The sequence below is a fragment of the Polaribacter marinaquae genome, assembly GCF_038019025.1.
GTDB lineage: Bacteria > Bacteroidota > Bacteroidia > Flavobacteriales > Flavobacteriaceae > Polaribacter > Polaribacter marinaquae.
In genome coordinates, this window is sequence record NZ_CP150496.1 from 1,841,373 (window position 1) to 1,956,715 (window position 115,343).

106 protein-coding genes (2 of these 106 cut by a window edge) are annotated in these 115,343 nt (G+C 29.9%); 44 read left to right on the forward strand and 62 right to left on the reverse strand.

The features are described 5' to 3' along the window. The 9 genes from WG950_RS08285 to WG950_RS08325 all read right to left on the reverse strand — a co-directional run. On the reverse strand, positions 1-161 hold the 5' portion of the coding sequence (locus tag WG950_RS08285) for an enoyl-CoA hydratase-related protein (protein WP_340931588.1). 622 nt of this gene lie to the left of the window's left edge; the window shows 161 of its 783 coding nt (coding positions 1-161); the start codon lies at positions 159-161; its stop codon lies off the left edge, out of view. 35 nt (positions 162-196) lie between these two features. After that, entirely contained in the window at positions 197-1,606 is a 1,410-nt protein-coding gene (locus WG950_RS08290; RefSeq protein ID WP_077810836.1) for a sensor histidine kinase, read from the reverse strand. 49 nt (positions 1,607-1,655) lie between these two features. Continuing rightward, positions 1,656-2,120, reverse strand: a complete 465-nt coding sequence (locus tag WG950_RS08295; RefSeq protein ID WP_079737931.1) for a hypothetical protein — start codon at positions 2,118-2,120, stop codon at positions 1,656-1,658. Between the two features lie 94 nt (positions 2,121-2,214). Next, a complete protein-coding gene (locus tag WG950_RS08300; protein ID WP_077810834.1) occupies positions 2,215-2,472 on the reverse strand; it encodes a SemiSWEET family sugar transporter in 258 nt (85 codons plus the stop codon). A 90-nt stretch (positions 2,473-2,562) separates the two neighbouring features. Beyond that, positions 2,563-5,913: a leucine--tRNA ligase gene (locus tag WG950_RS08305; protein ID WP_340931590.1), complete on the reverse strand. Its 3,351-nt coding sequence runs from the start codon at positions 5,911-5,913 to the stop codon at positions 2,563-2,565. A 149-nt stretch (positions 5,914-6,062) separates the two neighbouring features. Then, entirely contained in the window at positions 6,063-6,614 is a 552-nt protein-coding gene (locus WG950_RS08310) for a DUF2911 domain-containing protein (RefSeq protein ID WP_340931591.1), read from the reverse strand. Between the two features lie 208 nt (positions 6,615-6,822). Further along, a complete protein-coding gene (gene feoB, locus WG950_RS08315) occupies positions 6,823-8,934 on the reverse strand; it encodes a ferrous iron transport protein B (RefSeq protein ID WP_340931593.1) in 2,112 nt (703 codons plus the stop codon). Then, a complete protein-coding gene (locus tag WG950_RS08320) occupies positions 8,934-9,164 on the reverse strand; it encodes a FeoA family protein (RefSeq protein WP_077810830.1) in 231 nt (76 codons plus the stop codon). The genes feoB and WG950_RS08320 overlap by 1 nt, the downstream gene beginning before the upstream one ends. A gap of 52 nt (positions 9,165-9,216) precedes the next feature. Beyond that, positions 9,217-9,897: an SCO family protein gene (locus tag WG950_RS08325; protein WP_340931595.1), complete on the reverse strand. Its 681-nt coding sequence runs from the start codon at positions 9,895-9,897 to the stop codon at positions 9,217-9,219. A gap of 172 nt (positions 9,898-10,069) precedes the next feature. Between WG950_RS08325 and rseP the strand changes: the two genes are divergently transcribed. Further along, positions 10,070-11,416, forward strand: a complete 1,347-nt coding sequence (gene rseP / locus WG950_RS08330; RefSeq protein ID WP_340931596.1) for an RIP metalloprotease RseP — start codon at positions 10,070-10,072, stop codon at positions 11,414-11,416. 291 nt (positions 11,417-11,707) lie between these two features. Here rseP and WG950_RS08335 read toward each other — a convergent pair whose 3' ends face one another. Both WG950_RS08335 and WG950_RS08340 read right to left on the reverse strand, forming a co-directional pair. Next, positions 11,708-12,574, reverse strand: a complete 867-nt coding sequence (locus WG950_RS08335; RefSeq protein ID WP_340931598.1) for a cupin-like domain-containing protein — start codon at positions 12,572-12,574, stop codon at positions 11,708-11,710. Positions 12,575-12,820: 246 nt separating this feature from the next. Then, positions 12,821-14,641, reverse strand: coding sequence for a TonB-dependent receptor plug domain-containing protein (locus WG950_RS08340; protein WP_340931600.1), 1,821 nt, complete (start codon positions 14,639-14,641; stop codon positions 12,821-12,823). 67 nt (positions 14,642-14,708) lie between these two features. On the opposite strand from WG950_RS08340, the gene WG950_RS08345 reads away from it, so the two are divergent. The 7 genes from WG950_RS08345 (at position 14,709) to WG950_RS08375 (ending at position 20,590) form a co-directional block, all read left to right on the forward strand. After that, positions 14,709-16,211, forward strand: a complete 1,503-nt coding sequence (locus WG950_RS08345; RefSeq protein ID WP_340931601.1) for a PLP-dependent aminotransferase family protein — start codon at positions 14,709-14,711, stop codon at positions 16,209-16,211. Positions 16,212-16,289: 78 nt separating this feature from the next. Beyond that, a complete protein-coding gene (locus WG950_RS08350; protein WP_340931602.1) occupies positions 16,290-17,549 on the forward strand; it encodes a Y-family DNA polymerase in 1,260 nt (419 codons plus the stop codon). 42 nt (positions 17,550-17,591) lie between these two features. Further along, entirely contained in the window at positions 17,592-18,026 is a 435-nt protein-coding gene (locus WG950_RS08355; protein ID WP_077810823.1) for a LexA family protein, read from the forward strand. A 69-nt stretch (positions 18,027-18,095) separates the two neighbouring features. Continuing rightward, positions 18,096-18,797 carry a Bax inhibitor-1/YccA family protein gene (locus WG950_RS08360; RefSeq protein ID WP_077810822.1) on the forward strand — a complete coding sequence of 234 codons (702 nt, stop codon included), beginning with the start codon at positions 18,096-18,098 and terminating at the stop codon, positions 18,795-18,797. Positions 18,798-18,948: 151 nt separating this feature from the next. After that, positions 18,949-19,452 carry a DUF2975 domain-containing protein gene (locus WG950_RS08365; protein ID WP_340931603.1) on the forward strand — a complete coding sequence of 168 codons (504 nt, stop codon included), beginning with the start codon at positions 18,949-18,951 and terminating at the stop codon, positions 19,450-19,452. Between the two features lie 119 nt (positions 19,453-19,571). Continuing rightward, positions 19,572-20,381 (forward strand): DUF2975 domain-containing protein, encoded by an 810-nt coding sequence (locus WG950_RS08370; protein WP_340931605.1) that lies wholly within the window; start codon positions 19,572-19,574, stop codon positions 20,379-20,381. A gap of 2 nt (positions 20,382-20,383) precedes the next feature. Beyond that, entirely contained in the window at positions 20,384-20,590 is a 207-nt protein-coding gene (locus WG950_RS08375) for a helix-turn-helix domain-containing protein (protein ID WP_340931608.1), read from the forward strand. A gap of 196 nt (positions 20,591-20,786) precedes the next feature. Here WG950_RS08375 and WG950_RS08380 read toward each other — a convergent pair whose 3' ends face one another. The 3 genes from WG950_RS08380 to WG950_RS08390 form a co-directional block, all read right to left on the reverse strand. Then, on the reverse strand, positions 20,787-23,285 hold the full coding sequence (locus WG950_RS08380; RefSeq protein ID WP_340931609.1) for a S9 family peptidase: 2,499 nt from the start codon (positions 23,283-23,285) through the stop codon (positions 20,787-20,789). Between the two features lie 96 nt (positions 23,286-23,381). Then, positions 23,382-24,602 carry an NAD(P)/FAD-dependent oxidoreductase gene (locus WG950_RS08385; protein ID WP_340931610.1) on the reverse strand — a complete coding sequence of 407 codons (1,221 nt, stop codon included), beginning with the start codon at positions 24,600-24,602 and terminating at the stop codon, positions 23,382-23,384. A gap of 4 nt (positions 24,603-24,606) precedes the next feature. Then, positions 24,607-25,056 carry a nucleoside deaminase gene (locus WG950_RS08390; RefSeq protein WP_340931611.1) on the reverse strand — a complete coding sequence of 150 codons (450 nt, stop codon included), beginning with the start codon at positions 25,054-25,056 and terminating at the stop codon, positions 24,607-24,609. Positions 25,057-25,112: 56 nt separating this feature from the next. Here WG950_RS08390 and WG950_RS08395 point away from each other — a divergent pair, with 56 nt between their 5' ends. Continuing rightward, positions 25,113-26,879, forward strand: a complete 1,767-nt coding sequence (locus tag WG950_RS08395; protein WP_340931612.1) for a 1-deoxy-D-xylulose-5-phosphate synthase — start codon at positions 25,113-25,115, stop codon at positions 26,877-26,879. A 50-nt stretch (positions 26,880-26,929) separates the two neighbouring features. Here WG950_RS08395 and WG950_RS08400 read toward each other — a convergent pair whose 3' ends face one another. The 5 genes from WG950_RS08400 to WG950_RS08420 all read right to left on the reverse strand — a co-directional run bounded on the left by WG950_RS08400 (position 26,930) and on the right by WG950_RS08420 (position 35,173). Then, positions 26,930-29,629 carry a T9SS type A sorting domain-containing protein gene (locus WG950_RS08400; protein WP_340931613.1) on the reverse strand — a complete coding sequence of 900 codons (2,700 nt, stop codon included), beginning with the start codon at positions 29,627-29,629 and terminating at the stop codon, positions 26,930-26,932. Between the two features lie 50 nt (positions 29,630-29,679). Further along, positions 29,680-31,017: a deoxyguanosinetriphosphate triphosphohydrolase gene (locus tag WG950_RS08405; RefSeq protein WP_340931614.1), complete on the reverse strand. Its 1,338-nt coding sequence runs from the start codon at positions 31,015-31,017 to the stop codon at positions 29,680-29,682. 18 nt (positions 31,018-31,035) lie between these two features. After that, positions 31,036-31,545, reverse strand: a complete 510-nt coding sequence (locus WG950_RS08410) for a TlpA family protein disulfide reductase (RefSeq protein ID WP_340931615.1) — start codon at positions 31,543-31,545, stop codon at positions 31,036-31,038. A gap of 118 nt (positions 31,546-31,663) precedes the next feature. Further along, entirely contained in the window at positions 31,664-34,063 is a 2,400-nt protein-coding gene (locus tag WG950_RS08415) for a ribonucleoside-diphosphate reductase subunit alpha (RefSeq protein ID WP_079737911.1), read from the reverse strand. 138 nt (positions 34,064-34,201) lie between these two features. Beyond that, on the reverse strand, positions 34,202-35,173 hold the full coding sequence (locus tag WG950_RS08420) for a ribonucleotide-diphosphate reductase subunit beta (protein WP_340931616.1): 972 nt from the start codon (positions 35,171-35,173) through the stop codon (positions 34,202-34,204). Positions 35,174-35,584: 411 nt separating this feature from the next. On the opposite strand from WG950_RS08420, the gene WG950_RS08425 reads away from it, so the two are divergent. Next, positions 35,585-36,607 carry a COX15/CtaA family protein gene (locus WG950_RS08425; protein ID WP_340931617.1) on the forward strand — a complete coding sequence of 341 codons (1,023 nt, stop codon included), beginning with the start codon at positions 35,585-35,587 and terminating at the stop codon, positions 36,605-36,607. Between the two features lie 21 nt (positions 36,608-36,628). Here the strand turns inward: WG950_RS08425 and WG950_RS08430 are convergent, their stop codons facing one another. Continuing rightward, the gene (locus WG950_RS08430) at positions 36,629-37,051 is read right to left on the reverse strand and encodes a molybdenum cofactor biosynthesis protein MoaE (protein ID WP_077810808.1); all 423 of its coding nucleotides are present in this window, start codon (positions 37,049-37,051) and stop codon (positions 36,629-36,631) included. Between the two features lie 93 nt (positions 37,052-37,144). Here WG950_RS08430 and WG950_RS08435 point away from each other — a divergent pair, with 93 nt between their 5' ends. Next, the gene (locus tag WG950_RS08435; protein WP_077810807.1) at positions 37,145-37,417 is read left to right on the forward strand and encodes a DUF3817 domain-containing protein; all 273 of its coding nucleotides are present in this window, start codon (positions 37,145-37,147) and stop codon (positions 37,415-37,417) included. 3 nt (positions 37,418-37,420) lie between these two features. On the opposite strand, the gene WG950_RS08440 is transcribed toward WG950_RS08435, so the two are convergent. The 3 genes from WG950_RS08440 to WG950_RS08450 all read right to left on the reverse strand — a co-directional run bounded on the left by WG950_RS08440 (position 37,421) and on the right by WG950_RS08450 (position 41,299). After that, the gene (locus WG950_RS08440; RefSeq protein WP_340931618.1) at positions 37,421-37,663 is read right to left on the reverse strand and encodes a MoaD/ThiS family protein; all 243 of its coding nucleotides are present in this window, start codon (positions 37,661-37,663) and stop codon (positions 37,421-37,423) included. 9 nt (positions 37,664-37,672) lie between these two features. Continuing rightward, complete coding sequence (locus tag WG950_RS08445; RefSeq protein WP_340931619.1) at positions 37,673-40,147, reverse strand: DUF5686 and carboxypeptidase regulatory-like domain-containing protein; 2,475 nt, start codon at positions 40,145-40,147, stop codon at positions 37,673-37,675. A gap of 126 nt (positions 40,148-40,273) precedes the next feature. Then, positions 40,274-41,299 carry a LacI family DNA-binding transcriptional regulator gene (locus tag WG950_RS08450; protein ID WP_079737905.1) on the reverse strand — a complete coding sequence of 342 codons (1,026 nt, stop codon included), beginning with the start codon at positions 41,297-41,299 and terminating at the stop codon, positions 40,274-40,276. Between the two features lie 177 nt (positions 41,300-41,476). Between WG950_RS08450 and WG950_RS08455 the strand changes: the two genes are divergently transcribed. The 10 genes from WG950_RS08455 to WG950_RS08500 all read left to right on the forward strand — a co-directional run bounded on the left by WG950_RS08455 (position 41,477) and on the right by WG950_RS08500 (position 59,766). Further along, entirely contained in the window at positions 41,477-44,104 is a 2,628-nt protein-coding gene (locus tag WG950_RS08455) for a TonB-dependent receptor domain-containing protein (RefSeq protein ID WP_340931620.1), read from the forward strand. Between the two features lie 100 nt (positions 44,105-44,204). Further along, entirely contained in the window at positions 44,205-45,503 is a 1,299-nt protein-coding gene (locus WG950_RS08460) for an MFS transporter (protein ID WP_340931622.1), read from the forward strand. Between the two features lies 1 nt (position 45,504). Next, positions 45,505-46,446 (forward strand): carbohydrate kinase family protein, encoded by a 942-nt coding sequence (locus WG950_RS08465; RefSeq protein WP_079737902.1) that lies wholly within the window; start codon positions 45,505-45,507, stop codon positions 46,444-46,446. A 7-nt stretch (positions 46,447-46,453) separates the two neighbouring features. Then, a complete protein-coding gene (locus WG950_RS08470) occupies positions 46,454-48,190 on the forward strand; it encodes a glycosidase (protein WP_340931625.1) in 1,737 nt (578 codons plus the stop codon). 92 nt (positions 48,191-48,282) lie between these two features. Beyond that, complete coding sequence (locus WG950_RS08475; RefSeq protein WP_077810799.1) at positions 48,283-50,565, forward strand: NADP-dependent malic enzyme; 2,283 nt, start codon at positions 48,283-48,285, stop codon at positions 50,563-50,565. Between the two features lie 36 nt (positions 50,566-50,601). Further along, positions 50,602-51,183 carry a Holliday junction branch migration protein RuvA gene (ruvA, locus tag WG950_RS08480; protein WP_079737899.1) on the forward strand — a complete coding sequence of 194 codons (582 nt, stop codon included), beginning with the start codon at positions 50,602-50,604 and terminating at the stop codon, positions 51,181-51,183. A 4-nt stretch (positions 51,184-51,187) separates the two neighbouring features. Beyond that, complete coding sequence (gene sprA, locus WG950_RS08485; protein ID WP_340931627.1) at positions 51,188-58,231, forward strand: cell surface protein SprA; 7,044 nt, start codon at positions 51,188-51,190, stop codon at positions 58,229-58,231. A 30-nt stretch (positions 58,232-58,261) separates the two neighbouring features. Further along, positions 58,262-58,642 (forward strand): glycine cleavage system protein GcvH, encoded by a 381-nt coding sequence (gene gcvH, locus WG950_RS08490; RefSeq protein WP_079737897.1) that lies wholly within the window; start codon positions 58,262-58,264, stop codon positions 58,640-58,642. Positions 58,643-58,700: 58 nt separating this feature from the next. Then, complete coding sequence (locus WG950_RS08495; RefSeq protein ID WP_340931628.1) at positions 58,701-59,000, forward strand: VanZ family protein; 300 nt, start codon at positions 58,701-58,703, stop codon at positions 58,998-59,000. 46 nt (positions 59,001-59,046) lie between these two features. Next, positions 59,047-59,766, forward strand: a complete 720-nt coding sequence (locus WG950_RS08500) for an energy transducer TonB (RefSeq protein WP_077810794.1) — start codon at positions 59,047-59,049, stop codon at positions 59,764-59,766. Positions 59,767-60,175: 409 nt separating this feature from the next. On the opposite strand, the gene WG950_RS08505 is transcribed toward WG950_RS08500, so the two are convergent. Next, positions 60,176-60,529, reverse strand: coding sequence for a toxin-antitoxin system YwqK family antitoxin (locus tag WG950_RS08505; protein WP_340931631.1), 354 nt, complete (start codon positions 60,527-60,529; stop codon positions 60,176-60,178). A 163-nt stretch (positions 60,530-60,692) separates the two neighbouring features. On the opposite strand from WG950_RS08505, the gene WG950_RS08510 reads away from it, so the two are divergent. The 3 genes from WG950_RS08510 to WG950_RS08520 all read left to right on the forward strand — a co-directional run bounded on the left by WG950_RS08510 (position 60,693) and on the right by WG950_RS08520 (position 62,751). Continuing rightward, positions 60,693-60,893: a dodecin family protein gene (locus WG950_RS08510; protein WP_077810792.1), complete on the forward strand. Its 201-nt coding sequence runs from the start codon at positions 60,693-60,695 to the stop codon at positions 60,891-60,893. Between the two features lie 373 nt (positions 60,894-61,266). Further along, positions 61,267-61,941, forward strand: a complete 675-nt coding sequence (locus tag WG950_RS08515; RefSeq protein ID WP_340931634.1) for a hypothetical protein — start codon at positions 61,267-61,269, stop codon at positions 61,939-61,941. Positions 61,942-61,950: 9 nt separating this feature from the next. Continuing rightward, a complete protein-coding gene (locus WG950_RS08520) occupies positions 61,951-62,751 on the forward strand; it encodes a mechanosensitive ion channel family protein (protein WP_340931635.1) in 801 nt (266 codons plus the stop codon). Here the strand turns inward: WG950_RS08520 and tsaB are convergent. The 14 genes from tsaB to WG950_RS08590 all read right to left on the reverse strand — a co-directional run bounded on the left by tsaB (position 62,741) and on the right by WG950_RS08590 (position 74,447). Beyond that, positions 62,741-63,427: a tRNA (adenosine(37)-N6)-threonylcarbamoyltransferase complex dimerization subunit type 1 TsaB gene (gene tsaB / locus WG950_RS08525; protein ID WP_340935248.1), complete on the reverse strand. Its 687-nt coding sequence runs from the start codon at positions 63,425-63,427 to the stop codon at positions 62,741-62,743. The two genes, WG950_RS08520 and tsaB, sit on opposite strands and share 11 nt — an antisense overlap. A 91-nt stretch (positions 63,428-63,518) precedes the next feature. Continuing rightward, a complete protein-coding gene (locus WG950_RS08530) occupies positions 63,519-64,841 on the reverse strand; it encodes a TolC family protein (RefSeq protein ID WP_077810788.1) in 1,323 nt (440 codons plus the stop codon). 190 nt (positions 64,842-65,031) lie between these two features. Next, positions 65,032-65,253 carry a hypothetical protein gene (locus tag WG950_RS08535; RefSeq protein ID WP_340931639.1) on the reverse strand — a complete coding sequence of 74 codons (222 nt, stop codon included), beginning with the start codon at positions 65,251-65,253 and terminating at the stop codon, positions 65,032-65,034. Further along, complete coding sequence (locus WG950_RS08540) at positions 65,246-65,785, reverse strand: DUF420 domain-containing protein (RefSeq protein WP_340931640.1); 540 nt, start codon at positions 65,783-65,785, stop codon at positions 65,246-65,248. Before WG950_RS08540 ends, WG950_RS08535 begins: the two co-directional genes overlap by 8 nt. Then, positions 65,778-66,422 (reverse strand): SCO family protein, encoded by a 645-nt coding sequence (locus tag WG950_RS08545; protein WP_340931641.1) that lies wholly within the window; start codon positions 66,420-66,422, stop codon positions 65,778-65,780. The genes WG950_RS08540 and WG950_RS08545 overlap by 8 nt, the downstream gene beginning before the upstream one ends. A gap of 5 nt (positions 66,423-66,427) precedes the next feature. Then, the gene (locus WG950_RS08550; protein WP_340931643.1) at positions 66,428-67,078 is read right to left on the reverse strand and encodes a hypothetical protein; all 651 of its coding nucleotides are present in this window, start codon (positions 67,076-67,078) and stop codon (positions 66,428-66,430) included. 76 nt (positions 67,079-67,154) lie between these two features. Then, positions 67,155-67,493: a cytochrome C oxidase subunit IV family protein gene (locus WG950_RS08555; protein WP_077810783.1), complete on the reverse strand. Its 339-nt coding sequence runs from the start codon at positions 67,491-67,493 to the stop codon at positions 67,155-67,157. Between the two features lie 18 nt (positions 67,494-67,511). Continuing rightward, a complete protein-coding gene (locus WG950_RS08560; RefSeq protein WP_340931646.1) occupies positions 67,512-68,486 on the reverse strand; it encodes a cytochrome c oxidase subunit 3 in 975 nt (324 codons plus the stop codon). A gap of 57 nt (positions 68,487-68,543) precedes the next feature. Further along, positions 68,544-69,128 (reverse strand): cytochrome c oxidase subunit 3, encoded by a 585-nt coding sequence (locus WG950_RS08565; protein WP_340931648.1) that lies wholly within the window; start codon positions 69,126-69,128, stop codon positions 68,544-68,546. A 10-nt stretch (positions 69,129-69,138) separates the two neighbouring features. Continuing rightward, positions 69,139-70,041 carry a heme o synthase gene (cyoE, locus tag WG950_RS08570; protein WP_079737885.1) on the reverse strand — a complete coding sequence of 301 codons (903 nt, stop codon included), beginning with the start codon at positions 70,039-70,041 and terminating at the stop codon, positions 69,139-69,141. A gap of 200 nt (positions 70,042-70,241) precedes the next feature. Further along, positions 70,242-72,314 (reverse strand): gliding motility protein RemB, encoded by a 2,073-nt coding sequence (locus WG950_RS08575; RefSeq protein ID WP_340931652.1) that lies wholly within the window; start codon positions 72,312-72,314, stop codon positions 70,242-70,244. Beyond that, entirely contained in the window at positions 72,307-72,888 is a 582-nt protein-coding gene (locus tag WG950_RS08580; RefSeq protein ID WP_079737883.1) for an acyltransferase, read from the reverse strand. The genes WG950_RS08575 and WG950_RS08580 overlap by 8 nt, the downstream gene beginning before the upstream one ends. Positions 72,889-72,890: 2 nt before the next feature. Beyond that, positions 72,891-73,637 (reverse strand): deoxyribose-phosphate aldolase, encoded by a 747-nt coding sequence (gene deoC / locus WG950_RS08585; protein WP_340931655.1) that lies wholly within the window; start codon positions 73,635-73,637, stop codon positions 72,891-72,893. Positions 73,638-73,706: 69 nt separating this feature from the next. Further along, positions 73,707-74,447 (reverse strand): energy transducer TonB, encoded by a 741-nt coding sequence (locus tag WG950_RS08590; RefSeq protein ID WP_340931657.1) that lies wholly within the window; start codon positions 74,445-74,447, stop codon positions 73,707-73,709. 332 nt (positions 74,448-74,779) lie between these two features. Between WG950_RS08590 and WG950_RS08595 the strand changes: the two genes are divergently transcribed. Then, complete coding sequence (locus WG950_RS08595) at positions 74,780-75,514, forward strand: LytR/AlgR family response regulator transcription factor (protein WP_340931659.1); 735 nt, start codon at positions 74,780-74,782, stop codon at positions 75,512-75,514. 3 nt (positions 75,515-75,517) lie between these two features. Next, positions 75,518-77,434 (forward strand): tetratricopeptide repeat-containing sensor histidine kinase, encoded by a 1,917-nt coding sequence (locus WG950_RS08600; RefSeq protein WP_340931661.1) that lies wholly within the window; start codon positions 75,518-75,520, stop codon positions 77,432-77,434. Here WG950_RS08600 and WG950_RS08605 read toward each other — a convergent pair. Further along, on the reverse strand, positions 77,426-77,995 hold the full coding sequence (locus WG950_RS08605) for a DUF3109 family protein (protein ID WP_340931664.1): 570 nt from the start codon (positions 77,993-77,995) through the stop codon (positions 77,426-77,428). The genes WG950_RS08600 and WG950_RS08605 overlap by 9 nt on opposite strands. 85 nt (positions 77,996-78,080) lie before the next feature. On the opposite strand from WG950_RS08605, the gene WG950_RS08610 reads away from it, so the two are divergent. Both WG950_RS08610 and WG950_RS08615 read left to right on the forward strand, forming a co-directional pair. Beyond that, positions 78,081-78,668 carry a MarC family protein gene (locus WG950_RS08610; protein WP_077810772.1) on the forward strand — a complete coding sequence of 196 codons (588 nt, stop codon included), beginning with the start codon at positions 78,081-78,083 and terminating at the stop codon, positions 78,666-78,668. A gap of 1 nt (position 78,669) precedes the next feature. After that, positions 78,670-79,275 (forward strand): FAD-dependent oxidoreductase, encoded by a 606-nt coding sequence (locus WG950_RS08615; RefSeq protein WP_340931665.1) that lies wholly within the window; start codon positions 78,670-78,672, stop codon positions 79,273-79,275. A gap of 53 nt (positions 79,276-79,328) precedes the next feature. On the opposite strand, the gene glmS is transcribed toward WG950_RS08615, so the two are convergent. From glmS to WG950_RS08630, 3 genes are read right to left on the reverse strand one after another with little or no spacing between them, the layout of a single operon-like run. Further along, positions 79,329-81,185, reverse strand: coding sequence for a glutamine--fructose-6-phosphate transaminase (isomerizing) (glmS, locus tag WG950_RS08620; RefSeq protein ID WP_340931668.1), 1,857 nt, complete (start codon positions 81,183-81,185; stop codon positions 79,329-79,331). A gap of 25 nt (positions 81,186-81,210) precedes the next feature. After that, positions 81,211-82,812 carry a DUF4270 family protein gene (locus WG950_RS08625; protein WP_340931671.1) on the reverse strand — a complete coding sequence of 534 codons (1,602 nt, stop codon included), beginning with the start codon at positions 82,810-82,812 and terminating at the stop codon, positions 81,211-81,213. Positions 82,813-82,822: 10 nt separating this feature from the next. Continuing rightward, complete coding sequence (locus WG950_RS08630) at positions 82,823-83,632, reverse strand: glycogen/starch synthase (protein ID WP_077810769.1); 810 nt, start codon at positions 83,630-83,632, stop codon at positions 82,823-82,825. Between the two features lie 97 nt (positions 83,633-83,729). On the opposite strand from WG950_RS08630, the gene panC reads away from it, so the two are divergent. The 4 genes from panC to radA all read left to right on the forward strand — a co-directional run bounded on the left by panC (position 83,730) and on the right by radA (position 87,446). Continuing rightward, positions 83,730-84,581, forward strand: coding sequence for a pantoate--beta-alanine ligase (gene panC, locus WG950_RS08635; RefSeq protein ID WP_340931673.1), 852 nt, complete (start codon positions 83,730-83,732; stop codon positions 84,579-84,581). 23 nt (positions 84,582-84,604) lie between these two features. Then, positions 84,605-84,955: an aspartate 1-decarboxylase gene (gene panD / locus WG950_RS08640; RefSeq protein WP_077810767.1), complete on the forward strand. Its 351-nt coding sequence runs from the start codon at positions 84,605-84,607 to the stop codon at positions 84,953-84,955. A gap of 2 nt (positions 84,956-84,957) precedes the next feature. Continuing rightward, the gene (locus WG950_RS08645) at positions 84,958-85,902 is read left to right on the forward strand and encodes a lysylphosphatidylglycerol synthase transmembrane domain-containing protein (RefSeq protein WP_340931677.1); all 945 of its coding nucleotides are present in this window, start codon (positions 84,958-84,960) and stop codon (positions 85,900-85,902) included. Positions 85,903-86,084: 182 nt separating this feature from the next. Then, the gene (gene radA, locus WG950_RS08650; RefSeq protein ID WP_340931679.1) at positions 86,085-87,446 is read left to right on the forward strand and encodes a DNA repair protein RadA; all 1,362 of its coding nucleotides are present in this window, start codon (positions 86,085-86,087) and stop codon (positions 87,444-87,446) included. 75 nt (positions 87,447-87,521) lie between these two features. On the opposite strand, the gene WG950_RS08655 is transcribed toward radA, so the two are convergent. Both WG950_RS08655 and WG950_RS08660 read right to left on the reverse strand, forming a co-directional pair. Further along, positions 87,522-88,268 carry a uroporphyrinogen-III synthase gene (locus WG950_RS08655; protein WP_077810764.1) on the reverse strand — a complete coding sequence of 249 codons (747 nt, stop codon included), beginning with the start codon at positions 88,266-88,268 and terminating at the stop codon, positions 87,522-87,524. An 18-nt stretch (positions 88,269-88,286) separates the two neighbouring features. Then, positions 88,287-88,928 (reverse strand): DUF4271 domain-containing protein, encoded by a 642-nt coding sequence (locus tag WG950_RS08660; protein ID WP_340931680.1) that lies wholly within the window; start codon positions 88,926-88,928, stop codon positions 88,287-88,289. Positions 88,929-89,008: 80 nt separating this feature from the next. On the opposite strand from WG950_RS08660, the gene WG950_RS08665 reads away from it, so the two are divergent. Genes WG950_RS08665 through WG950_RS08680 form a run of 4 tightly spaced genes read left to right on the forward strand, consistent with a single transcriptional unit; the run spans position 89,009 to position 92,031 of the window. Continuing rightward, on the forward strand, positions 89,009-89,731 hold the full coding sequence (locus WG950_RS08665) for a polyprenol monophosphomannose synthase (protein ID WP_077810762.1): 723 nt from the start codon (positions 89,009-89,011) through the stop codon (positions 89,729-89,731). 6 nt (positions 89,732-89,737) lie between these two features. Beyond that, entirely contained in the window at positions 89,738-90,199 is a 462-nt protein-coding gene (locus WG950_RS08670) for a GNAT family N-acetyltransferase (protein WP_340931683.1), read from the forward strand. A 6-nt stretch (positions 90,200-90,205) separates the two neighbouring features. Then, entirely contained in the window at positions 90,206-91,546 is a 1,341-nt protein-coding gene (locus WG950_RS08675; RefSeq protein ID WP_340931685.1) for a dihydroorotase, read from the forward strand. 2 nt (positions 91,547-91,548) lie between these two features. Further along, positions 91,549-92,031 carry a DUF4296 domain-containing protein gene (locus tag WG950_RS08680; protein ID WP_340931687.1) on the forward strand — a complete coding sequence of 161 codons (483 nt, stop codon included), beginning with the start codon at positions 91,549-91,551 and terminating at the stop codon, positions 92,029-92,031. Between the two features lie 3 nt (positions 92,032-92,034). Here WG950_RS08680 and WG950_RS08685 read toward each other — a convergent pair whose 3' ends face one another. Then, positions 92,035-93,033 carry an SDR family oxidoreductase gene (locus WG950_RS08685; RefSeq protein ID WP_340931688.1) on the reverse strand — a complete coding sequence of 333 codons (999 nt, stop codon included), beginning with the start codon at positions 93,031-93,033 and terminating at the stop codon, positions 92,035-92,037. Between the two features lie 62 nt (positions 93,034-93,095). Between WG950_RS08685 and tyrS the strand changes: the two genes are divergently transcribed. Beyond that, a complete protein-coding gene (gene tyrS / locus WG950_RS08690; protein ID WP_340931690.1) occupies positions 93,096-94,388 on the forward strand; it encodes a tyrosine--tRNA ligase in 1,293 nt (430 codons plus the stop codon). A 98-nt stretch (positions 94,389-94,486) separates the two neighbouring features. Here the strand turns inward: tyrS and WG950_RS08695 are convergent, their stop codons facing one another. From WG950_RS08695 to WG950_RS08715, 5 genes are all read right to left on the reverse strand, one after another. Continuing rightward, positions 94,487-94,927 carry a YHS domain-containing (seleno)protein gene (locus tag WG950_RS08695; RefSeq protein ID WP_340931693.1) on the reverse strand — a complete coding sequence of 147 codons (441 nt, stop codon included), beginning with the start codon at positions 94,925-94,927 and terminating at the stop codon, positions 94,487-94,489. 77 nt (positions 94,928-95,004) lie between these two features. Continuing rightward, positions 95,005-95,652 (reverse strand): DsbA family oxidoreductase, encoded by a 648-nt coding sequence (locus WG950_RS08700; protein WP_340931695.1) that lies wholly within the window; start codon positions 95,650-95,652, stop codon positions 95,005-95,007. A gap of 3 nt (positions 95,653-95,655) precedes the next feature. Next, on the reverse strand, positions 95,656-95,970 hold the full coding sequence (locus WG950_RS08705; protein ID WP_340931696.1) for an EthD family reductase: 315 nt from the start codon (positions 95,968-95,970) through the stop codon (positions 95,656-95,658). A gap of 80 nt (positions 95,971-96,050) precedes the next feature. Continuing rightward, on the reverse strand, positions 96,051-96,602 hold the full coding sequence (locus tag WG950_RS08710; RefSeq protein ID WP_340931698.1) for a carboxymuconolactone decarboxylase family protein: 552 nt from the start codon (positions 96,600-96,602) through the stop codon (positions 96,051-96,053). Positions 96,603-96,665: 63 nt separating this feature from the next. Further along, positions 96,666-97,226 (reverse strand): TetR/AcrR family transcriptional regulator, encoded by a 561-nt coding sequence (locus WG950_RS08715; RefSeq protein WP_077810752.1) that lies wholly within the window; start codon positions 97,224-97,226, stop codon positions 96,666-96,668. A gap of 86 nt (positions 97,227-97,312) precedes the next feature. Between WG950_RS08715 and WG950_RS08720 the strand changes: the two genes are divergently transcribed. Then, positions 97,313-98,113 (forward strand): DUF6503 family protein, encoded by an 801-nt coding sequence (locus WG950_RS08720; protein ID WP_340931701.1) that lies wholly within the window; start codon positions 97,313-97,315, stop codon positions 98,111-98,113. Positions 98,114-98,150: 37 nt separating this feature from the next. Here WG950_RS08720 and WG950_RS08725 read toward each other — a convergent pair whose 3' ends face one another. The 7 genes from WG950_RS08725 to nfsB all read right to left on the reverse strand — a co-directional run bounded on the left by WG950_RS08725 (position 98,151) and on the right by nfsB (position 104,897). Then, positions 98,151-100,037 carry a monovalent cation:proton antiporter-2 (CPA2) family protein gene (locus WG950_RS08725; protein ID WP_340931702.1) on the reverse strand — a complete coding sequence of 629 codons (1,887 nt, stop codon included), beginning with the start codon at positions 100,035-100,037 and terminating at the stop codon, positions 98,151-98,153. 3 nt (positions 100,038-100,040) lie between these two features. After that, a complete protein-coding gene (locus tag WG950_RS08730; RefSeq protein WP_340931704.1) occupies positions 100,041-100,637 on the reverse strand; it encodes an NAD(P)H-dependent oxidoreductase in 597 nt (198 codons plus the stop codon). A gap of 29 nt (positions 100,638-100,666) precedes the next feature. Next, entirely contained in the window at positions 100,667-101,290 is a 624-nt protein-coding gene (locus WG950_RS08735; protein WP_077810748.1) for a MarC family protein, read from the reverse strand. A gap of 120 nt (positions 101,291-101,410) precedes the next feature. After that, positions 101,411-102,211 carry an SDR family NAD(P)-dependent oxidoreductase gene (locus WG950_RS08740; protein WP_340931706.1) on the reverse strand — a complete coding sequence of 267 codons (801 nt, stop codon included), beginning with the start codon at positions 102,209-102,211 and terminating at the stop codon, positions 101,411-101,413. A gap of 24 nt (positions 102,212-102,235) precedes the next feature. Further along, positions 102,236-103,198 (reverse strand): 2OG-Fe(II) oxygenase, encoded by a 963-nt coding sequence (locus WG950_RS08745; RefSeq protein ID WP_340931708.1) that lies wholly within the window; start codon positions 103,196-103,198, stop codon positions 102,236-102,238. Positions 103,199-103,370: 172 nt separating this feature from the next. Then, complete coding sequence (locus WG950_RS08750; RefSeq protein WP_340931710.1) at positions 103,371-104,210, reverse strand: DUF4437 domain-containing protein; 840 nt, start codon at positions 104,208-104,210, stop codon at positions 103,371-103,373. 27 nt (positions 104,211-104,237) lie between these two features. Next, positions 104,238-104,897, reverse strand: a complete 660-nt coding sequence (nfsB, locus tag WG950_RS08755) for an oxygen-insensitive NAD(P)H nitroreductase (protein WP_340931711.1) — start codon at positions 104,895-104,897, stop codon at positions 104,238-104,240. Between the two features lie 244 nt (positions 104,898-105,141). Here nfsB and WG950_RS08760 point away from each other — a divergent pair, with 244 nt between their 5' ends. Further along, positions 105,142-105,483, forward strand: a complete 342-nt coding sequence (locus tag WG950_RS08760) for a helix-turn-helix domain-containing protein (protein WP_340931713.1) — start codon at positions 105,142-105,144, stop codon at positions 105,481-105,483. A 19-nt stretch (positions 105,484-105,502) separates the two neighbouring features. On the opposite strand, the gene WG950_RS08765 is transcribed toward WG950_RS08760, so the two are convergent. Next, positions 105,503-106,477: an acyl transferase gene (locus tag WG950_RS08765; protein ID WP_340931715.1), complete on the reverse strand. Its 975-nt coding sequence runs from the start codon at positions 106,475-106,477 to the stop codon at positions 105,503-105,505. Positions 106,478-106,638: 161 nt separating this feature from the next. Here WG950_RS08765 and WG950_RS08770 point away from each other — a divergent pair, with 161 nt between their 5' ends. Beyond that, complete coding sequence (locus tag WG950_RS08770; RefSeq protein ID WP_079737850.1) at positions 106,639-106,983, forward strand: hypothetical protein; 345 nt, start codon at positions 106,639-106,641, stop codon at positions 106,981-106,983. On the opposite strand, the gene WG950_RS08775 is transcribed toward WG950_RS08770, so the two are convergent. Beyond that, a complete protein-coding gene (locus WG950_RS08775) occupies positions 106,971-108,023 on the reverse strand; it encodes an isoaspartyl peptidase/L-asparaginase (RefSeq protein ID WP_340931717.1) in 1,053 nt (350 codons plus the stop codon). The two genes, WG950_RS08770 and WG950_RS08775, sit on opposite strands and share 13 nt — an antisense overlap. Positions 108,024-108,138: 115 nt before the next feature. Here WG950_RS08775 and WG950_RS08780 point away from each other — a divergent pair, with 115 nt between their 5' ends. After that, positions 108,139-109,680, forward strand: a complete 1,542-nt coding sequence (locus WG950_RS08780; protein WP_340931719.1) for an aldehyde dehydrogenase family protein — start codon at positions 108,139-108,141, stop codon at positions 109,678-109,680. Positions 109,681-109,739: 59 nt separating this feature from the next. On the opposite strand, the gene WG950_RS08785 is transcribed toward WG950_RS08780, so the two are convergent. Genes WG950_RS08785 through WG950_RS08795 form a run of 3 tightly spaced genes read right to left on the reverse strand, consistent with a single transcriptional unit; the run spans position 109,740 to position 111,922 of the window. Beyond that, a complete protein-coding gene (locus tag WG950_RS08785) occupies positions 109,740-110,885 on the reverse strand; it encodes a hypothetical protein (RefSeq protein WP_340931720.1) in 1,146 nt (381 codons plus the stop codon). Next, entirely contained in the window at positions 110,866-111,390 is a 525-nt protein-coding gene (locus WG950_RS08790) for a hypothetical protein (protein WP_340931721.1), read from the reverse strand. The genes WG950_RS08785 and WG950_RS08790 overlap by 20 nt, the downstream gene beginning before the upstream one ends. Further along, entirely contained in the window at positions 111,380-111,922 is a 543-nt protein-coding gene (locus tag WG950_RS08795) for an RNA polymerase sigma factor (RefSeq protein WP_340931722.1), read from the reverse strand. Before WG950_RS08795 ends, WG950_RS08790 begins: the two co-directional genes overlap by 11 nt. Before the next feature lie 110 nt (positions 111,923-112,032). Between WG950_RS08795 and WG950_RS08800 the strand changes: the two genes are divergently transcribed. From WG950_RS08800 to WG950_RS08810, 3 genes are all read left to right on the forward strand, one after another. Beyond that, entirely contained in the window at positions 112,033-113,400 is a 1,368-nt protein-coding gene (locus WG950_RS08800) for a DUF1800 domain-containing protein (RefSeq protein WP_340931724.1), read from the forward strand. An 11-nt stretch (positions 113,401-113,411) separates the two neighbouring features. Beyond that, the gene (locus tag WG950_RS08805; RefSeq protein WP_340931726.1) at positions 113,412-114,602 is read left to right on the forward strand and encodes a DUF1501 domain-containing protein; all 1,191 of its coding nucleotides are present in this window, start codon (positions 113,412-113,414) and stop codon (positions 114,600-114,602) included. A gap of 163 nt (positions 114,603-114,765) precedes the next feature. Then, positions 114,766-115,343, forward strand: the 5' portion of a protein-coding gene (locus tag WG950_RS08810; RefSeq protein WP_340931727.1) for a LytTR family DNA-binding domain-containing protein. Its footprint extends 208 nt past the window's final position; only the first 578 of its 786 coding nucleotides appear in the window; it begins with the start codon at positions 114,766-114,768; its stop codon lies off the right edge, out of view.

A 115,343-nucleotide genomic window follows, 5' to 3' on the forward strand; every position in this document is an offset into this window, starting at 1 on the left:
ACTAGAATTGTTTTTACATTTGTATCGTTATCTAAACTTTTAAAAGCAAGATGTAACTCTTCTATAGTTGCTTTGTTTAAGGCATTTAATTTTTTTGGTCTATTAATAATTACTTTGGCTAAAGCCGCTGATTTTTCAACTAATATATTATCAAAATTCATGTAATGTATATTTATTATTAAATTGTAATTCGTCTTTATTTTTTTGGCAAGGTTACGGTAAATACAGTTCCTTCACCTTCAGTAGAAGTAAAAGATATTTTACCATCGTATGCTTCTATAATATTTTTAATCATTGCTAAACCTAATCCCATTCCGCTAGATTTTGTGGTAAATTTTGGTTCGAAAATTAAATCTTTTACATCATTAGAAATTCCTTTTCCGTTATCAGAAACAACAATTTTTATTTTATTCTGATGCTCTAAAACCTCGACTTGTATTAACGGATTTTCTTCATTCTCTGTAGCTTGTATAGCATTTTTAACCAAATTAGTTACAATTCTAATTAACTGGGTTTTATCTAAAAAAGCAAATAATTCTTTGTTTTCTGGAAGATATTTTATCGATTTTTCATTAAATATATCTAAAGCCAACTTAACAACACTAATTACTTCTATTTCTTCTTTTTTCTGAGTTGGCATTTTTGCAAAGTCAGAAAATGCAGATGCAATAGAACTCATAACATCTATTTGCTGAATTAAAGTTTGACTATATTCTGCTAATTTTTCTTTAATATTTTCGTCTTCTGGATTAAATTTTCTCTCGAAACTTTGTACCGATAAACGCATTGGTGTTAACGGGTTTTTTATTTCGTGAGCCACTTGTTTTGCCATTTCTCTCCAGGCTTGTTCTCTCTCGCTTCTTGCTAATTTTGCTGCACTTTCTTCTAGTTGATCAATCATATTATTATACGCAGCAACCAAAACTTCAATTTCTGAGCTTGCTTTGTTTAATATAATTTTCTCGTTTCTTTCATTCAAACGTGTTTGCTGCATTTTGTCTGAAATTGTTTTAATAGAACGTGTTATATAACTAGATAAAAAATAAGCTAAAGATATTGCTACTAAAAACATTAGTGCGTACACCAAACTTAACCTGTAAATAAATTCTTTTAATTCGTGTTCTATTTCTGAATTGTCTTGAGTAAATTGTAATTCTAAAATACCAATTCTTTTAAATTTTGGATCTGTGATATAAGAATATGATGTTTGATATCCTGTACCATCAATTTGTTTGTTTTTAAAAATTCTATGATTCGAATTTTGAGCCAATTCGGTTACAATAAAATCTGTTAAAGGCGTATTATCTATCTTTTCGAAAGCGTTACCAAAAGAGGTTTTTAGCATCTTACCTTCTAAGTCATAAATAGTAATGTTTAATTTATTTATAGATGAAATTTCGTAAATTCTATTCTGAAAAATTTTTGGAAGATTTTCTGTTTTTACAGCATACGTAGTTTTATTTGTAAGCTCTAATTCTATGGTTTTTTTGGCAATGGCTTCTTTACGCTCAAACCTTTGTATATTATAGTCTTTTGTTTGCTCGTCGTATTGATAAACAGTAACCACAAGAATTAATACTGATGCCAGCAGTACCAACAAAATCATCGATAAGAAAATACGTATTCTTAAAGATATGTTTTTAAATAAACTCAAATTATTCAGTTTTAATTTCTTTCGTTTTCATTGTTAAAAAATCATCTGCAACACCATCGTTATCCCAATCATATTTGCTTTCTCCCATAAACCCTTCTTCTGTTTTTGTGATTTTGTAACTTACCTTCATCTCTTTATTATTATAAAAAAAAGAAACCTGCAAAGAATCTCCAACCACATTCCATGTACCATCGGTTTCTAATATTTTCTGATTAGAATTGGTTAAAAACCAAGCTGTAAAAGTACCATCTAAATTGTATTTAGATTGGGCTACTTGTATAGGATTATTATCAAATTTATCTTCAAAAACATTTAAAGAATCTGTATTTTCAAAAGTTGGCATTTCTATTTTTAAATAATTAGTTTCCCAACTTTTTGCCATATATTTTTCTAAGGATTCTTCTTGTTTACAGGCACCAAAAAGCATTCCAAAAATCAATATAAAGAAGAAATAATTTGTTTTCATTTGAAGTTTATTTTAGAAAGGACAAGATAGTTAAATAAAAAGCCATTACAAATACTGTAATGGCTTTATCAATTTCACATTAAAAATATGTTTTCTATTTATGTTTCAACTTCATAATTATTAAATACATAGAAGATACTGCTGTAATTGTATTGGCTAAAATCATGGGTAAACTATTTAAATAAATACCGTAAATAAGCCATAAAACAATACCTAAAAAAAACACAATAAACATTGTTAAAGACAACCCAGAAGTATCTTTGGTTTGCCATGTTTTATATACTTGCGGTAAAAAAGATATGGTAGTTAGTAGCGCTGCTAATAAACCAATAATTTCAAAAAAAGCGTTCATAATTATTCTTTAATCAGATTTCAAAAAAAGAAGGAATTCAATATTTAAAAATATCAAATTCCTTACTTATTAAAATTTTATATGGTTTTATTAACCTACAATATTTACAATTTTTCCTGGTACAATAATAACTTTTTTGGGTGTTCTACCATCTAATTGTGCTATTGTTTTTTCGTGCTCCATTACTGTTTTCTCGATTTCTTCTTTAGATAAATCTAAAGGAAGTTCTAATGTAAAACGCATTTTACCGTTAAAAGAAATAGGATATACTTTGGCACTTTCTACTAAATGTTTTGCATCAAAAACAGGAAAAGCTGCTGTAGATATAGATTCTTTATTTCCTAATCTACTATACAATTCTTCTGTAATATGTGGTGCATAAGGCGATAATAATACCAATAAAGGTTCTAAGATTTCACGCTTGTTACATTTTAAAGCAGTTAACTCATTTACAGCAATCATAAATGTAGAAACAGATGTGTTAAAAGAGAAATTCTCTATATCTTCTTCTACCTTTTTAATTGTTTTGTGTAATGTTTTTAATTCTTCTTTGGTTGCTTTATCATCAGAAACAGAAAATTCTTCTCCGTTAAAATAAAGTTTCCAAAGCTTCTTTAAAAATGAAGAAACACCAGAAATACCTGAAGTTTTCCATGGTTTTGCTTGCTCTAACGGCCCTAAAAACATTTCGAACAAACGCAATGAATCTGCACCGTACTCTTTTACAATATCATCAGGATTAACAACATTGTACTTCGATTTAGACATTTTTTCTACTTCTCGCCCAACTTTATAAACTCCTTCTTCTAAAATAAATGCGGCATCTTTATACTCTGCATTTAAAGGATGTTCTTTAAATCCTTCGATATCTAAATCATCCGAAGCATTTACCAAAGATACATCTGCGTGCAAAGGTGTTTTAACAATCATTACTAAATCTGCGTAATTAGGATTTAGTAAACCTTTATCTAATAAATAATTTTTAACAACAGTTTCAAATTCGTCATCAGAAGTAAATAAATTTTTAGAAACAAAAACGGCCGGTATTTTCTCGATAACATCGTCGTTAGATTTGTCTATTGCGCAACCGTTTTTAACAAACGGAGTCGCTTTGTAAACAAATGCAGAAGTTCCTAAAATCATACCTTGGTTTATAAGCTTTTTAGCAAACTCATCTACAGGCACAATTCCTTTATCAAACAAGAATTTTTGCCAAAAACGAGCATATAGTAAATGCCCTGTTGCGTGTTCGGAACCACCAATGTATAAATCTACTTCTTTCCAGTAATTTAAAGCTTCTTTGCTTGCAAATTCTTCTGTATTAGAAGCATCCATATAGCGATTAAAGTACCAAGAACTTCCTGCCCACCCAGGCATTGTATTTAATTCTAAAGGATAAACTGTTTTATTCTTTAATTTATCATTAGAAACTACTTTTTTAGCACGAGAATCCCATGCCCATTCTGTTGCATTTCCTAATGGTGGTTTACCATCTTCTGTTGGTAAATATTTTTCTACTTCTGGCAACACAATTGGTAAATGTTTTTCATCTATCATTTGTGGCATTCCGTCTTTATAATAAACCGGAAAAGGTTCTCCCCAATAACGTTGTCTACTAAAAACAGCGTCTCTTAATCTGTAGTTTATTTTACCGTAACCAAAACCTCTTTTTTCCATTTCGTAAATGGCAAGTTTTAGTGCTTTTTTATATTTTAATCCTGATAAAAAGTCTGAATTCGCAATTACAGTTCCTTCTTTATCTGTGTGTGCTTCTTTAGAAATATCTACGCCTTCGAAAATATTAGGAATTGGGATACCAAAATGTTTTGCAAAATCATAATCACGTTGATCGCCGCAAGGAACCGCCATTACTGCACCTGTACCATAACTTGCTAAAACATAATCTCCAATCCAGATTTGTACCTTTTCACCAGAAAAAGGATGTATAGCATATGCACCTGTAAATGCACCAGAAATTGTTTTTACATCTGCCATTCTATCACGTTCAGATCTTTTAGCTGTTGCAGCAATATAAGCCTCTACTTCTGCTTTTTGAGCGTCTGTTGTAATTTTAGAAACTAGTTCGTGCTCTGGCGCCAACGTCATAAAACTTACACCATAAATAGTATCTGGTCTTGTGGTAAAAACATCAATTTTATATTCGTTTTTCTTTTTAACAACTTCTTTTACAGTTGTTTTTTCAATTTCTTTCGGAAACTGAATTGCTGTATTTATTTCTGATACTACTTTTACAACATTATCTAAAACCTCTTCATTTGTAAAACGTATTACATGAAAACCTTCGTTATTAAAATAAGTTGTTCTTTCAGCTTCATCTTCTTTACCAGAAAACTCTACTATTAAATTTTTAGCTATACATACAAAGTCTACCATAAAAGTACCAATTGTATACTTTTTTCTAAATTTTGATGCTCCTTTTTTGTTCTTTAACTCATTCCAAAGTGTAGTTTCTGCTTTGGTTAAATTTAATCGAACTTCTTTTAAATCTTCTAATTCTTTATAAGATAGTTTTACTTCTGATGATGTATTTACAGCAGTTTCTTCTACTTTAAAAGTCACCATAGCACCTTGCGAACGCCCAATCCAATTGGTTTGAGAATCTTTTAATGGTTGTGGCCAATCTATTTTTTCTAAACCGTCTAACAAACGTTGTGCATAAGCAGAAATTCGCATAGACCATTGCGTCATTTTTTTACGAATTACCGGATGACTTCCTCTTTCTGATACTCCGTTTACAATTTCATCATTTGCCAAAACGGTTCCTAATGCCGGACACCAATTTACTTCTGTATCAGATAAAAAAGTTAAACGATATTGTAATAAAATTTCTTCTTGTTCTTTCGCTGAATAAGCTTTCCATTCATCCGCAGAAAAAATAGCTATCTCTTCATCTGAAACTGCATTTACATTTGCATTTCCTTCTTTATTAAAGATTTTTTCTAAGCTAGAAATATCTTCTGCTTTGTCAGCATCTTTGTTATACCAAGAATTAAATAACTCAATAAAAATGGATTGCGTCCATTTATAGTATTCTGGACTAGAAGTTCTTACTTCTCTGCTCCAATCGAAAGAAAAACCAATTTTATCTAATTGTTTTCTATACGTTGCAATATTTGCTTCTGTAGTTTTTGCAGGGTGTTGCCCTGTTTGTATTGCATATTGTTCTGCAGGCAAACCAAAAGAATCATACCCTTGCGGATGTAATACATTAAAACCTTTATGACGTTTGTAACGTGCATAAATATCACTTGCAATATAGCCTAAAGGATGCCCAACATGTAAACCTGCACCAGACGGATAAGGAAACATATCTAACACGTAATATTTTGGTTTTTCAGAATTATTTTCGGCTTTAAAAGTTTCGTTTTCTGCCCAAAAATTTTGCCAATTTTCTTCTATTTCTTGATGATTATATTGCATTTGATTCTTTTATTATAGGGTGCAAATTTACATTTAATCTTTAGAAGATTAAAGTAAAAAAGTACTTGCTTAAACAGTTAAGATATTTTAAAAATAAAAAAGCCTTTTAATAAAAATTAAAAGGCTTTTTTACAAGTTTTAAATTGTAATTATTTTTCAATAATTTCTGTTTTAATCGGCACAGATACTACTGTATTTGCCCAACCCATTTTTAAAGTCATATCGTCTTCAAAAATCATAGAAAAAGCTTCTATATTTTCTTCGGATTTAGAAACAGTACCTTTTACTCTAATTACATCTTCTATTTCTTTGTAGGTATAATGCCCCCAAACGTTTCTAGCTTTATTTAATATAACTGTCCAATCTCCTTCTGCAGAAGGAATTGTAAACAAAGAATACGTTCCTGCTTTTACAGCTTTACCACCAAAAAATACGTCTTTAAAAAATGTAATTTCTGCAGCTTCGTTTGCTCCGGTTCTCCAAACTTTACCTGCTGGTGCTAATTTTGCTAAATCTCTACCTTTTAACTGCGGACGACCATAAACAACTTTTACTACCTTATTTGATTCTCTCCAATTGTCAGGAAACGTAGAAGCATCCATAGGACTTACATCTAATTTTTTCCATTTTTGCGCAAAAGAATCTGTACCGCTAAATAATGTAATTGCAAATACTGCAATTGCTAAAATTGATTTTTTCATGTTTTTAAAATATGTTTTGTTAATGTATTTGTTTCAAGTCTTTCAAAAGTAGAAATCATTACAAGAAAAGACAATTAATATTCTGTTAAGTTTTAATGGCAATCGCAACCTGTATTACAATTTCCTTTTTTCTTTGCAGGAAAAACATACTTTTTACCTAAAAAGAAAACAGCTAAAACTACTAATATGTAAACGATTATCTCTTGCACTAGCTTAGTAATTGATATACTATAAACGATGAAACATAAGCCAGTAAAGCCATACCAAATAATTGTATTAAAGGCCATCTCCAGGTTTTGGTTTCTCTTTTTACAATTGCTAACGTTGCCATACACTGCATAGCAAACGCATAGAACACCATTAAAGACATACCAACCGGAAAATTGAAACGGCTTTTACCTGTTTCTAAATTTACTTCAGAACGCATTTTTTCTTTAATTGTGGTTGTATCTTCATCATCAGACTCTACACTATAAATTGTTGCCAAAGTTCCTACAAAAACTTCTCTAGCTGCAAAAGATGTTATTAAAGCGATTCCTATCTTCCAATCATAACCCAAAGGTTTTATAACTGGTTCTATAGTTTTCCCCATTATACCAATATATGAGTTTTCTAATTTAGAGGATGCTATTTTTTGATTTAACTCGTCTTCATTTAAATTATTGTTTGCTACATTTTCTGTAATGTTTTTCTCTGCATTTTTAAAAGATTCTGGCCCGTTAGAAGCCAAAAACCACAATATAATAGACAAGGCTAATATTATTTTACCTGCACCAAATACAAATGCTTTTGTTTTTTCTACTACTTCAAAAAAGATATTTTTAACAGAAGGAACCTTATAGTTTGGCATTTCTATTATAAAAAACGATTTTGATTTTACTTTTAAAGTTTTATGCAATATATAGGCTGCTAAAATTGCTGTTGCAAACCCTAAACCATACAAAGAAAGTAAAACTAAACCTTGTAAGTTTAAAAATCCGAAGATTCTTTTATTCGGTATTATTAACGCAATTAAAATTGCATAAACTGGTAAACGCGCAGAACAGGTTGTAAATGGTGTTACTAAAATTGTAATTAAACGCTCTTTCCAACTAGAAATAGTTCTTGTTGCCATTATAGCTGGTATTGCACAAGCGGTACCAGAAATTAACGGAATTACGCTTTTACCATTCATACCAAAACGACGCATAATTTTATCCATTAGAAAAACAACACGACTCATATAACCTGTTTCTTCTAAAACAGCAATAAATAAAAATAGTATTGCAATTTGAGGTATAAATATAATAACTCCTCCAATTCCAGGAATTATACCTTCTACCAATAAATCTGTTAAAACACCTGGTGCTAATTTACTTTTTACAAAGTTTGATAAATCAGCAAATGTGGCATCAATAAAATCCATTGGTACTGTTGCCCAATCAAAAACAGATTGAAAAATTACCAAAAGGATTAAAAAGAAAATTACGTAACCAAAAATTTTATGTGTAAAAATTTTATCTAATTTACTTCTTATATCTGTAGCTTTACTTTTATCTACTAAATACGTTTTCTTTAAAATTTTATTTATCTCTTGATAACGATAAATTGTTTCTTTATGCTGATATTTTTTTAACTTAAATACATCTTGCTTAAAGGCAAGTAACTTTTCTTTTTCTTCTTTACTTATGGTATCTGGGTAATTGTTCTGCGTTACCATTAACCACAGTTCATATAAAGAATAGTTAGGGCTAATTTCTTTTAGTTTAGAAAAATAATCTGGATCTATTTTAGAATTAATTCCGCATAAAGGTGCTGCTTTTGCCGCAACATGGCAACGAATAATTGCCGCTTTAACATCTTCGATTCCTTGATTTTTTCTGGCACTAATTAAAACTACTTCGGTATTTAGCTCTTTTTCTAAGGCAGATAAATCTATAGAAATTCCTTTCTTAGTCATTTGATCTACCATATTAATAGCCAAAACTGTCGGAATTTCTAAATCTTTAATTTGAGAAAACAATAAAAGATTTCTTTTTAAGTTCTCTACATCTGCAACCACTAAAATTACGTCTGGTGATTCTTTTATATCTTTTTTAAGTAATGTTTTTAATACAATACTTTCATCTAAAGAAGTAGGATTTATACTATATGTTCCTGGTAAATCTGTAATTAAGGCATTTTGGGTTGCAGATAATTTACTTGTACCTTGCTTTTTATCTACTGTAACTCCTGGATAATTACCAACTTTTTGATTTAAACCTGTTAGTTGATTAAATAAAGAAGTTTTTCCGGTATTAGGATTTCCTATTAAAGCAACTTTTATATCGTTTTTAGGCATTATAAATTTGCTTTTAAGATTCTTATTTTTGAAGCTGTTTCTTTTCTAATGGCCAAGTGACTACCGTTTACACAGATATATAAAGGGTCTTTTAAAGGCGCTATTTGCACCAATTCTACTTCGGCTCCTGGCAAACAACCCATTTCTAGTAATTTTAACGGAATAAAATCTAAAGATTCTTCAGATATATACCCCATTTCGCCAATATGTAAAGATGCAATTGTGCTCAATATTTTGTTTTTGGATTAGCAAAGATAATCATTTAGAATGATTCTAAACAAGTTATTCTGATGCATATTCATCCTTTAACAAAACAATATCGTTTTTTAACTTCTCCATATCTTCTTTTTCCGTACCATCATAGTAACCACGAATACGCCTATCTTTATCAACTAATACAAATTGCTCTGTATGAATAAAATCGTTTTCATCTCCGCTTCCTTCATCTAAAACAGCAAAATAACTTTTTCTAGCAAGCTCGTAAATATGCTGTTTAGATCCTGTGGTTACATTCCACTTACCATCTACAACTCCTTTTCTTTCTGCATATTCTTTTAACACAGAAACACTATCTATAACAGGTGTTACAGAGTGTGAAAGAAACATAATATCTTTATCATTTTTGTAAAAATCTTGCAACTCGCTCATATTATAAGCCATTGCAATACAAATAGTTTGACAACGTGTAAAAAAGAAATCTGCTACGTAAATTTTATTTTTGTAAGTATTATTCGTAATTATTTCTCCGTTTTGATTTGTTAGTTCAAAATCTGCAATTGTATGATCTTTTGTAATATGTTTCATAGAAAAATCTACCAATCGCGGATTTACATCTGCAGGACTGTAAACTTTTAGCTTAGTATCTACTTTTAACAAATGATAAAAAACAGGTATCGCAACCGCAGAAAAAACTGCTAAAAAAATAAGTGTCGGAATCGATTTTTTAAAGAATTTAACTTCCATAATACAACGTTTATATTGCAAAAATACGACTTAAAAACAGTCAAAAAAAGGAAACAAAATCAAAAGCTATCTAAAATCTATGTTAAATAAAAAAAGCTAGTAGTAATTGTTCTTTTACAACTCTCTCGAAAACCTTACATTTGTTTCTTATTTAATTATGATTTAACGCTGAATGGAAATATTAATAAAAGCATCGCAATTTATACTAAGTTTATCTTTATTAATTGTTTTGCATGAATTAGGGCATTTTATCCCTGCAAAATTGTTTAAAACTAGAGTAGAAAAATTCTACTTATTCTTCGATTATAAATTCTCTATTTTCAAGAAAAAAATAGGAGAAACCGTTTATGGTATTGGCTGGATTCCGTTAGGAGGTTATGTAAAAATCTCTGGTATGATAGACGAAAGTATGGATACCGAACAAATGGCTTTGCCACCACAACCTTGGGAGTTTAGATCTAAACCCGCATGGCAACGTTTAATTATAATGTTAGGTGGAGTTTTTGTAAACTTTGTTTTAGGTATTTTTATTTACATAATGCTAATGTGGGCCTATGGTGAAAAATATTTACCAAACGAAAATGTAAAAGATGGAGTTTGGGTAGAAAATAAATTAGCAGAAAACTTAGGCTTACAAACCGGTGATAAAATTTTAACTGTTGATGGTCAAAAAGTAAAAAAATTCTCTGGATTATCTTTAGAATTCATCAACGGTAACACTTATCAAATAGAAAGAAACGGACAAGTTTTAGACAAGGAAATACCAGAAAATTTTATTTCTCAATTAATGGATCGAGGTAAAGATGCTGGTAATTTTTTAAATGTTAGATATCCTTTTGTAATTGCAAAAGTTCAAAAAGATTCTTTAAATGCAAATGCAAATATTTTACCAAAAGATATTGTTACAGCAATTAATGGCACATCAATTACTTATTATGATGAAGCTAAAAAAGAACTTGCAAAGTATAAAGGACAAGACATTTCTTTAACAGTTAAAAGAAACAACGAAACAAAAGAAATACCCGTAAAAGTTTCTAACTACGGAAACCTAGGCGTAGTTTTTGGCGGAACCTCTTTTAAAGATTTAGAACGTTTAGGTTATTACGATTTAGAAGAAATAGAATATTCTTTTTCTGAAGCAATACCTGCTGGTTTAAACAAATCTTGGAAAACCCTAACAGATTATATAAAACAATTAAAAAAGATTTTTAACCCAAGTACTGGTGCTTATAAAGGTTTAGGTGGTTTTATTTCTATAGGAAGTATTTTTCCGGACACTTGGAGTGCACAATCTTTCTGGGAAATAACTGCTTTCTTATCTATTATGCTAGGTTTTATGAACCTTTTACCAATACCTGCCTTAGATGGTGGACATGTAGTTTTTACACTTTGGGAAATGATTACAGGTAGAAAACCAGGAGATAAATTCTTAGAATATGCACAAGTAGTTGGTTTTATTCTACTAATTACATTATTACTTTTTGCAAACGGAAATGATATATTTAGACTCTTTAAGTAGCAACTTTAAAGAGTTAACTCGTAAAAAAAAGCTTCACAATTGTTATAATTGTGAAGCTTTTTTTATAATCTGAAAGATCTATTTATCAAAGGAAACCAAGTATAACTCGTGTTACACTTATCGCACGCATAGCCCTTTGTACCCGGAAAAAGTCTAGAAATGCCTTTTCTCTTCATTCTATGTCTAGATTCAGATTTACATTTTGGACATGCCTTCATAAATAAAAAGTTTAGTTAGTTTTCGCAATTTAGTAAAAACCTAAACATATAACAACAGGTAAAATCACCTTATTTAAAAGCCATTTAACTTATTAGTTCTTGTAATTGCTTTTTCATTCTTCCAATCTATCCATTTTTGCCCTTTAATTCGCCTCATTACATTGTCTATTGTTCGCATAACAAACACATTGTAAATTGCCTTAGACAGGTTTTTAGGCTTTCTAGCAATAGCTCTTAAACTCATAGAAAAACCTGGCGTTATGTATTTCATATAATGCCAATATCCTTCTGGCATATATAGCACTTGCCCATGCTCTAAATGTGTAGTATAACCTTTCGCTTTCTTTAAAGCTGGCCATTTATCGAAATCTGGATTCGAAAAATCGATATCTTCTCTTACAATTAAAGAATGCGGAATTTTATACAAAAAATCATTTTGCTTTTGATCGAATAGAATTACTTCTTTTTTTCCTTCAAAATGAAAATGAAAAATATTAGCCAAATCGATGTCATAATGCATAAATGTATGCGAATTTCTACCACCAAAAAATAACATTGGTAAACCTTTCATCAAACGTAAACCAAAATCTGGAAACTTAAAATCTTTTTGTAAAACGGGTACTTCCTTCAAAATATTCCAAAGAAAAATTCTGAATTTGGTTGGTTCTCTTTTTAGCAAATCTACATATTCAGACATTTTCATTTTAGCATGCGGCTCGTTAAAGCCATCTTTAAAATCTACAGGTCTATCATCATATAAAGGCACTACTTTGTCTCCGGCAACTTGCTTCATATAGTCTAAATTCCATTTAGAATATGCAGGCCAATCATTTACAAAATTCTCTATTACTACAGGTCTTTGTGGCTTAAAGTAATTTTTTATAAAGTCTTCTTTGGTTATTGTTTTTACCGTATCTATTTGAGATAAGTTTAAACTCATGCTATTAAAAATTAAGCGACAAAGTTAAGAAATTGTAAATTAATCGCTTTATTTAAAGGAAAAAACCGATCGTTTCAAAAAATGATGGTATTGGTAATTTCTATTGAATTCGAATGAATGACTTAATTTAATTTGTATAAAACTTTATTAATTAGCATCTGTTATTTACCGTTAACTTCAATTTATAAAAAAAACCTGTTTTTCAACAGGTTTTTTAATTTCATTAACTATAAAGTTCTACAATTTTTAAAAATTGTAACGCAAACCAAATAAAATGTTGCTTGGTGGCATTGGTAAAAAACCAGATTCTATATATTCTGCATCAAAAATATTATTTGCTGTAACTGTAAAGTTAAATTTATTTACTGTAACAATTACAGAAGCATCCCAAACATTATAACTTGGTCCTACGGTTCTATCTGCATGCTTGTAAATAATATTCTGACTTACATTTTTAAATAACCTTGTAGAAAAACGTGTTATAAATTGATGCTTTAAAGTGTTTAATCTATAACGAGACAAACTTCTGTTTTGATCATTTATATCGTCTTCTATAAATGTATACCCAAATGATAAATTCTGATCAAAATCTTTAATTTTAAATGTATAATTAGCGTTAAACTCTAAACCTTGCGTATTTACTTTAGCAATGTTTGTTGCTGTAAATTTGTTTTGAGCATCATTTTGTCTAATAAAATCTATAATATTATCAGAAGCTCTGGTAAACAAAGATAATGTTGCAAAAAAGTTATGATCAGTATATTTTAAACCAAACTCTTGCGCAATTGCTTCTTCTGGTTTTAAGTTAGGGTTTCCGGTTGTACTAGAGTCATTGTAATATAAATCTGTATACGTTGGTATTCTATACGTATAACCAATATTCCAATAATATTTAAACTTATCAGACAATTTTAACCCAATATCTAAACCGGGAAATGCATGAAATTTAAAGTCTGAAAAATAAGTTGCTGCTACACCCGGAGTAATATCTACAGCACCAAATTTAAAACGATGTTCTAAAAACACATTTGCCATTGTTCTGTTTCTTTTACCCAAGTTATTACTACTTATAAAAACTCTAGAAACATCTACACCAAAACCGGTAACCCCTAAATTAGACGTATAAGATACATTTGTCTCTACACCAACTTTATTTGTAATATGCAGGTTTCTATAAAAATCTGGATCATCTCTTTTTAATAGAAAAATATCCTGACCTCTTCTCCAATAAATTCTTGGTGTAATTTTAAGATTTTCTGATTTAAAAGTTGTAGAAACTCCTAATAAACTATTCTGAGTTTCCTCATATTCATTTAAACCAAAAGCTTCTGGCGTGTAAAAGTTTTGCGCACCAAATTTTTTGTCGAAAAAAGTAGCTAAAACCTCGATTGGTTGATTGTTCTTATTAAAAACTCCTTTTAAGAAATAATTAAAATTATTGTAATCAGAATTTTCTCTATAACCATCTGATGTTAAAGCACCAACATGCGCAATAATCGATGTGTTTTCAAACTCTTTACCAACGGTTAAAGACCCGTTTAATTGCCCAAAAGAACCCGCTTCAACATTTAAAGAAGCCGTGTTTTTTAACCTTTTTTTAGTTACAATATTTATAGCGCCGGTAAACGCATTTTGACCAAAAACCCTTGCAGCTGGTCCTTTAATAATCTCTATTCTTTCGATAACTTCAATAGGCAAAGCAGCATTTAATGTATGGTGACCTGTTTGCGCATCGTCCATTTTAATTCCGTCAATTAAAAGTAAAGTTTGATCAAAACCACCACCTCTAATGTATAAATCTGCTTGACTTCCTGCAGTTCCTCTTCTTCTAATATCTACACCAGCTACTTGTTGTAATAAATCTGCAACGTTTGTAGCTGCACTATTTTTTATAATTTCTGATGTTATGATATTTATAGTTCTAGAATTTTCTTTAAAAGGTAAATCGATTCTATTTGTTGTAATTACAACTTCTTTTAAAGTATCTCTTTGTGCCGTATTTTCTTGTGCTTTTACAGATATTGCACTTAAAACTAAAGCAAATAATAAGGTAAATTTAATTTTCATGAATAATGATTTTATTATGATGCAAAACTCGTAACTTTCACGACGATTAAACTAGTCCAGTTTTAAAATGAAAAATAGTCCGGTTAATACTCTTTTTAAAGAAACAATTAATTTTGATAAGTCTGCAGCACAACCTGTTTACATACAAGTTGCGCAACAAATTATAAATGCAATTCAAAGAAAGCATTTAAATGAAGGCACAACTTTACCTGGAACTAGAGTTTTAAGTAAACTTTTAAAAATCCATAGAAATACCGCAGTTGCTATTTATGACGAATTGGCATCACAAGGTTGGGTAGAAATTATTCCTAATAAAGGTACTTTTATATCTGCATCCGCAGTACAAAAAAGAAAAATAAAAGCGCCTGTACAAAACGGAAATGAAACATCTAATTATGCTACAAATGCTGGTTTTCCTTTTCAAAATTCTTTTCATTTAGCTTCTACTACACAAACTACAAAAGCAAAGTATACTATTAACGATGGCAAACCAGATTTACGTTTGCATCCTGTACATCAATTTTCTAGATGGTATAGCGCAGCCATGAAACGTAAAACGTTGATTAAAAAATGGAACAGATCAAACGAAATTTCATACTCTCTGTTTCAAACCGAATTGTGTAATTATTTAAATGCAACTAGAGATTTTTTTATCAAACCAGAAAATTTAATAAGTACTAGAAGTACAGAGATGAGTTTGTACATTGTTTCTCAACTGCTAATAAAACAAAACGATGTTGTTTTAGTAGGAAATCTTAGTAATTATGCTGCAAACATGATATTTCATCAAGCTGGTGCTGCTATTAAAACGATTCCTGTTGATAAAAACGGATTGGATGTAGATTATATTAGAAAACATTTTATAAAAAACAGCATAAGATGTGTATATGTTTGTGCGCATAGAGACTACCCAACAACAGTAACTTTAAGTGCAGAACGTCGATTGGCATTACTTGCTTTAGCAAAAGAGTTTGGTTTTGCTATTATAGAAGATGATTACGAGTACGATTTTCAGTACGATGGCGCTGCAATGTTACCAATTGCAAGTGCAGACACAAACGGATTGGTCATTTATTTGGGTAAACTAGGTCAATCTTTATTTCCGAGTTTTCAAACCGGATTTATAGTTGCGCCAAAAAATGTCATTTCAGAAGCCAAAAACTACTTGCAATTATTAGACGAACAAGGCGATTTAATTCAGCAGCAAATGCTATCAGAATTAATTCACGAAGGCGAAATTCATCGTTTAATGAAAAAAAACATTGTAATCTATAAGCAAAGGCGAGATTCTTTGTCTAACCTACTCACCCAAAACTTTTCTAAGATTGCAACATGGCAAATTCCTGCTGGTGGTTTGGCTATTTGGTTGCAATTTAAAAAACATATTTCTCTTATAAAATTAGCAAAAGAAACACAAAAAAATGATTTATTTCTGCCTAAAACCATCTTATATCAAGATAAAAATACGTGTGCAATTCGGTTTGGTTTTGGGCATCTAGAAAAAGAAGAAATGGTAATCGTCATCAAAAAATTAAAGAATGCTTACACAAAATTGGCATCCATTTCTTAAAAAAGATACAATCGTTTTTTAACAGATTAAGATATTAACAATCTTAATTTCAGCCTATTTTTTTTATAATTTTGTAACATGTTTGCGCTAATAGATTGTAATAATTTTTATGCTTCTTGTGAACGCGTTTTTAACCCAAATTTACAAGGAAAACCAGTTGCTATTTTAAGCAATAATGATGGTTGTGTTATTTCTATGAGCGACGAAGCCAAGAAATTGCAACTACCTTTTGGTGCGCCAATTTTTAAATGGGAACAATTTTGTAAAAGCAATAATATTACTGTTTTGTCTTCTAATTATCCGTTATACGGAGACATGAGTACGCGTGTTATGAATATTTTGGCGGGTTTTTCTCCGGATATAGAAGTGTATTCTATTGATGAGTCTTTTTTAGAGTTAAAAGGTTTTGAAAATTACGATTTGTCTAACTACGCAACCAAAATGCGAAGTAAAATTTTAAAATGGACAGGAATACCTACTTGTGTAGGTATTGCGCCAACAAAAGCCCTTAGCAAAGTTGCCAATAAAATTGCGCGTTCTAACTTAAAACAATCTAAAGGCATTTGTATTATCGATTCTGAAGAAAACAGAATTAAAGCGTTAAAATGGACTAAAATTGGCAATGTTTGGGGAATTGGAAGTCGCTTAAAAAAGCGTTTACAGGCAAAAGGTTGTGAAACTGCTTACGATTTTACACAACTACCAAGCGATTGGGTTTTAAAAAATTTTTCTATTGTAGAATGGCGTTTGCAAAAAGATTTACAAGGCATTTCTAAAATACCTTTAGAAGATGCTGTTACTTCTAAAAAGATGATTGCTACCACAAGAAGTTTCGAAAACACATATGCAGATCTAGAAAATATTACCGAACGTATTTCTACTTTTGCATCGAGTTGCGCTAAAAAATTACGTGAACAAAATTCGAATTGTCATGTAATAACAGTATTTCTTAGAAGCAATCGTTTTGATAAAAATCAAGCTTATTTAAAAGAAAATAAAACAGTTTTTTTATCCTACCCAACAGATTCTACGTTAACAATTTCATCTGCAGCAATTGCCGCTGTAAAAACTATTTTTAAAGAAGGTGTTAACTATAAAAAAGCAGGCGTAATTATTTCTGGCTTGGTACCTAATGATAATTTTCAGCTAAATTTATTTAGTCATGAAAACCCGAAACACAAACCACTAATGTCTGCAATAGACAATTTAAACAAGAAATTTAAAGGCGATAAAATTAAACTTGGCAATCAAGATTTAAACCGAACCTGGAAAATGAAACAAAACCGATTGTCTAAAAAATTTACCACAAATATTAACGAAGTTTTAATTGTAAAATAAACTCTTTAAAATTTAAAGAAATGTTTTAATTTGCAAAGTATTATGACAACATCTAAAAATCTTACTTTTTTTACACCAAAGGCTTCTTCTGGAGATGGCGCTGTTTTGGTTGATGTTGGCATTTCTGCTGGTTTTCCTTCACCTGCAGACGATTTTAGAGAAACTAGAATTTCTTTAGATGATGAACTGATACAAAACAAAGACGCTACTTTTTTTGCTAAAGTAAAAGGACAATCTATGATTGATGCTGGTTTAGACGACAACGATTTATTAGTAATCGATAGAAGTTTAGAACCTGCCAATAACAAAATTGCGGTTTGCTTTTTAGATGGCGAATTTACCGTAAAACGTTTACGTGTAGAAAAAAACGAAGTTTGGTTACAACCAGAAAACCCTAATTACCCAATTATAAACATTACAGAAGATAACGATTTTGTTATCTGGGGAATTGTAACCAATGTTATAAAGAAAGTATAAATTTCTTCTCTCTCTTTTTTACTTCAGCTTAAAAAAGAATATCTTTATTTTTTAAAAAATTATATTACTATGGAAAATACGTTTGAAAACAAAACGATGTTAATTAATGCTACCGATTTAGATCGAGTAGAATTCTACAAAAAAACATATGCACACGTTGCTGGTGGCGTACTCTTATTTGTTTTATTTGAATATTTACTATTACAAAGCGATGCTATTGTAACCTTTATGATGTCTATGACACAAGGTTGGCGCTGGTTAATTATGTTGGGTGGTTTTATGCTGATTACAAATTATGCAGAAAGCACAGTTTTAAAAACTGCAGATAAAAACATACAATACATGGCCTATGCTTTGTATGTATTTGCACAAGCAATTATTTTTGTGCCATTATTGGCAATTGCCATTTATTACACAGAAAGTGAAGATTTAATACAACAAGCTGCATTAGTTACTTTAGCTTTATTTGCAGGTATTTCTGCAGTTGTTTTTCTAACTAAAAAAGACTTTTCTTTTCTTAGAACAGGTTTAACAATTGGCTTTTTTATAGCTTTAGGTTTAATTGTTGCAGGTTCGTTATTCGGTTTTAATTTAGGTTTATGGTTTTCTGTTGGAATGTGTGTTTTAGCTGGCGGCTCTATCCTATACCAAACATCTAACTTAATACACAAATTTGGTACAGAAGATTACATACCAGCTTCTTTAGGTTTATTTGCTTCTTTAATGCTACTTTTCTGGTACGTTTTACAAATATTTATGTCTAGAGATTAAGAACCAGTTCATTTAAAAATATTTAGAAAAATCAGAAGTTTAAACTTCTGATTTTTTTTATCCTGAAATAACAAAATTACTCTTTTTTAATATTTTATTATTGTTTTTCAATAATTTTTATATCTTTGGATTATCAAAAATACATGAAATAATGAAAAAACTTAATATTCTAAAAGCAATTGTAGATTTTCTTTGGATTTTTTCTATGCCCATTGTGTTAATTATAATCGGCATATCAATTGCGGTTTTCTTTGTCGATTTAAACGAGTTAAACATCAAAATAAACTCAATAGATTTTGATAACAATACGCCATTATCAAAAATATTACTTTCAATTGCTGCTTTAAATTATTTATTGATAATAGCTGCTTTGTATTTTTTTAGAAAAGTATTACACTTTTTTATAAGAGTAAAAATATTTGAAGAAACAGTTATAGCATCATTCAAAAAAATTGGAAACTTGTTAGCTATTTCTGGTATAATTTCTTTAGTAATTTCATTTATAAATAAGATTTACTTTCAGCAAAAAATATCTTTAGAATTTGGTTTAAATCAACACTTGGTAATTATTTGTTTAGGATTGTTCTTTTTAACACTAAGTGAAATTTTTAAAATTGCCAAAAACACAAAACAAGAAAACGATTTAACAATATAATTATGTTAACTATATTTCAAACAACGGTATTAATAATAATATTTTCTATTGTAGGGTTCTTAATCTACAGTATTTTTCAGAAAAAAAGAATTACTACATTTTTACATCTCCTTTTTACAATGAGTTTTTGGCTGATGATTGTAATCTCCTTTGTAGCCTTAGCGTTTACCCTTTATACAGGAAACGGAATTTTACAAACTTCAAAAAATTCCACTATCAATATTTCAAATAAGCAAATTCCTATAAATTTTAGCTTATCTTTTAATCAAGGTAAAAGGTTTACAGATTACACAAAAGACAGTATAGGTAACACTATAGATACTCAAGTTTTTAGCAGATATTCTGATGATAGGTTAAATTTTGTAAATCCTGATTTTCTTGGAAAAAGTAAGTTTACAAAAGAAAAATTAGACAGTATTTTTGAAAACTCTAAAGATGTAGAATTTTTTGGCAAAAAAATACAATTTGACGGAGGTTATAATGAAAATGTATCAACAAAAGTTTCCACGATTTCAGGAAAAACAAATTTAAAAATTGAGACAAAAAACTGGCAATTATCTACTCTTTTTAATCTAAAATTCTATTTATCATTTATAATAATAATTCTAATACTTTACTATTTAAAAACGCTTTTTCAACTATTGAAAACATCACTCAAATTTAGCTTAGGATTGGTGAAAATTATAAACAAAATTGCAAGTTTAATCATTATTTGGCAAGTCCTTAATTTGGTTTTTAGTTTCTTATTTAGTTTATATTATGATCATGCAAGTTTTAAAAACACAGTACAAAGTGATGTTTTTTTAAGCATATCACCTCAATATGAATTTGACCTTACATTAATTATTATTGCCTTGGGCTTATTTGTCTTTAGTGGTTTACTTTCTAAAGCAAATCAAATTCAGCAAGAAAACGACCTAACAATATAAACATGGCAATTATTGTAAACTTAGATGTAATGCTTGCCAAACGCAAAATGCGAAGTAAAGAATTGGCAGAAATAATTGGAATTACCACAGCAAACTTATCCATCTTAAAGTCTGGTAAGGCTAAAGCTGTACGTTTTTCTACTTTAGAAGCAATCTGTAAAGCTTTAGATTGCCAACCTGCAGATATTTTAGAATATAAAAAAGATTAAAAAAACATCTCGATACAATTTTGCAAAAAAACAAAATCACTCGATGTGACAGGTTACAAGTTTTAAAAATCTAATTGTCAGTTCGATTGATTTTTCTGACGAAGGAAGAAAAATTGTTTCGAAAACTTATAAATTGAAAATAAAAAGCTCCGAATTTTCATTCGGAGCTTTTTAAAACATCAATATCAAAATAGAATTACCTATTCATTGGTTTATTTAAATTCATAAATAAAATATCTGTATCAGTAGCTTCTTTGCCTAACAAATACTTACTAAAATGATCTGCTCTTAGCCAGAAAGAGTATTCTGTCATACTACCAAAACCATGTCTTTGTCCTGGCATAATCATAAATTTAAAACGTTTGTTTGCCTTAATTAATTCGTTTGCCATTCTTATAGTTCCTGCCGGATTTACGTTATTATCCATATCACCATGAATCAACATTAAATGTCCTTTTAAGTTTTTTGCTAAAGATTGATTGTCATCAATTTTATATTTATGAGAAATTTTTCCTTTTGCATCTATTTCTTCTTTTACACCATGATGTGTTTCACTCCACCAAGAATTGTACACATTATTATCGTGATTTCCGGCTGATGAAACCGCCGCTTTAAAGAAATCTGGATATACCAACATTGCTGCAGTAGACATAAATCCACCACCAGAATGACCGTAAATTCCTACTTTTTCGATATCGATAAACTTGTGTTTGTTAGCCAATTGCTGCGCAACATATTTTTTATCAGCCAAACCATAATCACGTAAATTACCGTAACCATAATTATGATACCATTTAGATCTATCTGGATGACCACCTCTGTTTCCTAAAGTAATTACAACAAAACCAACTTGCGCCATTCTATCTAAACGATCCATTCTGTAAGAAAAAGATTTGTTTACAGCTTCTGTTTGCGGCCCAGGATACACATATTCTAACAACGGATATACTTTTGTAGAATCCATATCAAAAGGCTTGTACATTACTCCGTAAATATCAGTAATTCCGTCATCTGCTTTTACTTTAAACGGTTCTGGAAATTTGTATCCAGATGCAAATAATTGCGATAAATCTGCCGTTTCTAAATCCATAACTTTACGCCCGTTTGCGTCTCTAAGTTCAGATTTTGGCACAGTATTTACCCTCGAATAATTACTCACAAAATATTTATTAGAATCTGCCATAGAAGTAGTTGCTGTAAAATCTCCAGCATCTAATGTTTTCATTCCAGACCCGTTTAAATTAATTTTATAAGTATGTAAATAATAAGGATCTTGTTTTTTATTAACACCGTTTGCAGTAAAATAAAGTGTTCTTGTTTTTTCATCTAAACCTGCAAAACCATCTACATGGTAATCTCCTTCTGTAACTTGATTTTTTAAGTTTCCGTCAGAATCATATAAGTAAAAATGTGCCCAACCATCTCGTTCTGCCCAATGTAACATTTCTTTTTCGTTGTTTAACAAAATTAACGGACGAGACTCGATGTATGTATTAAAACGTTCTTCTATTAACGTTTTATATTCTCCTGTATTAAGATCTGCAACATTAATATCATACTTTTTGCGATCTCTAGAAATTACACTAAAATATATTTTCCCTTTTTTTGATAAAAGCAAAGAAGGTCTAAAATCATCATCTCTACTAGATTGTTTTCTAGGTGCTCTAAACACAGAAATACTTTGTTGACGTACTGTATCTAAAGGAACTTTTATGTGTGATTTTGAAGGAATATCAAAAATTAATAATTCAGACTTATAATATTCTTGTTCTCCTGGCATGTGGTATTTATAGGTTTCTAAAGTTGGTCTTTTTTTACCTGTAGAATTAATTACCCATAAATCTTTAATATGTCTAGAGTCCGATTTTTGAAATACAAACTTTTTAGAATCGTGAGACCAAGTTCCCCAAACACCTTTACGCTTGTCTTTGTTTTTTTCTTTATCTACATTATCTTCTCTAGAACCGCCGCCGTATCCGTAGTTTTCTTCTCCGTCTTTAGTCCATTGATTTTCTACAACCGTACTATCTTTTTCATCTTTAATAAACTTTTTAAAGTTTACTTTATCCATCCAGTACAAATTGTAATTTTTAGAATATAAAACGATAGAACTATCTGGTGCTACATTTGCCCATCTTAACCAAGGCTTTTTTTCTTCCTTTTTAGTATTGATTATTGTCAAACCGTTTCCGCCTAACTTATATTCTAAATAATAAGTTTTCTTCTCCATTTTAGGCTTTTTCTTTTTGGCCTTTTTACTCGATGTAGAATCTTTCTTTTCTTCTTTTTTATCTTCGACAACGGCAACTTCTTCTGTAGATTTTACTCTAAAACGAATTGCATTTTCTGCTTTGTTAAATTTAAATCTAAAACGAGGTAAATGTTTTGCATCGTATGGGTCTTTGGTAATTTCTGTTAACCATTTTGCCATTTTAACATTATCGAAAAGTAGTTGCTTCGATTTTCTATCTGCATCTACTAAGTAATAATTAGAGCCTTCTGATGTTTTGTAAGAATACCAAAAACGGTTTCCTTTTTTTAACCAATGCGGACTAACATTTGTAGAATGCACCATTTTCGCTAAGTTTTTTGGCGAATATTTTGCTGCTGCTCTATAATTTGGTTCAGGGGTTTCTTGTGCAATTATTGCTATTGTAGCAAATAATGACAAGAATAAGAGTAGAATGTTTTTCATCTGTAAGAGAATTTAATTAGTTCTTGTAAAGTTCTCTAAAACAAACTATCTCGCAAATTTTTAAGATTTTTTTATAAAATATTTAACAAAAATATATTAAAAACGATCTTTTTTAAAAGCGAATTCTATTTTTAATCGAATTAATTGAAAAAATCGTAAAACTACTTGATTGTATTTAAAGTTAAACAAGCTATCTATTAAAACGTCTGTACTAAAGTTTTCATGAAAAAATTGCACTCTATTTTCTATCTGAACATCAGTATATTTACTGTACATTCTTTGACTAGAAACCTCGCTTAAACGCCATTTAAAGAGTTTTCTTCTGCGCCATTTTTTTCGATAATTATCAAAGTTTGTTGTGCCTTTTACCAAATATTCATCAATATAAACACATGCTAAATTTGCACTTTGCATTGCATATCTAATTCCTTCACCACCTCTTGGATTTATTGCAGAAACAGAATCGCCCACCGCAATTACTTTATTATTGTAGAATTTATCTTTTAAACCTTCAGAATATCTTAAAATACCACCATGAACATCTAATAATTTATAAGTATCACACTTTAAATATTCTTTAATAATTTGTTCGGTAATTTTCTTAGTAGTTTTGTCTGTATTTTCTTGATTAAGAGATTTTAAATGTGTTTTTCCTGCACCAACTTTTAAGATATTTTGCTCCATCGGAAAAATCCAAGAATACCCTTTAATTGCCCATTTATGCCCTAAAAAAAAGACCAATTGATCTTTGTATTTCTCATAAATCTCTGGCGCAACTTCTATTAAATACTCTGTACCGCTACCTAAATTCATTGTTGGTTGTACTTCTTTATCATCATACATTACCTTTCTAAGTGGCCCTGTAGCATCTACAACTAATTTACTTTCTACCTCTATAATTTCTGTAGACTTCGCTTTTTGTAAAGAAACAATTACAGATTTTTCATTTACTTTTTTACTGATGTATTTATAGCCTGTTAAAACTTCTCCTCCAAAACTCTTTGCATCATCAGCTAAAAATTGTTTTAATTTTCCGTAATCTAAAACAACTCCTTTGTTTGTATTTCCTTTCCAGAAATAACTGTTTTTTGTACACTGAATGGTAATATTTTTCCAATAAGCACCAATAACTTTGTTTGGTAAATCAAATTCTTTTAAAGGCGCTAATGTCATACCAGCGCTAGAAAAATTATTGTCCAAAAAAGAAGGAAAGCGTTCTACTAATAAAATTCTATGTCCTTTTTTGGCTAAATTTCTTGCAACTTGCCCTCCTGCCGGACCACCACCAATTACAACTACATCGTATTTCTGCATCATAAAATTAATTCAAATTACGTTTCTGAATAAAAAATCGTTTTAAAATCTGTGCACAATCATTCTCTAAAATTCCTGCTACAATTTCTGTCTTTGGATGCAATTTTGTTCCTAAATTTCTAAAACCTCTTTCGGGTTCTGATGCACCGTAAACAATCTTTCCTAGTTGAGCCCAATAACTTGCTCCTGCACACATTTGGCAAGGTTCTAGCGTAACATATAATACACAATCTTTTAAGTATTTTCCTCCTATAAAATCTGCGGCAGCTGTAAATGCTTGCATTTCTGCGTGTGCTGTTACATCATTTAACGTTTCTGTTAAATTATGCGCTCTTGCAATTATTTGATTTTTAAGAACAACAATTGCACCAACAGGAACTTCACCTTTATCAAAAGCAAATTCTGCTTCTTGTAAGGCTTTCTTCATAAAATAAACATCGTCGAAAGGTTGTATCATTTTTTGAAATATAAAAATCAATATTACAAAAAGTTAAATTGTATTTTTGCATTCTCATGACAAATTTGTTAGACAACATATCAAACCCAAAAGATTTACGCAAATTAAATCCAAATCAGTTACCGCAACTTGCAAAAGAATTAAGAACGTTTATTATTGATATTGTTGCTACAAAAGAAGGGCATCTTGGTGCTAGTTTAGGCGTTGTAGAATTAACTATTGCTTTGCATTATTTATTTGAAACTCCAGACGATTTATTAGTTTGGGATGTTGGGCATCAAGCATATGGGCATAAAATTTTAACCGGAAGAAAAAAAGTATTTCACACGAATAGACAATTTGGCGGAATTGCTGGTTTTCCTGCTAGAAAAGAAAGTGAATTTGATACTTTTGGTGTTGGGCATTCTTCAACATCAATTTCTGCTGCTTTGGGAATGGCAATAGCATCCAACTTAAAAAATGAAACAGAAAGACATCATATTGCCGTAATTGGTGATGCTTCTATTGCTAGCGGAATGGCTTTTGAAGCTTTAAACCACGCTGGTGTTTCTAATGCAAATTTATTAATCATATTAAACGACAATGCAATTGGTATTGATCCTGCTGTTGGAGCTTTAAAAGAATACTTAACAAAAGTAAAAAGTGATAAAAAATTAGCGGCTCAAAATAATATCATCAAAGCTTTAAACTTCGATTATTCTGGACCGATTGATGGTCACGATTTACCTAAGATTTTAAAGGAATTAGAGCGCTTAAAATCTGTTAAAGGTCCTAAATTTCTACATGTTATTACCACAAAAGGAAAAGGTTTAAAAAAAGCCGAAGAAGACCAGGTAACCTACCATGCGCCAGGAAAATTTGATAAAATTTCTGGAGAAAGAATTAAAAAGGAAAAAAGCTTATATACCAAATATCAAGATGTATTTGGACAAACGATTGTAGAACTAGCAGATAAAAATTCACGAATTGTTGGTATTACACCTGCCATGTTAACGGGTAGTTCTTTAAAGTTAATGTTAGAAAAACACCCTAACAGAACTTTTGATGTTGGTATTGCAGAACAACACGCGGTAACATTGGCTGCAGGTATGGCAACTCAAAATTTAATACCATATTGTAATATCTATTCTACATTTTTGCAACGTGCTTACGACCAAGTAATACATGACGTAGCTTTGCAAAATTTACCGGTTATTTTTTGCTTAGATAGAGCTGGTTTAGTTGGTGAAGATGGCGCAACGCATCACGGTGTTTTCGATTTAGCTTATCTACGTTTAATTCCGAATTTAATTATTTTTGCACCAAGAAATGAAATTGAATTAAGAAATATTTTATATACCGCTCAGTTAGGATTACAAAAACCAATTGCGATTCGTTACCCTAGAGGAACTGGTAATATTATCGACTGGAAACAACCTTTCGAAAAAATTGAAATTGCTAAAAGTATTTGTTTACAAAAAGGAAATAAAACGGCTATTTTGTCTGTTGGCACAATTGCTAAGAATGTTTCTGAAGCTTTAGAATTGGTAGATTCTCCTTCTGATTTTTCTCATTTTGATATGCGATTTGTTAAACCATTAGATGAAAATAGTTTGCATAAAATAGCCAAAACTCATCAGAATATTTATACTATCGAAGACGGAACAGTAAAAGGAGGTTTTGGAACTGCTATTTTAGAATTCATGGCAGATAATAAATATAAAAATAAAGTAGAAATACTTGGTATACCAGATAATTTTATTGAACATGGTAGTGTAACAAAGCTACAACAGACGCTTAATTTAGATGTTGATAGTTTAATTTCTAGATTTAATAGAGCATAAAAAACGGCACTAAAATTAGCACCGTTTTTTGAATTATAAACTTTATAAAATTATTCTATTATAATTTTTCTCGAAGATTTGTTATTGTCCTTATCTACTAAATTTACAATATAAATTCCTGAATCAATATTTAATGAAATTGGTTGTTTTTCATTGACACTAAAATCTAAACTAGAACCATAAACTTGTCTTCCGGCAGTATCAAAAATATTTATTTTCACTTTACCTAAAGTGTTTTTAGCAAATACTGTAATATCTCCTTTTGAAACTGTAGGGTAAACCGTAAATAATTTTTCATCAGATACCACACTCGTAACAAAAGCAGTACTGTCTACAAAATTTGAAGTAAACATTCCTCTACCATGAGTAGCTGCTAAGATTAAGTTATCTGATGCTCTATACTGTAGCATATCTACTCTAACATTTCCCATTCCAGAAGATGCAGGTTCCCAAAAAACTGTTTCTGCGGTTACATCGCTTGTTTTCCATATTCCTGCTTCAGTAGCTAATAAAACCTCTTTTCTATCTAAAGGATTGAATAAAGACCATCTTACAGGAATATCGGGCAGATTGCCTTCAACATCTTTCCAGTTATCTCCACCATCATTAGTGTACCAAACACTTTTTACTCCGTAATTAGAATATGTTAGTAGGATTTCATCATCCGAAGCACCAAGTTCAATACAAGAAATTGCTCCAAACACATTAGATGGTTCATTAATTATCTCAAAACTTTCGTCTGTACTATCAAAAATTAAAAGCCTACCAGTAACTGTACCAAAAAATACTTTTCTAGCAGCTACATTGTAAGGAGAAACCCTAATATGTGTTACATCAGAATTCCCAAAAAGAGGTGTTGAAATTATATCTTGAACACCATTAAAATTATCTCTAAAACCTTGGTTTTCGAAATCATCTTTTAAAATAACTCTTGTAATTTCATTCTTATCATTAAAAGAATAAAAGATATTATTTTCATCATCATAGTCTGATGCATTTATAAAATTACCAGAATCTCTATTATTAACTAAAGTTATATAGTCTGTGGCAGGAAATGAAGAATCATAGAGATAACTTACATTAAATTGTGTAGAAGCTATATAATAAATACTTTCTGTTGCATTTGTTGCCGTTTGATCTATAAAACTAAAACCTCCATCTCCTCCTAATACCTCTATAGTATTACTAATACCCGGTTCATATAAATAAACTGTACCATTATCTTGCGCTCCTCCCATAAAACCATTTAAGTTAACAGGGTCTATAGCAGCAGAATAAAATTGAGTTATATTTAAATTAAGATTTCTTGGAAATATTGAATTTTGATTAACATTCTTGGAGTTATCAGGAGAATAAAAAACGCCTCCATCTGTAGCTATTAGTAATTGATTATTACTTGGTCTAAAAACAATATTATGAATGTCTGCATGCACATAACTTACAGAGTTGTCAAAACGACTGTCCCAACTAGAGGTTTTAGACCATAAAACTCCGCCATTTGTACTTTTAAATGTATTAATTCCACCAACATAAACTTCATTTTGATTTGTTGGGTTTACTTCAATAATTAAGTCATACCAAGCTTGTCCTCTTGTAAAATCATCATTTGGTACCGAAGAATCTCTAGTATCTGATGGTTCATCTAAGTTTGTAAAAGTTACTCCTGCATCTATACTTTTTACAATTTCCCCTAAACCTGTTACAAAAGTATCGGGGCTATTTGAATTTTCTATTCTTGATGCAATTAGGGCATATATTACATTAGAATTTGATTTTGCTGTAGCTAACTCAACCCTACCTGCAGAAGGTAAAGAAGAGTTATAATTAGATGAAAATACAACTCCGTTTGATGATGAAAATATAGATCCTGATGCAGAACCTGCCCAAATCTTATTATCTGATGCTAATTCTAAATCTCTAATTGGTTCTGTAGAAACTACAGACCAAGTATTTCCTCCATCAACAGATCTAAATAAATCTGTACCCTCAGAAAAAATATTTTCTTGATCTTTCATTGCTGCATAAACAACACCTATTCCATTCTCATTTCTAACAATTATGTCATAAACATATTCAAAGTTAGTAGTTGATGATAAATTACTCCAAGTTAAACCACCATCTAAAGTTTTCCAGATTCCTGCACCATTTACAGCATCTGCATTTCCCCAACCTTCTCCGGTACCAACATAGAATGTATTATTCTGAACAGGATCATAAACCATTACTGAAATAGCAAAATTCGTCATATCAGAATTCACCATTGCCCATGATGAGTTTTCATTTGTAATATCTTCGTTTTTCCATATTCCACCACTTACTCCACCAGCAAATACACGTTTACTTTCGGTATCATTGGGGTCAAACATCATTGCTCTAACTCTTCCTGCTACTGTTTTTGGCCCTCTAGACTCCCAATTAAAAGTTGTTGCAGATTTAGAACTAGCATCTTGTTTTACCTTTTTACCATATTTTAAAGCTTTTACCAATCTATCTTGATGTAACTTTTTAGTATTAGGATCCATAGTTCTTAAAAAGTCTTGCTCAAACGCTAAATCTGGTCGGTCTTTTTTTGGCATTGCCTTAATCTCTTCTTTTGTTAAAGGAGATCTTTTAGTGTAAGGATGATTTGCTAAGTATTCAGCATACTCCTTCTTATTTTTTTCAAAAGTTATTTCTGAGTTACTTGTGTAAAACACAAAAATTAGTAAACCAATTATTGTAATGATAGAAAAAGTTGATTTTTTATTCATACATAAACTTGTTTTAAAAAAGGCATCTAATCTAATGATTATTAGTAACTTTATATAATATTACCAGTTAATTTTTTATGCATTCGTATAGCGTAACTATCTGATATTCTAGAAACATAACTACAAACCTGCATTATCCTATCATATAAGTTTGATGTTTCTGTTTTGTATTCTTCTGGTAATAAATTTAAAACCAAGTTGTCAAAATTTGATGAACAACCTTCAAACTTATTATTTAATGCTGTTACGAAAACATCTAATAAATCTGCAATAATTCTATAACCAGCAACTTCTTTTTCTACAACTTCTGTGCTTTTGTAAATTTTAGAAACACTTATTTTAATTATGTCGTTAATTTGAGCTTCAAACTTACACTTGTCTAGTAAAGATTTTTCGAAAGTTCCGTTTAAAATTGCTTCTTCGTTGTCTAAAAAGATTGTTACTGCTTCGTTAATTAAAACACCAATTGCTAAAGCTCTTAAATAACTAACTCTATCAGTTTTATGTTGTAACGAATGATACTTTTTGATATCGATTGTATCTTTTACCAATTTAATCATGTATTCTAAAGCAAATTCTTCGTCTATTAAACCAAGATTTATTCCGTCTTCAAAATCTATAATTGTATAGCAAATATCATCTGCAGCTTCAACTAAATAAGCTAAAGGATGTCTATAAAAAGAAATACCTTCAGATTTTTTTTCGAGCATTCCTAAATCTTTTACTACATCTAAAAATGCTTCTTTTTCTGATTGAAAAAAGCCATATTTTTTATCTACAATATGATTAGTTGGCTTTTTAGGGAGACTTTCTTTAGGATATTTTAAAAACGCGCCCAAGGTTGCATAACTTAATCTTAAACCACCAGAAATTCCTTTTCTAGATTCGGTTAAAATTTTAAATCCGTTTGCATTTCCTTCAAAATCAATTAAATCTTGATATTCTTTATCGGTTAGTTCATTTTTATATTTTACACCTTTACCCGTTTTAAAATACTCGCCAATTGCTTTTTCTCCTGAATGACCAAATGGCGGATTCCCGATATCGTGCATAACAGACGCTGCGGCAGTTATTGCGCCAAAATCATTAAACGTATAACCTAAATCTACCAAGTTAGGATGACGTTCTAACAACGCTTTACCAACTCTTCTACCAAGTGTTCTACCAACCACAGAAACCTCTAAACTATGCGTTAAACGCGTGTGTACAAAGTCTGTTTCAGATAACGGAATTACTTGTGTTTTGTCTTGTAAACTTCTAAATGCAGATGAAAAAATAATTCTGTCAAAATCTACATCAAAACCTAATCGTGTTTCATCTTGTGCAATTCTTGGTCTTTTTTGAGTATCGCCAAAGCGTTTTAAAGAAAGGAGTTGTTCCCAGTTCATTTTACTATTATTTTAGGGCTATTTTTTTATTTTTAAATAATTGATTACTTGTTTGAAAGAATTAAATTTTCGCAAAATAAATCCTTTATCATTGACATAATAATATCTTGGAAAAAATTTAATATTTAAGTCGTATTTTAAATCATTTTCTTCTTGAAACTGATTGTAATTTTGCCAGTTATATTGATGTTTTTTTAAATAATTTCTCCAATTTTTCTGGCTTCTATCAATAGAAATACCTATAATTTTTATGTTATTTTCAGCAAGTATATCTTGATATTCTTTGATTTCTTTATGTTGTTTTACACACGGCTCACATTCTAAATACCAAAAATCTAAAATATAAGAAGTTTCTTTAGATAAGGTTATTTTTTCTCTAGTATTATCTGCTGTATTAAAAGTGTATTTATCAAAATTGATAAATGTTTCTGAAGTTTCTTTACTAAGTTTCTGCGTATTTACCTCTTTATCTTTTTTACAAGAAAAAGAGATCAAAACTATAGCCAATAATAAAAAAGCTTTTTTCATTTTAAAATTTCTTCGAAAATACAATAAAAAAAAGAGAAGCATTTCTACTTCTCTTTTTATCAATATTAAATTATTAAGATTCTAAAACAAGTTTAAAATTCTATTGTTGTAGACAAAATTAAGAACCACACATTAAGCAATCGTCGTCTGGTGCTCCGTTTTTAGAAGCATCTACCATTGCTTTAAATTCTGCAGCACTCATTGGCTTTTCTTCTTCTATAACTTGCGCTTTCTTTTCTTTAGAAACTGTAAACTGAATTGCATTTACCGCAGATTTTGTTCTTAAGTAATACATTCCTGTTTTTAAGCCAGATTTCCAAGCATAAAAATGCATAGAAGTTAATTTACCATAGTCTGGATCTTTTAAGAATAAGTTTAGCGATTGAGATTGATCGATAAAGTATCCTCTATGGCGTGCCATATCGATAATATCTTTCATACTCATTTCCCAAACAGTTTTATATAACTCTCTTAATTCTGCAGGAATTTCTTCGATATGTTGTATAGAACCGTTTGCACGCATTATACTTTCTTTCATATCATTATCCCATAAACCTAATTCTACTAAGTCTTCTAATAAATGTTTGTTTACAACAATAAACTCACCAGATAATACTCTTCTTGTATAAATATTAGATGTATAAGGCTCAAAAGCTTCATTGTTTCCTAATATCTGAGAAGTAGATGCTGTTGGCATTGGCGCAACTAATAACGAGTTTCTTACACCGTGTTTCATTACTTGTTTACGCAACTTAGCCCAATCCCAGTTTCCGCTTAACTCATCATCTTTAATTCCCCACATGTTAAACTGAAATTCTCCTTTAGACATTGGAGAACCTTCGAAAGTAGAGTAAGGTTCTTTTGCTTTTGCAATTTCCATAGAAGAAGTTACAGCTGCAAAATACATCGTTTCAAAAATTTCTTGATTCAGTTTTTTAGCTTCATCACTTGTAAAAGGTAAACGCAATTGTATAAATGCATCTGCTAAACCTTGTATACCTAAACCAACTGGTCTATGTCTAAAGTTAGAGTTTTCTGCCTCTATAACTGGATAGAAATTAGCATCTATTACTGTATCTAAATTACGTGTTACTTTTTTAGTTACGTCGTATAATTTTTTATGATTAAAGTATTTTTCTCCGCCTTCTCTTTCAGAAATAAACATTGGCAAAGCAATAGAAGCTAAGTTACAAACCGCAACCTCATCTTCTGCTGTGTACTCCATAATTTCTGTACATAAGTTCGAAGAACGAATTGTACCTAAATTTTTCTGATTCGATTTTCTGTTTGCTGCATCTTTGTACAACATATATGGCGTACCTGTTTCGATTTGAGATTCTAATATCTTCTCCCAAAGCTCACGTGCCTTTATCGTTTTTCTACCTTTACCAGCTGCCTCGTAACTTGTGTATAAACGCTCGAATTCTTCATCGTAAGTATCGTATAAGTGCGGACATTCATGAGGACACATTAACGTCCAATCTGCATCTTGTTCTACACGTTTCATAAATAAATCAGAAATCCACATTGCATAGAATAAATCTCTAGCACGCATTTCTTCTTTACCATGGTTTTTCTTTAAATCTAAAAAGTCGAAAATATCTGCATGCCAAGGCTCTAAATACATTGCAAAAGATCCTTTACGCTTACCACCACCTTGATCTACATAACGAGCAGTATCATTAAAAACCTTTAACATTGGCACAATACCGTTTGATGTACCGTTTGTACCAGCAATATAAGAACCTGTAGCTCTAATATTATGTAAAGACAAACCAATACCACCAGCAGATTGCGATATTTTTGCAGTTTGTTTTAATGTATCGTAAATACCTTCGATACTGTCATCTTGCATTTGTAATAAGAAACAAGAAGACATTTGTGGTTTTGGTGTACCTGCATTAAAAAGAGTTGGTGTAGCGTGTGTAAAATATTTTTTACTCATTAACTCATAAGTAGCAATTGCTTCATCAATATCATTTTTATGAATACCAATAGAAACACGCATTAACATGTGTTGTGGACGTTCTGCTATTTGACCGTTCAATTTTAATAAATATGAACGTTCTAATGTTTTAAAACCAAAATAATCGTAATTAAAATCTCTATTGTAAATAATAGTAGAATCTAATTTTTCTGCATTTTCTTTAATGATATTATATACCTCATCTGCCAATAATGGCGCTTTTTTGTTTGTACGAGGATTTACATAAGTATACAAATCATCCATTGTTTCAGAGAATGATTTTTTAGTGTTTTTATGTAAGTTAGAAACAGCAATTCTTGCAGCTAATTTTGCATAATCTGGGTGTGCAGTTGTCATTGTAGCGGCAGTTTCTGCGGCTAAATTATCTAATTCTGATGTTGTAACACCATCATATAAACCTTCAATTACACGCATTGCAACTTTTACCGGATCTACAATTTTATTTAAACCGTAGCACATTTTTTTTACTCTTGCCGTGATTTTATCAAACATCACCGGCTCTTTTTTACCGTCTCTTTTTAGTACAAACATTTTTCTATTTGGTTTTTTTTATTAATTATTAGAGCCCACAAAAACGTCCAATTTTTTAGGATACTCTTTTTACTACTTCTTATTTTGTATGAATTAACACCTAAGAATAAACGGCGTTAATTTTATGTATTCTGATAATTAAAAATCAGAATCGAAACTAATACTTCCTGTTCCACCAGATTTTACACCGGCTTTTTGGTATTCTGATACTCTTTTTTCGAAGAAATTAGTTTTTCCTTCTAAAGAAATCATTTCCATAAAATCGAAAGGATTTGTTACATCGTAAACTTTGTCACATCCAAATTCTAATAACAATCTGTCTGTAACAAACTCTAAGTACTGAGTCATTAATTTTGCATTCATACCAATTAAACTAACTGGTAAAGATTCTGTAATAAACTCACGTTCTATATTTAATGCGTCTACAATAATTTCTGAAATACGCTCTTTTGGCACTCTATTTACCATGTGATTATTGTGTAAGTGTACAGCAAAATCACAGTGCATACCTTCGTCTCTAGAAATTAATTCGTTAGAAAAAGTTAAACCTGGTAATAAACCTCTTTTCTTTAACCAAAAAATTGAACAAAATGCACCAGAGAAGAAAATACCCTCTACTGCTGCAAAAGCAATTAAACGCTCTGCAAAAGAATCAGATTCTATCCATTTTAATGCCCAATCTGCTTTTTTCTTAATTGCCGGAAAAACTTCGATAGCTCTAAATAAATTGTCTTTTTCTACTTCATCTTTAACATAAGTATCTATTAATAAAGAATATGTTTCAGAATGAATGTTTTCCATCATTATTTGAAAACCATAGAAAAATTTAGCTTCAGAATATTGTACTTCGTTTACAAAGTTTTCTGCTAAGTTTTCGTTTACAATACCGTCTGATGCAGCAAAAAATGCTAAAATATGCTTTATAAAATAACGCTCATCGTCTGTTAACTTAGATGTCCAATCTACAAGATCTGCTGTAAGATCAATTTCTTCTGCCGTCCAAAAACAAGCTTGTTGTTTCTTATACCATTCCCACAAATCATCGTGTTGGATAGGAAAAATTACAAAACGGTTGTCATTTGGTTGTAAAATAGGCTCTAATACAGACATTTTTTATTGAGATTTTTGAGAATTATTATTTGTTAAAACGAGTTCTACAAAGATTGGGTTTTTTGTTCCAAAATGAAAGTCATACTTATTCACAAATCCCTTGAAGTTTTTAACAAAAAGACAAAAATTATGATTTTCGTTAAATTTTAACACTATTTTATTTTACTAAAAATCAACCCATTAAAACAGTAAAATTAGCTAAACCATTGCTACTATTGACATTCTTAAAACGTAATTTAAAAAGTTTTTTTTATCAATTTTATTTCAGATTTGGTTTTTAAAATTAACTGTTTTCTCTTAATTAAATTTTCATTAAAAAAGGTTATTTAGAATTTTTAAAGATAACAGAAGACTACTTAAATTCTTTTTGCTACCCCATTTTTGAAGTATCTTTGCAAAAAGACTTTTCTAATGAAAAATAGGTTTCCAAAAATTGTACAAATTGCTATAATTTCTGTTTATTTAATATTTTTAGCGGGTTCTGTTGTTAGAATGACAGGTTCTGGAATGGGATGTCCTGATTGGCCAAAATGTTTTGGTTATTACATACCACCAACATCCGAAGAACAAATTACTTGGCAACCAAACACCAATTATAAAAAAGGAATTATAATTATAAAAGACGAAGTTTTATTTGTTGCAGAAAAAGACATACAAACTGCAACAGACTTCAACATTAATAATTGGGTAAACTATACAAAACACGATTACGCAAAATTTAACAAATACCATACTTGGACAGAATACATAAATAGACTTGCCTCTGTTTTATCTGGTTTTGTTTTTCTATTTTTAATATACAGTGCTATTAAAAATAGAAAAAAAGACAAACGAATTACTTGGTTAGCTTTTGGCGCATTTTTTCTAATGCTTTTTGAAGCTTGGTTAGGTAAAACGGTAGTAGACACAAATTTAACACCTACAATTATTACCATTCATATGGTGGTTGGCTTGATAATTATTGCTCTTTTATTAAAATTAAATTTTATTGTTACTAATAAAAAAACAACTTTTAAATACAATTCCGTTTTTAACAAACTACTAATAGTTTCTGTAATTTTTTCTTTGATTCAAATTGCAATGGGAACCCAAGTAAGACAATTTATTGATGAGCAAGTAAAATTATATGGCTTCGAAAACAAGAATTATAGTTTAATGAATCCTAGTTTTAAATTTTACTTTCATAGATCTTTTACTATTGCAATTGTATTGGTAAACTTCGGTATGTTGTACTTAAACCAAATTAAAAACCTTGGTTATAAATTAGTAAATTGGATTGTTGCCTTAATTTTTATCGAAGTAATTTCTGGTATTTTAATGTATTATGCAGAAATTCCTTTTGGTACACAAGCAGTGCATTTATTGGCAGGAGCAATTTTATTTGGTTTACAATTTTATTTATGGCTTCAAAGTAGAAAAACCATAAATAATTAATAGCTAATAATTTTTATTGATTTAAGGATGCGCGTTCACCCAAACTTCGCCATCAGAAAAGTGTTCTTTTTTCCAAATTGGCACGGTTTCTTTTAAAGTATCAATAATAAATTCGCACGCTAAAAAAGCTGCTTTTCTATGCTTTGACGATACCGCAATAATTACCGGAATATCTCTTATTTGTAATTCGCCTTCTGCATGATGAACAGCTACTTTTTTTACATCAAATTTTTCGAGTGCTAAATCTGCAATTTTCTGCATTTCTTTTAGCGCCATCGGTTTATACGTAGAAAAATCTAACTTTTTTACTTCTTTGCCTTCTGTATCGTTTCTAACAGTACCTACAAAAACAGATATGCCACCGCAAGAATCGTCTTCAACAAAAGCATAACAAGCATTTAGATCTAATTTTTCTGATGTAATTTTTATTGAAGTTCTCTGCATAATTTTTTAAATCTAAAACAAGTTAAACGCTTTTAGCAAAAATAATAATTCATGATGTATCTTTGCAAACTAATATTTTATACTTCAAAAAAAATGAAAAGTGTCTTTAGAATTGTTAGCTTGTTAGAAGGAGTTTCTTATTTACTTTTACTTTTTATAGCAACACCTATTAAGTATTTACAAGGCGATGCTTCTTATGTAAAAATGTTAGGTATGCCACACGGAATTTTATTTATGTTGTACATTGTTTTAGCAATTGTTATTAAAAAAGAAATGAACTGGAACAATAAAACATTGGCTATTGTTTTAATTGCTTCTGTAATTCCTTTTGGAACTTTTTATGTCGATAAAAAATATTTAAGATAATTGCTAACCTCCACTAACTGGCGGAATAATAGCAACAACATCATTTTCTTTTAAAATTAAATCGTCTTCTGCATATTCTTCATTTACGGCAATTGCATAAGAATTTATATTTTCTATTGACGGATGTTTCTCAATCAAAAATTGCTTAAAATCTTTGATTGAAAGATTGTTTTCTATGACAAAGTCTAATTGGTTTTCTCCTATCAAATCAGAAGTAATGCCAAAAAAGAGTGTTTTTATTTTCATGTATATTATTTAATTAAAAAGGCTAAATCTAAACAAAAAGCCATTTTCTGATACGCCATTATAGTTAGACATTACATAATCTAATCTTAAAAAGCGCCATTTACCAAAACCTAAATTATCTAAACCAACAGAATATTCTGTGTAAGGTTTTGCATCTGCCATTACCATTGCTTTAGAACCTGCTACCAAGTAAAAATTAAGCTTATTTAATACCGGAATTTTACCTAAAATTGCTCCTCTAAAATTATGTTCTAAATGGGCTTCTGCATATTTATCATTAGAGTACAGTTTATAATAATCTAACAAACCAAAACTACTAATTCCTGCGGTTTTTAAAGGATATGTTAATTCGTTTCCGTTGGGTTGTAAATAATCCATAAAAGCAATGTTTTTCTTTTTTAAGAAAATTCCTGCCCTTAAATTATATCTAAAATTACCATAATTACCTGCATTTACAAAATGATTAATGTTTGTTGTAAATAAATCAGAATTTAATTCGGAATTAGAAGCTCCAAATCTTTTTCTATATCGAATACTTACAGTCGGATATTTATTATTTCCTATATTTTGCTTGCTATCTGGGTACGATAAGAATTTTTGACCAAAAACAAAACGTGTTCTTAAATCTAAAGTTGCAATTTTATGCTCTACAAAAGGGGCCGTATTAAAACCTGAGCGATTTAAAGGATTGTTAGATGTATAACCGCCGTTTTCTTCTTTTGAAGTCCAAGAAAAATCTGTGGTATTAAATAGCGGTTTTCTATTTGCATATTCTAAAGTTCCAGAAAAGTAAATTCCGTTTTTAATTTCTTGAGAATACGTAATTTCTGCAGCTTGTTTCTCGTAAATTTTCAAATAATTAAGATTACTCAATAACGAACTTAAAGAGTTGTTTAACCTAGCTATAGGATTTCTTTCGTTAAACTGTGGTGTTGTAATACCAATTTTTGCAAATAATCTTGGTCTAGAAATATTGTTCCATTTTTTAGAAAAATACACAGATGGCCTTATTTTTTTCTCAGAAAAACTATAATTAGCATTTACACCTGCACTCCACCACTTACCGGTATCATTTAAAGATTTAAAATAATTAAACCCAACACCTGTATAAAAACCTTGCACTGTATTAAATCCTGTTCTTAACAAAGGGCCGTTGTAAGAAAAAGATTTATCTTCGAAAGTATTATTAAAACTGTAACCAGTTATAGGATCTAACCAACCAAATTTATTGCCTTTTGCATCAATAGAATCTAAATACTTTTTAGATTTTCTTAGCACCTTAATACTATCTTTAACTTTATAATCTGTTACCTCTTCTAATGTTAAAGGGATTGGTCTTAACTTGTTCCAGAATAAAGTATCTTTTTTTGTGGCGCTATCTTCAAAAGACAAAACCTCATTTGTAAAAGTTGTTTCTGTAAAGTTTGGCTTAAAATTATAATCAGAATAGGTGTAAGAGAATTTCCCGCTTGGTTTAAAACCCAGAAAATTTAAATCGAAATCTAATGTTTGATTTATTAAAACCCAACCTTTTATTTCTTCGGAATAATTAAACCCTTGAGTTACTTTTAAAGTATTTACAATTGGAATGTTAGTTTGTGCACCGGTTGTGGTAACATCTATACCGTACAATGCCCAATCGTCTTCTACAATATAAATAAAACCTTCAAAAACTCGGTCATTTTTACGTTTTGGTAAAAGTTGTATTTTATTTATTAATTTTTGATTTTTATCATAAAAGGTTCCTACCAATTTATAGTTATAATACGTAAAAGCATTGGTAGAAATAGGAGAAACTAAACCGTTAAAAATTTCGATACTATTTTCGTATAAATCTAAATTAGACTCTTCCGCTCTATTAAAACTTACACCATTATCTTGACCAGACACTTTAGACGCAACAATTTTTTCTTTAAATTTTTTAGGCTTTTTTTGAAAAGAAATCTTAGAAAATGTTTCAGATAAATAAATAATTCCGCTTCTTGTAGAATCTAAACCTCCACCAAAATCGCCCATACTTTGTCCGAAAAATTTTTCTGGCGCATCTTTAATTCTTGTCAAACCTCTAGAGTAAAACTTAGCAGTATAATTTGCATACTTTTCTGTATTCTTATCTTTACTTTTTATAGCGTTTCTAATTATTCTATTTGCAGGATTGTCTTTTGTAGAAATAACTATTTCGTTTAATTGCACATTTTCTTCTTTTAAAACGGCATTTAATTGAAAAGGAAAGCTTGTAATTGTTACTTCCTTTTTTAAAGTTGTAAAACCAATAAACTGAAAAATCACAGTATACTTTCCGGGTTTTTTAAGGTTTAAAAGGTAGTTTCCTTCTTCATTAGTTGTAGTTCCTGTAATTGTATTGTTTAAATAAACACTTACAAAAGATAACGGATCTCCTTTTTGGTCTGTAACAGTTCCTTTTACTTGTGCTTTTAAAGAAAATGCAATGCATAAAAAGAAAATTAAAGTAATTTTTTTCATAAATAATTGAGGTTGATTGCTGCAAACTTAATTTTTAAATGCTTAGCAAATGTTTAATATTTGTTAAACGAAATATAAAATGTTCACAAAAAAGTAAGACTACTATTTTATGTAAATGGTTGCCTATTATTTATTTTTAGTGGAATCTCTAACTACTAAATCTGTATCTAAAACTACTTGTTTATGAGTTATCAACTTATTTGCCTTTCTACTTTTAATTTCTTTAAAAAGTAATTTAAACGCTTTTTTACCCATTTCTAATCCTGGTTGATTTATAGTTGTTAGGCTTGGTGATATCACCGAAGCCATAAACCAATTACTAAACCCCACAATATTTATATCTTCTGGCACTTTTACGCCTCGATCGTTAAATTCTTTCATAGCACCAATTGCAACTAAATCTGTGTTTATAAAAATTCCGTCAACATCATCATGATCTTTTAAAAGTTGTTTTGCATTGGCTTTTCCTTCTTCAAAACTCGCATCACCACATTCACAGGTGTAAACCAAAGAAACATCAAACTCTAAATCGTTATCTAACAACGCTTTTTTATATCCTAAAAATCGATCAATAGAATTTTGAGGAAGCAAAGGACCTCTAAAGTGAGCAATTTTCTTACAACCTATATCTATCAAATACTGTGTTGCAGTATAAGCAGCTTTTCGATCATCAATAATAACTTTAGAACATTTTACAACTTTAGCTATTTTATCAAACATCACAATAGGTGTTTGCTGATTTATAACTTTATTTAAATGTGAAAAGTCGGATGTTTCATTCGCTAATGAAATTAAAATTCCGTCAACTCTTTTTCTAAGTAGTAAATCGATTTGTTTTTGTTCTAATTCATACGATTCGTTTGATTGCAGAATAATAACCAAATAACCCTTTTTTTCTGCTTGCGCTATAATACCTTTAATTACAGATGAAAAAAAGTGATGCACAACCACCGGAATAATTAAACCTATAGTTTTAGATTCTTTAGTTCTTAAGTTCACCGCAAAAGAATTTGGCTGATAATTTAACAACGCCGCGGTTTCTCTAACTAGTTTTCTTGTTTTTTCACTAACATCTGGGTATTCTTTTAATGCTTTTGACACCGTTGTGATAGAAATACCTAACTCTTCTGCAATATTTTTTAATGTTACCAAATCTTAATCTGTTGATTTAAATTAAATTAGTACTCAAATATAAGCAATTAAATAAATCGAAAACGTTTTCGGTAAATCGAAAACGTTTTCGATTTATTAATTTGATAAAAAAATTGGGTTAAAATTTAACTTTACTTAAGAAATGATTAACTAATTATTAAATTCACAATCAAAAAAATGAAAAAACTAACAAATCTTAAAGGTTTACTTTTAATGTTATTCCTAGCAGGGACATCTACATTATTAGCACAATCTAGTATTTCTGGAACAGTAAAAGACCAAAACGGAGAATTAATTCCTGGTGTAAACATCATTTTAAAAGGAACCACTATAGGAACAAGTTCGGATTTTGATGGAAATTATGAAATTAAAAATATTAAAGAAGGTGTTTATACATTAGTTGCTTCTTCTTTAGGTTTCGACAATTTTACAAAAGAAGTTAATTTTAATTCTCCTAAAATTGTTTTAAACATCGTTATCGTAGAAAATGCACAATCATTAGATGAAATTATAGTTACTGGTGTTGTTAACCCAAAATCTAAAATAGAATCTAGTATTTCTGTTTCTACAGTTGGTATTAAACAAATAGAACAAGCTTCGCCAAGATCTGCTGGTGAACTTTTTAGAAACATACCTGGTATTCGTGCAGAATCTTCTGGTGGAGAAGGTAATGCAAACTTTAATGTACGTGGTGTACCAGTTTCTTCTGGTGGATCTAGATATTTACAGTTACAAGAAGACGGTCTTCCATTAATGCTATTTGGAGATACTTCTTTTGGTAATGCAGATAACTTTTTACGTATAGATTCTAATGTAGGTAGAGTTGAAGCAATTAGAGGTGGTTCTGCCTCTACACAAACTTCTAATGGTCCTGCTGGTATTATAAACATGATTAGTAAAACTGGTAGAACAGAAGGCGGTACAATCGGTGCAACTTATGGTTTAGACTTTCAATCTAGTAGATTAGATTTTGAATATGGTACACCTATTAGCGAAGGATTGTATTATCATGTTGGTGGTTTTATGCGAGTTGGCGAAGGACCAAGAAACATTGGTTACCAAGGTAATAAAGGTGGTCAAATTAAAGCCAATATAACAAAAGAGTTTAAAAACGGTTATGTACGTACTTATTTTAAATACTTAAACGATAAAACAGTTATGTATATGCCAATGCCAGTAAGTTTAACGGGTACAAATGCAAACCCAACTTTTGGAAACTTACCTGGTTTTGATATTACTTCAGATTCTCCTCATTCTGTAAATATCCAGAATACATATAGTGTATACGATGGGAATCCTACTCAAAACGATATGAGAAGCGGTAACAACCCAGTAAGTTCGGCAATTGGTGCAGAATTCTCTTTTGATCTAGGTGATGATTGGAAAGTAAACGGTAAAGCAAGATATTCTAACAATTCTGGTCAATGGAATGCTCCTTTTACAGCAAACGTTGGTACTGTAGCAGAAATAGAAGCTTTAGTTAGAGGTGCTTCTGGTGCAACTGGTGCTTTAACTTATAAAGACGGCACACCATTTAATCCTGCAAACGGATTAGCGCAAGATATTAGATACTTTGATGTTACTATCGAAGATTTAAGCAACTTTTTTAGCGATGTAAAAGTTACCAAAGCAATTAATGATAATATAGGAGTAACAGTTGGTATGTTTTCTGCAACACAAAACACAAAGATTGGTTGGCAATGGAGTTCTGCTATTTCTGAAGTAGCAGGAGATGGTAAAGCTAGACTTGGTATTTTCGAAGGATTTTCTGAAGGTGGTGCTTATTCATATGGTCAGCCAGTTTGGGGTAACTGTTGTCAAAGAAAATACAATACAGTACACAATGTAAATTCTCCTTATGTAGGTGTAGATGCAGAAATTAATGAAAAATTAAATTTTGATGGTAGTATCCGTTTCGAAAACGTTAATGTTAATGGTTCTATCAATTCTGGACAATTAAGTAATTTAGATGCAAACGGAGACTTAATCGGTTTTGATTATGATAGTGATGGTGAAATTAGTGACTTTGAATCTACAATACCAACTATAGCTGGTAACCCAGGACAAGCAATTAGCGACAATTATAATTTTGTTTCTTACTCTGCTGGTTTAAATTATAAAATCAACAACGGTACTGCTGTTTTTGGTAGATATAGTAAAGGTGCTTCTGGTAGAGCTGCAGATAGAAATAATTACGGAACAGATGGTTTAGGAGATGTTCAATTTGATGAAATTTCTCAATTCGAAGTTGGTTTAAAAAAGAGATTAAACAACGGAGTTTTAAATGTTACTGGTTTTGTAAGTAATACAGACGAAGGTATTAGTAACGAATTAAACAGAACAGTTGGTAATCCATTTAAAGCATTAGGTTTAGAAGTTGAATCTGCATTAAGTTTTGGTAACTTCGGTATAAATGGTTCTGTTACTTATACAAAAGCAGAAATTGATGGTGGTGCAAATCAAGGAAACACACCAAGAAGACAAGCAGATTTTGTTTATAATCTAGCGCCAACATATTCTTTTGGTACCAGTAAGCAACACTTATTAGGAATTACAATTTTAGGCACATCAGAATCTTACGCTCAAGATGATAACGATTTAGTTATGCCAGGTTACGCATATATAAACGCTGTAGCAAAAGTAAGTTTAACTAAAGGATTATCTTTAAGTGTAAACGCTAACAATTTATTTGATACAATAGGTGTTACAGAAGTAGAAGGAAACGGTAACATTGCTGGTGGTTTAGCTGCAGCAAGAACAATTTCTGGTCGTTCTACAACAATGACATTACAATATAGTTTTTAAAGTTTGAGTTAATAGTAAGTTTGGTTATTAAGAAAAGGGCCAACGTACATTCTGTTGGTCCTCTTCTTATTTTAAAAAATCATTTAAAAATTATACCATAATGTTAAAAAAACCTAGCCTAAGTTTTTGGCAAATATTAAACATGAATGTTGGATTCTTCGGAATTCAGTATAGTTTTGGCTTACAACAAAGTGCAGTTACACCAATTTACGATTTTTTAGGTGCAAGTCCAGATCAAATTCCAATTTTACATCTTGCTGGTCCTGTAACAGGTTTATTAGTACAACCAATTATAGGAGCATTAAGTGATAAAACCTGGAGCCCGAGATTCGGACGAAGAAAACCTTATTTTTTAATTGGCGCAATTTTGTGTAGTCTAACATTATTTGCTTTCCCTTTTAGTAGTTCTCTTTGGATGGCAGCCGGCCTTTTATGGATTTTAGATGCTGGTAACAACACCGCAATGGAACCTTATCGAGCACTAATCGCCGATAAATTAAACACAGAACAACAACCTTTAGGCTTTCAAATGCAAAGCTTTTTTACAGGTTTAGGACAAGTTTTGGCCAATTTATCTCTATTTATTTTTCCATTAATATTTATAGGAACAACTGGCGCATTACCAACCTGGGTTTACGCTTCATTTTTCTTAGGTGCTGTTTGCTCTATAGCAACTATTCTTTGGAGTATTAAAAAAACTAAAGAAATTCCGCCAACAGAAGAAGAGCTACAAAAACTAAGAGAAAAGAAAAGTATTTTAGAACCGCTAATAGAAATATTTTCTGCAATAAAGCACATGCCAAAAGTTATGTGGCAGTTAGCATTGGTTTATTTATTTCAATGGTATGCTTTATTTTGTTATTGGCAAAATTCTTCTAAAAGTGTTGCCCTTTCTGTTTGGAATGCGACTCCAGAAAACAAAGAAGCCTACAGCGAAGCTGTAAGCTGGACAGGTTTAGTTAATAGTTGGTACAACGTTGTTACATTTTTAGTAGCATTTGCATTGGTTGGTTTTGCTAAAAAATTCAGTCCTAAAAAAGTACACGCTTTCTGTTTAATAATTGCAGCAATTGGTTTCTTAGCATTCCCGCATATCGAAAATAAAAATTTATTATTCTTTGCAATAACAGGCTTTGGTATTGGTTGGGCAAGCATGATGGGTATTCCTTATTTAATGGTAGTTGCAGATATTCCTAAAGAAAGGTATGGCGTTTACATGGGCATTATAAACATGATGATTGTAATTCCAATGATAATTCAAACATTATCGTTTGGTTATATCTTAAAAAACTTTTTAAATAACGATCCTCGAAATGCAATAACCTTTGCAGGCGTTTTACTAATTATCAGTGCAATTTTTACGCTTTTTATTAAAAGTAAAAGCAATTTAAAAAAATAAAATTTTGAACAATAATAGAAATATAGACATTTTATGTGTTGGTGAAGTACTAGTAGATTTTATTGGTCATCAAACAGGTGTTTTAATTAACAATACAAGAGACTACCATAGATATCTTGGTGGTTCGCCTACAAATGTAGCAATGAATGCAGCAAGATTAGGGCTTAAACCAGTAATGGTTTCTACCGTTGGTAACGACGGTTTTGGCGAATACATTTTTAAAAGATTAAAAGAAGTTGGTGTTAATATAGAAAATATAAAGGTTTTAGAAAACAAACCTACAAGTGTAATATTTGTTTCAAAATCTGAAGGAACGCCAGATTTTATACCTTTTAGAGATGCCGACAGATATATTACTAAAGATCAAATATCCAAAGAAACATTATCAGATTCAAAAATATTTCATACTACTTGTTTTGCTTTAAGTAAAGAACCTGCACAAAGTACAATTCTAAAAAAAGCAGAAGAAGCATATAAATTAGGTTGTAAATTAAGCATCGATTTAAATTACGCAAAGAAACTTTGGGAAAGTAGAGATCAAGCTTTTAAAGTGATTGAAGCTTACTGTAAATTAAATCCGTTAATAAAAATTAGCGAAGATGATATGCTACGACTTTTTGAAAAAGAACTTCCTCATGATCAAATATTTAAGTTTTTTCATGATTTAAATGTAGATACAGTTTGTTTAACTTTAGGTCAAGACGGTGTAAAATTATCTCAAAAAAACAAAAAAGTAATTGCTTTACCTGCCATTAAAGTTGACAAAGTAATGGATACAACGGGTGCAGGAGATGCTTTTTGGTCGGGCTTTTTATTTGCTTACATAAAAGAAAAACCAATAGAAGAGTGTTTAAAAGTAGCATTACAACTTGCGGCATTAAAATTACAAAACGTAGGTAGATTACCAGACAACATTAATATTTTATCTAAACTTTTAGAATAATAAACAAATGAAGCTAGAAGAAAATAAAACTTTTAACGGAGTTATGTTAAACGCATACCCGGATAGTATTGGAGAGAAATTAGCAGACACTATTAATATGCTTAAAATGCCAGAGTTTAAAGATGTTTTCTCTTTATTCTACATTTTACCCACATTTTTTAATAGCGATTTAGATAGAGGTTTCTCTATAATCGATTACAATTTAAACACTAATTTGGTTTCTAAAGATGATTTAAAAGCTTTAGAAGAACTAAACATAATGCTAAAATTCGATATCGTTTTAAATCATTTATCTGTAGCTTCACCTCAATTTAAAGATTTATTAAAAAACGGAGAAAAATCTAAATACAAAGACTTTTTTATCAATTGGAATTCTTTTTGGGAAGGTAACGGAACAAAAAATGAAGATGATATAATAATTCCTAAAAAAGAATTTTTAGATAAATTGTTCATGAGAAAATCTGGACTTCCAATATTAAAGGTTCCTTTTCCAGACGGCACTAAAAAACCTTATTGGAACACTTTTTATCAAGACATAACATATCATAAAATTTCTTCTGAAGAAATATGTAAAATCACTAGTTTACCCTTAAACAAGGCTGCAATAATTTCAGAAAAAATAAACACAGCATTAGAAGCTAATCAAGATTTATCAACTATTAATTTTGATGATTTTAATGAGTTTAAAAATGATGTTTTAAACTTTGTTAATCAAAAAGCAACCTATTTAGGTCAAATGGATGTGAATGCAAAATCTGAACTTGTTTGGCAGTTTTACGAAGAAACTTTAGCCAAAGTTAAAAGTTTTGGTTGTAAAATTTTAAGATTAGATGCTTTTGCTTATTTACACAAAGAAATAGGACAAACAAATTTTTTTAACAAACCTGGCACTTGGACATATTTAGACAGAATTAATGAAATTGCTAAAAAAAACGACCTTATTTTATTACCAGAAATTCATGCAGAATATGGTTTAAATTTACATGATGAAGTTGCAAAAGAATCCTACCAAATTTATGATTTTTTCTTACCTGGTTTAATGATTCACACCCTAGAAAAAGCAAACAACAAAGCGCTTTTAACTTGGATAGACGAAATTATAACTAAAAATTATAAAACCGTTAACATGTTAGGTTGTCATGACGGTATACCTGTTTTAGATTTAAAAGGAAAAGAAGTTAACGGTAATTACAATAAAGGTTTACTAAAAGACGCCGAAATCGAAACTATAATGAATACAATTATGGACAGAGGCGGAAGAGTGAAAAATTTATATGATCCGTCAGGAAAAAAAATATCTTACTACCAAATAAATGCAACATTCTTTAGCGCTCTAGGCGAAAGTGAAGAAAAATTATTATTAGCTCGAGCAATTCAATTATTTATGCCTGGTATTCCTCAGGTCTGGTATTTAGATATTTTTGCTGGTAAAAATAATTATGCTGCAGCAGATAAAGGCGGAAGCGGTGGTCATAAAGAAATAAACAGAACAACGCTTTCAAATAAAGACATCGAAGAAGGCTTAAAAAAATATATTGTTAAAAACCAACTTAAACTTATGCGTTTAAGAAATACTTCTAGCGCTTTTTTAGGTAAAATATCTTGTAGTGCTTCCAAAGAAAATGAATTAGAAATTACATGGACAAACAAGAATGAGTTTGCAAGATTATCTGCAAATTTAAGTTCTTTAAATTTTTCTATAAATTATTCAGAAAACAATAAGATTACAGAACTGGTTTTTTAAACAACTCTAGAATCGATTATTCTTTGTTATTTAATATGGTCTTTCATTGAAAACCCTATCTTTGTATGCTTAAACAAGCAAACAAATATTATATGAGTGATTCTAGAAAAAGACACGAAGCCTTAGTATATCATGCAAAACCAAAACCAGGAAAAATTGCGGTTGTTCCTACAAAAAAATACGCAACACAGCACGATTTAGCTTTAGCGTATTCTCCTGGTGTAGCAGAACCTTGTTTAGAAATTGCAAAAGATAAAAATAACGTTTATAAATATACTGCAAAAGGAAACTTAGTAGCTGTAATATCTAATGGTACAGCAGTTTTAGGTTTGGGTGATATTGGCCCAGACGCCTCTAAACCTGTAATGGAAGGTAAAGGATTACTTTTTAAAATTTTTGCAGATATTGATGTTTTTGATATTGAAGTAGACGCTACAGACGTAGATCAATTTATACAAACGGTTAAGGCAATTGCTCCTACTTTTGGAGGAATTAATTTGGAAGATATTAAAGCTCCAGAAGCTTTTGAAATCGAGAGAAGGTTAAAAGAAGAGTTAGACATTCCGGTAATGCATGATGACCAACATGGTACTGCAATAATTTCTGCAGCTGCTTTAAAAAATGCCATCGATATTACAGAAAAAGACATTAGTAAAGTTAAAATTGTAGTAAATGGTGCCGGTGCCGCTGCAATTTCTTGTACTCGTTTATACTTAAAATTAGGTGTAAAAAGAGAAAATGTTGTAATGTGCGACAGTAAAGGGGTTATTAGAAAAGATAGAGGTAACTTAACTTCTCAAAAAGAAGAATTTGCAACCGACAGAGACCTTAATACTTTAGAAGAAGCAATGCAAGATTCTGATGTATTTATTGGTTTATCAAAAGGGAATATCGTTTCGCCAGAAATGCTTTTATCAATGGCAAAAAACCCAATTGTGTTTGCAATGGCAAACCCTGTTCCAGAAATAGAATATGATGTTGCCATAGCCACAAGAAAAGATATAATTATGGCAACGGGTAGATCAGACCATCCTAATCAAGTTAACAATGTACTTGGTTTTCCTTTTATTTTTAGAGGAGCTTTAGATGTAAGAGCTACAAAAATTAACGAAGAAATGAAGCTTGCCGCAGTGCATGCATTAGCAGACTTGGCAAAAAAATCTGTACCAGAACAGGTAAATATTGTGTATGATGAAGTAAGCTTAACTTATGGGAAAGAATACATCATTCCAAAACCTTTTGATCCAAGATTAATTTATGAAATTCCACCAGCAATTGCAAAAGCAGCAATGGATTCTGGAGTTGCTCTAGAACCAATTTCAGATTGGGATCGATACAGAGAAGAATTAATGGAACGTTCGGGTTCTGGAAGTAAAGAAATTAGACTTTTGCATAACAGAGCAAAAAGCAACCCTAAGCGTGTAGTTTTTGCAGAGGCAGATCATTTAGATGTTTTAAAAGCAGCACAAAGAGTTCACGAAGAAAAATTAGGAAAAGTAATTTTATTAGGACGAAAAGAAGTAATTCTAGAACTGAAAGAAGAAATCGGTTTTACTGCAGATGTGCAAATTATAGATCCTAAAACAGACGAAGAAAAAGAAAGAAGAATCCGTTTTGGAGAAGCTTACTGGAAAACACGTCAAAGAAAAGGTAGAACTTTTTCTGAAGCTAAAAAATTAATGCGAGAACGTAATTATTTTGCAGCAATGATGGTAAATGAAGGTGAAGCAGATGCTTTAATTACCGGATATTCTAGACCTTACCCAACGGTTGTAAAACCAATGTTAGAGTTAATAGAAAGAGACAAGGATGTTACTAAAATTGCAGCTTGTAATTTAATGTTAACAAAACAAGGACCTTTGTTTTTAGCAGATACAACCATTAACCAAAATCCTTCGGCTAAAGAATTGGCTAAAATTGCTCAAATGACAGGTAAGTTTGTAAACATGTTTGGTATGAAACCAAACATTGCTATGTTATCTTACTCTAACTTTGGATCTTCAACTTCAGAAACTTCTAAAAAAATTAGAGAAGCGGTATCTTATGTGCATCGTCACTTTCCAGAAACGGTTATCGACGGAGAAGTACAAGCAGATTTTGCTTTAAACTCTGAAATGCTTGCTAAAGAATTTCCGTTTTCTAAATTAAATGGTAAAAAAGTAAATGTTTTAATTTTTCCTAACTTAGAATCTGCAAATATTACTTACAAATTATTAAAACAAGTAGAAGGCGCAGAATCTATTGGACCCGTAATTTTAGGTTTTAACAAACCAGTACATATTTTACAATTAGGTTCTAGTGTAGATGAGATGGTAAATATGGCAGCATTAGCTGTTGTAGATGCGCAACAAAAAGAAAAAAGAAACAACAAATAAAAAGTAGTATTTTAGAAGCCTGAAAAAGATAATTTTATGATTACACAAGTTAGAGGAAGACTCGTAGAAAAAAGCCCAACCGAAGTTGTAGTAGATTGTAACGGTGTTGGTTATTTACTTCATATTTCTCTAAATACATTTTCTGCATTGCCTGCAGATGAAAATATAGTTCTGTATACGCATCTTTCTATAAGGGAAGATGCGCATACACTTTTTGGATTTATCAATAAAACAGAAAGAGCCGTATTTAAATTCTTAATTTCTGTATCTGGCGTAGGCCCAAGCATTGCTAGAACAATGTTGTCTTCTATGACTTCGGAAGAAATACAACAAGCAATAGCATCAGAAAACGTAAAATTAATACAATCTGTAAAAGGTATTGGGGCAAAAACAGCCCAAAGAGTTATTGTAGATTTAAAAGATAAAATCTTAAAGACTTTCGATATCGACGAAGTTTCTGTAACAGTAAGCAATACAAACAAAGAAGAAGCGTTATCTGCTTTAGAAGTTTTAGGCTTTCAAAGAAAACAATCAGACAAAATAATAACAGCAATTTTAAAAGAACATACAGATGCTTCTGTAGAAAAAATTATAAAATTAGCCTTAAAAAGTTTATAATCAATTGGGTACAATTTTTAAAAATACGTTTTTATTAATAGCAATTATCTTAACGGTAAGTTTATCTACTTATGCTCAGGACACTACAGAAAAAGACTCAACAAAAGTTAACAAAGACAAAGTAGATTTACGTTACGATTTTAAAAGCACCCAAAAAGGTGGTTTATATTTAGATGATTTATCTAAAAAAGAAATCATTTTTGATAAAGTTTTAAATAAATATGTAATTGTAGAAAAAATTGGGAATTACTACACAAGAACTCCTATTTATTTATCGCCTAGAGAGTACCAACAATATCGATTAAAAAGAGATATGTTGCTTTACTTTAAAGATAAAGTGAGTGCAACAAACGGTAAGAAAAAAGGTTCTAAAGAAGCACAAAAAGATTTATTGCCAACTTATTATGTGAACAACAAGTTTTTCGAAACCATTTTTGGCGGTACAGAAGTAAAAGTAACACCAACTGGTAGCTTAAATTTAAAGTTAGGTTTTATCTATCAAAACACAGATAATCCGCAAATATCCGAAGAAAATAGAAGTAATTTTACTTTTGATTTTGATCAGCAAATTAACGCAAGTATAAGAGCTAAAGTTGGTTTCGAACCAAACGAAGACGACATCATACAAGGTTTAGAAGCTGGTAATGTATCTATGCCAATTAAAAACTCTTTAATAAACGGAGCCCAAAGTTTATTTGGTGTAAAAACCGATTTAAAGTTTGGTAACACCAATATTACTGCAGTGTTTTCTCAGCAAAACTCAGAAAGTAAAACCGTTGTTGCAGAAGGCGGTGCATCAATACAACCTTTCGAATTAAGAACTACAGATTACGATAATGACAGACACTTTTTCTTATCGCAATATTTTATAGATAATTATGCAAATTCGCTTAAAAATTACCCGTTAATTAATAGCCCAATTAATATAACAAGAGTAGAAGTTTGGATAACGAATAGAAACGCAAGTACAGAAGATTACAGAAGTATTGTTGCTTTTGCTGATATTGGCGAATCGGAAAACCAAGTTTTGGTTGATGAAAATGGTGTTGTATTAAACCCTGCAATTACACAACCACAAGTTGCTGGTAACAATTTACCTTTTAATGGTGCAAATAGAATTGGTACAGAAATTATTCCTGCAGGCGGTATAAGAGATATTTCTACTGTTGATAGCTCTTTGCAACCATACAACATGCAAAACGGAACTAATTATTCGGTTTTAGAAAATGCTAGAAAATTAGATGCAAATGAATATCGACTAAATCCGCAATTAGGTTTTATTTCTTTAAATAGAAGATTAAACGATGGTGAAGTTTTAGCTGTTGCTTATGAATATACAGTAGCGGGTAACGTTACAGGAAGTACAAAAAACTCTTTTAAAGTTGGTGAGTTTTCTAATGATGGTATACAAGCACCTAACAATTTAGCGGTAAAATTATTGCGATCAGAAATCTTACAAACAAAAAGAACAAATGTAACTACCGGAGAAGATGAAGCTTTTCCTACTTGGCGTTTAATGATGAAGAACGTATATGCTTTAGGCGCTTTTCCGTTAACTCAAGATGGTTTCCGTTTCGAAATTCAATACAGAGACGATCAAACAGGTATACCTTCTAATGTTTTACAAAATGCTGCAACCGTAGGTATTTCTAACTTACCTTTATTACAAGTTTTAAAATTAGATCAATTAGATCAAAGTCAGTTTAGATCGCCAGATGGTTTTTTCGATTATGTAGAAGGAATTACCGTAAATTCTGAAAACGGATTTATCTTTTTTCCTGAACCAGAACCTTTTGGTAACGATTTAGCAGACGAATTAACAAACCCTGCAGATGAAGGTTTTATATTTAAAGAATTGTATTTAAACACTAAAATCAACATTAAAAATAACTTTCAGAATAAAGACAAATACTTTTTAAAGGGATATTTTAAATCAGAAAATTCTGGCGGAATACCAATTGGCGCTTTCAATGTTCCTAGAGGTTCTGTTAGAGTTTCCGCTGGCGGAAGACAGTTGGTAGAAGGTGTAGATTATGTTGTAGATTATTCTTTAGGAAGAGTACAAATTATCGATCCGGGTTTACAAGCTTCTGGCGTTCCTATTAGCGTATCTACAGAAAATAACGCTGTTTTTAATCAGCAAAGAAAAACTTTTTTTGGTATTGATGTAGAACACAAATTTTCTGAAGATTTTGTGGTTGGTGCAACTTATTTAAATATCAAAGAAAGACCTTTAACACCTAAAGTTAATTTTGGTGCAGAACCTATTAACAACACCATGTTAGGGTTTAACTTTAATTATGCTACAGAAGTACCTTATTTTACAAAACTGGCAAACAAATTACCGTTTTTAGATACAGATGCGCCTTCTAATTTATCTGTTCGTGGTGATATGGCTTATTTGATTCCTGGAACACCAAGCGGAATTGACGTAACAGGTGCAGCAACTTCTTATATCGATGATTTTGAAGCGTCGCAAGTGCCAATTAGTTTACTTTCTTCACTAGATTGGTATGAAGCGAGTACACCTAAATACTTTCCTAACTTTAACGGAGAAAGTGATGGGTTATCTTACAACTATAAAAGAGCAAAATTAGCTTGGTACAGCGTAGATCAAATATTTTATGGTGTTGGTGATACACCTGCAAGTATTGATGCTGACGAACTTTCTAGAGCAGAAACAAGACAAATTAATTACAGAGAATTGTTTCCTAATGTACAATTAGATATTACGCAAAACTCTTTAGTTAGAACTTTAGATTTAGCTTATTTTCCGGCAGAAAGAGGTTCTTATAATTATGATCCTGCAGCAACAATACAAAACGATAAAGTAACATTACCAAACCCAGAAACTAGATGGGGAGGAATTATGCGACCTTTAACAACAAATAATTTTGATCAAGCAAATGTAGAGTATATGCAATTCTGGATTATGGATCCTTATCAAAATTACTCTATCACAAACGAAGAAGGTTTACCTGCTGGTATAGACCCAAACAATCCAGCAAATCAAGTTGGAGATTTGTATATAAATCTTGGTAATATTTCTGAAGATATTTTGAAAGACAACCGTAAAATGTACGAAAACGGTTTACCAGAAGATGGTTTAAAAGTTAATGGTAATAATGTTAATAGAACTACTTGGGGAGATGTTCCTAGAAATCCATCGATAATTTATGCTTTTAATGAATTAGATGATGCAAGAACAAACCAAGATATTGGTTTTGATGGTTTAAATGATGATGAAGAACGTAATTTACCAGGCATTGGACAATATGCAAATTTAACAGATCCTGCGGCAGATAACTTTCAGTTTTTTAGAGGATCAAATTTAGACGCAATAAACGCATCATTAATAACTAGATATAAAGATTACAATAATACTCAAGGTAATTCGCCAACCTTAAATCAATCTACAGAACCTTACCCGACATCTTCTACAACGTATCCAGATACAGAAGACATCAACAAAGATCAAACAATGAATACTGTAGAAAGCTATTATGAATATAGAATTTCTATGAATCAGAATGATTTAAGAAAAGGAGTTGGTTATATTGTAGATGAAAAAACAACAACAGTTACTTTAGAAAACGGAAATACACAACAAACAAAATGGTATCAATTTAGAGTTCCGGTAAGAAGCGGAACACCTGTAAATGGTATTTCTGATTTTAATAGTATTCGTTTTGTAAGAATGTTTTTAACCAATTTTAGAATGCCAGTGGTAGTACGTTTTGGTGAATTAGATTTGGTTAGAGGTGACTGGAGAAGGTATGTGAGAACTTTAGATCCAACTACAAACCCAGATAGAGAATTAACCCAAGACGAACTAAATGATTTTGAAGTTGGTGTTGTAAGTATAGAGCAAAATGAAGGAAGTTATATACAACCACCAGGTATCGAAAGAGAGCGTTTACAAGGTAGTACAACAGTACAATTGCAAAACGAACAATCGGTTACTCTAAAAGTTACTAGATTAGAACCAGAAGAAACAAGAGCTATTTACAAAAACATAAGTGTAGATTTAAGACGTTTTAAGCAATTAAAAATGTTTATGCACTTACAAGAAATAGAAAGAGAAGCTGTTGTTAACGATAATGAATTAGCTGCTGTAATAAGATTAGGAACCGATTTAAATGAGAATTTTTATCAAATAGAATTGCCTTTAAAAGTTACAAAAGCCGGAACATCTGCTTTAGACATTTGGCCAGAAGCAAATAATTTAGATGCCTTTTTAGAAACTTTTGGTAAGATAAAATTAGAAAGAAACAATGTTAACTTTCCGGTAAACGAAATTTATCAATCTCAAGAGCAAGACCCAGATTTACCATATACAATTAGTGTAAAAGGAAACCCAACTTTAGCACAATTAAGAACAATAATGTTAGGTTTAAAAAACATTTCTTTATCTCCTAGAAGTGCAGAAGTTTGGTTTAACGAACTTCGATCTGCTGGTTTTGACAATAAAGGTGGTTGGGCTGCTGTTGTTAATGCAGATGCTAATTTTGCTGATGTTGCAAACGTTTCTTTAGCCGGAAGCATGTCTACAATAGGTTTTGGTAATGTAGAAGATAGAGTAAACCAACGTAGTTTAGACGAGACAAAACAATACGATGTTGCTACAACTGTAAATTTGGGCAAGGTTTTAACGCCTAAAAAATGGGGAATTCAATTGCCAATGAGTTATAGTATCGGAGAAAAGTTTATTGATCCAAAATACGATCCGCAGTACCAAGATGTAACTTTAGAAGATGCTTTAGAACAAAACCCTAATAGCGAGTTTTCTAGAGATTATACTAAAAGAACAAGTATTAGTTTTATCAATGTAAAGAAAAATAGAAATCCGAATTCTACCAAAAAACCAAAGTTTTATGATGTTGAAAATGTTTCTGTTTCTTATGCTCATAACAAAGAGTTTCATAGAGATTACAATATTCAAAAATATGTAAACGAAAACGTAGTTGCAGGTGCTACTTACAACTACAATTTTCAGTCAAAATCTATAGAGCCTTTTAAAAACATAGGTTTTTTACAAAGCAAATATTTAAAACTAATTAAAGATATTAATTTCAATCCGATACCATCTACAGTTTCAGTAAATTCTAGAATTAATAGAAATTTTACAGAACAACAATCTAGAAATTTAGTTGCAGGTTTATCTGATCAACCAGCATTAAAACAACGTAGGTTTTTATTTGATTGGGATTATACCGTTGGTTTCGATCTAACTAAATCTCTTCAGTTTAACTTTAATGCAACCAACAGTTACATTTACGATACTTTTGATACGAATGAAGATATTCAGATTTTTGATGATTTCTTTAATACGGGTAGAGCAAACCATTATCATCAGAAGTTAAACGGAACCTACCAGTTACCCATAAATAAAGTCCCATTTTTAAGTTGGGTAAAAGCAGATTATGCGTACACAGCAGATTTTGATTGGCAAGCTGCAGCACAAAGTACAATAGATGTAAATGGTACCGATGTTGCTTATGTAGATTTGGTTGGTAACGTTGTTCAAAATGCAAACACGCACAATTTAAATACGACTTTAACTTTCGATAAGTTCTATAAAAGTTTAGGTTTCGAAAAGTTACTATTATCTAAAAATCAAAGAAAAAATGCAAAAGGTATTTCTGGAAGTGGTTTACCTCCTGCTCCTGGACGAGTTAATTCTAAGAAAAAATTATCGGTAGGTAAGCAAATTTTAAAAGGTGTTTATGATGTAGTTACCTCTGTAAAACAAGGTAAAATAAGTTATTCAGAAAATAACGGTCAGTTTTTACCGGGTTACACAGAAGACATTGGCTTTTTAGGTGGCGCACCAACTTCTTTTGCTTTTGGTAGCCAAGTAGATATTAGAAATAAAGCATTACAAAACGGTTGGTTAGTTGGTCCAAGAGATCCAGATAATAGCGAGTATTATAATAAAACCTACAGCAGAACTCATTACAATAAATTAGATTACACTTTTACAGTTAAGCCTTTTAAAGATTTAAATATTGATGTGAGAGGTAATAAAATTAAAACAAGAGATTTATCTCAGCAATTAGATGTCATCGAAAACGGCACAACAAACGGAGCATTAGATTTTAGTGCGCCAGCTTTTGAAACAGGAAACTTTAGCACGAGTCATTCTATGATTGCAACTGCTTTTAAAGACGGTGATGCGCTTTTTGAAACTATGAGAACATATAGATCTGCAATTTCAGAAAGATTAGCAGCAGAAAACGGAGGAAACTCAACTGGTTACGGTAGCAATAGTCAGCAAGTTTTATTACCTGCATTTATGGCCGCATATTCGGGTTCTAGCCCAGATAAAGTGAATACCAATTTGTTTAGAAACATTCCGATACCAAATTGGACTCTAAGATATACTGGACTTATGAAATTAGATTTCTTTAAGAAGAACTTTAGCAACTTTGTAGTTTCTCATGGTTACAAATCTTCTTACACGGTTTCTAGTTTTACAAATAATTTACAATACGATTCTAATAATCCGTTTAGCACAACAAATTCTTCTGGAAATTACGAACCAGAATTATTAATTTCTGCTGCAACTCTAGTTGACGAATTTTCTCCGCTAATTAAAGTTGACATGAAAATGAGAAACTCTTTTTCTTTAAGAGGAGAAGTAAAAAGAGACAGAACATTAACAATGAATTTTAACAACAGCACCTTAACAGATATAAAAGGAACAGAATATATCTTTGGTTTGGGTTATGTTTTTAAAGATGTAAAGGTAAATACTCGTTTTACAGGTAAAAAGACAACTCTTAAAGGAGACGTTAATTTAAGAGCAGATGTTTCTTTAAGAGATAATTTAACACAAATTAGATCTGTAGATGAAGATAATAATCAAATAAGTGGCGGACAAAGATTATTTTCTATTAAATTTACAGCCGATTACAGATTGAGCGCAAATTTAACGGCATCGTTTTATTACAATCATCAAACATCTAGATATGCTATATCAACCACTTTCCCGCGTCAAGCAATAAATGGTGGCTTTAACATTATCTATAATTTAGGAGGAAATTAAAAACAATAAACAACCAATAATAATATTAAGATGAATATTCCAGCAGAATTAAAATACACAAAAGATCACGAGTGGCTAAGAATTGAAGGAAATGTAGCAACTATAGGAATTACAGATTTCGCACAAAGTGAATTAGGAGATATCGTTTATGTTGATGTAGATACTTTAGACGATACTGTAGAAGAAGGAGAAGTTTTTGGTTCTGTAGAAGCAGTAAAAACTGTTTCAGATTTATTTATGCCTTTAAAAGGAGAAGTAACAGAATTTAACGAAGAGTTAGAAGACGAGCCAGAATTAGTAAACTCAGACCCATATAATAAAGGTTGGATGATAAAAATTGAAATATCAGACAGCTCGCAAATAGATAATTTATTAGATGCTGAAGCTTACGAAAAACTTATTAAGGGATAAAAAATTACTTTTTGCTGTAGCCATAGCAATACTAATTTTGTACTTAAGCTTAATGAAAATGCCTAAGTACAATATATCTATTAGCAATATAGACAAATGGCAACATAGTTTTGCTTATACTGTCTTATCATTGTCTTGGCTTTTTGCATTACAAAAGTTCAATAAAAATTATTTAATTATAATTAGTTGTATCTCTTTTGGCATAATTATTGAAATTTTACAAGAAACTGTTACCTCATATAGAACAGGCGATTTTTTAGATATTATTGCGAATTCTGTTGGTGTACTATTAGGTTTATTAATATTTAGCATTTTTTTTAAAAAAAAGAGGTTAAAAAATAAAAAGACTTGTATTTAACACAATAATTTAGTTAAATTAGCGAACTATATAAAACTCTTATTCAATGGAAATAAAGAAAAACCCGAAATCGAACTTAGAAAATTACAGTAAAATATTTATGCAAATAGGTTTAGTATTAGCCTTATTTGTTACTTATGCTGCAATCGAAAAGAAAACATACGACAAAACTACAAGTTCTTTAGGTGTAGTTAATATGAACGCAGACATGGAAGAAGACATTCCAATTACTGAAAGAGTAGAGCCTGTAAAACCTAAAACTCCGCCACCACCAACTCCAGAAAAAATTGAAGTTGTAGAAGATGAAAAGGAAGTAGAAGAAACTGTAATAGAATCTACTGAAACAGATGAAACAGAAGCTGTAGAAGTTGAGGAAATTGTAGAAATCGAAGAAGCAGAAGAAGTTGTAGAAGATGTAAACTTTATGATTATTGAAGATTCTCCAGTATTTCCTGGATGTAAAGGAAGTAAGCAAGAGTTAAAAAATTGTTTCAGTAAAATGGTACAAAAACACTTTTCTAGAAAGTTTGATGCAGATTTACCAAATGAATTAGGTCTTTCTCCAGGTAAGAAAAGAGTATTTATTGGTTTCAAAATTGATAGACAAGGTAACATTGTTAATGTACAAGCAAGAGCACCGCACCCAAAAATTAAAGCGGAGGTTATTAAAGTAATGAAATTATTACCTAAAATGAAACCAGGTAAGCAAAGAGGTAAGCCAGTTGGTGTTAGTTACAACATTCCTTTCTCTTTATTAGTAGAGTAATCAATAAGAATTATAATATATCAAAACGCTTAGAACAATGTTCTAAGCGTTTTTTTTACTTCTATTTGAAGTAATAAATGATACGAATAGTTAATTTAATAATTAACGTTTGTTGTATTCTTAAAATAGAAATTCTTTATAAATAATAAAACAACAAACACAAAGTGAATTTTAAGATTACAAATTACGTTCATTAGCTTTAACTCATTAATAAATAAGAATATAAACGTTTTGTTTTGGTTCTATCAGAAGATTTCAACGCAACTACAACATGATCTTAGTCTTCTTTTAAATACGTTTAGCTTATAAATAGATTTATATTCCATAAAAGACTTTGGTTAGAATGTCAATAAACACAAAAAGCCTAAAGTAAAACTTTAGGCTTTTTTGTGTTTATAGTAGAAAAATATTATTTATTTGTAGCTACTTTAGTTTCAGCTTTCCACAAATTAACACTTTCTATAGTATTGTTATTGTAAGTTACTTCTTGTAAAGAACCAGCATTATTCCAGAAAAACCACTTTCCAGTTTTTTTACCTTCTTTATAAAAAGCCATTTGAACTTTATTTCCTTCTTTATCAAAACGAGTCCAAATTCCTGTTAATTTTTTATCTTTAAAATAACCTTCTGTGCTAATAGATCCATCCTCATGGTAATAAGTAGCCTTTACTAAATCTCCTTCTGCTTCATAAGTTGGCTTAATATCTTGAGAATATCCTATTGCTGCGATGCATAAAAATGCTATTGTTAAAATTTTTTTCATGATTTTTCTGTTTTGAGGGTTAACACTTGGTTTACAAATATAACACTTTTATAACAATTTACAAACATTTACATAACATTAAGTTAACATTGGAAAATATTACGATAATAATCTCTTGATTTTCTTATATTTACATAACATTAATCTTAAAAAATCAAATAACATGGCCGTAATGAAAGTAATAGAAGTTTTAGCTAACTCAGATAAAAGTTGGGAAGACGCAACAAAAAAAGCAGTAAAGCAAGCTTCTAAATCTGTAAAAAACATTAAATCCGTTTTTGTACAATCGCAAAGTGCAGTAGTAAAAGACGATGAAGTAACCGAATTTAGAGTCAACTTAAAAATAACATTTGAAGTAAACTAATACAAAAGGCGATTTATTAAGATCGCCTTTTTTAGTACATAATTATGTATGTAAAAATGATATTTCTTCTATAGTAGTTTGTATTCATGGGTACATATGATCTTTAGAATATTTTTAATCTAAAAAAACAAATAATTTGTATTTCAAACAAAAGTTATAGCAACTAATCAAAAGTTATATAAATTATTTATTTCGGCAAGATTATTGCATGCTTTAACATTAAATATAGAAGATTGTGTCTTATTTTTTATAAATTGTGTAATAGTAACTGAACTTTAGTGAAGTTATACAACTAAAAATATTAATATCTTTTATACACAAACCATACCGGCTTTATTAACATTATAACTAACTTTGTTTTATTAAAAAAATTATGAGAAAAATTAAAATTTTAGCAACAGTATTATTTTTTGCTCAATCAATAATTGTTTTTGGACAATTAGAAAGACAAAATGGACTTTCAATAACAATTAAAGGTCCAAACACTAAAATTGATGGTGTAACCGCTAAAGATGCTTCAGCACAAACACAACACTTAAGGTTTTTAACTGAAGAATATCAAGAGGCAAAAGTAGATGACTTGAAAGATAAATTTTATTTTCGTTACAATATTTTTGCAGATGAGATGGAGTTTATTAAAGATGGGACAGTATATTTTTTGTCTAAAACAGAGAATCAAATAATCCATTTTGTAAATTTAGGTAAGAAGTTTACTGTACTTAATTTAAACGGAGAATTAAAATATTTCGAAATAAACGCAAAAGGAAAAGCTTCTTTATACTCCAAAAAAAATGTTGCATTTATAGAAGGAAAAGTAGCTAAAACACAATTTGAATCATCCAAAAAAGCAAAATTTATATCAAAAAAAGATGAACATTTTGTAGCTTTAAATAACGAATTAGTAAAACTTCCTAAAGGTAAGAAAGATTTTTACAATTTATTTGGAAATAAATCTTCAAAGATTAAAAACTTCATGAAACAAGAAAAACTAAATAGAAAAAAAATTGACGATGTAACAAAAGTATTTAATTACTATAATTCAATTTAAATAAATTTAATGGAAGAATATATCGAAAATATAAAGGAGGTATTGGTAGAATACACACCAAAAGTTTTAATGGCATTAGCCATGTTAATTATTGGTTTAGTTGTAATTAAAATAATTATTAACACAACTACAAAAATTCTTAAGAAAAGAAATGTAGATGTTACACTTCAAAAATTTTTAGGAAATTTACTTAATTGGGTTTTAAAAATATTATTATTCATAACTGTTATAGCAAAGTTAGGTGTAGAAACAGCTTCTTTTGCTGCAATTATAGCCGCTGCAGGTTTAGCAGTAGGTCTTGCTTTACAAGGATCTTTAGCTAATTTTGCAGGAGGAGTTTTAATAATGATTTTTAAACCAATGAAAGTTGGAGATTTGATACAGGCTCAAGGAGAAACCGGAGTTGTAAAAGAAATTGAAATTTTTACAACGAAATTAACAGGCCTTTCAAATAGAGAGATAATTATACCTAATGGTGCACTTTCTAACGGAAACATAATTAATTTTACTACAGAAGGAACAAGAAGAGTAGATTTAGTGTTTGGAGTTTCTTATGATGCTGATATTAAACAAACAAAAGATGTTTTATTGAATGTTTTAACTTCTCATCCAAAAGTTTTAAAAGATCCAGCACCTAGTGTTACAGTATTAGAACTTGCAGATAGTTCTGTTAATTTTGCAGTAAGGCCATGGTGTAATACAGAAGATTATTGGAAAGTATATTTTGATGTTACTGAAAACACAAAAATAGCATTAGATAACGCCGGAATTGAGATACCTTATCCGCATCAAGTGGAAATTAAAAAGTAGGTTTTTTCTTTTTTTCTTGAATAACAATAAAATCTTTTAAATAAAAAGGCTCAAAATAAGCGACATCTTCGATGTCGCTTATTTTATATTTTAAATAAGACAATGACGCCATTTCTCTAGAAGAAGGGAACTTTTCATCCATAAAAACTGCATTTTTATGAGTTATAATTTGTTTACATTTCTCAGATCCATCACCTAAAAAATATACTTTAGATTGTTCTAATTCTTTTGCAAAAGAACCTTCATCTATTATTTCAGCTTTTGTATCACGTACATTAACATTTTCAGAATTAAAAATCGCTGCATATACTTCCATTCTCCTTGCATCTAACATTGGTACTATAAAGCCTTTTTCAATAGATATGGCGTAAGATAATGCTGTTAAGGTATCAATAGATATTAAAGGACAATTTAAAGCAAAACAAAGCCCTTTAGCAGCAGAGACACCAATTCTAAGTCCTGTATAAGACCCTGGACCTTTACTAACAGCAATTGCACTTATTTGCGATTTTGTTATAGCTGCTTTTTGTAATACTTCTTCTATAAATGGATGTAATACTTCTGCATGAGAATAATTACCATTATTTAATTCTTTTATAGCTAAAACAACTCCGTTTTCTGCTATGTTTACAGAGCAGTTTTTAGTTGATGTCTCTATGTTTAATATAATTGCCAATGTTCTTTTTTTCACAAAGATAGTATTTCAAAAAAAGAAAACCTCACAAGTAATAAAACGAGTGAGGCTTAAAATATAATATTGAGGGTTTTTAAAAAACTAATTCTCCTGAATAGAATTGTAATACTTTTGTTTTGAACACGTAATCGTATTTAGAACGAATCATTGCCCCTTCTGCATTTACCAACCTTGTTCTTACCAAATCAAAATCGAATAAAGTCATTGCACCGTAGTTGTATCTTTCTTGTGCGTTTTTAAAAGCTTCTTTTTGTGCTTCTAAAGAAATTTTTGCTGCTTCATATGCTTTTAAACTTGATTTTACGTCTAAAAAGGCTTGTTCTATAGTTTGTTTTAAAGCTAACTTTTGACTCTCTAATCTAGTTTCTGAGATTTCTTTATTAATTTTAGATTGTGCTAATCTATTTTTAGTTTGAAATCTATTAAAAATAGGGATGTTTAAAGAAACACCTACATTATAACCTAAATTGTCATTTAGTTGTTTGAAAAAATAATCGTTTGTAAAAATTTCATTAAATCTATGACTGTAACCTGTTCCCATACCTGCAAAAGCAGTTACAGTAGGTAAAAAAGCACCTTTGGTAAGTTCTATATTAAAATTTGCATTGTCAATTGCCAATTTAGCTCTTGCTATTTCCGGCATATAATTTAAAGATTTTTGAAATACTGATGAAGAATTCGCATACAACAAATCTGACGACGGTGATGCAACTTCTATCGGTGCAACGTCAAAATTCTCTGCAGGTTCTTGTAACAATTGTGCTAAGTTTAATAATGCCAAGTCTAATGCATTTTCTTGTAAAATTACATTTTGTACATCATTAGCTGCTGTAGACTGAAAATTTAAAAGTTCTCCTTTGGCAATTACACCTGCATCAAATCTAGCTTTTGCAGCATCAATTTGTTTTTTACTAATTTCTGCTTGTACTTTTGCGACTTCTAGGTTCTCTTTAGCAAATAATACATTTAAAAAAGTATTTACAACTCTTAAAGAAATATCATTTTCTATTTGTTTTAAATCTAATAAACTAGACTCTACACCAAGTTGAGCTTGTTTATATGTATTTGTATTTCTAAAACCGTTAAATAAGGTTGCACTAGAACTTAAATCAAAAGAAGCATTAAAGTTATCCGTAGAAATTCTTGCATTACTAATATTATCAATAAAAGAACCGAAACCAAATCTACCAGAAGAACTACCATTTAAGTTTGGTAAAAAATTACCTTTTGCAATTTCTACATCTTTTTTTGCCAATTCTACACTTAACTTATTCTGTTGTATAGATATGTTTTTGGCTAAAGCTTGATTTACAGCTTCTCTTAATGTCCATTTTTTTTGTGAAAAAGTAGCTATTGAGGTACAAAGGGCTACAAATAAAATAAGTTTGGTTTTCAAAATCTTTAATTTTAATTCTGCGTTAATTGATTTATTATTTCAATAATTAAAACAAAAATAGCTTAATCTACTAAAAACCAGAATAGTGAACAGACTAGAATTTAACTAATAAATAGAACTTATTTTTTGTTTGTTTTAATAAGACGACTAAAATTAAAATATGTTACAGTAAATCTCTCTTATTTATTTGTTAATTTTTAGCTTTCTTTTTATACCTGTAAAGTGTGTAAAATAAAACTCCAATTAATAAGTAAGGAAAAATCATTAAATATGTTATACCGTTATTTACACCTTCTGCCATAGAAATATCTCCGCTCTCTACAACAGCTTTACACATAGCGCACTGAGAATAACCATTAAAAACAGTAAGTAAAAAAATTACTATAAATAAAACTATTTTGTTTTTATACATAATAAGGAGATATCATTAGATAGACTATAACCCCTGTAACTGCAACATAAAGCCAAATAGGGAATGTTTTTTTTGCTACTTTTTTATGTTCTGGAAATTTACCCAATTTTGCTTTCATGTATGTTATTAACACAAAAGGAATCACGATAACAGATAACACAATATGAGTAATCAAAATAAAATAATATATATATTTAATAACACCTTCTCCACCAAAAGTAGTAGAATCTGTTGTCATGTGATAAGCTATATACATTAGTAAAAATAAAAGAGAACATGCAATTGCAAGGCTATTAAGTTGTTCATGTAATTTTCTGTTTCCTTTTTTAATTACAATTACTGCTGCAATTAAAAGTATTGCTGTAATACCATTTATAGTTGCATAAATAGGTGGCAAAAACTTTAAAGGAGCTACATCAAAACCTAATTCTCTTAAGTTGATACCAAATAATGCGGCTACAGCAATAGGAATTACTATAGATAAAGCTGTAATAATCTTTTTATATTTTTTTTCTTGTGCTAAATTATTCATTTAATAAAGTTTTAATGTCTTCTTTCAATTCTTTAATCTGATCAGGAAAAGTTTGTTCTTCTATAGCCCTGTAATACATAATAGGATTACCATACTCATCTTTTCTAGAGCGAATGTAACCGTCTTTATCTACAAGCGCAAATAAACCCGAATGCTCAAAACCACCATGTTCTTCGTCTCCTTTTCCGGCATATAATTTAAATCCTTTATTAGAAAGTGCATAAACTACATCATCATTTTTACCTGTTAGCAGATGCCAATTTTTATGTGTAATTCCGTTTGATTTTGCATATTCTTTTAAAACTTCTGGTGTATCGATTTCTGGAGTAATAGATATAGAAGCTATTCCGAAGTTAGGATTCCCAAAAAATTCATCTTGAATGGTTAACATTTTCTGGTTCATTATGGGACAAATAGTAGGACAAGTAGAAAAGAAAAACTCTACTACATGCACTTTACCTTCAAAATTTTTATTAGTAATTGTTTTACCTTCTTGGTTTGTAAATTCAAAACTTGGTACTTTATTAAATTTTACCAAATCAGAATCTTTAAATCTGTCTACAACTTTAGGCACAGTGTAAATACCAAATAGCAAAATGATAAATGCAATACCGATAAAAGAATATTTTTTGTTCATATTACTTAAATTTTTCTTTCTGCCTTGTTTTTATTTCTCTCTTTAAAAGCTGCGTAGTATTCGTAATATAATACGTTAACATCATCTTTTAACTTATCTTTTAACTCTGCCACAGAATTCATATCATAACCAAATAAGACTTCTTTTTCATCTAATCTACCACGAAGGTTTACGCCTTTGTCTACTAAAAAAGCTTTTGCACTTCCTAAGTTAATTAATTCTTCATTAGTTTCGAAACTGTTATAAAGCTTCAAAATATTTTCATCGGATGCTGCAATAAAATTCCATTTCTTCATGTCTGTAAAAGCGCCTAATTGCTTTTTCACATTATTTGCTTCTACTTCTTTACCTAAAGGATATATACCTATTATTTGAAATTTTTTGTTGTCTATAAATTCTTTATAAATTTTCTGATTCAAATTAAAAAGACGCGATTTATTTTTGTCGATATCGTTACCCAAAAAGCAGATTATAGAAACTTTATCGTATAATTTTACAGTATTAGTTTCATCAATCGTAGAAACATCTAAAACACGCTCGGTAACAATTGGAAGTTTTGTGAAATTATTTTGCCCTGTAGACAGCAATAAGAAACAGATTAAAGGAAATATAAATAATAAAAATAATACGACTCTTTTTTTTGTAAACAACTTCATAATTAATCCTTTTAAAAAATGTTACTTCTTAAGTTTTGGGTATAAAAAAAGGTGGTTAAAAACCACCTTTTTTATATTACCATTTTACAAGTGGTGATAATGTATCGAATAAATAGCCTCCTTCTATTAAGAGTAAGGTTACTAAATAGCAAATTAGAAAAACTCCAGACCAAACTATTGATCTTCTAAACCATTTCTTTTCTCCTTCTAAATGCATAAAAACCCAAGCAATACCATAAGCCTTTGCTAAAGTTAAGATTATAAAAATCCAATTTAACCAACTAGTTCCTGGACCATGTAAGTGTAAAGCATCTGGTTTAATAATACCTAAATAAACCTCTACTAAAGTTATTACAGAAAGAATACCAAAAACGATCCATATTCTCTTTGTGTTTGATTCGTGTGCGTGTGCCATTTGTATCTATTTTATTTATTAAACTAAGTAGAAAAAGGTAAATACAAATACCCAAACTAAATCTACAAAGTGCCAATATAAACCAACTTTTTCTACCATTTCATAATGTCCTCTTTTTTCATATGTACCTAAAATTACATTAAAAAAGATGATGATATTAATTATTATACCAGATAATACGTGAAAACCATGAAAACCAGTAATAAAGAAGAAGAAATCTGCAAAAATTGTATTACCATACTCATTTGCTTTTAAGTTTGCCCCTTCAACTACCATTTTAGTTTTAGCCAGTTGTAAAGAACCTTCTTCTCTAGATAATATTGTTTTTTTCTTGTTGTCTATTAATTCTGTTCTTACTTGAATATCTGGGTTAGCGTTGTAAGCAGCCAAAACTTGTGCTACAGAATAAGTAGCAATTGTTTCTTCACTTTGAAACCATAAACCATTTTTTCTAGTGTGCTCTACCCTATCATCTGTTCTTTCTCCGATAACAAAATCTGCTAAAGCAATTTGTTTACCGTCTTTTACAAATTGTAAAACTTTACCATCTGTAGTTTTAACAGCACCATAAGAACCTTTAATAAAAGTATTCCATTCCCAAGCTTGCGAACCAACAAAAATAATACCTCCAATAATTGTAGCAAACATATACCATGCTACTTTATTTTTTTTCATTTGATGACCAGCGTCTACTGCTAATACCATTGTTACAGATGAAAATATTAAGATAAACGTCATAATAGCAACGTAAATCATTGGAAATTCTCCGTGTACAAAAGGTACGTGAGTAAAAACCTCATCTGCTATTGGCCAAGAGTCGATAAATTTAAAACGAGTTAAACCATAAGCAGCTAAAAACCCTGAAAATGTTAATGCATCTGATAAGATGAAAAACCACATCATCATTTTACCATAACTAGCGCCAAATGGTTTTACACCACCACCGCTCCAGGTTTCTTTTTTGTCAGTTGGTACAGCAATATTTGCTTCCATAAATGTAATCTATTAATTAAATGTTAGAAATAGTTTCGCAAAATTAATCATTTTTCATCACCTAATAAAATAGAAAAAGAAAAATAGATAAATCCATAGTATATCTACAAAATGCCAAAAGATAGCGCCAAGTTCAAACCCCAGCAAATCATTTGGTTTATATTTATATTTAAAATGATTATAAATAACAACAAAAAGCACAATAACACCAGCTATCAGGTGAAAAACGTGCATTAATGTAATACCAATTATAAACGATGTAGACACTGTGCTACCTGGTCCTGTAAAATACAAACCAAGACTTTTTAGTTCGTTAAAACCTTCATATTGTTGCCAAATAAAAGCGATACCTAAAATAAGTGTTACTAATACAAATATAAGCGATAATTGTCTTTTATTTTGTTTTAAAAATCTTTGAGATAAAATTAATGTAATGCTACTTAATATAATTAGTGCTGTACTTGTATAAAATGCAATTGGCAAATCAAAAGTAACCCAATCATCTCTTTTCATGCTTATTACATAAGCACTTGTTAAACCCGCAAAAAACATAACCATACTAATCATCGAAACCCACAACATTGGTTTTGCAGATTTTTTTCTAGCAACAGTTAGTTCTTGTTGTAATGTTTGTTCTTCCATCTGTCTTCTTTTAATGTAAAAATTTATCTACCACATATATAATTTGTACTACTGTTATGTACAAAACACTCGATAACATTAACTTTCTTGCATCAATATTATCTTCACTTTTATATAATTTTACTCCGTAAAAAAGCATCATCACACCAAATAAAGCAACTATTATAGCTGTTATTGGGTGAATATAAAATGAACCAGAAACTTTTAACACAGGTGCTATTGATACCAAGATCATTATTACTGTGTAGAAAATAATTTGTTTAATTGCGCCTTTGTCTTTAGAACCCATTGGCAACATATTAAATCCTGCTTTTTTATACTCTTCAAATTGCAACCATCCAATCGCCCAAAAATGCGGGAATTGCCAAAAAAACTGAATCATAAATAAAAACCCTGCTTCTATACCAAAATTGTTTGTTGCAGCAACCCAACCTAACATAAATGGTATTGCACCTGGTATTGCACCCACAAAAACAGTTAATGGTGTTACAGATTTTAAAGGCGTATAAACACAAGTGTATAAGAATATAGATATTGCGCCAAACAATGCAGATTTAGGGTTTATACTGTACAAAATTGCCAAACCAAAAATTGTGAATAAAACTGCAATTGTTAACGCGACGTTTACAGACATTCTACCTGTTGGTAAAGGTCTATTTTGTGTACGTTTCATTATAGCATCTGTATCTTTTTCTATAATTTGATTAAATGCATTAGATGCACCAACCATAAAAAAACCACCTAAACCTAAAAGAAAGAGTGTAAAATAGCTCACAGTTTCTACTGCTAACAAATATCCTGCAATAGAAGAAAACACAACACTTAAAGACAAACCAACTTTTGCTAATTGTTTTAGGTCTGAAATAATACTTTGCATAGATGTTTTCTTATCGGAAATAACTGTTGAATTCATATTACTACCATTATTCTGCAAAGATATTTGATAAAAATGAATCTACCATAGCTTTTAAGAGTTTTGATAATAAATAAAAAACCCACTCAATAAATTGAGTGGGAAAATTGCTATGAAAAAGAAAAAGTGTGATTCTATAGAAGAATCACACTGCAAATATAATCATTATTCGATTATAAAAACCAAAAATTTATATAAAATTAAAAATCTAAATACCAATTAAATAAATCTGCTCGTATTCCAGCAGAAAACCATACTGTATTTCCTTCAGAATATGTTTGAGTAGAAACTTTTGGCGAAAACTTTCTGTATGTAAAGCCTGCAAATAAACTTAGTCGATTAGACGGGTTGATTAAATAATTACCTTGTAAATCTGCAATAAAAATATTTGCAGTATTACCTTGTGCCAATTCATTACCAACATCGCTAAATCTATCTTCATAAGATTGATAAATGTTACCACCATAACTAATTGCTTCATCTTCAAAGTCAAATCCTTTTTTACCTATGGTTAACTTACCACTAAAAGACCATCTATCTTTCTTATATCTTGCAATTGCAATTGCTTCATAAAAGTTTGCTCCCCACAAATGCCCCATTGGTTGGCTATAGTTACCATAATTTAAAATAGGTGTTTTGTGAGCAAAAGTATAAGGTCTAGCATAATTGTATTCTAACTGTAGAAATAAATCATCAACATTAAATGCATCAAAGTATTTTGCACCTAATTGATACGCAAATTTGTTTTGCCATTTCCCTAAGTCATTTAAATTTCCAACTGAAAATTCATCAACAATTAATTGAGAGTATAAAGAAACATTGTTATTTAACTTGTATTTACCTGTTAAACCAATAATAGCATTACCAGAATCTTCTCCTCTATTAAATTCTACGGATCTATAAAATATCACCGGATTAAAAAACGCTGCATCAAAACCATTTTCTCCTGTAGATATTGCTGTTTCAAAGAATCCGATATTTAATTTCTCTGTTAAACTTAAACTTAAATAATGTGCTGCAATATATTTTCTAGCATGCTCGTTAGGATTGGAAGCAGATGAAATTGATGGCTCTGTATTCCACATCCAAACATTTGTGTATTGCAATTTCCAAAAATCTACTTTCATCTTTAAGTAAGTGGTTGGTGCAGAAACATCCGATAAAATAAAAGATCTGTAACCGTCACCAATAAAATTTCTACCATTACCAAATTGAAATTGCATAAATTTATTTGGTTGAAAAGCTAAATAACCTTCTGCAACAGGATAATCGAATGCATCATCTTTAAAAGCCTTCGCTTTTCCTCTACCAGGAACTAAACCATCAGAATTTTTGGGTCTAGTTAAAAAAGATCTGCTACTAATAAAGCTATTTACATAATCTGCAAATCTTGCCTGACTTTCATAAACCGTTGCAGAATAAGAAAACTTATCACCCAAACCCCCATTAACAGTTAATATTCTAGAGTTGTTATATGTATAAGAAACATCAGAATTGTCTTTTCCTAATTGTACATCAACTAAAAAATCCAAAGTCAACCAAAAATCTTTCTTTTTTACTTGCAGTAAATGTTCATTCCATAGTTTTCTACCCAACCAAGACTCTTTATTCGGTTTTAAAAACTTTGTTTTCTCTTTACTTAAATCTAAATATTTATTTATCTCATTATAAACATAAGGTTTAGAAGCTGTATGCGTACCACTAGCCTTGTGCAATGCAAATTCATAATCTACATAATTTTGATGTGTAAAAGGAATATTTAACAAGCTATTGTGTTCTAAAAAAACAGAATCTGCCAATCTACTTTTTTCTACAGTTATAGATAAATCTTCTTTCGAAGTCAAAATACTCTTTTTTATTGGTGCCTTGGTTTCTTTATTATTTTTTACAATCGGAAACTGAATTGGCAATTCAAATTGCATTTCTACACTTCTATTATTATATTTTGCAGGAGTAATTCTTGTAAAAACCTTAAAAGCTCTTAAAACTTCTTTCTTTATTTCTTGATACGGTGTGTTTACATAGATAACCTCAAAATCACCTTCTTTAGTTACTATAAATAAAACATTTGCTGTACCTTTATATTGTTCATTTTCTACAATTGCAGGTGTTTTAAACTCTGCAAAAAAATGTTTTTTTGTGGTTTCGTAAAAACAGTTTTCTATGGATGTTATTTCTGATCCTTTACAACCATCAAAAACAGGATACCTCTCTGACTGAGCATAAAATAAAGAAGGTAATATTAAAACTAAAAGGAAAAATTTTTTAATCATTTTTTAACTGTATAACTATATTATTTTTTAATTGATATTTCTGATTACTCTCTTTACAAACGGCAAAACCGTTATCATCGAAAATTAATCTATGCCCATATTCGCTTACCCAACCAATTTGTTTAGAAGGGTTGCCAACTACTAAAGCATATGGTAAAACCTCTTTAGTAACAACGGCTCCTGCGCCAACAAAAGCATATTTACCTATATTATTACCACAAACAATGGTTGCATTAGCACCAATACTAGCACCTTTTTTTACAACTGTAGTTTTATATTCGTCTTTTCTTTTAATTGCACTTCTTGGATTTATTACGTTTGTAAAAACCATAGAAGGCCCAAGAAAAACATCATCTTCGCAAATAACACCCGTATAAATAGAAACGTTATTTTGCACTTTTACATTACTACCCAAAACAACTTTAGGCGAAACCACAACATTCTGACCAATATTACAACCTTTACCGATAACACAATTAGACATTATGTGGCTAAAATGCCAAATCTTAGTGTCTTTGCCAATTGTGCAATCTGTATCTATAACAGCTGTTTCGTGTGCAAAAAAATCTTTCAAAATTAATAACCTTGGTTTACGTTCTGTGTTTTATTTATAATTTGCTTAGAAGAAGAAGTTCCTATTCGGTCAACTCCTAAATCTATCATTTTAGTTGCCATTTCATAATTTTTAACTCCGCCAGCTGCTTTAACCTTTAATGGTTTTGCATTTTCTAGAATTAACTTTATAGTTTCTAAAGTTGCGCCGTTTGCAGAATTATCATCAGTTTTAAAAAAACCTGTAGAGGATTTAACAAATACATTTTTTGCATTTTCTAATCCAAACTTTTCAATTACAACTTCTTTTATAAGCTGTGAAATTACAATTATTTCTTCACTAGATAATGCGGCAACTTCTATAATAAATTTTGCTTTCTTATTATGTTTTAGGCAAAGCGCAGTGCATTCTTCTATTTCTTTTTTAATTGATGAAATTTTGCCATTTTTAAACGCATCATAATCTACAACAAAATCTAATTCATCTGCAGTTAAATTAATAGCTTCTTTTGCTTCTGAAATTTTGTTTTCTAAGGATGAGTTTCCAGCAGGAAAATCGATAACAGTACCTATAACTACATTTGATTTTGCATCGTTTAAAAGTCTTCTTGCAGTTTTAATATAATTGGCACGAATCATAATCAATTTATACTCATATAAAATTGCTTCTTCCACCAAACTTATAACATTTTGAAGGTTTTCTTCTTCGGTTATACCAGCTTGTTCTGCAGTCTTTAAATAGGTAGCATCTAAAAATTGATTTATTTTCATACTACAAAAATAACAAAATCTAAACTATACAATAGTAAAAAGCCCAACCAATTGGTTGGGCTTAAAATATTACTCTACACTAAATGCGATGGGTAAATTATATCTAACTCTTACAGGTCTATTTCTTTGTTTTCCTGGAGTAAATTTAGGCAGTTTTTTAATCAATCTACTTGCTTCTTTTTCTAACCTTTTGTGTGGTGCTCTAATTTTTACATCGACAACGTTTCCTTTGTCATCAATTAAAAATTGTGTCTGAATTTTATGAATCCCAGAGTGTAAACCTAATTCATTACCTAAACCTGCATCAAAGTTACGTAACACAAACTGTTTCATTTTTTTATCAAAACATATTTTATTTTCTTTCTTAGACAAACCTTCACAACCCTTAAAAACAGGCGCGTCTTCTATATTAATAAACGGTACATCGTTAATTACTGGATCTTCATCAGGAATATCAACCTCTACAATATCATCAGCATTTATAATAACAGGTTCGTCTTCTGATGTATCTATTACAGTTTCTACAACATCATTTTTAACTTTTTGAACCTCTTCTGGTATAAAAATTTGTGGTTTTATAGCCTTAGGTTTCGGATTTGTTTTGACTTCTTTTACAAATTCGAAAACCTGTGTGGGTTCTAAATATATTTTTTCGGACGAATACTCTTTAATTTCTGCAACAGTTTTCTTAGAAGTTTCGTGCTCTAGAGTTATATAAACAATAAAAAGAACGAGTACAAGACCTAATTGTGTAAAAATGTTAGAGAATTTCTCTAATTGCTTTGAAGGTAGTTTTTTAAGGTTTTTCATAATTAAGAAATTTTTTATGTTAAGACTTTGTTAAAACAAAGAACGTGCCATAAAAAAAAGCATCACTTATGTGATGCTTTAATAAAACTGATTAGCCCCCTACAGTTAACCAGTTTCAAATTTCAAAAAAATTGTTGCATTCCCCTAAAATGCTATACAAATTTAAATAAAAACAAGAGCGTTAAATTTTAGACTTGTACAAATGGTTCTTAAAAATGTATAATTGGTCAGTTTTTTATCAAAAAGTAAAAATTATAAGATAAAAAGTACGTTAATTAAGCAAAAGTGTTACTAAATTTATATAATATAGCAATTCTGAATAAATTACAATCATGTTAAAAGCTGTTATTATAGATGATGAACCGAAAGCCATACAAGGCTTATCTTGGGAATTGTCTAATTTTGAAAATGAAATTAGTATTGCCGCTACCTTTAATGAGCCCGAAGAGGCTTTAAAATATTTAGCTGTTAACGAAATCGATTGTCTATTTTTAGACATCGAAATGCCTACAATGGATGGATTTCAGTTTTTAAGTAAATTAACAACTAAGAATTTTGCAGTTGTAATTACGACTGCTTATAACGAATACGCAATAAAGGCGCTTAAAAACGAAGCTATTGATTATCTTTTAAAACCTATTGATACAGATGATTTAGAAGAAACTATCGCTAAAGTAAAAAAGCATAATTTACGATCTATAAATTCTAACGATATAGAAAAAGTGTTATTGAATTTTAATGACAAACAGACTACAAAAAAAATTACGCTTAGCACAGACGGTAAACTTATTTTTTTAGAACCGTCTGAAATTACATTTATTGCTTCTGACGGAAATTACTCAACAATTTTTACCGATGACAACAAAAAAATAGTGGTAACTAAGAAGATAAAAGAAATTCATTCCTTATTACCACAAAACGTTTTCTTTAGAATCCATAATTCTTATGTTATCAATTTAAATAAAGTAAAAGAATACTTAAAAACCGATGGTTATGTTGTGTTAGAAAACAATCATAAAATACCGGTTTCTAGAAGTAAAAAAACAGAATTCTTAGAAAAATTTTAACTTATGAAGTCTAAAATACTTTTAATTCTGTTTTACCTTTTATCGAATGTTCTTTTTAGTCAAAAAAATGATTTAAAAAGTAAATTAACTTATCTTATTTTTAACAAACCCACTAGCATTAGTGCTATTGATTCTATTTTTAAAGGTAACGAGAAAAACAAAAAAATTTTAGAAGAAATAATTGCAACAAGTAAAGAAAACAATTATTTGGAAGGATTATTTTACGGTAAAAGTACTTTAGGAAAATATTATAGAGATATTTCTTTATTTAATGAAGCTTTAATTCAATATAACGAAGCCTTAAAAATTAGCAAAGAATTAAATAGTTTAGAAAACGAAATTACTACCTTAAATAATATTGGCTCTGTTTACAGAAGGCAAGACGAAATAATTAATGGTTTAAATTACCATAAAGAAGCATTAGACAAAGGTCTAAGTGTAGAGAACCCAAGTATCGAAATTCAGAAATTAATTAGTATTTCAGAAAACGGAATTGGTAACATTTACAATTCACTAAAACAATATAACTTGGCTCTAAAAGAGTTTGAAAAATCTATCGTAATTCATCAGAAATTAAATTACAAATTAGGTTTAGCTATCAATCATAAAACAATTGGTACTGCTCACGAAGATTTGGGTAATTTAGATGAAGCTCTAAAAAGTTTTAAAAAATCTTTAGATTATAACAATCAAATAGACTCTAAAATTGGTAAAATTATTTGTGGTTATAGTATTGCAAATGTTCTTACAAAAAAAGGCAATCATCAAAAAGCATTAGAAACTGTGAGTGCAGTTTTACCGCTAGCAATAGAAGAAAACGACAAGTTTTATTTATCGAATACATATAATACCTTGGGCTTATCCTACGGATATTTGGGCAATTATGATGAAGCAAAAAAATATTTACTTACTGCTTTAGAAATTGCCAAAAAGCATAAAATTCAAACAATTGTTGTAAAAGCAAACGAAAACCTGGCTTTTTTATACAACAAAACAGGCAATTATAAAGAAGCTTACAGCCATTATAAAGTTGCAAAAGAAGAAGATTTTAAAACATTTAACGCAAGAAATTTAATTTATGTTAGAGACCTAATTACCGAGTACAATAAAGAAAGAGCAGAAAACCAAATTAAAGATTTAGCTAAAAAAAATCAAATTGCACATTTAAAAGTAACTCGAAATAGAAATTTACTAATTTTTTCTATTAGTATTCTTTTATTTATTGTTGTTACCTTGTTTTATAGAGGTCAGCAAAAGGAACTTAAAACTGAAAAAAAGATTCTTTCTTTAAAACAAGATGCATTAAGAATGCAAATGAATCCTCATTTTATGTTTAACGCGTTAAACTCTATAAAGCTTTACATTATAGAAAACAATCAAAAAAAGGCTACTTCTTACCTAAATAAATTTTCTAAATTGATGCGAAAAATTTTAGAAGCCTCTTCTATTCAAGAAACTAGCTTAGCAGAAGAATTAGAAACAATGAAACTTTATATGAGTATAGAGAATATTCGTTTTTCTAATGAAATTGACTTTCATATTAAAAATGATGATGCAGTTAATTTAAACGCAATTAAAATACCTCCTTTAGTTTTACAGCCTTTTCTAGAAAACTCTTTGTGGCATGGTTTATCAACTAAAAAAGAAAATAAAAAAATGAGTATTACGTTAGAAAAAGTATCTAACGAGTATATTAAAATTGAAATTGAAGATAACGGAATAGGTAGAAAAGCTGCTGCTAAAATTAAAGCAAAAAAATCGATTCAAAGAAAATCTATTGGCATCGAATTAACCAAAGATAGATTAGAAACTTTTGCAAAACCTCTTAAAAATAATTTTGAATTAACGTACAAAGATGTTGTTAACGAAAACAACAAAACTTGCGGAACAAAAGTTATTTTAATGTTTCCTCTATTTTAGATGTTTTTCTGCTACTTTTTCTAATTCTGCGTACCAATTTTCGCCAAACTTTCTAATTAAAGCTTGCTTTACAAATTTGTAAACCGGCACTTGCAACTCTTTACCTAGAGTACACGCATCATCACAAATTTCCCATTTATGATAGTTTACAGCAGAAAATTCGCTGTAATCTTTCACTCTAACTGGATATAAATGACAAGAAACAGGTTTTTTCCAATCAATCTCACCTTGATTATAAGCTTCTTCAATTGCACAAAGTGCCGTATTTTTTTCATCAAAAATTACGTAAGCACAATCTGCACCATTAATTAAAGGGGTTTCTAACTCACCCCATTCGCTAGTAACCCAAGTACCTCCTTTTTCTATTACATCAATTCCTTCTTTTCTTAAAAAAGGTTTTACTTTAGGATATATATCTTCTAAAATCTTGGTCTCTTCTTTATCTAAAGGCGCTCCTGCTTCGCCGTCTATGCAACAAGCACCTTTACAAGCAGAAATATTACACACAAAATCTTTTTCGATTATATCTTCTGATACTATAGTTTTTCCTAGTTGAAACATGCTACAAAAATAAGATAATTATTTTCTTTAATTTTACACTTCAGTAAAGTAAGTTGACTAATTTTGCAAAATAAAATAAACGATTATGAATTTTAATTTTAAAGAGATATTTACTGCCTTTATGGTGCTTTTTGCTGTAATTGATATTATTGGTAACATTCCTATTATTATCGATTTAAGAAAGAAAGCAGGCCACATTCAATCTGAAAAAGCGTCATTAATTGCTGGTGTAATTATGATTATTTTTCTGTTTTTAGGGCAAAGTTTATTAAGTTTAATTGGTATTGATGTAAATTCTTTTGCTGTTGCTGGTTCTTTTATTCTGTTTTTTATTGCATTAGAAATGATTTTAGGAATCACTCTTTATAAAGACAGCGAAGATGGTGTAAATGCTATAACAGCTTCTGTTTTCCCTTTAGCATTTCCTTTAATTGCTGGTCCTGGTAGTTTAACAACCTTATTATCTTTAAGAGCAGAGTTTCATATAGAAAACATTATAACAGCTGTTTTATTAAACGTTATTTTAATTTACGTAGTTTTAAAAACATCTTCTAAAATTGAAAAACTAATTGGTCCTAACGGAATTCAGATAATTAGAAAAGTATTTGGTGTTATATTATTAGCTATTGCTGTAAAATTATTCGCTCAAAACATTAAAGCTTTATTTATTTAATATGATATTTGATGCTTTAATTATTGGTGGTGGTGTTTCTGGTTTACAGTGCGCATTAGTTCTTGGTTCTGCAAAAGACAAGCCTTTTTTTGATCAAAAAAAGGTCGGAATTATCATGCATCAAAAAAATTCTCACCTGCAAAATGCTTTATTTAATAATGTTTTAGGTTTAGCTCCGGCAAAACTAGGAAGAGAGATTCTTACAGAAGGAAAAGAACATTTAGAAGAACTTTATAGTGAAATTCAGCAAATTGAAAATGAAAAGGTAATTGCAGTCAAAGAGTTAGCAGATACTTATCAAATTAAAACAAATAAAAGCACGTATATTTCTAAAATAGTAGTTTTAGCTTTAAATTATTCTAAACCATTTACTATTGATGGGTTCGAAGAATACATTATACCTCATAAAAAAGCAAATCCTGAGAAAGACAGAATTCAACTTTTAAACAACGATCAATTTATAAAAAAAGGGCTTTATTGCTGCGGAACAATTGCAGGACATAGAAGTCAATACGCCATTGCCGCGGGAAGTGGAGCAGCAGTTGCAACAGATATTTTAACTCTTTGGAACAATAACAAACACGTTAAAATTCATCATAAAATTTAACAATAAAAAAGCCAGCTAATTAGCTGGCTTTTTTATTTTATATGTATAATTATTTACTCTACCGTAACCGATTTTGCAAGGTTTCTTGGCTGATCTACATTTTTATTTAGCATTACAGCAATGTGGTAAGATAATAACTGAAAAGGTATTGTTGTTAATAACGGTGTTAAAGCCTCTTCTGTTTCTGGTATTTCTATAACATGATCTGCAATATCTTTAACTTGAGTATCACCTTCAGTTACAATTGCAATAATTTTTCCTGCTCTAGATTTAATTTCTTGAATATTACTTACAACTTTTTCGTAGTGTCCTTTGTTTGTTGCAATTACAAAAATCGGCATATTCTCGTCAATTAAGGCAATTGGACCATGCTTCATTTCTGCAGCAGGATACCCTTCTGCATGAATGTAAGAAATTTCTTTAAGTTTTAAAGCGCCTTCTAAAGCAACAGGAAAATTAAAGCCTCTACCTAAATATAAACAATTTGGTGCATCTTTATAAACTGCTGCTATTTCTTTTACTTTTTCATCAATTTTTAATAAGTCTTCTACCTTTTTTGGTATCAGTTGCATTTTTTGTAAAAATGTTCTTAATTCAGACTTAGAAATTTCTCCTTTTTTAGAGGCTAATTTTAACGCAATTAATGTTAAAACAGTAATTTGAGTAGTAAAAGCTTTTGTTGACGCTACACCTATTTCTGGTCCTGCGTGCGTGTAAGCACCAGCATCTGTTTCTCTAGCAATAGAAGAGCCAACTACATTACAAATACCAAACACAAAAGCACCTTTAGATTTTGCTAATTTAATTGCCGCTAAAGTATCTGCAGTTTCACCAGATTGCGAAATTGCAATAACTACGTCTTTAGATGTAATTATTGGGTTTCTATATCTAAATTCTGATGCATATTCTACTTCTACAGGAATACGAGCTTTATCTTCAATTAGGTATTCTCCAACCAAACCTGCATGCCAAGAAGTACCACAAGCAACAATGATAATTCTCTCTGCATTTAAGAATTTATTCATGTGATTGTCTATTCCAGACATTCTAATAATCCCTTCATCTGGTAACATTCTACCGCGATAAGTATCTATAATTGCTTTAGGTTGCTCATGAATTTCTTTCAACATAAAATGGTCGTAACCACCTTTTTCAATTTGATCTAAACTAATCTTTAACTTTTGAATATTTGCATCAACTAAAGAATCGTCTTTTATCTTACGTATTTTAATTCCTTTATCTAACTTGATGATTGCCATTTCTTCATCTTCTAAATAAATAGCATCTTTCGTATACTCAATAAAAGGAGAAGCATCAGAAGCTATAAAAAACTCTGAATTATCTTCACCAACACCAATTGCAATCGGACTTCCTAAACGAGCTACAATAATTTCGTTAGGTTTTGTTTTATCAAAAACCGCAATAGCATAAGCACCAATAACATTATTTAAAGCTAATTGAACAGCCTTACCTAATTTACAATTTTCTTGTTTTTTAACTTCTTCAATTAAGTTTATTAATACCTCTGTATCTGTATCACTTTTAAAAGTATAACCTCTTGATACTAATTCTTTCTTTAAAGTATCGTAATTTTCTATGATTCCGTTATGAACGATAACTAGATTTCCAGATTGAGAAGAATGAGGATGAGAGTTTGTATCATTAGGAATTCCGTGAGTTGCCCAACGTGTATGACCTATTCCTATTTTACCAACCTTTCTTATTTCTTCATTATTTGTAATAGATTCTAATTCAGAAACTTTTCCTTTAGTTTTAGATAAGTGTATTTTCTCTCCGTCATACATCATAAGACCAGCACTATCGTAACCTCTGTACTCTAATCTCTTTAATCCGTTAATTACAATAGGATAAGCATCTCTAAAACCGATATAACCCGTAATTCCACACATAACAATTCTATTTTAATCTAAAATTTTAGTTCTTTTTCTTTGTATAAGATATTTTTAACTGAGCTCTTCTTGTTCCGTTTAAACTTTCATCTCCGTTTAAAATAGATACAGATTTAGGATTCCAGTTATATCTAGTATACGTAGTATCTGCAATTTGAGCATCTGTATTATTAAACACCTTCAGCCTTAACGTAGGATTATAATTCGTCTCACCACTCAATAAATCTGAAACATAATCAGTAATTTTAAATACATAATTATCTTTCTTACTATTTTCTCTAACCAAGTTTCCACCAAAAGTAGCAGATTCAGAATAACTATCTTTTACATGACTTAAGATAGGTTTTCCTGTCGCAGAAACGCCTCTTTTATATAAATGAAGTCTATTTGGTGCAGTAACTGTATCAGAAGATTGATTTATGTAAAAAGTTAAGGTAGCATCATTTATTAACCATTCTTTGTTTTTAAGAACAGAAATTTGATTTCCTTGTAAGATCTCAACATTAGCTTCAGAACCAGCAGCTCCTTGTATTTTCACTTCATTATTTGCTGGGTAAACCTTGTTATTAACGGCATATTTACTGTTGATAATACCGCCTAATTGAAACGTATGTGTTTTTGTAATAACAGTATCAATTTCTGTACTGTTTGCTTTAAAAAACGTGTTTGTATAGTACACTTCGATTAATGGATTTAACGCAGTAGTTGCAGAACTTCTTAAATTAAAAGCAATTAAAGAACCTCCTTCTTCTCCAGAATCATGTACTTTTTCTTTTGCCTCAATTACAATTCCTCTAAAAAAGTTATTAAAAGTATTCTGAGAATCAAAATTAGATGTTCCATAATTATCTAAAAACGTTTCTTTTACAAATGTTTCGTCTAAAGGTATAATAGCCATTGGCAACCCAATTTCTGAAGCAGCACTAGAAGTATATCTAATAGTATCTGTTTGATGAATTGCACCTAAACTATTCCTTCTTTTAACAATCACTAAAGTATCGTTAGGATTTGGTTTAAAATCCATATCTTCTTCAATAGTCAATGGTGTAGATTTTGTCTGATAAGTTGCATCAGAAAAAAATGAATTTGTTTTTGTAGGATCCTCTGGATTAAGTGTATTTAAATATGTATCTAATTCATAAATATTTAAAGTGAAAGGTAATTCTTGATTTCCTACAATAGAGTCTAAAGTATAAACTGGTCTATCTGTATTAGAAACTAACGTTGAGTGATATGGTAGTCTTAAAAAAGCTGTATCAATTGTAGTTTCATATGCTAAATTATCAGGGTTTTCATAAGACACAATTTCTAATTCTGGATCTATGCTAATTTGAGAGACAATAGATGCTTCTATTTTTTCATACTCGTCATTAATATAGGTTCCTAAAAGATATTGCCCTTGTAAACCAAAATAAGGTGATGATAGTAACTCTAAACCATCTGCTTTAACATTATCTATTGGTGCATTAGAAACCAAAACTTCTAATATTGTATCGTTTGTAGTAAACTTTGTATTACTTACAACACCACTATTTATATCTGTAAAATCTTTTTCGCAAGAAATAACACCTGCAAGTACTAGTAATAAAACACCAAAATAGGCATTCTTTCTAAAAATATTTTTCACACTAAAATAATTAAGTTGCTGAAACTAAATCAGCATAAAAATTTAAATAACTTTCTTTAAAATTCTCTTCTTGAAAACCTAAAACAGGAATTTCTTTTTCTTCTATAAAAGAAGTTAATTCTTCTGAAATGTCTTCACTACCATGTATAATTGCGTCAGAATTTTCTATGGCACTTTTTAATATATTAGTATGGTTAGGTGTACTAATTGTTGCTATTTTACTATTATCATTTAAATCGAACTTAACTTTATCTGCTAATTCTTCATCTAAATTTCCTTCAAATGGATTGTTATAAATAGAAGTAACAATTTTACTTTCTGTAAACAATGGTTCTTCATTATAAAACTCTCTTAAATAAAGTGGTAATAAAGAAGCCATCCAACCATGCACATGAATAATATCTGGAGCCCAGTTTAATTTCTTAACAGTTTCTACAACACCTTTTGCAAAGAAAATTGCACGTTCGTCATTATCTTCAAAAAGCGTATCGTCTTCATCAGTAAAAACGGCTTTTCTTTTAAAATATTCTTCATTATCTATAAAATAAACCTGCATTCTTTCTTTCGGTATCGATGCAACTTTTATAATTAATGGCATATCCATATCATTCACAACTAGATTCATTCCAGAAAGACGAATTACTTCATGTAATTGATGTCTTCTTTCGTTTATTACACCATATCTTGGCATAAAAATTCTAGTTTGTACTCCTTTAGAATGTGCATTTTTAGCTGCATTAAATGCAGTTGACGATAGTTCTGTTTCTGGTAAGTAAGGTACTACTTCAGATGAAACGAATAATATTCTCTTGTCCTTCATTAAATCAAACTCTTTTATGAGATTTGCAAAAATACAAATTTTTATGCTAATATCGTGTTAAAATGGTAAGTTTGCACACTTTAGCAACAAGATAACAATGAAAATATTCAATAACAAAAAAGACCTAAAAGACTGTATTTTAGAGTATAAACTCAATAAAAAAACAATAGGTTTTGTACCAACTATGGGCGCTTTACACCAAGGTCATTTGTCTTTAATACAAAAAGCAAAGAAAAAAAATGACATTGTTGTGGTAAGTATTTTTGTAAATCCTACGCAGTTTGACAATGCAGAAGATTTAGAGAAATATCCAAAAACATTAGAAAATGATTGTAAACTTTTAGAGCCTGTTGCTTGTGATGTTTTATTTACGCCTTCTGTTGATGAAATTTATGACGATAAAATTATCTCTGAAAAATTTAGTTTCGACGGATTAGAACACCAAATGGAAGGAAAATTTAGAGATGGTCATTTTGATGGTGTTGGTACAATTGTAAAAACTTTATTTGAAATTGTAACACCTAACAAAGCCTACTTTGGCGAAAAAGATTTTCAGCAATTACAAATTATAAAAAAGATGGTGCAAAAGCATCAGCTTGATGTAAAAATAAAAGGCTGCCCTATTTTTAGAGAAGAAGATGGTTTAGCAATGAGTTCTAGAAATACTAGACTAACAAAAGAACATCGAGAAATTGCACCGTTTATTTACAAAACGCTTAAAAAAGTTAAGAAAAATTTTGGCACAAAAAGTGTAATAGAATTAAACGAATGGGTAGAAAATCAATTTAAAAATCAACCTTTATTAGAGTTAGAGTATTTTACAATTGCAGAAGAAAAAACTTTAGAAACTGCAGAAACTAAAATAGATAATAAAAAATACAGAGCCTTTATTGCGGTATTTGCAGGAGAAATAAGATTGATAGATAACATTCGACTAAAAAATAATTAACTAAAAAATAGTATTTTTGCCATATGTTAGTACAAGTAGTAAAATCTAAAATCCACCGTGTAAAAGTTACAGGTGCAGATTTAAATTATATAGGAAGCATTACCATAGATGAAGATTTAATGGATGCTGCAAATATTATTGAAGGAGAACGTGTTCAAATTGTTAATAATAATAACGGAGAACGTTTAGAAACGTATGCAATACCAGGACCAAGAGGAAGCGGAGAAATTACACTAAACGGTGCAGCTGCAAGAAAAGTTGCCAAAGGAGATGTATTAATTTTAATTGTTTATGGTTTTATGGAACTAGAACAAGCAAAAACATTTAAGCCATCTTTAGTTTTTCCTAACGAAAAAGACAATACACTTACTTAGTTTTGAACATAAAGAAAATTTTAAAAACTATATTACCTCTCGCTTTGGGAGGTTTTTTAGTTTGGTATTCTATCTCAGAAATATCAATAGAAACCTTAGCTACCTACTTTAAAGAAGCAAATTATAGTTTTATTTTTCTAGGTTTATTTTTTGGTATTTTAAGCCACTTATCTAGAGCATATCGCTGGAAATTTATGTTAGAACCATTAGGCTTTAAACCTAAATTTACTAACAGTGTTTTAGCTGTTTTGGTTGGTTATTTGGTAAATTTAGCATTGCCAAGAGCAGGTGAAATCTCTAGAGCAACTGTAATGGCAAACTACGAGAAAATTCCGTTCGAAAAAGGCTTCGGTACCATTGTCGCAGAAAGAATTGCAGATTTAATTATGATGCTTTCTATTGTTGCAATTACACTATTTGTTCAATTCGATTTTATTTACAACCTACTTACAAAAAACTTTAACCCAACAAAAATTATTATTGGCTTAGCAGTTTTAATTATTGGTTTTTACATCTTTACATCATTTGTAAAAAAAGCAGAATCTGGTTTTTTATTAAAAATTAAAACTTTTGTTTCCGGTTTAATAGAAGGCGTTACAAGTATTTTTAAAATGAAAAATAAATGGGCTTTTATTTTTCATACTATATTTATCTGGGTAATGTATGTTGCTATGTTTTGGGCAACAATACCTGCTATAGATGGCCTAGAAGTACCTTTTGGCGGAATTCTAATCGGTTTTATTGCTGGTGGTTTTTCAATTGCAGCAACAAATGGCGGTATTGGTTTATACCCAATTGCTGTTGCTAGCGCGTTAGCTTTATTTAATGTTGCCACAGAACCGGCAACAGCTTTCGGTTGGATTATGTGGACCGCGCAAACTGCAATGATTATTATTTTTGGTGGATTAGCATTTCTGTTTTTACCAATATATAATAAAAGTAAATAATTTTTTGGGCGTTACCTAAAGGTCGCGCTTTACACTATATCTTTTTGCGAAAAGCAAAAAGGATGCCATTTCAATCGCTAACGCAACTATTTGGTTACTAATTACACAACTAAAATAGCTGTTATAAATTAATTTTACTTTGTAACTTTACTTGTTTAATACTTTTATCAAAAAATAATTAAATGGCTAAAACCAAAACAACTTTTTTCTGTCAAAACTGTGGCACACAACACGCAAAATGGGTTGGCCAATGTGGCGCTTGTAAAGAATGGAACACCATTGTAGAAGAAGTTATTCAAAAAGAAGAAAAACACGTTTGGAAACAATCTACAACTGCAAAACAAACAGTTAACAAACCTTTAAAAATTGCAGATATTGTTCTAAATCCAGAAGAAAGAGTAGTTACCAATAACAACGAGTTAGATACTGTTTTAGGTGGCGGATTGGTAAAAGGATCTGTAACACTTTTAGGCGGAGAACCTGGTATTGGTAAATCTACATTATTACTACAGGTTGCTTTAAATATTAGTCAAAAAGTATTGTATGTTTCTGGTGAAGAAAGTCAATCTCAAATAAAAATGAGAGCAGAAAGATTAGATGTAAAAAATTCTAATTGTCTAATTCTAACAGAAACAAGCACACAACAAATTTTTAAAAATATAGAAGAAACTATGCCAGATGTTTTGGTTATAGACTCTATACAAACATTGCATACAAACTCTATAGAAGCATCACCAGGTACAATTTCTCAAATAAGAGAAACCTCTGCAGAATTGATAAAGTTTGCAAAAGAAACCGCTACTCCTGTTCTATTAATTGGTCATATTAACAAAGAAGGAAACATTGCAGGACCAAAAATTTTAGAACACATGGTAGATGTTGTTTTACAATTTGAAGGAGACAGAAATCATACTTATAGAATATTAAGAAGTCAAAAAAATAGATTTGGTTCAACATCAGAACTAGGTATTTACGAAATGCTTTCTAACGGCTTAAGAGAAATCTCAAATCCGTCTGAAATTCTAATTTCAAAAAAAGATGCAGATTTAAGCGGAACCGCAATTGCATCAACCTTAGAAGGAATTAGACCGTTAATGATAGAAATTCAGGCTTTAGTTTCTACAGCAGTTTATGGAACTCCGCAAAGATCTACCACCGGTTATAATTTAAAAAGATTACACATGATTTTAGCTGTTTTAGAAAAAAGAGCAGGTTTTAAATTAGGTGCGAAAGATGTTTTTTTAAATATTACTGGCGGAATAAATGTAGATGATCCTGCAATAGATTTGGCTGTTGTAGCGGCAATTTTGTCGAGCAATCAAGATATAGCCATTAATCCAAATGTATGTTTTGCTGCAGAAGTTGGTTTGGCCGGAGAAATAAGACCGGTTTCTAAAATAGATCAAAGAATTACCGAAGCAGAAAAATTGGGTTATAAAACACTAGTTGCCTCTAAGTACAATAAAATTTCTTCTAAAAACCATTCTATAAGACTTGTTTTAGTTGGCAAAATAGAAGAGGCATTTGCTACTTTATTTGCTTAATTAGAAATAATAATAAACACAAAAAAACCAAGCAAATTTGCTTGGTTTTTTTATTAATTTATAAAATATAGTGTTTTACTTTTTGTTAACACTTTTAATATATTTATCTAAAGCCATTGTCATAGAAGGTGTTTCTGGAGACGGTGCTTCTATATCACATTTAAAACCAGCTTCTGTTACTGCTCTTACTGTAGAGTTACCAAAGGCTGCAATTCTTGTGTTGTTTTGTTTAAAATCTGGAAAATTTTGTAATAAAGATTCTATACCAGAAGGACTAAAAAACACTAAAACATCGTAAAATACATTCTCTAAATCAGATAAATCACTTACAACTGTTCTATATAAATCTAAACGTTTCCATTTTACACCAATTTTATCTAATTCTTGCGGCACTAATGGCTTTAATTTATCAGAAGATGGTAATAAAAAGTTTTCCGTTTTATGTTTCTTAATTAACTTAATCAAATCAGGAAAAGTTCTGTTACCAACATAAATTTTACGTTTTCTGTAAACTACATACTTTTGTAAATAATAAGCAACTGCTTCAGATTGACAGAAATATTTCATATCATCTGGCACTTTAAAACGCATTTCTTCAGCAATTTTAAAGAAATAATCTACGGCATTTCTACTCGTTAAAATTATTGCAGAAAAATCTTTAAAGTCTATTTTTTGATTTCTAACTTCTTTAACAGGAATTCCTTCAACATGAATAAAAGATCTAAAATCAATCTTTACTTTTTGTTTATCAGACAAGTCAAAATATGGGGAAGTTTCTGTCTTAGGTGCAGGTTGCGATACTAATATCGTTTTCACTTTCATACGCTTTCGTTTTTTAAATTAAAGCATCAATTTAAACAGTGTTAATAACGGTGCTATTTCGAAGGCGCAAATGTACAAAATAAAATAAAACAACTCGCTAAAAATCAGGTTTTTGTTATTTCTAACAAGAAATATAAATCTAAAAACATATAAGATTAAAGAGAAATATATAAAATTCGTAGGATTTAAGGGGCTGAATTGAAATACAATATAACCAATTAATAGTATAAAACTTAAAGAATATTGGTAACTAAATTTTGAAACTATGTAATAACGCACATGTTTTTTCATTAAAAACAAACTAGCAATGGCATTTTCTAGCACTCTCTTAGCAGAAAAGTAACATAAAACAATCAAGAAAAACTTTAGAAAAGAACCAAAATTGTTTGCAATTGTTGCGTGATTTTTCGAGACAATAAAATGTAAAGCCAAAGATAAAACTGTAATAAAAAAAAGAAAAATAAGACTGTAAAAAGAACTAAATATAGAAGTGTCTTCTTCGGCTTCGTCCTCTACAAAACCTTTATTAAACATTGCAAACACATAGCCTCTAAGCTTTACAGAATCTATAATTTTTAATGCCGCTATCAACGAAAATAGAAACACCAAAACTATGGGAATCCAACTTGTATTTTCTGATATTTTTTCGACTGCTTGCACTTTCTTTCTTATAAGATATTAACACAAAATTAGTAATTAAAAAATGTATATTTGCATTCTTACCACATGAAATTTCATATATGTCAGATTGTCTTGTTATCATACCAACTTACAACGAAAAAGAGAACATAGAAGCCATTATTAGAGCGGTATTTAATCAAGAAAAAAAGTTTCATGTTTTAGTTGTAGATGACAACTCTCCAGATGGTACTTCTACAATTGTAACAAATTTAATTAAAGAATTTCCTAATCAACTTTTTATAGAAAACAGAAAAGGTAAAAATGGTTTAGGTACAGCTTATATTCATGGTTTTAAATGGGCATTGGCTAAAAAGTATGATTTTATCATCGAAATGGATGCCGATTTTTCTCACAACCCAAAAGATTTAGTTCGTTTATACAATGCATGTTTTACCAACCAAGGTAATGTTTCTGTAGGTTCTAGGTATGTAAACAACCAGGTAAACGTAGTAAATTGGGATATGAAAAGGCTTCTACTTTCTTACTTTGCCTCTAAATACGTTCGTTTTATCACTAGAATTCCGGTTTTTGACACAACTGCAGGTTTTGTATGTTGGCAACGTAAAGTATTAGAAACTATAAATCTAGATAAAATTAAATTTGTTGGCTACGCCTTTCAAATAGAAATGAAATTTAAAGCATGGAAACACAAATTTAAGATTAAAGAAGTTTCTGTAATTTTTACTGATAGAGATTTAGGCGCTTCTAAAATGAGCGGAAACATAATTTCGGAAGCTCTTTTTGGTGTTATAAAAATGAGACTTAAAGGTTTACCAAAATAAATTACAATGAATCAAGTTTCTATAAGGCCTGCAAATTTAAACGACTTACAAATCTTATTAGAATTTGAACAAGGCGTTATTAAAGCAGAAAGACCTTTAGATCCTTTTTTAGCAGAAGGTAAATTATTTTACTACAATATTCCAGAATTAATTTCTAATGAAAAGACACAATTATTGGTAGCTACAATAAATAATATTCCTGTAGCATCTGGTTATGTAAGATTAGAAAAATCAAAAGTATATCATAAAAATTCTACACATGGCTATATTGGTTTTATATTTGTGAAAGAAAAATATAGAGGTAAAAAAATAAGTAGCCTAATTTTGGCAGATTTAAAAAAATGGGCAAAAGAAAATAACACTAACGAATTAAGGTTAGATGTTTACACTAATAATACAGCAGCAATAAAAGCATACGAACGTTTTGGTTTTACCAAAAGTTTGGTTAATATGAGAACAGAAATTTAAGTAAAAATGGCAAAATCAACATTAATAAAAAACGCAACAATAGTTAACGAAAACAAAACTTTTAAAGGTGATGTTTTAATTGAAAATGAAATTATAAAAGAAATTTCTACAGAAATTAAAGCTCCTGAAAATGTTACCGTTATTAATGCTGATGGCAAATATTTAATTCCTGGTTTTATTGATGATCAAGTACATTTTAGAGAACCCGGTTTAACACACAAAGCAAATATTGCCACAGAAAGTAGGGCTGCAGTTGCTGGCGGAATCACAACTTTTATAGAAATGCCAAACACCGTACCGCAGGCAACAACACAAGAATTATTAGAAGATAAATTTAAAATTGCCGCCAACGATTCTTATGCAAATTACTCTTTTATGTTTGGTGGTACAAACGATAATTTAGACGAATTGTTAAAAACCGATCCTAAACAAGTTGCCGGAATTAAATTGTTTTTAGGTTCTTCTACCGGAAATATGTTGGTAGATAACGAAGCTGTTTTAGAAAAGATTTTTTCATCAACAAAAATGATTATTTCTGTACATTGTGAAGACGAGGCAACTATCAGAAAAAACACACAAGAATATAAAGATAAATATGGCGATGATATTCCTGTAAAATATCATCCAATTATTAGAAGTGAAGAAGCTTGCTATTTATCTTCATCTAAAGCCATAGAATTAGCAAAGAAAACAGGTGCTAGATTGCATATTTTTCATCTTTCTACTGCTAAAGAAACCGAACTTTTTAGAAACGACATTCCTTTAGAAGAAAAGCAAATTACAGCAGAAGTTTGTATACATCATTTATGGTTTTCTGATAAAGATTACGAAGAAAAAGGAACACACATAAAATGGAATCCGGCTGTAAAAACAGAAAACGACAGACAAGGTTTATGGAAAGCTTTGTTAGACGACAGAATTGATGTTCTAGCAACCGACCATGCACCACATACATTAGAAGAAAAAGATAATGTTTATACAAAAGCACCAAGTGGCGGCCCTTTAGTACAGCATGCTGTTACTGCAATTCTAGAAAAAGTAAAAGAAGGTGTAATTTCTATTGAAAAAGCAGTAGAAAAAATGAGCCACAATCCTGCTAAGTTATTTCAAATTGAAAAAAGAGGGTTTATAAAAGAAGGTTTTTATGCCGATTTAGTTTTAATTGATGCAAATAAACCGCAAACTGTTTCTAAAGAAAACATTTTATACAAATGTGGTTGGTCTCCTTTTGAAGGTACAACTTTTTCATCTACAATTACACATACGTTTGTAAATGGTAATTTAATGTATAATGAAGGTGCTTTTAATGATACTATTAAAGGAAAACGAATTACTTTTAATAGATAAGCATGAAAAACGCTAGCTATATTCTTATATTTTTAGTTTTAGTTTTAGTTTCTTGTAATAGTAATACTATTTTCGAGAAACCTAAAGATCTTATTCCTAAAGATACTATGAGTCTTTTATTACAAGAAATGATGATTGCCACAAGTGCAAAATTCATTAAAAATAAAAATTCAGAAAAAAACATCAATTATATGCCGCTTGTTTACAACAAGTTTAAAATTGATAGTACACGTTTTGATAAAAGCAATTATTATTACATGTCTAAAATCGATTTGTATCAAAAAATATTAGAAGATGCAGTAGAAAATATCGAAGCTAGAAATACTGTTTATAAAGACCTTAAAACAAAACTAGACTCTATAAGAAAAGATTCTTTAGACAGAATTAGAGACAAGCAAAAAAGATTAGATAGCTTAAAATTAGTAGGTAAATTAGACACTTTAGCAACCGGTAAAGTTTTAGACGAAATTATTACGCGCGAATAAATTTTACTTCGTATAGTTTTTTACAACATTGTCAATTACCTCATCTACTTTAGCAAAGTTAAAATTTAGTACTTTATTTATTTTTTCTGATGAATATTTAGAAACTTCGTGTGCAGATTTTGCCGAGTATTTACTTAATAAAGGTTCTTTTTTTGTGAAAAACGATAAGAAAGATGCAAATCGCCAAAGTAAACTTGTTTGCCATCTTTTTATTTTAATTGATGGTCTTTTTTTACCAAAAGCATCGGCAATTAAAAAGAAAACTTCTTTGTAAGTTTTGTTTTCTGACACCAATATAAAGCGTTCATTTTTAATATTAGAGTCCATTAAAAACATCATTGTTTTTACAACATCTTTTACACCAATAAACCCTGTAATACCTTCTGTATAATATTTAAATCCGTTATAAACTTGGCTAAATAATTTACCAGAACCAGCAAACCAAAATCCGCTTCCTAAAATTACTCCCGGATTTACAATAACAACCTCTACACCTTCTTGGCTTGCTCGCCAAACTTCCATTTCTGCGCCAAACTTAGTAATCGAATAACCGCTATTGTCTTCTTCTTTATTCCATTCGTTTTCTTCTGTAATTAATTGTCCGTTTAACGCATCACCTACAGAAGCAATAGAACCCACAAAACACATTTTTTTAACCTTAGCATCTATTGCAAGGTTTACAATTATAGCAGTACCATGTATATTAACCTTTCTCATTTCTCTATAATCTTTCGGATTAAAAGAAATAAATGCAGCACAATGATAAACTTTTTCGATGTTTTTAAATGCAGGTATCATTGCCGGAACCTCTGTAATATCTGCCTTAAACCAATCTATTTTAGTAATTAAAGAAGTGTCATCTGTGTAATAAGAAAAAACTTTTTCTACAGCTTTAATTTTTTCTTCAGATCTATAAATTGCACGTATTTTTTCATCATTTTTAATTAAATGATATAACAAATGTGCACCAACTAAACCTGTTCCTCCGGTTACTAAAATCATACTGCTAATTTAGTATATTTTGTTCGATAAAGTTATATTTGCCATCTGATAAACAGAATACAATGAAGAATTTTATTGAAGAATTAAAATGGAGAGGAATGTTGCACGACAGCATGCCAGGAACTGAAGAACATTTACTAGAAGAAATGAGAAGTGCTTATGTTGGTTTTGATCCAACTGCAGATTCTTTACATATTGGTAATTTAGTACCAATTATGTTGCTTGCTCATTATCAAAGATGTGGACACAGACCTATTGCTTTGGTTGGTGGTGCAACTGGTATGATTGGAGATCCTTCAGGAAAATCTGCAGAACGTAATTTGTTAGATGAAAAAACATTGCGTCATAATCAAGAATGTGTAAAAGGACAATTAGGCCATTTTTTAGATTTTGAATCTGATGCAAAAAATGCTGCAATCTTGGTGAATAACTACGATTGGATGAAAGATATATCTTTCTTAGATTTTATTAGAGATATTGGTAAGCATATTACTGTTAACTACATGATGGCTAAAGATTCTGTAAAAAACAGAATTAGTTCTGAGTCTAAAGACGGAATGTCTTTTACAGAGTTTACTTATCAAATGGTACAAGGTTATGATTTCTTGCATTTATTTAGAGAAAACGCAACTACTATTCAAATGGGTGGTTCTGATCAATGGGGAAATATTACTACAGGTACAGAATTAATTAGAAGAATTGGTAACGGAAAAGGATATGCAATTACATGTCCGTTAATTACAAAATCTGATGGTTCTAAGTTCGGAAAATCTGAAGGTGGAAATGTTTGGTTAGATGCTAAAAGAACTTCTGCTTATAAATTTTACCAATATTGGTTAAATACTTCTGATGAAGATGCAGAAAAGTATATTAAAATCTTTACTTTTTTAGACGAAGAAACTATTAATTCTTTAATTGAAGAACATAAAGAAGCGCCTCATGTACGTGTTTTACAAAAACGTTTAGGAGAAGAAGTTACCACCTTAGTTCACGGAAAAGAAAATTACGAAAAAGCAATTGCTGCTTCTAATATCTTATTCGGAAAATCGAATGCAGATGATTTAAAATCTTTAGACGAACAAACGTTTTTAGATGTTTTTGATGGTGTACCACAAGCAACTGTTTCTGCAGAAGATGTTTCAGAAGGATTAGATATGATTGCTGCTTTATCTGCAAAAACAAACTTCTTAAAATCTAACGGAGACGCAAGAAGAGCTTTAAAAGAAAATGCAATTTCTGTAAATAAAGAAAAGGTTAAAGAAGACTTTACAATTTCTAAAGAAGACTTAATTGCAAATAAATATGTTTTATTACAAAGAGGTAAAAAAACGTACTATCTACTAAAAGTAGATTAGTTATTACTTAAAAAACAAAGAAGAGCTGAATTTATGATTCAGCTCTTCTTTTTTCAACAACATTCACAATCTCCCCCAAGACTGCTTTCGACTATCACTTATTTTTTAGTTATTTTTTTCCAGTTTTTATCGGCTTTTATTTTAAGTTCATCAGCACCTTCCTTCTTCCATAATTTTAACGTATTTGTTCCCCAAGAATTATAAAATAAGTATAGTTTTTTATCTCTAATTTCAAAAGTTTCTGGGTCTATAGAGACTTTTTCGGCTTTAACACCAATTGCATATGCACAATAACCACCATATTGCGGCAAGTAATTTTCTGGTGCATTTTTAAACGTATCTAAATTTTCCTGAGATGAAAACTTAAACTTTACTCCGTCGTAATTTGCTGTATATTTTTTATCTCCTTTTTCTGCTTTATTACTAAAATAGGCTACAACATCATAACCTTCTGCAACATATCCTTTTTTTAAATTATAATCTTGTGCAAAAATAGTTGTAGAAAAAGCAAGTACTAAAAATGTTATTAAATTTCTCATCGAATTGGTTTCTATACTAAGTCGAGATAGAGTGTTTTTAATTACATTAAAGATTTGTTAAATAAATTATCTAAAACTTATTTTTCTTTAATCAGTTCGGTTAAAACTTGCTTAAAAGTAGCAATAGGTTGCGCACCTGTAACTGCACTTTTTCTATCAAAAACAATTGTTGGTACAGAATTTACACCTAAGTTTTTCCAATAATTTTGTTTATTTCTAACTTCTAACCTAGCTTTTTCATCATCTAATTTAGCCAATCCTTCATCAGCATTTAAACCAACCTCTAAAAGCGCTTCTTTTAAAATTTCTTTTTCTGAAACATCTTTTCTATCACTAAAAAAGGCTTTCGTTAAAGTCATTTTTAACTCGGTTTGTTTATCAAAATCTTTGGCATATTCTAATAAAACATGAGCATCAAAAGTGTTTACCATTTTCATATCATCAAAATAATCAAACTTAAACCCTAAATCTGCGCCTATTTCTGTCATGTTCCGTTTAGATTCGTTTTGTTGCTCTATTGTAGAACCATATTTTTCTGTAATATGTTCTACTACATTCTGACCTTCTTTTGGCATATTCGGATTTAACTCAAATGGTTGCCATTCTATTTCTATTTGATCTTTAACACCTAATTCTTCAATTGCTTTTTCTAATCGTTTATAACCAATTGTGCACCAAGGGCAAACAACGTCTGATACAATATCTATTTTTAATTTACTTGTCATTTTCTAAAATGTTATTAATTCACTTATTTGAATTTCTCCTTCTACATTACTATAATTTTTTACATCTTCTGCAAACATTTTTGCATGCGGACCAAAAGATTCTTTAAAGCTTGCAATACTATCGAATTTTAAATGTGCAATTGCTACATAAGGCGCCTTTTCATCAGAATTTCTTCCTGCTAACCCTAAGTCTAATTCTATACCTTTTAAAGCGTTTCCTAAAGCTTTAATTACCATTGGTAAATGCGAGTTTTTATAATATTTTGCATCAAAACGAACATCATTTACATTTGGATACATTACAGATACTTTAATCATTTTTACTATTTTTTAAAAAGAAACCTTCTGCAAAGATACAGAAGGTTTACAGTTATAATTTTACACTAAAAAATTAGAGTTTACTTTTTTGACCAAGCAAATTTTTCGAAAGCTGCATCTACAGGTGTATTTGCAATATGGTTTGTATAGTTACTAATTGTCTTTTGAGATAAACCTAAAATAATATCTAAAACATGCTTCTCTTGGTAACCTGCTACATAAAAAGCATCTAAATCTGCTTGAGTAACATTACCTCTGTTCTTTACAATTGCTAAAGTCATTGTACGTAATGCTTCTAATTTAGAACTTTCTAAAGGAGTTTCGTTACGCAATGCCTCTGTAATGTTTTCATCAACTTTCATCATATTTGCGATTCCTGTATGCGCTGGTACACAATAATGACATGAATGCTCTACATTAATTGCTTGCCAAACTACTGTAAGTTCTTCTTCGTTAAAAGATGATTGTGTAAATAACTCGTGTAACGTTTGGTAAGCCTGTAATATTTGAGGAGAACCTGCTAAAACGCCATGTAAACCAGGTATCATTCCGTATGCTTTTTGAGAGTTTTCTAATAAAGGCTTTGCATCTGCAGGTGCAGATTCGATGTTGTGTATTTTTAATGTTGTCATAATTTTACTTTTATTTACTATTTATATTTCTAAGCAGTCGCTTAGTTTATATTAAAAAAAAAACTAATTATTTAAAAAAGTCATTTCTATAATTTCTTCTAATTCTTTTGTGCTGTATACTTTAGATGCTATCGATAAACCTAAAAGACTATTCATAAGAAAATTTGCTTTCTTATCAATTAACACCTCTTCGTAGTCGTTTTGTTTTAAACTTCTTACAAACAATTGTTTTATTTCATTCGAAAAAAACAATAACTCTTTCATTATTAGAGGGTTTTCTTCACTTTTTAATTCGCTAACAGTATTTGTTACCAAACAACCTTTGTAACATGCGTTTTCTTTAGAGAATTCTAAAAAATTAAAAAAATAGTCTTTAATATCTTTAATTCCGTTTTTACCATTTTCTAAAATGTCTGTAATCTGTCTAATTTGTTTTCGATAACATTTTATACTCTCTAAAAAAACACCTTGTTTATTACCAAAACTAGCATAAATAGAAAATTGATTAATTCCCATTTCTTTTTCTAACATTCTAACAGAGGTATTTTCATAGCCATTTCGCCAGAATAAAGCCATTGCTTTTTCTATAACTACTTGCTCGTTATATTGTTTTTTTCTTGCCATTTTAAATAAAAGACCACAAAACTAAGCAAATGCTTTGATATAAAAAAATCTTTCATAGTTTTGCAACATCTTTAATACTTTTTATTATGAAAAAAACTATCTATTTATGTCTTATAACACTAATTTTTATTTCTTGTAAAGAAGAAAAAAAAGCGACAGAGCCTAAGACAGAAACAATTGAAATTGAAAAAAACACAGCTTTAAAATATCCGAAGAATTTATTAGATATTTTTGATGCTCATGGAGGTATCGAAAACTGGCAAAAAATGAAGTCTCTTGTTTTTACAATGGAAACTAAAAATGGAGATGAAATAATAGCAACCAATTTAAAAAGCAGAGAAGCTTTATTAACTAACAAAAATAGTACAATTGGTTTTGACGGATCTAAAGTATGGTTAGAAAATAAGTCAAAAGAAAAACACAAAGGATATGATCCTATTTATGGCTATAATTTGATGTTTTATTTTTATGCGATGCCTTTTATTTTAGCTGATGATGGTATTAATTATAAAGATGCAGAACCTTTAGTTTTTGAAGGAAAAACCTATCCAGGAATTGAAATAACATATAATAATGGTGTTGGTGAAACACCAGAAGACAGATATGTTTTATATTATAATGCAACAACTTTTAATATGGAGTGGCTTGGTTATACTGTTAATTTTGTTGAAGGAATCGACAAGAAAGAATTACATTTTAGAAGATATAAAGATTGGCAAAATGTAAATGGCTTAATACTACCAAAATCTATTATTGGCTATACTTTTAAAAATAATAAACCAATTAAACCAAAAGGAACCAACGTATTTAAAGATGTAAAACTATCTGAAAAAGCATTTGATTTAAAAATGTTTAAAAAAACAGAAAACGGTAACTATTTAAATTAAAATAGAAACCGCATAGATAAAAATCTATGCGGTTTTATTATTTTTTAGATTTGTTTAAAATTTCTCTAATATGCTCACTATCCCAATGATTATCAAACTCTACAATTCCTCTTTTAAAATCTTCATTTAAAAATTTTTCTTGCTGTTCTAATTCCTTTCTAGCTTTAAAAATATAATCATCTTCACGTTTCGTTTCTGTAGCTAACCGTCTAAGACTTTCTACATCGTATTTAATAAAGTTTTGAACCTGCCTATTTAACGTATATTTTCTAAAACCCATTTTACTTAAAACATCTTTTGCCAAAACTAAAGATGTTTCTAAAGATTCTCTATAAATATTTTGTTCTCCGTTGTTTAAAAGCTCGTATGCATCGTACCTGTTTTTAGTACGAATCATTAATTCTACTTGCGGATATTTCTCTTTTACAATTTTACTAATTGCTTTCGAAACACTAATTTTATTAGTAGCACAAATAATAATTTTTGCTTCTGCAATACCTGCAGATTCTAATAAATCTTCTCTTGTAGCATCGCCATAATACACTTCGAAACCCATTTTCCTTAGAAAATCTACACGATTAGAATCGTGATCTAAAATAGTAGCTTCTACACCATGAGATCTTAAAAACCTTCCAATTGTACTTCCAAAATGCCCAAAACCAACTAAAATTATTTTTTGAGATTTCGCAATATGATCCATAGGTCTTTTTACAGATTCTTTTGTACCTACTTTTGGTAAAATAAAGCGTTCATTTACAATGCTAATTATTGGCGTTATTGCCATACTTAATGCTGTAATTACAAGTAGCATATCCATTTGTTCTTGCTCTAAAATATTTAGACCAAACGCAAAAGACAGTAACACAAATGCAAATTCACCAACTTGCGACAAACTAAACGTTAATAATAATTTCTGATCTAATTTTAACTTAAAAATAGAACCAGTAATATATAAAATCAACCCTTTCATTACAATAATTGCAATTAGAACTCCGCCAATAGTAAAAGGGCTTTTAGCAATAACAATAAAATTAATTGAAGCACCTACAGCCATAAAAAACAGCCCTAAAAGTAAGTTTTTAAAGGGTTCTAATGTACTTTCTAGCTCGTGTTTAAACTCACTGTTAGAAAGAACAACACCACCTAAAAAAGCACCTAAGGCCGGACTTATACCAACAAATTCCATTAAAAAAGAGATTCCGAATACAATTAACAAAGCCGCAGCAATTAACAACTCTCTTACGCCAGTTTTTGCAACTTTTCTTAACATTGGCACCACCAAATAATTACCAACTACTATAATTAAAACAACAGATAAAATGATTGCCAAAGTTTGAAAACCTATTGGTAAACTTTCTAGTAAACTAGAAGATTCTGAATGTGTATTTGTAGTTTTTGTTGATGCTGAAGTAGAAAGTAGCGGTATAAAACCCAACATAAATATTACAATAATATCTTGAAATAACAATATAGAAAATGCAGCAGTGCCAAAATTGGTATCCATTAAACCTTTTTCTTTAATTGTTTGCATAGCAATTGCTGTAGAAGAAAGTGCTACTGCCATAGAAATTACTAAAGAAACTTTCCAATCGAAACCAAGAAAAGTAAATAACAAGTAAGAAAGTAACATTGTAGCAGCAACTTGTATTCCTCCCATTCCTAAAATGGTTTTACGCATTTTCCAGAAGTTTTTAGGTTCTATTTCTAAACCAATTAAAAACAGCATCATTACAACACCAAATTCTGCAAAATGTAAAATATCTTCTCCTTCTTCACCAATAAAACCTAAAACATATGGTCCTATTAAAACACCTGCCAATAAGTAACCAATCACAGAGCTTAATCCTAATCGCTTAGCGATAGAGACACAAATAATGGCTCCAAGCAAAAACATTATAGCTTCAAAAAGTAAACTCCCTGTCATTTTTTACTCGTTTTTAAGTTGCGGATAATCATTTATAAATGACGTTTTTTCTACATTATTTAATAAAACATCAGACTTTAATAAATCTATCAGTTTTCCGTAGTTTAATTTATAGTTTTCTAATTTTTCATCAGAAAGTTTGTGAGTTCCCATAACTGCAAACGGCGGTAAATAATTCATTCCGCATAAATTTGCAGTTTGCTCAAAAGGTCTTAAAAATTGTGCTACGGTAAAACTATTGTATCCTGCAGAACAGTAGACTTCTTTAGAACCACCAGTTGTAATAGCGTTTAAACAAATTTTATTGTGCAACGCTTTTCCTTCTGGCCCATAAGCCCAATTAAACTCAAGAACCATATCAATCCATTGTTTCATTAATGGCGGGCAACTATACCAATAAAAAGGATGATGCCAAATTATAACATCGTGCGTATTTAAAAGTTCTTTTTCAAATTTTACATCAATATGAAAATCTGGATATTCTTCATACAAATCATGTACTGTTACGTTTTCTATATCTTTAATATGATTTATTAAAACCTTATTAACTCTAGATTTCTCGTAGTTTGGATGAGAAAATAGCACTAAAACTTTTTTCATTTTTGATACGTTTTTGTAACGTTTAAAGCCTAATTAGAAATTAAATCGAAAGAAATTTTAATTCCTTGTATAATCATTCCGGTACCAATAATTGCAATGATTAATCCCATAATTTTACCAATTACAGAAATGATATTATTACCAACAATTTTTACAATTAAATCGCTAATTCTAAATGTAAAATAAGTTAATAAACTCATAGAACCAAAGATAGCAATTACCATAAATAACTGTAAAGGTGCTGCATTAGAAACAAAATTCATAGCGGTTACAATTGTTCCAGGACCAGCAAGAATAGGAATTGCTAAAGGAGAAACCGCAATATTTTCATCAATATTTACATTTTTTATACTCTTAACATTCGATTTTTTAGACTGCAACATCTCAAAACCAATAAAGAATATTAAAATTCCGCCAGTAATTTTAAAAGCCGGAATACTGATATTAAATAATTCGAAAATATATTTTCCTAAAAGGATAAAAACAGTAACAATAATAAACGCAATAATATTTGCTCGTTTATTAATATCTCTTTTTGTTTTTTTATCTGCGCCTTCTGTTAAAGACAAAAATACCGTCATGTTAGAAATAGGATTTGTAATCGCAAAAAAGCCGGTAAATACTGTAATTGCAAACGTAATTAAGTTATCCATTTAATATAAATTTAATTTTTTTTAAAGGATCTTGATTACCCTTGAATCTTTTATTGATAATTTGCAGAATCACAAAAATTATCTTTAGATAAATGTACAATAAGATTTTTTAAAACACGATTATATAATGCGATTAGTTATTTCTAATAATTCTGATATTTTAACTTCATCATAAGCATCTGGATGTGCAGGTGAAAAACGCCCAATTGTTTCGCCTTTATCGTTATCAAAATATTTTCCTGTAGCGTCTTTATAAGCATCAGAAGTTGCTAAATCATATAAAATATCTACACCTTTTTCTGCTGGCGACCAATGTTGCCCATAAGCTTCTTTAGCCATTTTAGTATTTAATAAAGAACCAGGATTAACAGCAATAGTCGTAATATTTGGATGTTGTTTTGCAAAATGAAAACTCCACATGGTTAAAGCTAATTTGCTTTGTGCGTAAGCATCGCTTGCATTAATAGAAACAGCTCCTGTAAGAATCCCTTTTTTAACAGTTGATTGTGCTGCAGAACTTAAATTGACAATTCTTGTTTCTGATCCTTTTTCTAAAATAGATACAATAGATTCCGTTAAAATATAAGGCGCTAAATAGTTAACAGACATTCTAATATCTAATCCGTCTTTTGTTTTTTGTAAAGGTGCTTTAAAAATACCTGCATTATTAATTAAAACATCTAAACTTGATACTTCATTTTTAATTTGTTCCGCAAGTTGTTTTACAGCATTTAAATCTGAAAAATCGGCAACAAATCCTTTTATATTTTCGTTGTTTGAAGCATTTTTAATTTCGGCAATAACACTATCTACTTTAGCTTTGTTTCTTCCGTGAATATATACTTCATGGCCTTCTTTGGCTAGTTTTAAAGCAGTAAGTTTTCCTATACCGTCTGTACTTCCTGTGATTAATATATTCATATTTTATTCTTTTTTTTAAAATTTTTAAAATGGCGCAAACGTATCTTTAGTTCCTTTTGGCACGCTCCAACGTTCACCAGCTGAAATATTTTCTGATGTTACATTCTCTGACGTTAAGCTATTTATATTGCCATAACTACTTGTACTTCCTCTTGGCACTTGCATACGATCTCCGTATAACCAAACTACTAAATTACTACGTTGTCCGCTAGTAATAGGATGTGTAGCATGTGGCACATTGCCTCTGTGAAGGATTGCTTTTCCTGGTTCAAAAATAGTTTGTACTGTTTTTCCTGATGCTTTATCATAGAAATCAACTTCAGATCCTGTAAATACCTCTTCAGGTAAGTTAATATTAATATTTAAAGTAGCTGCTGAAGCATCTGTGTGCGCATGTAAATCTTTATCCTTATCTGGATTATATTGAATAGAAAAACCAAAAGTTTGATTATCGTAACCATAAGTACCAAGCAATAAACGTGCAATTGGACGCATATAACGATTCATCATGTCGTTATAAAAGGCTTGAAAACTTGGTGCAGCTAAATGACCTTCTGAACGCTCATCTAACATCATTCCATAACGATTTAATTGAATACCATAAGGTGCACGTTTTGGGATTTCAGAATTTACTACATCTTCTAAATACTTACGGAATTCTGCTAAGCGTTCCACATCAAAAAACTGTGCAACATAAACACCCGGAATAATTTCTTCCCATAAATCGGCAACAGCGTTTTCTTTTTCTGGGTTTTCCCAAGCGTCATTTATTGCTTTTCGCAATTTTGGATCAAGTAATGTTTCATCAGGAATTAGTAAATTGTCTTTGTTTTCCATTTCCCATGTTGCCCATGCTTCTTCCAGTAATTTTCTATTGTTATTCCAAAAATGAGATACAGAAGGTTCACGTTTTAATGAAGCTTCGCGAGTTGGTTGCGTAATTGCACGTGCCTGTTCTAGTGCATTGGTATTTGTTATTGTTTTCATAACTAATTTTTTAGATTCTTTTTTGAATATCGATAACTACTAGTTTCTGCATTTAGCTTTTATAATCAAATTACATGATGAAATTGAAAAAGCCACACATAATATTAAATATTTGGTGGCTTCGTCTAATAATAATCGATACTTGGGTTTAATTATATTTTAAAATTAAAAGTTATTTTGATATCACTTTATAATTTCCGTTACTTCTAATATAAAGCACTGTTTCTTTTTCTGCTGAAATGATGGAAGTAGCATTTTCTTCTGCTCCAAAATAAGATGGTGCGTTTAATTCCTTTTTAACTTCTTTTTTAGAAAACTGATGTGAAATTCCACCAGAAATAACTACCGCTCTAAAATTTGGACTTAAATTTTTAATTTTTCCTTTAAAACCACTTGGTAATTTTAATAAAGAAGCACGTAATTGATTTTTTTTGTGGCTTCCCCATAAAAAAGCAGTTTCTACATTACTTTTTTCTGAAATCCATTCAATATCATTGGCATTTAACCAAACTAAATTCGTTTTATCAACATTAACAGGTCTTTCTCCATTATCAAAAGCTTCGGATGTTGGCTTTACCAAATATGGTCCTTCTTGTATATCTAAAAAAGCCATATTTTCCTCACCATCTGCTGCAGTAATATGTGCTTCTCCTGCTGGTTGTTGCCAATAAGATCCTGCAGGTAGCCATTGTTTTTCTGCATTTTCATCATCATTATGCAATAAACCTTTAATTACCACTCCGCGATATGTGATATTATGAATGTGTGGTGGCGAAGAAAACCCTTTATTGAATTTCACTAAAAAACCTGCTGGTTCGTTTTTGGTTCTGTCTCCCCAAAGTTTTCCTGCTGCTGGACTTTTATCACCTCGTAAAGGATTTAACCAACCCCATTCTACAGTATCTGCAGTTACTACTTCGTTTACAGATTTAATATTGTCTGTTGTTGGTGTTTGCGCCTTTGCAAAAATACCTGCTAATAGTGCTAATGCGAATAAGATGTTTTTTTTCATGATATTAATTTTCAAGAGAAATACTAATTATATTTCAGTGAATAATTCACTTTCTGGCAATCTAGATTTTGGTGTTTTATCTGTTGAATTAAAATCAGATTCTGCTCTGTAACCTATAGAAACAGCAACTAAAGCTGTAAAACCTTTTTCTCTTAAACCAAATTCTTCATCTAATGCTTTTACATCAATACCTTCCATTGGAGTAGCATCAATACCTAAACTAGCCACTCCTAATAAAAAGCTTCCTATGTTTAAGTAGACTTGTTTTTCCATCCAGTGTTGCTGGTCTTTTAAATCGTATTTGTGAATCCCAGCAAACGCTTTAACAGCTCCTAAAAATCCATTTTTTATATCTTCATTTGGAAATCTACCATTCTTATCTTCAGTATCAGCAATATGTTGGTAATACGCATCATCTGCATCAATTTTTGAACAGAATAAAACGACTGCTGAAGCATTGGTAACTTTAGGCTCATTAAAATGAAAGAAACCTTGAGTTCCTTTTGCTATACACGCTTTACCTTCTGTAGTTTCTGCAACTATAAAATGCCAAGGTTGCAAGTTTACACTCGATGGGCTAATCCTTAATAAATTTTTGACTTCTGCCATATCTGCTTCCGATATTTTTTTTGTTGAGTCAAATTCTTTAGTTGTGTATCTCCAGTTTAATGTTTCAGTTAAATTCATTTGTATATATTTTTATTAAGTTGATTTTTCAATTATACTATAAAAAGTATAGTTCAAAAGTAATTAGAGAATCTAAAACTCACAATAACGGTCGAAAATGATAGTACAAATTATTTCAACAAAAAACAACCTAAACACAACAATATCAATACATTTAGACGAATGTTAAATTTACTATAAAAAGTATAGTTGTATAATTAATGATAGTATGCTACCTTTGCATAAAAATTTAATAAAAGCTAATATGTATAAATTAAATGGTAAAGAATATCCTTGTTGTGCGAGTTTAACAATGGGGTTTATTGGTGGAAAATGGAAAACAGTTATTCTATTTCATTTAAGAGAAAAGACACTTCGTTATAACGAATTACGAAAAGAAATGCCATCGGTTACAGAACGTACATTAAGCTTACAATTAAAAACTTTAGAAGAAGATGGCTTAGTTAAACGTAAAGTTTACACTTCTAAACCGCCATTAAAAGTAGAATATTCTTTAACCGATTTTGGTAAAAGTTTAATTCCGGTTGTACAATCTATAGCAGATTGGGGAAATTATGCTGCAGAAAATTATAAGAAAATTAGTTAGGTTTTATTCAATCTCATTACTACAATACCATTAAATTACAACCTCTAATATCCGAATTGTCGAAACGTCCTATAATTTCGAAAGAATTATCTGTATAGACTTTACCAAGGTCTTGCGTAGCAATAAAAGAACAAGAGTTATAATTGGCTAAATCAATAACATTAATTCCGCCATTTTTACCATGCGAATTAATACTTAAAGCGTCTTCTGTATCTCTTGTTAAAATTTGCATCCATGGTGGTGTATTAAAAATTCCGTTTCCTTTAGAATATCCCTGACTTAGTAATTCTGTCATTCCGTATTCTGAATGAATTTCATCAACACCAAAACCAGATTTTAAAATTTTATGCAATTCTTCTCTAACCAATTCTTTTCTCCTTCCTTTCATTCCACCGGTTTCCATAACAATGGTATTATTTAATTCGAATTGATGTAAATCAATCAAATCTAACAAAGCAAAAGAAACCCCAATTAAAAGTACTTTTTCGCCTTTAGCATCTAATTCTTTAAGCTTTTTTGCCAATTCTTCTAAATTATTTAGGTAAAAACCACTTTCTGGTTTTTTCGATTTTTTAATTAAATCATCAACCATAAAAACCAAAGAAGAACCTGTTCTTTCTAAATAGTTTGGCAATAATGCGAGTACTGTATAATCTTCTATATTTCCGTAGAAATAATCAAATCCTTTTAAATAACTTTCTTTATAAAGATTCACATCTGTAACATAGTGCTTACTTGTAATGCTACCTGTTGTACCAGAACTTGTAAAAACAGTATCAACTTCATCTAAACTTGCAATTACCTTTTTACTTTTAAAAAACTGAATTGGTAAAAAAGGAATCTCTTCTATTTTAGAAATATCTGATGGGTGAATGTATAATAAATCGCAAAAAGATCTGTAAACTCTATTATTTTTAAATTGATGTTTAAAAACCTCTAAAGCAACTTGGTTAAACTCTTCTGTTGTATGTATGTTAAAAATCTTGTCTGTCATAACTTATTGCAAAAATAAGATTTAAAGAATACGTTTATGAATTATTACTTCTCTTTTAAAGAAGAATATTACATCTTTAAAGTAAAAAGCGAACCGTTCATCCAAAAAATAGACAAAAGATTTTCGTTTCATATTATTTTTATCTTCCAAAATTGATATAAATGAATTTATCTAAAAATACATATAGAACTATTACAGGTGTTAAAGAAGTTGTAGAACTAACAAAAAGAAAGTACCACCAATGGTTAGTGTATCAAGATAATAAACCTGCTTATTTTGTAGATTTTTACGATTTAAAAGAAGAATCTAACGCAATGATGAATAGTTTGGTTTTGTGCACAGACAATACTATAAGCGAAGTTTTAGAACTTATTAATAAACGCAATAATATAAATTTATCTATTCCTAAAATTTCTAGAATTGGTTTGAAAAAAAAGATAAAATCAGAACAAGCAGAATTAGATTTAAAACCAATTCCTAAAAAATGGTTGGCTTATTCTTTATAGATTTTTACAACTAAATTTCCTTTTTCATCCATAGATGCTCTATACATACCAGCGGTATTAAATTCAAAAGACATATTACCGTTTTTATCTAGAGCTACAACTCCGCCAGTTCCACCAAGTTTGGTTAATTTATCTTGTATAACATTTGAAGTTGCCTCTTTTAAAGATTTCTGCTGATATTCCATTTGAGCAGAAATATCATAAGCAACTTGAGATCTAATAAAGTATTCTCCCCAACCGGTAGAAGAAACACCACAAGTTAAGTTATTTGCATACGTACCAGAACCAATTATTGGTGCATCACCAATTCTTCCCCAACGTTTATTTGTCATTCCGCCAGTAGAAGTTCCTGCTGCAATATTTCCGTTTTTATCCAGAGCAACGCAACCAACTGTACCAAATTTTGCATTTTTAATATCTGCATCATAAAAAGCAGCTTTTTTATCATCGTGGTCTAATTCTGTCTTATTTTTATTTTTGATTCTCTTTAAAGATTCAAACCTTCTATCAGTAAAAAAATAACTTGGGTCTACAATTTCCAATCCTTTTTCTTTTGCAAAAATTGAAGCTCCTTTACCAGATAACATTACATGATCTGAATCTGTCATAATTTTAACTGCTAATTCAATCGGACTTTTTACATTGGTAACACCTGCAACTGCACCAGCATTTAGTGTTTTACCATCCATAAAAGATGCATCCAACTCATTGGTTTCTTCATGCGTAAAAACGGCTCCTTTACCTGCATTAAATAATGGAGATTCTTCCATTACTTGTATCGTTTTTACAACGGCTTCTTGACTTGTACCACCATTTTTAAGTATTGTATGCCCAACAGTAATTGCTTCTTCTAGTTTTGCTTTGTAGGCTGCTTCTTTTTCATCAGACAAATTTTTCTTTAAAATTGTACCCGCACCACCATGAATTATAATTGCAAAATCATTTACTTTTTTTGTGTTTAAGGCTTCTTTTTTAGTTGATTCTGATGTACAGCTTAACAAAAAAGCAAAAGTTACAATGGCAATAAAGAAGTTTTTCATTTTTACAGTTTGTTTAAAATTAAACAGATTATATCATTTTTGTTTAATTTATATATGTCTAAAATAATTCGTAATTTCGAACTTCTAAATTAAACAACTAAAACGTAATAACAAAATGACGGATTTTGGAATAAAAAACGCCTTACAAGAATTAGGTTTAAAAGATATAAATAATGGTACATCTACCGGTTCTAATAACTTTTCTAACGGAGATGTTATAGAATCTTACTCGCCAGTAGATGGTAAGTTAATTGGTAAAGTAAAAACGACTACCAAAGAAGATTATGAGAAAGTGATGGAAACTGCAACAAAAGCATTTTTATCATGGAGAAATATGCCTGCACCGCAAAGAGGAGAAATTGTACGCCAGTTTGGTAATAAATTAAGAGATTTAAAAGAACCTTTAGGAAAATTAGTTTCTTATGAAATGGGAAAATCTTTGCAAGAAGGCTACGGAGAAGTTCAGGAAATGATAGACATTTGTGATTTTGCTGTAGGTTTATCTAGACAATTAAACGGACAAACAATTCCGTCTGAAAGACCAGGACATGTTATGAGAGAACAATGGCATCCAATTGGTGTTGTTGGTATTATTTCTGCATTTAATTTTCCGGTTGCAGTTTGGGCATGGAACACTGCTTTGGCGTGGATTTGTGGTGATGTTTGTGTTTGGAAAGCTTCTGAAAAAGCACCTCTTTGTTCTATTGCTTGTCAAAACATAATTGCAGACATTTTAAAAGAAAATAATTTACCAGAAGGAATTTCTTGTATTATAAATGGAGATTATAAAGTAGGTGAAATGATGACTGCTGATACTAGAATTCCGTTAGTTTCTGCAACAGGTTCTACAAGAATGGGAAGAATTGTTGGCGCAAAAGTTGCTGAACGTTTTGGAAAATCTTTATTAGAATTAGGTGGTAACAATGCCATTATTATTACACCAACTGCAGATTTAAAAGTTGTAGTTCCAGGAGCTGTTTTTGGGGCTGTTGGTACTTGCGGACAACGTTGTACATCAACAAGAAGATTAATTATTCACGAATCTGTTTATGATAAAGTAAGAGATGCAATTGTTGGCGCTTATAAACAATTAACTATTGGAAATCCTTTAGATGAAAAAAATCATATTGGCCCATTAATCGATAAAGATTCTGTAAATACATATTTAGAAGCTATTGAAAAAGCGAAAAATGAAGGCGGAAATGTTTTAGTAGAAGGTGGTGTTTTAGAAGGAAAAGGTTACGAATCTGGTTGCTACGTTAAACCCGCAATTATAGAAGCAGAAAATCATTTTGAAATTGTACAGCACGAAACTTTTGCGCCAATTTTATACTTAATGAAGTATTCTGGTGAAGTTGAAAATGCAATTGAAAAACAAAATGGTGTTGCTCAAGGTTTATCATCTGCAATTATGACCAACGAAATGAAAGAAGCAGAGAAATTCTTGTCTTATGCAGGTTCAGATTGCGGAATTGCAAACGTTAATATTGGTACTTCTGGTGCAGAAATTGGTGGTGCTTTTGGTGGCGAAAAAGAAACTGGTGGCGGTAGAGAATCTGGTTCTGATGCTTGGAAAGTGTATATGAGAAGGCAAACAAATACTATAAATTATTCTGATGAATTGCCTTTAGCACAAGGAATTAAGTTTGACTTGTAAAAGAAATTCAATTTTATAAAATAATAAAGCCTCAACGTAATATAGTTGAGGCTTTAATTTTACTTGATATTTAAAATTCCGTTTTTTAATTCAATTGCAATATTTCCCTGGCTTACTTTGTTTTCTTTTACTTTTTTCTCTAAAATTTTATCAAGTTTTTTATCCTTAGAAAGACCAAAAGAGGTTTTGGTTTCGTTCATATTTAAAGTGGTATTATGCCCAAACACATCCATAGAAAAGTTTGACTTTGTTATGTTATATAAATTTAGTTCAGAATAATCTCCTTTTAAATTGAATTTTATGAAGTTTTTACTAAAATTATATAGGTAAAGTTTGCTATTAAAATCGTTAAGACCTACATTTTTACCAATTTCACCAATTTGAATTCTTGATGTTTCTGTAGCAAAACTAATATTAGACATTTCTCCAATAACCACTTTATTCATATCTAAAAACTCTATTCTTCCATTATTAATTTCTTCAGCTTGAAAAATTCCATTCGAAGCAATAATTCTATTTTCTTTACCAAGAATATTTTTGAATTTAAAAGTACCTTTAAAACTATTTAAAAGTAAAGGTTGAGTAATATCATAATTAAAAGTCAAGTTAGAGTTTATCGATTTCACCCTTAATTTCATGTATTTAGGGAGTTTAACAACAAATTTTTTAATAATTACTTTTTTGTTTTTAATAGAACTTCTTGATTTGGAATTATTTGTCCTTTTCAAAAAATCTGTTAAATAACTTCCTTCACTGAAACCAATTTCATTTAAAATAGAATCTTTTGTTTTGTATACTCCCTTTCTTTCTTTTTCTTTTTTTATAAAATCTTTCATTGAAATAAAAACAGAATCTGTTTTAAAATTTGGTGTAAATTCTGGATAGTATAAAAGATTAATACCTAAAAACTCTGAATTTTTTACGTTTAAAGTAAGTAATCCATTTTTATGTGTAGTTTTAACTTTAGTTTGATTTTTAATCATTTCCCTTTTTCTATTAGAATATCTTCCAAAAATCATAGAATAATCAAAATGAATTTTATCATCAAAAGATTCTTCAAAAATAATGGCAACATTGTCTAAGTCTAAGTTTAAAATGGTGTTTTTATCAACTTTATAACTCTTTTTTAAAATAACTTCTTTCGTTTGTGCAATAGAGATACTTGTTAATATACAAAATAAAATACTAAATATATATGGTTTCATTACTGGCGTTTTTTGGGTTCAACTCTTTAATGTGCTCATTAATTTCTTTAATTAATTGCAAACGTCTTTGCAGGTTCGTTATTAAAGATTCTAATAAATTAATATCGTTTGGAAAATTTTTTAATTGTTTTGTAATTTTTCGATATTCTAATTTTGATTTCTCTAATTTTTCTTCATATTTATGTACTAAAATCGTGTCTGTTGCAATTTCTTTAAAACTATTCCATTCTTTGTTTATAGAATTTAAATAGTCTTTTTCAATAGCTTGCATTTGCAGTTCGATTGCTGATTTTTGAGGCAAAGCAATCGTATTTTTATAAAGCAACACACTAGAAATTATCAACAATAAAGAAGCAGCTATTTTTAAAAGTTTATAACTCTTTTTAGGTTCTTTTTTAGTTTGATGTTCACCTAATTTTTTGATAAAATCTTCACGATGATTTTTTGGTAAATCTTTTTTAAAATCATTTTTTACCTTAAATAAATCTCTAATATCACGTTCCATATTCTTCATTTTTTAAAAGGTTTCTTAACGCTAATTTTCCTCTTCTTAATTGGGTTCTAGACGTTTTTACCGGTATTTTTAATATTTCGGATATTTCTTCATGATCATAACCTTCTATTAAATACAACTTTATAACTATTTGATATTTAAAATTTAAAGAATCTATAGCATACAGAATTTCTTTTTTCTCAATGTTTGCATCAAAATTCCAATTCGTATCATCTAAAATTTCTAAAGGATAATTATCTAAAGAAATAGTTTCTAATTTTTTCTTTTTTAATATATCAATACAAGTATTAATAACTATTTTCTTTAACCATGCACCAAAACTGTTGTCCTTCTTATAAGATTCTAGATTTAAAAAAGCTTTTAAAAAAGCATCTTGCATTGCATCTTTTGCTTCTTCTTCATTTTTAAGATACCTACATGCTATAAAAAACATCGCTTCACAAAATAAATCATAGAGCTTTATTTGAGCTTTCTGATTCCCTTTTTTGCTTTTTGAAATTAAAAGATATAATTCTTTAGACATTAATTAGTTGGTTCTATTATTAAAAACGAAAAAGATAGTTAAAGGTTTCATTTTTCTTAATTTTTATTTCTAAAAATTAAACTATCTTTAATTCTTTTAGTCTAAAGTTCATGAAATCAGCACATATTCAACATTTATATAACAGAATTGGTTTTGGTATTTCACCAAAAGAATTGGCTTGTTTATCAAAAAAAAGTAAAAAAAATATTATTAATGAACTTTTTAAAGCTTCAGAAAACACAACTATTTTACAAGGTGATACTTCTTTTTTAAATGGTAAAAGCTATCAAGATTTTAAAAAAGAGCGAAAAAAACTTCAAAAAATAAGTAGAAAAAAAGTAAAAGAATTTTCTATTGCTTGGTTTACAAGATTAAATAATCCTACAGAAATTTTACGTGAAAAAATGACCTTATTTTGGGCAAATCATTTTGTTTGCGAAAGTAAAAACATTTTGTTTGCAGAGAGTTACAACAATGTACTTCGTAAAAATGCCTTAGGAAATTTTAGAGATTTTATAAAACTGGTTTCTAAAGAAGCTGCAATGCTTAGTTACTTAAACAATAAACAAAACAAGAAAAAAAGTCCGAATGAAAACTTTGCACGTGAATTAATGGAACTTTTTACGCTTGGTCAAGATAATTATACCGAACAAGATATTAAAGAATCTGCACGTTCTTTTACGGGTTATAATCACAAGTTTAAAGGTGAGTTTATCTTTAGAGAAAAACACCATGATAATAATGAAAAATTCTTTTTTGGTAAAAAAGGTAATTTTAATGGTGATGATATTATAGATATTATTTTAGAACAAAAACAATGTGCTAGATTTATTTCAGAAAAAATTTACCGATATTTTGTTAATGAAAACATCAAAACAAAGCATATTGATGAGATGGTTGATGTGTTTTACAAGGATTATAATATCGAAAATTTAATGCGTTTTGTATTACTTTCTAAATGGTTTTATGCGGAAGAAAATATTGGAACTAAAATAAAATCGCCTATAGAACTCTTAGTTGGTATAAATACCATTGTACCTTATAAAATTGAAAAAAAGAACCAAATACTGTTGGTTCAAAAATTGTTAGGACAAATATTATTGAGTCCGCCTAATGTTGCAGGATGGAAAACTGGACGAAATTGGATTGACAGCAACACCATTGTAACGCGCTTACGTTTGCCTTCTATTTTGTTAAACAATGCAGAAATTGCTTATTCAGAAAAAGGAGATGAAGAAACAATGATTACTAATTTTAAGAAAAGAAAATTAAGAAAAAAAGCTTTTATAAAAGTAAGTGCAGATTGGAGTTCTTTTGAAGAAAATTTTAAAAATAAATCGAATAAAGATTTGGTACATCTAATAATTACATCAAAAGTAAATAAAGGCACAGCAGAAATGTTAGAGAGAAATGAAAAACTGTCTAAACATGATTTTGTTGTACAATTAATGAGTTTGCCAGAATATCAACTTTGTTAAAATAAGAACACATGAAACGTAGAGATTTTTTAAAACAATCAACTTTTGCTTCTGGAATGTTTTTTGTGCCTCAATTTTTAAAGGCTTTTGAGCACAACACCAACTCGATATTTAGCAATAAAAAAGTAGTTATTATTCAGTTAAAAGGAGGTAATGATGGTTTAAACACAGTTGTACCTTTTAACAACGATATTTATTATCAACAAAGAAATAATATCGCCTTAAAACAAGCAGATTTATTTAAAATTTCTGATGAAGTAGGGCTTCATACAAGCTTACAACCTTTACAAAAACTGTATGACAAAGGTTTTTTAAGTATTATAAATAATGTTGGATATCCTAACCCCAACTTATCTCATTTTAGAGCTACAGATATTTGGCAAACTGCTAGTGATAGTAATGAGTTTTTGCAAAACGGTTGGGTTGGGCGTTATTTAGATTTTATTAAAGGAAACCCTTACACTGCTATTGAAGTGGATGAAAGTTTGTCTTTAATGATGAAAGGAAAAACACAAAACGGATTAGCAATTACAGATTCTAAAATGTTTTACAACTCTATGAAAGCACCGTTTTTTAACAACGTTGTTTCTAATTATAATGATGCGCATCTAAGTGAACATAATTTAGGGTATTTGTATAACACCATGATTGATGCAAAATCGTCTGCAAAACATATTTACGAAAAAACGAAAACAAAAAACTCTTCCGCAGAATATCCTAAAAATTTATTTGGTAAACAATTAAAAAATATTTCTCAGTTTATTAATTCCGGATTAGAAACCCAAGTATATTACGCTGGTTTAAGTGGTTTTGATACACATGCTAACCAAACAAATACACAAGCAAGATTATTGAATTTGTATGCAGAAACTATGGAAGTTTTTATAAATGATTTACAAAAAAATAACACTTTTGATGATGTGCTTATTCTTACTTTTTCAGAATTTGGTAGACGTGTAAAACAAAACGAATCTAAAGGAACAGATCACGGAACAGCAAATAATGTTTTTCTGATGGGTAAAAACCTAAAAAACCAAGGTTTGTATAATAGTTTGCCAAATTTAGCGAACTTAGATAAAAACGGAAATTTAAAATACGAAATAGATTTTAGAGAAATTTACGCTACTATTTTAGACAAATGGTTAAAAGTTGATGATACTGCTATTTTAAACAAATCGTTTTCTAAATTAGGATTTATTTAAAACTTGATATTCTAAAAATATTCTGCTAAATTCGTTCGTCTTGTAATTGTATAATTAACAAGCTATTATAAAATATATTTTTAAGGCATAAATATTATTGTAAAGAATAATGATCTCACTTAATAAGACGATAGCGTACACCCAAAATTGGAAACCTACTTTTTTGATTGCTTTATTGTTAGGTACAGTAATTCCGGTTTTGTTAATTACCTTAGAGCCTTTTGATAATAGTAATAGTTTTTCATATAAATATTTAATTCTTTCTGGTTATTCCGTTTGTATAATAATACCGATTTTAATATTTCATCCTATAGAAAATTACGTTTACAAAATTCAAACAAAACGATGGTTTATAGTAAACGAGTGTATTTATATTATTAGCACATTATTTGTAATCTTTATTTTTTCTTTCTTTTATCACTTCTTTGTAATTAGCGGTTTAACTTCTTTTACCTATGAATTAATCTGGAGTTTTATAAAATCTTTTGGAGTACCTTTTACACCTATTGTAGTGCCTTTGTGGCTTTATTTACGGTCTAAATACGGTCAAATAGAAGTTCCTGATTATGATAAATCGAGCACTAAAAAGGTTAAAAAAATTACTATTAATGGAACCAATAAATCTGAAACCTTAACCATTTTTGAATCGGATTTTATTTTTGCAAAAGCCCAACAGAATTATGTAGATATTTATTTTAATACAGATAAAGGCATGCAACAAAAAACTTTAAGAAGCACGCT

Excerpts from the sequence above, each read along its gene's own strand:
- WG950_RS08290 (WP_077810836.1), bottom strand. The coding sequence starts at position 1,606 with ATGATTTTGTTGGTACTGCTGGCATCAGTATTAATTCTTGTGGTTACT.
- WG950_RS08295 (WP_079737931.1), bottom strand. The coding sequence starts at position 2,120 with ATGAAAACAAATTATTTCTTCTTTATATTGATTTTTGGAATGCTTTTT.
- WG950_RS08300 (WP_077810834.1), bottom strand. The coding sequence starts at position 2,472 with ATGAACGCTTTTTTTGAAATTATTGGTTTATTAGCAGCGCTACTAACT.
- WG950_RS08305 (WP_340931590.1), bottom strand. The coding sequence starts at position 5,913 with ATGCAATATAATCATCAAGAAATAGAAGAAAATTGGCAAAATTTTTGG.
- WG950_RS08310 (WP_340931591.1), bottom strand. The coding sequence starts at position 6,614 with ATGAAAAAATCAATTTTAGCAATTGCAGTATTTGCAATTACATTATTT.
- feoB (WP_340931593.1), bottom strand. The coding sequence starts at position 8,934 with ATGCCTAAAAACGATATAAAAGTTGCTTTAATAGGAAATCCTAATACC.
- WG950_RS08325 (WP_340931595.1), bottom strand. The coding sequence starts at position 9,897 with ATGGAAGTTAAATTCTTTAAAAAATCGATTCCGACACTTATTTTTTTA.
- rseP (WP_340931596.1), top strand. The coding sequence starts at position 10,070 with ATGGAAATATTAATAAAAGCATCGCAATTTATACTAAGTTTATCTTTA.
- WG950_RS08335 (WP_340931598.1), bottom strand. The coding sequence starts at position 12,574 with ATGAGTTTAAACTTATCTCAAATAGATACGGTAAAAACAATAACCAAA.
- WG950_RS08340 (WP_340931600.1), bottom strand. The coding sequence starts at position 14,641 with ATGAAAATTAAATTTACCTTATTATTTGCTTTAGTTTTAAGTGCAATA.
- WG950_RS08345 (WP_340931601.1), top strand. The coding sequence starts at position 14,709 with ATGAAAAATAGTCCGGTTAATACTCTTTTTAAAGAAACAATTAATTTT.
- WG950_RS08350 (WP_340931602.1), top strand. The coding sequence starts at position 16,290 with ATGTTTGCGCTAATAGATTGTAATAATTTTTATGCTTCTTGTGAACGC.
- WG950_RS08355 (WP_077810823.1), top strand. The coding sequence starts at position 17,592 with ATGACAACATCTAAAAATCTTACTTTTTTTACACCAAAGGCTTCTTCT.
- WG950_RS08360 (WP_077810822.1), top strand. The coding sequence starts at position 18,096 with ATGGAAAATACGTTTGAAAACAAAACGATGTTAATTAATGCTACCGAT.
- WG950_RS08365 (WP_340931603.1), top strand. The coding sequence starts at position 18,949 with ATGAAAAAACTTAATATTCTAAAAGCAATTGTAGATTTTCTTTGGATT.
- WG950_RS08370 (WP_340931605.1), top strand. The coding sequence starts at position 19,572 with ATGAGTTTTTGGCTGATGATTGTAATCTCCTTTGTAGCCTTAGCGTTT.
- WG950_RS08375 (WP_340931608.1), top strand. The coding sequence starts at position 20,384 with ATGGCAATTATTGTAAACTTAGATGTAATGCTTGCCAAACGCAAAATG.
- WG950_RS08380 (WP_340931609.1), bottom strand. The coding sequence starts at position 23,285 with ATGAAAAACATTCTACTCTTATTCTTGTCATTATTTGCTACAATAGCA.
- WG950_RS08385 (WP_340931610.1), bottom strand. The coding sequence starts at position 24,602 with ATGATGCAGAAATACGATGTAGTTGTAATTGGTGGTGGTCCGGCAGGA.
- WG950_RS08390 (WP_340931611.1), bottom strand. The coding sequence starts at position 25,056 with ATGATACAACCTTTCGACGATGTTTATTTTATGAAGAAAGCCTTACAA.
- WG950_RS08395 (WP_340931612.1), top strand. The coding sequence starts at position 25,113 with ATGACAAATTTGTTAGACAACATATCAAACCCAAAAGATTTACGCAAA.
- WG950_RS08400 (WP_340931613.1), bottom strand. The coding sequence starts at position 29,629 with ATGAATAAAAAATCAACTTTTTCTATCATTACAATAATTGGTTTACTA.
- WG950_RS08405 (WP_340931614.1), bottom strand. The coding sequence starts at position 31,017 with ATGAACTGGGAACAACTCCTTTCTTTAAAACGCTTTGGCGATACTCAA.
- WG950_RS08410 (WP_340931615.1), bottom strand. The coding sequence starts at position 31,545 with ATGAAAAAAGCTTTTTTATTATTGGCTATAGTTTTGATCTCTTTTTCT.
- WG950_RS08415 (WP_079737911.1), bottom strand. The coding sequence starts at position 34,063 with ATGTTTGTACTAAAAAGAGACGGTAAAAAAGAGCCGGTGATGTTTGAT.
- WG950_RS08420 (WP_340931616.1), bottom strand. The coding sequence starts at position 35,173 with ATGTCTGTATTAGAGCCTATTTTACAACCAAATGACAACCGTTTTGTA.
- WG950_RS08425 (WP_340931617.1), top strand. The coding sequence starts at position 35,585 with ATGAAAAATAGGTTTCCAAAAATTGTACAAATTGCTATAATTTCTGTT.
- WG950_RS08430 (WP_077810808.1), bottom strand. The coding sequence starts at position 37,051 with ATGCAGAGAACTTCAATAAAAATTACATCAGAAAAATTAGATCTAAAT.
- WG950_RS08435 (WP_077810807.1), top strand. The coding sequence starts at position 37,145 with ATGAAAAGTGTCTTTAGAATTGTTAGCTTGTTAGAAGGAGTTTCTTAT.
- WG950_RS08440 (WP_340931618.1), bottom strand. The coding sequence starts at position 37,663 with ATGAAAATAAAAACACTCTTTTTTGGCATTACTTCTGATTTGATAGGA.
- WG950_RS08445 (WP_340931619.1), bottom strand. The coding sequence starts at position 40,147 with ATGAAAAAAATTACTTTAATTTTCTTTTTATGCATTGCATTTTCTTTA.
- WG950_RS08455 (WP_340931620.1), top strand. The coding sequence starts at position 41,477 with ATGAAAAAACTAACAAATCTTAAAGGTTTACTTTTAATGTTATTCCTA.
- WG950_RS08460 (WP_340931622.1), top strand. The coding sequence starts at position 44,205 with ATGTTAAAAAAACCTAGCCTAAGTTTTTGGCAAATATTAAACATGAAT.
- WG950_RS08470 (WP_340931625.1), top strand. The coding sequence starts at position 46,454 with ATGAAGCTAGAAGAAAATAAAACTTTTAACGGAGTTATGTTAAACGCA.
- WG950_RS08475 (WP_077810799.1), top strand. The coding sequence starts at position 48,283 with ATGAGTGATTCTAGAAAAAGACACGAAGCCTTAGTATATCATGCAAAA.
- ruvA (WP_079737899.1), top strand. The coding sequence starts at position 50,602 with ATGATTACACAAGTTAGAGGAAGACTCGTAGAAAAAAGCCCAACCGAA.
- gcvH (WP_079737897.1), top strand. The coding sequence starts at position 58,262 with ATGAATATTCCAGCAGAATTAAAATACACAAAAGATCACGAGTGGCTA.
- WG950_RS08495 (WP_340931628.1), top strand. The coding sequence starts at position 58,701 with ATGCCTAAGTACAATATATCTATTAGCAATATAGACAAATGGCAACAT.
- WG950_RS08500 (WP_077810794.1), top strand. The coding sequence starts at position 59,047 with ATGGAAATAAAGAAAAACCCGAAATCGAACTTAGAAAATTACAGTAAA.
- WG950_RS08505 (WP_340931631.1), bottom strand. The coding sequence starts at position 60,529 with ATGAAAAAAATTTTAACAATAGCATTTTTATGCATCGCAGCAATAGGA.
- WG950_RS08510 (WP_077810792.1), top strand. The coding sequence starts at position 60,693 with ATGGCCGTAATGAAAGTAATAGAAGTTTTAGCTAACTCAGATAAAAGT.
- WG950_RS08515 (WP_340931634.1), top strand. The coding sequence starts at position 61,267 with ATGAGAAAAATTAAAATTTTAGCAACAGTATTATTTTTTGCTCAATCA.
- WG950_RS08520 (WP_340931635.1), top strand. The coding sequence starts at position 61,951 with ATGGAAGAATATATCGAAAATATAAAGGAGGTATTGGTAGAATACACA.
- WG950_RS08535 (WP_340931639.1), bottom strand. The coding sequence starts at position 65,253 with ATGTATAAAAACAAAATAGTTTTATTTATAGTAATTTTTTTACTTACT.
- WG950_RS08540 (WP_340931640.1), bottom strand. The coding sequence starts at position 65,785 with ATGAATAATTTAGCACAAGAAAAAAAATATAAAAAGATTATTACAGCT.
- WG950_RS08545 (WP_340931641.1), bottom strand. The coding sequence starts at position 66,422 with ATGAACAAAAAATATTCTTTTATCGGTATTGCATTTATCATTTTGCTA.
- WG950_RS08550 (WP_340931643.1), bottom strand. The coding sequence starts at position 67,078 with ATGAAGTTGTTTACAAAAAAAAGAGTCGTATTATTTTTATTATTTATA.
- WG950_RS08555 (WP_077810783.1), bottom strand. The coding sequence starts at position 67,493 with ATGGCACACGCACACGAATCAAACACAAAGAGAATATGGATCGTTTTT.
- WG950_RS08560 (WP_340931646.1), bottom strand. The coding sequence starts at position 68,486 with ATGGAAGCAAATATTGCTGTACCAACTGACAAAAAAGAAACCTGGAGC.
- WG950_RS08565 (WP_340931648.1), bottom strand. The coding sequence starts at position 69,128 with ATGGAAGAACAAACATTACAACAAGAACTAACTGTTGCTAGAAAAAAA.
- cyoE (WP_079737885.1), bottom strand. The coding sequence starts at position 70,041 with ATGAATTCAACAGTTATTTCCGATAAGAAAACATCTATGCAAAGTATT.
- WG950_RS08575 (WP_340931652.1), bottom strand. The coding sequence starts at position 72,314 with ATGATTAAAAAATTTTTCCTTTTAGTTTTAATATTACCTTCTTTATTT.
- deoC (WP_340931655.1), bottom strand. The coding sequence starts at position 73,637 with ATGAAAATAAATCAATTTTTAGATGCTACCTATTTAAAGACTGCAGAA.
- WG950_RS08590 (WP_340931657.1), bottom strand. The coding sequence starts at position 74,447 with ATGAAAAACCTTAAAAAACTACCTTCAAAGCAATTAGAGAAATTCTCT.
- WG950_RS08595 (WP_340931659.1), top strand. The coding sequence starts at position 74,780 with ATGTTAAAAGCTGTTATTATAGATGATGAACCGAAAGCCATACAAGGC.
- WG950_RS08600 (WP_340931661.1), top strand. The coding sequence starts at position 75,518 with ATGAAGTCTAAAATACTTTTAATTCTGTTTTACCTTTTATCGAATGTT.
- WG950_RS08605 (WP_340931664.1), bottom strand. The coding sequence starts at position 77,995 with ATGTTTCAACTAGGAAAAACTATAGTATCAGAAGATATAATCGAAAAA.
- WG950_RS08610 (WP_077810772.1), top strand. The coding sequence starts at position 78,081 with ATGAATTTTAATTTTAAAGAGATATTTACTGCCTTTATGGTGCTTTTT.
- WG950_RS08615 (WP_340931665.1), top strand. The coding sequence starts at position 78,670 with ATGATATTTGATGCTTTAATTATTGGTGGTGGTGTTTCTGGTTTACAG.
- glmS (WP_340931668.1), bottom strand. The coding sequence starts at position 81,185 with ATGTGTGGAATTACGGGTTATATCGGTTTTAGAGATGCTTATCCTATT.
- WG950_RS08630 (WP_077810769.1), bottom strand. The coding sequence starts at position 83,632 with ATGAAGGACAAGAGAATATTATTCGTTTCATCTGAAGTAGTACCTTAC.
- panC (WP_340931673.1), top strand. The coding sequence starts at position 83,730 with ATGAAAATATTCAATAACAAAAAAGACCTAAAAGACTGTATTTTAGAG.
- panD (WP_077810767.1), top strand. The coding sequence starts at position 84,605 with ATGTTAGTACAAGTAGTAAAATCTAAAATCCACCGTGTAAAAGTTACA.
- radA (WP_340931679.1), top strand. The coding sequence starts at position 86,085 with ATGGCTAAAACCAAAACAACTTTTTTCTGTCAAAACTGTGGCACACAA.
- WG950_RS08655 (WP_077810764.1), bottom strand. The coding sequence starts at position 88,268 with ATGAAAGTGAAAACGATATTAGTATCGCAACCTGCACCTAAGACAGAA.
- WG950_RS08665 (WP_077810762.1), top strand. The coding sequence starts at position 89,009 with ATGTCAGATTGTCTTGTTATCATACCAACTTACAACGAAAAAGAGAAC.
- WG950_RS08670 (WP_340931683.1), top strand. The coding sequence starts at position 89,738 with ATGAATCAAGTTTCTATAAGGCCTGCAAATTTAAACGACTTACAAATC.
- WG950_RS08675 (WP_340931685.1), top strand. The coding sequence starts at position 90,206 with ATGGCAAAATCAACATTAATAAAAAACGCAACAATAGTTAACGAAAAC.
- WG950_RS08680 (WP_340931687.1), top strand. The coding sequence starts at position 91,549 with ATGAAAAACGCTAGCTATATTCTTATATTTTTAGTTTTAGTTTTAGTT.
- WG950_RS08685 (WP_340931688.1), bottom strand. The coding sequence starts at position 93,033 with ATGATTTTAGTAACCGGAGGAACAGGTTTAGTTGGTGCACATTTGTTA.
- tyrS (WP_340931690.1), top strand. The coding sequence starts at position 93,096 with ATGAAGAATTTTATTGAAGAATTAAAATGGAGAGGAATGTTGCACGAC.
- WG950_RS08695 (WP_340931693.1), bottom strand. The coding sequence starts at position 94,927 with ATGAGAAATTTAATAACATTTTTAGTACTTGCTTTTTCTACAACTATT.
- WG950_RS08700 (WP_340931695.1), bottom strand. The coding sequence starts at position 95,652 with ATGACAAGTAAATTAAAAATAGATATTGTATCAGACGTTGTTTGCCCT.
- WG950_RS08705 (WP_340931696.1), bottom strand. The coding sequence starts at position 95,970 with ATGATTAAAGTATCTGTAATGTATCCAAATGTAAATGATGTTCGTTTT.
- WG950_RS08710 (WP_340931698.1), bottom strand. The coding sequence starts at position 96,602 with ATGACAACATTAAAAATACACAACATCGAATCTGCACCTGCAGATGCA.
- WG950_RS08715 (WP_077810752.1), bottom strand. The coding sequence starts at position 97,226 with ATGGCAAGAAAAAAACAATATAACGAGCAAGTAGTTATAGAAAAAGCA.
- WG950_RS08720 (WP_340931701.1), top strand. The coding sequence starts at position 97,313 with ATGAAAAAAACTATCTATTTATGTCTTATAACACTAATTTTTATTTCT.
- WG950_RS08725 (WP_340931702.1), bottom strand. The coding sequence starts at position 100,037 with ATGACAGGGAGTTTACTTTTTGAAGCTATAATGTTTTTGCTTGGAGCC.
- WG950_RS08730 (WP_340931704.1), bottom strand. The coding sequence starts at position 100,637 with ATGAAAAAAGTTTTAGTGCTATTTTCTCATCCAAACTACGAGAAATCT.
- WG950_RS08735 (WP_077810748.1), bottom strand. The coding sequence starts at position 101,290 with ATGGATAACTTAATTACGTTTGCAATTACAGTATTTACCGGCTTTTTT.
- WG950_RS08740 (WP_340931706.1), bottom strand. The coding sequence starts at position 102,211 with ATGAATATATTAATCACAGGAAGTACAGACGGTATAGGAAAACTTACT.
- WG950_RS08745 (WP_340931708.1), bottom strand. The coding sequence starts at position 103,198 with ATGAAAACAATAACAAATACCAATGCACTAGAACAGGCACGTGCAATT.
- WG950_RS08750 (WP_340931710.1), bottom strand. The coding sequence starts at position 104,210 with ATGAAAAAAAACATCTTATTCGCATTAGCACTATTAGCAGGTATTTTT.
- nfsB (WP_340931711.1), bottom strand. The coding sequence starts at position 104,897 with ATGAATTTAACTGAAACATTAAACTGGAGATACACAACTAAAGAATTT.
- WG950_RS08760 (WP_340931713.1), top strand. The coding sequence starts at position 105,142 with ATGTATAAATTAAATGGTAAAGAATATCCTTGTTGTGCGAGTTTAACA.
- WG950_RS08765 (WP_340931715.1), bottom strand. The coding sequence starts at position 106,477 with ATGACAGACAAGATTTTTAACATACATACAACAGAAGAGTTTAACCAA.
- WG950_RS08770 (WP_079737850.1), top strand. The coding sequence starts at position 106,639 with ATGAATTTATCTAAAAATACATATAGAACTATTACAGGTGTTAAAGAA.
- WG950_RS08775 (WP_340931717.1), bottom strand. The coding sequence starts at position 108,023 with ATGAAAAACTTCTTTATTGCCATTGTAACTTTTGCTTTTTTGTTAAGC.
- WG950_RS08780 (WP_340931719.1), top strand. The coding sequence starts at position 108,139 with ATGACGGATTTTGGAATAAAAAACGCCTTACAAGAATTAGGTTTAAAA.
- WG950_RS08785 (WP_340931720.1), bottom strand. The coding sequence starts at position 110,885 with ATGAAACCATATATATTTAGTATTTTATTTTGTATATTAACAAGTATC.
- WG950_RS08790 (WP_340931721.1), bottom strand. The coding sequence starts at position 111,390 with ATGGAACGTGATATTAGAGATTTATTTAAGGTAAAAAATGATTTTAAA.
- WG950_RS08795 (WP_340931722.1), bottom strand. The coding sequence starts at position 111,922 with ATGTCTAAAGAATTATATCTTTTAATTTCAAAAAGCAAAAAAGGGAAT.
- WG950_RS08800 (WP_340931724.1), top strand. The coding sequence starts at position 112,033 with ATGAAATCAGCACATATTCAACATTTATATAACAGAATTGGTTTTGGT.
- WG950_RS08805 (WP_340931726.1), top strand. The coding sequence starts at position 113,412 with ATGAAACGTAGAGATTTTTTAAAACAATCAACTTTTGCTTCTGGAATG.